Source organism: Streptomyces sp. NPDC048560 (genome assembly GCF_040650955.1).
Taxonomy (GTDB): Bacteria; Actinomycetota; Actinomycetes; order Streptomycetales; family Streptomycetaceae; genus Streptomyces.
Genome location: NZ_JBEZIJ010000001.1, coordinates 725,473 through 835,407 on the forward strand (window position 1 = coordinate 725,473; position 109,935 = coordinate 835,407).

Consider the following 109,935-nt stretch of genomic DNA (forward strand, 5'->3'; position numbering starts at 1 on the left):
CCTGGGCGGTACGGCTGTGGGCACCGGCATCAACACGCCCCCTGGATTCTCCGCCGCCGTCATCGCCGAAGTGGCCCGTACCACCGGTCTGCCGCTCACCGAGGCCCGGGACCACTTCGAGGCGCAGGGGGCGAGGGACGGACTCGTCGAGACCTCCGGACAGCTCCGTACGATCGCGGTCTCGCTGACGAAGATCTCCAACGATCTGCGCTGGATGGCCTCGGGCCCCCGCACCGGACTGGCCGAAATCAATCTGCCGGACCTCCAGCCGGGCTCGTCGATCATGCCGGGCAAGGTCAATCCGGTGATCCCGGAGGCGGTGCTGATGGTCGCGGCGCAGGTGATGGGCAACGACGCCACGGTCGCCACGGCGGGCGCCGCGGGGAACTTCGAGCTCAACGTCATGCTGCCCGTGATCGCGAAGAACCTGCTGGAGTCGGTACGACTGCTCGCCAACGCCTCCCGGCTCCTCGCCGACCGCACGGTCGACGGCATCACCGCCAACGTGGAACGGGCCCGTATGTACGCGGAATCCTCCCCGTCCGTCGTCACACCACTCAACAAGTACATCGGCTACGAGGAGGCCGCCAAGGTCGCCAAGAAGTCCCTCGCGCAGGGCACGACCATCCGCGAGACGGTCCTGGCCTCGGGGTACGTCGAGCGCGGCGACCTCACCGTGGAACAACTCGACGAGGCCCTGGACGTGTTGCGCATGACCCGCCCGTGACGCGTATCGCAGCGGGCGGGCGGCCGGATCTCTAAGATCTCTTCATGGCAGGTACGGGAGAGGTGCGCTGGGCGCCCGGGGACCAGATCCTCTGGCGCTACCGCGACAACGGTGGCAGTGACCGCGGCAACGGCGACGGGAGCGGCCGGCGTGCCGTGCACATCTGCCGCCCGGTCACCGTCGTACAGGACACCGGCGAGCTGCTCGCCGTCTGGATGGCGCCGGGTACCGAGTGCGTGAGACCGGTCCTCGCCGACGGCACCCAGGTGCACGCCGAGCCGCTCGCCACCCGCTACACGGCGCCGCGCACCACGGTGCGCTCGACGTGGTTCGGCACCGGCGTGCTGAAACTGGCGCGGCCCGGCGACCCCTGGTCGGTGTGGCTGTTCTGGGACCGCGGCTGGGCCTTTCGCAACTGGTACGTGAACCTGGAGGAGCCCCTCGTCCGCTGGTCCGGCGGGGTGGATTCGCAGGATCATTTTCTCGACATCTCCGTGAATCCCGACCGCAGCTGGCGGTGGCTCGACGAGGACGAGTTCGCCCAGGCGCAGCGGGTCGGTCTGATGGACCGGGCCACCGCGGCCCGGGTACGGGAGGCGGGCCGGGCGGCCGTCGAGGTCATCCAGGAGTGGGGGACGCCGTTCCGGGACGGCTGGGAGCACTGGCGGCCGGAGCCGCACTGGCAGGTACCGCCGCTTCCGGATGACTGGGACCGCACCCCGGCCCATATGCCGTCGTGAGATCCTTGGAGCGGCCACAAGTCGACGCACGAACCGTACGAACCGCACGGGCCACCGGGTCCGGAGCGGGACGCACGCTCGCATGAACCACTACGAGGGGGTGGAGACGTGCTCTCGGTCCGCCGTCCCCTCGTGGGAAACGATGTCGCCGTACCCGGTCGCGAGCAGCCGGTTTCGGCCCCGCGCGCCGGGGCATCCGGTGACAGCCGTTGTTCTTACCGCTCTTGCCGGGGCACAGTAGCGCCCCACGAGGTGACTGCCTCATACAACCGGCCCGGACGGACGGAATCCCACGCGTGACGGAGCATCCCACCTCCCACGAAGGCCGGCAGCCCCTCGCGGCCCGGTCTCAGGAGCGCACCCGGCCGCGGCAGCAGGACGCCGCGACGGCAACCCCTGCCACCGCCGCGATCCCCGGACCGGCCGCAGCGCCGAACCCCGGACCCAGCCCCGTACCGCACGCCTCGACCCAGCCGGCCACGGTGGTGGCGGAGAGTCAGGCCGCGGCCCGTCGCGAGGGCGACCGGCTGCGCTTCGTGGGAGCGGCGACCCGCCGCATCGCCCGGGGCATAGACCTCGACGAGATCGTCCTCGGCCTGTGCCGGGCCAGCGTGCCGACGTTCTCCGACGCGATACTCGTCTACCTCCGTGACCCGCTCCCGGTGGGCGACGAGCGTCCCGTCACGCCGTTCGTGCTGCGGCTGCGCCGTACCGACCGGCTGCGTTTAACCGACGAGGAGAACGAGAGCAGCCCGGAGACCGAGCGTCTCCGGCTGCCGGGTGCCGACCCGCAGTCCGACCTCATGCCCGCGGCCGAACTGTGCGAGGTCCGCTCGGGCGGAGCGCTGGCCGAGGTGCTGCGCGGAGTACGTCCCGTCTTCGGGGACTCCGCGGCGGCGCGCGCCGCGCTGCCCGAACTGCTCGGCGCCGGACGGGTCGTACCCACCGGGCACCGCGCGATCCTGGCGCCGCTGCGCGGACGGCGGCGGGTCATCGGCGCGGCCGTCTTCCTGCGCGGAACCGAGCGCCCCGCCTTCGAGGCCAACGACCTTCTGGTCGCTGCCCAGTTGGCGACGCACACCGCGCTGGGCATCGACAAGGCAGTGCTGTACGGCCGCGAGGCGTACATCGCGGACGAGCTCCAGCGCACCATGCTGCCCGACTCGCTGCCGCAGCCGACCGGTGTCCGTCTCGCCTCCCGGTATCTACCGGCTGCCGAGACGGCCAGGGTCGGTGGCGACTGGTACGACGCGATCCCGCTGCCCGGCAGCCGCGTCGCGCTCGTCGTCGGTGACGTCATGGGCCACTCCATGACCTCCGCCGCGATCATGGGTCAGCTGCGCACGACCGCGCAGACCCTGGCCGGGCTCGACCTGCCGCCGCAGGAGGTGCTGCACCACCTGGACGAGCAGGCGCAGCGGCTCGGCAGCGACCGGATGGCGACCTGCCTGTACGCGGTGTACGACCCGGTCGCGCACCGGATCACCATCGCCAACGCCGGCCACCCGCCGCCCGTCCTGCTCCACCTGGGCGGCCGGGCCGAGGTGCTGCGGGTGCCGCCCGGCGCCCCGATCGGTGTCGGCGGTGTCGACTTCGAGGCCGTGGAGCTGGACGCGCCCGCGGGCGCCACGCTCCTGCTGTACACGGACGGTCTGGTGGAGTCCCGGCTGCGGGATGTGTGGACCGGGATCGAGCAACTGCGGGAGCGGCTGGCCGCCACCGCCCGGCTCACCGGCCCCGACCACGCGCCTCCGCTGGAGGCGCTCTGCGACGACGTGCTCGACATGCTCGGCCCGGGCGACCGGGACGACGACATCGCGCTGCTCGCCGCCCGGTTCGACGGGATCGCGCCCAGCGATGTCGCGTACTGGTTCCTGGAACCGGAGAACGAGGCACCCGGCCGGGCCCGCAAGCTGGCCCGCAGGGCGCTCAGCCGGTGGGGCCTGGACGAGCTGTCGGACGAGGTGGAACTGCTGGTCAGCGAGGTGGTCACGAACGCCGTGCGGTACGCGGAGCGGCCGGTGACCCTGCGCCTCCTGCGTACGGACATCCTGCGCTGCGAGGTCGGCGACGACTCCCCGCAGCTGCCCAGGCAGCGGCGGGCCAGGGAGACGGACGAGGGTGGGCGCGGACTGTTCCTGGTGAACCGCCTGGCCAGGCGGTGGGGCGCCACGCGGCTCTCGACCGGCAAGGTCGTGTGGTTCGAGATGTCGACCCGGAGCCAGTAGCCGGCGTTCGTGACACGGAAGGAGGGGTGGTGCCCGCGGGCACCACCCCTCCTTCCGTGTTCACACGTGCTCCGACTTCACGCGCTCGGCTTCACGCGCTCGGCTTCACGCGCTCACTGGCCGAGCAGACTGTCGTCGCCGCGGCCGGGCCGGTCCTCCGGTGGTTCCACCGGGTCGACGGGGTCGGTCGGGTCGGTCGTCGGCCCGGTGGGCGTGGGCGGGGTCGTCTGCGTGGGAGGCGGCTCGGTCGTCGGGCTCTCCGTGACCGGGGGCTCGGTCGGCGACTGGGTCGGCGACTCGGTCTCGGGCGGCTCCGTCTCCTCGGGCGCCTCGCTCGTCGGAGGCGCCGTCGTGGGCTCCTGGGTGACGCCCGATTCGCCGCGCTCGACGTCCTCCAGGTCGAAGGTGCCGGTCGAGCCGCCGTCCAGGGCGGCCAGCGTGTAGTCCGCCCAGATCTTCGCCGGGAAGCCGCCGCCGTTGGCCCGGCCCGAGCTGGCCGTACCGGTCAGGGTGACCTGCTTGCCGCCGTCCTTCGCCTCGCCGTACAGCGCGACGACGGTGCTGAGCTCGGGGGTGTACCCGGCGAACCAGGCGGCCTTGTTGTTCTCGGACGTGCCGGTCTTGCCCGCCGCGTCGTACGCCGTGGTGTCGGCCTCGTGGCCGGACCCGTTGTCCACGACTCCGGTCAGCGCCCGTGTCACGGTGTCCGCGGTCTTGCGGCTGATCGCCTGGCCGCCCGTGCCGTCGACCGGCTGCGCGACGCGGTCCCGGTGCTCGGCCGACTTGATGATGTGCGGGGTGACCTTCCTGCCGTGGTTGTCGAGGGTCGCGAACACCCCGGCCATGTCCCACGTCGAGGCGTTCATGGTGCCCAGGGTGATCGAGGGGACGGCGGGGAATCCCTTGTCCGGCATACCCAGGTCGAGTGCGGTCTGCTTCACGACGGGGGGTGTCACGTCGACGACCATCTGTGCGAAGACGGAGTTGACCGAACGGTCCATCGCCCTCTGGACGCTGATGTCGCCGTAGCTGCGGTCGTCCTCGTTCTGCGGCTTGAACGGGATGTCGCTGCCGACGACGGGACGCCTGCTGGTGCCGTCGTAGACAGTGTCGAGGCCGATCTGCCGGCCGTCCTGGGTCTGTGCCCCGTTCTCCAGCGCGGAGGCCAGCACCAGCGGCTTGAAGGTGGAGGCCGGCTGGTAGTCCCGGCGGGTCGCGTTGGAGACCCAGTGCTCGGTGGCGCTCACGCCGCCGTACAGAGCGACGACCTCGCCGTTCTTCGGATCGACGGAGGTGGCGCCGGCCTGGACCGTGGCGTCGATCTTGTTGCCGTCGCGGTCGAGCTTGGACTCCAGCTGCCGGTCGACCGCCTTCTCCAGCTCCTTCTGACGCTTCTTGTCTATGTTGAGCGTGATCGTCCAGCCGCCCGCCACGCGGGCCTCCTCGGAGACGCCCTGGCGCGCGAGCTCCTGGTTGGCCGCCTCGACGAGGTAACCGGTCTGGCCCTCCATGCCGGGGGCCGCCTTCGGGTCCTGCGGGCGGGTGAACTTCATTCCGGCGCGCTCGGAGCTGTCGAGCCAGCCCTTCTCGACCATGTTGTCGAGCGTGTATCCCCAGCGTTCGGTGACGAGCTTCTTGCCGGTCTTCGAGGCGACCGCCCAGTCGTACTGGCTGGGGGCCTGGAGCAGGGATGCCAGGTACGCGCCCTGGGAGAGGTCGAGATCCTTGGCGTCGACCCCGTAGTAGGCCTGCGCGGCGGCCTGGATTCCGCTCGCCCCGCGGCCGTAGTACGCGGTGTTCATGTACCCGGCGAGGATGTCTTCCTTGCCCATCTTCTGGTCGACCTTGAGCGAGATCACCAGTTCCTTCAGCTTGCGGCTGACGGTCGGGTCCTGCGTCAGGTAGTAGTTCTTCACGTACTGCTGGGTGATCGTCGAACCACCCTGCTTGCCCTTGCCTGACAGCGTGTTGAACAGCCCGCGCGCGGTGCCCTTGAGGTCGACGCCCCGGTCCTGGTAGAAGGTCTTGTTCTCCGCGGCGACGAAGGCGTGCTGGACCTCCTTGGGGACCTCCGCGAGATCCACGATCTCGCGGTTGACCTCCCCCGTGCGGGCCAGCAGGGAGCCGTCGCTGTACTTGTAGACGTTGCTCTGCTTCTTCGCCGTGGCGTTGGCCTCCGGGACGTCCACGTAGACGTAGAGCGCCACGAACACGCCCATGGCCAGCAGGCAGAACCCGAAGAACGTGCCCAGCAGTTTCCGCCAGGTGAAGAGTCCGCGTATGCCGCCGCTCCTCCCGGCCCGGCGCGCTCCTCGCCCCTGGCCTCGTCGCGCATCCGCTCGACCCATCGCTGTAGTGCTCCCGTTTCTCTGCTCGACCGGCTTCGCCATTCCCGCCAGCTAACACCGTCGGGATGGGCGAAATGCAAGCGATCCGGTCTTTTCCGGACGTGACAATCAGCACCTGATTCATTAGGAACCGACTCATGAAGGGCAAGAAGGGTTGCGAGAACCGGCGAATCCACAGGTACTCGCCAGGTGCGGGAGGGGTGCGGGTGGGACGCGGAGGAGCAGGGGAAGCACAGGTTCCGGAATGAGTGAGGGGCACGTCACCCCCGTATGCACCCGGCGTATACACCGCATGTATAGTCCCCGTCATGTCAATCGGTCACACCCTCCTGGGACTCCTCGAGTCCGGCCCCCGCCACGGCTACGACCTCAAGCGCACCTTCGACGAGAAGTTCGGCCACGACCGTCCGCTGCACTACGGACAGGTCTACTCGACGATGTCGCGGCTGCTGAGGAACGGGCTCGTCGTCGTCGACGGGGTCGAGAGCGAGGGCGGTCCGGAGCGCAAGCGGTACGCCATCACCGATGCCGGGATCACGGACGTGGCGGCCTGGCTCGCGCACCCGGAGAAGCCGGAGCCGTACCTCCAGTCGACCCTGTACACCAAGGTCGTCCTGGCCCTGCTCACCGGCCGCAGCGCCGACCGGCTGCTGGACACACAGCGCGCCGAGCACCTGCGCCTGATGCGCGTCCTCACCGACCGCAAGCGCGACGGCGACCTGGCCGACCAGCTGATCTGCGACCACGCGCTCTTCCACCTGGAAGCCGACCTGCGCTGGCTCGAACTGACCGCCGCACGCCTGGACAAGCTCGCGGAGGTGGTCAAGTGACCCCCGCCGGCTCGCTCCTCAGCGCCCACGGCCTCCACAAGACCTACGGCTCGACGGCCGCACTCGACGGCGCGTCCTTCTCCATCCACCCCGGCGAGGTCGTCGCCGTGATGGGCCCCTCCGGCTCCGGCAAGTCCACGCTGCTGCACTGCCTCGCCGGCATCATCACGCCCGACGCGGGAACCATCACGTACGCGGGCCGCGAGCTCTCCGCGATGTCCGACGCCGAGCGCAGCGCCCTGCGCCGCAGCGACTTCGGCTTCGTGTTCCAGTTCGGCCGGCTCGTGCCCGAACTGACCTGCGTCGAGAACGTGGCCCTGCCTCTCCGCCTCGACGGCGTCCGCCGCAAGGCCGCCGAGCGCACGGCACGCGAGTGGATGGAACGCCTGGAGGTCGACGACCTCGCGGACAAGCGGCCGGGCGAGGTCTCCGGCGGCCAGGGCCAGCGCGTCGCCGTGGCCCGCGCCCTGTCCGCCTCACCGAAGGTGGTCTTCGCCGACGAGCCGACCGGCGCCCTGGACTCCCTCAACGGGGAGCGGGTCATGGAACTGCTCACCGAGACCGCCCGCTCCGCCAACGTCGCCGTGGTCCTGGTGACCCACGAGGCCCGCGTCGCCGCCTACTCCGACCGCGACGTCACGGTGCGGGACGGCCGGGCCCGTGACATGGAGTGGTCCACGTGAGCGCGCGGGTCCGGACGGCACCGCCCGGCCAGGAGAAGGCGGCGGCGGACGCACGTCCCCGGCCCTCGCGCACGCGCGCCCTCCTGCGCGAGCTCGGCCTCGGCGTCCGCTTCGCCTCCTCCGGCGGCCGGGAAGGCTGGATACGCACCGCCCTCACCGCGATCGGCGTCGGCCTCGGCGTCGCGCTGCTGCTCGTCGCCTCCTCCGTGCCGCACATGCTGGAGCAGCGGGGAGAGCGCGAGCGCGCCCGTACCGAGCCGAGGATCTCCGTCGACCCCGACACCGCGGCGAAGAAGTCGGACACCTCGGTACTCCGGATCAACGCGGGCACCGAGTACCACGACCGCACCGTCGCGGGCTTCCTCATGCGGGCGGACGGCGCCCACCCGGTCACCCCGCCGGGCGTCGCCACCTTCCCCGCCCCGGACGAGATGCTCGTGTCCCCCGCCCTGGAGGAACTGCTCGCCGCACCGGAGAACCGCCTCCTCAAGGAACGGCTGCCCTACCGGATCACCGGCACCATCTCCGACGCGGGCCTGGTCTCCCCGGGCGAGCTGCTCTTCTACGCGGGCAGCGGCACCCTGACGTCCGGCACGGGCGGACACCGGCTCGACGGGTACGGCGACACCGGCCCCGCCGAACGCGTGCCGCCCCTCCTCGTCCTGCTGGTCATCATCGTCTGCGTGGTGCTCCTCGTCCCGGTGGGCATCTTCATCGCGACGGCCGTGCGCTTCGGCGGCGAACGCCGCGACCAGAGACTCGCCGCGCTGCGCCTGGTCGGTTCGGACATCCGGATGACCCGCCGGATCGCGGCGGGCGAGGCGCTGTTCGGCTCGGTGCTCGGACTGCTGGCCGGCCTCGTCCTGTTCCTGGTGGGACGGCAGTTCGTCGGCCACGTCGAGGTCTGGGACGTCAGCGCCTTCCCGGCCGACCTCGCCCCCGCCCCCGCCCTGTGCGCGCTGACCGCCGTCGCGGTGCCGCTCGTCTCGGTCCTCGTGACGCTGATCGCCATGCGGTCGGTGGTGATCGAGCCGCTCGGCGTCGCACGTGAGGGCCGCGGCCGGGGCCGTCGGCTCTGGTGGCGGCTCCTGCTGCCGGTCGCGGGCGCCGTGGTCCTCGGACTGACGGGCAAGGTCGACGAGGCAACCCCCGTCGATCCCTACCCCATCGCGCTCGGGGCGGTTCTCGTCCTCGTCGGGCTCGCCCTGCTGCTGCCGTGGCTGGTCGACGCCTGCGTGCACCGGCTGCGCGGCGGCCCGGTGCCGTGGCAACTGGCCACCCGCAGGCTCCAGTTGAACGGAGGGGCCGCGACACGGGCCGTCAGCGGGGTGACGGTCGCCGTGGCGGGCGCCGTCGCGCTCCAGATGCTGTTCGCCGCGATGAACGACGACTTCAACCGGGCGACGGGCCAGGACCCCTCACGGGCGCAGTTCGCCCTGTGGTCCGAGAAGGTCAGCGGCGACGCCGCCGCCACGACGCTCACGGAGATGCGGGCCACAAAGGGCGTGGACAAGGTCATCGGCCTGGTCGAGGCGTACGCCACCACGCCGGGCGTGTACAGGGGCGACGCCGTCGAGCCCACCACCTCCGTCTCCATCGGCGACTGCGCGACCCTGCGCGAAGTGGCCCGGATCAGCGACTGCGAGGACGGCGACACCTTCGTCGTGCACCCGGCGAACGACAGGAGGATGTCGGACTGGGTCGACCGGACCGCCCGCAAGGGACGGAAGATCGAGTTCGACACCTCCTCGGGCGCCGGGCCGATGCTCTGGACCCTGCCGGCCGAGACCCGGACCGTCACCACCCGTCCCGACCCGATGGGCGAGAGCCGCTGGGGCATCATGGTGACGCCCGGCGCCCTGGACGCGGGCCTCCTGCCCGAAGCGGCGGTCGTGACGCAGGTCCGGATCGACGAAAGCGTCCCGGACGCCGCCGAGCACGTACGCAACACGGCGGCCCGGATCGATCCCGGAATGCGGGTCGCCACCCTCAACTCGGTGGAACGCGACCGGCAGTACGCCAGCATCCAGACCGGTCTCCAGGTCGGTGCGACCGCCACCCTGCTGCTCATCGCCGCCTCCATGCTGGTCTCCCAGCTGGAACAGCTGCGCGAGCGCAAGCGGCTGCTCTCCGTCCTGGTCGCCTTCGGCACCCGGCGCACCACCCTCGGCTGGTCGGTGCTCTGGCAGACCGCCGTGCCGGTGGTGCTGGGACTGGGGGTGGCGGTCCTGGGCGGACTTGGTCTCGGCGCGATCCTCACGTGGATGATCGCCAAGGAGGTGTCCGACTGGACGCTGTTCCTGCCGATGGCGGGCGCGGGCGCCGGGCTGATCCTCCTGGTGACCCTGCTGTCGCTGCCGCCCCTGTGGCGCATGATGCGCCCGGACGGTCTGCGTACGGAGTGACCTGACCGCACCGCGCTCAACTGCCGGACGGGCCCGCCGACGGGGCCCGTCCGGCGACCCGTACCGGCAGCGACTCCATCTCCTCGCGCAGCGCGTCCGCGAACTCCTCGAACTCCTCGTGCCTGGCCGCCCCCGAGCGCATCGCCAGCGCCACTCGCCGCGAGGGGGCCGGCTCCGCGAAGTACCCCGTCGCCAGAGCCTCGTTGCGGCCCGCCTCCACCGTCACCGCCGTCCTCGGCAGCAGCGTCACACCGAGACCTCCGGCGACCAGCTGCACCAGGGTGGAGAGCCCGGCCGCCGTAGTCGTCACGGGCGCGCCCTGCGTGCGTCCGGCCTCCCGGCAGATGTCCAGGGCCTGGTCACGCAGGCAGTGCCCCTCGTCCAGGAGGAGCAGCGGCAGCTCGCGCAGCGCCTCGCGCGGAATGTCGACGCGCCCGCCCAGCCGGTGCGCCCGCTCCATGACGAGCACGAAGTCCTCGTCGAAGAGCGGGAGTTCGGTCACTCCGGGCACACCGAGCGGTACGGCGAGGAGCAGCAGATCGAGCCGTCCGGCCGCCAGCCCCTCCAGCAGCGAGGAGGTCTGCTCCTCGTGGACCTGGAGGTCCAGCTCCGGATAGCGCCGGTGGACGAGCCGGAGCACGGTCGGCAGGAGATACGGGGCGACGGTCGGGATCACTCCGAGCCTGAGCACCCCGGTGAACGGCGCCCGCACCGCCTCCGCCTCCTCCATGAGGGACCCGACGGCATCCAGCACCACCTGGGTCCGCACCGCCAGCCGCTCCCCGGCGGGCGAGAGCAGCACCTTGCGCGTCGTACGCTCGATGAGCTGGACACCCAGTGCCTCCTCCAGCGCCGACACGGCTCCGGAGAGTGCGGGCTGACTCATCCCGATCGCGGCCGCCGCGTCACGGAAGTGCAGGTGCTCCGCGACGGCGGCGAAGGCGCGCAGCTGCGAGAGGCTGGGCTGTTTGGGCCTGTTGCCCTGGTTCCCCTGGCTCATTGATAGGAACCTCCGATCGTCGCGATCGAGTGTATCCGCCGGGTCTATCAATGAGCCACCTCACAAGGCCCGCCGCAAGCCCGCCACTGATCGAGATGAGCGATCAATGGATGCCACGAAGGCGATTTCCGTGATCAATGCACTCTGTGCCATGGTGGCTTCAGTCCAACCCCCAGGAACCTCCCCAAAAGGGAATTCCTAAGCTGCAAGGAGAGCGCGTGCTCACTGTCGGTGACAAGTTCCCCCAGTTCGACCTGACCGCTTGTGTCTCGCTGGAGGCGGGCAAGGAGTTCGAGCAGATCAACCACAAGACCTACGAGGGTCAGTGGAAGATCGTCTTCGCCTGGCCGAAGGACTTCACCTTCGTGTGCCCCACCGAGATCGCCGCCTTCGGCAAGCTGAACGACGAGTTCGCCGACCGCGACGCCCAGGTCCTCGGCTTCTCCGGTGACTCCGAGTTCGTGCACCACGCCTGGCGCAAGGACCACCCGGACCTGACCGACCTGCCCTTCCCCATGCTGGCCGACTCGAAGCACGAGCTCATGCGTGACCTCGGCATCGAGGGCGAGGACGGCTTCGCCCAGCGCGCCGTCTTCATCGTCGACCCGAACAACGAGATCCAGTTCACGATGGTGACCGCCGGTTCCGTGGGCCGTAACCCCAAGGAGGTCCTGCGGGTCCTCGATGCCCTGCAGACCGACGAGCTGTGCCCCTGCAACTGGACCAAGGGCGAGAACACCCTCGACCCCGTCGCGCTCCTCTCGGGCGAGTGAGCTGACACGATCATGGCTCTCGACGAACTGAAGTCCGCCATACCGGACTTCGCCAAGGACCTGAAGCTGAACCTCGGCTCGGTCATCGGCAACAGCGAACTTCCCCAGCAGCAGCTGTGGGGCACCGTCCTGGCCTGCGCGATCGCCTCGCGCTCGCCGATCGTGCTCCGCGAGCTGGAGCCGGAGGCCAAGGCCAACCTCTCCGCCGAGGCGTACACCGCGGCGAAGTCGGCCGCGGCCGTCATGGCGATGAACAACGTCTTCTACCGGACCCGGCACCTGCTGTCGGACCCGGAGTACGGGACGCTCCGTGCGGGCCTGCGGATGAACGTCATCGGCAAGCCGGGCGTGGAGAAGATCGACTTCGAACTGTGGTCGCTCGCCGTCTCCGCGATCAACGGCTGCGGCCAGTGCCTCGACTCCCACGAGCAGGTGCTGCGCAAGGCCGGCGTGGACCGTGAGACCATTCAGGAAGCCGTCAAGATCGCCTCGGTGATCCAGGCGGTCGGCGTGACCCTCGAATCCGAAGCGGTTCTCGCCGAGTAACACCGCAGTACCCTTGAACGAGAAGGGCCCCGGGGACGACCGACCGTCCACGGGGCCCTTCTTATCGCTCCGCTCAGCTTTCCCGGCTCTCCCCCGGCCCGTCCGGCTCGCCGTCGGCGGGCAGGTCCGGTTCCTTCGGCGGCGAACCCGGGGCCGGGACCGGCGCCAGCTCGTACGCCGTGGCTCCGTGCGGCGCGGGCGAGTGCCGACGGGACTCCTCCTGCCCGTAGGCCCGCAGATAGCCGACCACCGTATTGGTCACGGCGACCAGCGGTACGGCGACCACGGCGCCTCCGATGCCCGCGATCATCCCGCCCGCCGCGACGGACAGGACGACGGCCAGCGGGTGGACCCGTACGGCGCGTCCGAGGATGAACGGCTGGAGGATGTGGCCCTCGATCTGCTGCACGGCGAGCACCACGATCAGCACCATCAGGGCGGTGAACACACCCTGGGTGACGAGCGAGACGACCACCGCGAGCGCCCCGGAGACCACGGCCCCGACGAGCGGGATGAAGGCGAAGAGGAAGATGAACACCGCGAGCGGCACCGCCATCGGCACATCGAGGAAGTAGATCCCGAGCCCGATGAAGATGGCGTCGATCAGCGCGACCAGCACCGTCCCCCGCACGTAGGCGGTGAGCGTGCGCCAGGCGCGCGGTCCGGCGCCGGCCACGCCCGGCCTCGCCTGGACCGGCACGAGCCTCAGCACCCAGTGCCAGATGCGCTTCCCGTCGTACAGCAGGAAGAGCGTCGAGAACATCGCCAGCAGCAGCCCGGTGAGGACCTCGACCATCACGGTGACGCCCTGGAGCCCCGCCGAGGTGATCTCCTCCGTGTTGGTGCCGATCGTGTCGCTGAGAGTCTTCGCGATGTCGTTGATCTGCGACTCGGTGACGTGGAAGGGGCTGTCGAGCAGCCAGCGCTTCAGCTCGTCGATGCCGTCGCGCACCCGGTCGGAGAGCGTGTCGAGGTTGTCCATCACCTGCCACACCACGAACCAGCCGACCAGCCCCATGACGACGAAGCCGAGGATCGCGGTGACCGCGGTCGCCAGCCCGCGCGGCAGACCGAGCCGCTTCAGGCGCACCACGGTCGGCTGGAGCATCGCGGTGACGAGCAGCGCGGCGACGAAGGCCAGGACCACGAGCTGTACGGCGCTGATGATCCGCATCAGCACCCAGAGGGTGCCCGCAAGGACGAGCAGCCGCCAGCCCGCCTCGGCCGCGACCCGCATCCCCCAGGGGATCGCCGCGACCGGATCGGGCCTGGCCGCGACGGACGGGGCGTACGCGGGAGGCGGGGGCACGTGCTCCACCACCACGTCCTCCCGGCCGCCGCCGTCGAGGCCGGCCGGCCCGCCCCGTGCGCGCAGCCGGTGGGCCTCTGAGTCGGCCTCCGCGTCGGCCTCGGCCCGACGGCGGTCCAGGCGCTCCCCGATGTCGGTCAGTTCGGCGCCGAGACGGCCGAACCACCCTGGCAGTTTCGACATGATCGTTCCCTCTCCCCCATGCTGTCTCCCCACCACTGCCCCCGGAGTCGCCCGGAATGCGACCGTACACGCGTGAAGCCCTCCACCGTATGACGGTGGAGGGCTTCACGGGGTTGAGCGCCGGTCTCCCTCACGGGACCACCGGGAGCCTCCCCTAGTACCAGTTGTTGGCCTGCCAGAAGGACCAGGCACCGCACGGGCTGCCGTAGCGCCCGTCCATGTAGCTGAGGCCCCACTTGATCTGGGTGGCCGGGTTGGTCTGCCAGTCGGCACCGGCGGACACCATCTTCGAGCCCGGGAGCGCCTGCATGAGGCCGTAGGCACCGGAGGACGGGTTGGTCGCCCGGTAGTTCCACGTCGACTCGTGGTTCACGATGTTGCTGAAGCACTGGAACTGGTCGGCGGGGACCATCTGACGGGCCATCGCCTGCACTTCGGCAACACTGTACGAGCTCTGCGTCGCGAACGAGGTGGCGTCGCGGGCCGCCGAGCGGCTTGCGCGCTCGGCCTCTTCCTTCTTCGCAGCCTCGGCCTTCCGCTCGGCCTCCACCTTGTCCTCGGCAGCCTGCTTCTTGGACTCGGCGTCCTTGGCGGCCTGGATACGGGCGGATTCCTCTGCGGACTTCTTCGCTGCCGCGTCGGCTGCGGATGCCTGGGCATCGGCCTGCTGTGTCAGCGAAGCCGTCTGCACCTGGGCCTGCTGGCCCGCGGGAATGTCTGCGAGCAGCGTGGTGTCGGCTGCGGCCGCTTCGAAGTTGTTGTCGTCGGCAGCGGGAGTGCTGCCCGATGCAACGCCTACGACGGCGCCTACGGTGGTGACCGCTGTGGCAGATGCCACCGCGAACCCCCGGACCGAGATCCGGCTCACATGGTGTCCTTCCAGCATCGTCCGCTTAGGTGACCTCGCGGGCGCAATCGTGCCCCTGACACTGGCCTCCCTACTGCCTGGGTCACGGGAGGCACGGGCCCGATGGGCAACTCCCTTGCGGGAGTGCCGCGTGGTGCTCGCGGGCGGCATACGGTCGGCAAGTGTGGAGTTGTGTGGTGCTGTGCACCTCTGGAGATGCACAAGTGCCGTATGCGGGGCCTGACGGAAGCAAGACTCTGCCGGACGCGGACGCCGTGAGGCAATTCTGTGTTGCGTGTTAAAGCTCACACCCCGTTTGGCCCCTCAGTTTCGAGGAAACAACGGCACAGCACGATGCCGCCCGGCTAAGCTCTTCGGCTCGCCGGGCGGCACCAACTGTCCTATCCCCTATCAGATGTGGCCTTCCTCCAGCATTTCGGTCACCAGTGCGGCGATCTGCGAACGCTCGGACCGGGTCAGCGTGACGTGGGCGAAGAGCGGATGACCCTTCAGCTTCTCGACCACGGCGACGACTCCGTCGTGCCGGCCGACCCTGAGGTTGTCCCGCTGCGCCACGTCGTGCGTGAGCACGACTCGGGAATTCGACCCGATACGGGACAACACGGTCAGCAGGACGTTGCGTTCGAGCGACTGCGCCTCGTCGACGATCACGAACGCGTCGTGGAGCGAGCGGCCCCGGATGTGGGTGAGCGGCAGGACCTCCAGCATCCCGCGCCCCAGCACCTCCTCGATCACCTCGCGCCCGGCGACGGCCGAGAGCGTGTCGAAGACCGCCTGCGCCCACGGGCTCATCTTCTCGGCCTCGGAGCCGGGGAGATAGCCGAGTTCCTGCCCGCCGACCGCGTACAGCGGCCGGAAGACCATCACCTTCTGGTGCTGCCTGCGCTCCAGTACGGCTTCCAGTCCGGCGCAGAGCGCCAGCGCGGACTTGCCGGTGCCCGCGCGACCTCCCATGGAGACGATGCCGACGTCCTGGTCGAGGAGCAGATCGAGCGCGACGCGCTGCTCGGCACTGCGTCCGTGGATCCCGAACGCCTCCCTGTCACCGCGCACCAGCCGCACGTTGCCCTCGGGCGTGACCCGGCCGAGCGCCTTGCCGCGCTCGGACTGGAGGACGAGGCCGGTGTGCACGGGCAGCTCGGCCGCCTCGGGGACGTACAGCGTCTCCTCGGTGAACAGGAGATCCACCTGCTCGCCCGAGAGGGCCAGCTCCGCCATTCCGGTCCAGCCGGAATCGGTGATGGCGAGCTCGGCGCGGTACTCCTCGGCGAGGAGGCCGACCGAGGACGCCTTGATCCGCAGCGGCAGGTCCTTGGAGACGACCGTGACGTCGTACCCCTCGGCCTGCAGGTTTCGCGCGACCGCGAGAATCCGTGAGTCGTTGTCCCCCAACCGGTAGCCGGCGGGCAGTACGCCGGGATCGGAATGGTTGAGTTCGACGCGGAGCGTCCCGCCCAGATCCCCGAGGGGGATCGGGGCATCGAGCCGGCCGTACCGGACCCGGAAGTCGTCCAGCAGGCGCAGCGCCTGCCGGGCGAAGTACCCGAGCTCCGGATGGTGCCGTTTGGCCTCCAGCTCCGTGACCACGACGATCGGCAGCACGACTTCGTGCTCGTCGAAGCGGGACATGGCGTTGGGATCGGCCAGCAGGACGCTGGTGTCGAGAACGTAGGTGCGCCTGTCGGGCATGCGGCGCTTTGTGCTGGTCACCACGGAAGGACGTACCCCCTCGGACGAGGTCGGGGAGTGCGACGGGCGTCGCGGAACTTCCCAAGGGAAAGGGAAGAGGACGGACCGGGTTCGGAACCCTCTGCGAGGGCCGAACGCCGGCCCTCCGCGTCGGCCGCACGATGTGTACGGTCCTTCGTGTGCAAAGGGCCTCCCGGGCGAGCGGGCTGGGTGCCACTCACTTGGACACGACATCCGCCCGGTTCCTGACCGGATGTCGACCTGTCAGGGGTATTCCCTCGAACACGCCCAGCCATGCCGACGGCGACGACACGGTGCGGAAGAGTCCTGGTGGACGCGGGGTGACGACCGGGGTACGGCCGACGTCACCGTGGGCGACCTTCGCCCGCGATCGCCGGGCGGGCTTGTTTCCGTACGCCCTTCGGCGACGGGCGGGCCGGGCGCGCACGGGCACCCCGGCCCTTCGGGTCAGGTGCCGTAGCGGCGGTGGCGGGCCGCGTAGTCGCGAAGGGCCCGGAGGAAGTCCACCTTGCGGAACGCCGGCCAGAACACCTCGCAGAAGTAGTACTCCGAGTGGGCGCTCTGCCAGAGCATGAAGCCGGACAGCCGCTGCTCACCGCTCGTACGGATCACCAGGTCCGGATCCGGCTGCCCACGGGTGTACAGGTGCTCGGAGATCAGGTCCGTGGAGACCACCTCCGCCAGCTCCTCGAACGACGTGCCCTTCGACGCGTGGTCGAGCAGCAGCGACCGCACCGCGTCCGCGATCTCCTGGCGCCCGCCGTAGCCGACCGCGACATTCACGATTATTCCGTCGATACCGGCCGTGGCCTGCTCCGCCTCCTTGAGGACGGTCTGCGTACGGGCCGGCAGCAGGTCCAGCGTGCCGACGTGGTGGACACGCCACCGCCCGTCCGCCGCGAGATTGCTCACGGTGTTCTCGATGATGCCGAGGAGCGGGATCAGCTCCGCTTCGGGCCGGTCGAAGTTGTCCGTGGAGAGCAGCCAGAGGGTGACGACCTCGACGTCGGTCTCACTGCACCAGCCGAGCAGCTCGGAGATCTTGTCCGCACCGGCCTGGTGCCCCTGCACCGCCGAGCCGCCGGACGCCTTGGCCCAGCGCCGGTTGCCGTCGAGGATGACACCGATGTGCTTGGGCACCTGGTCGTGATCCAGGCGGCCTTCCACCCGGCGTGCGTAGAGCCCGTACACCAGGTCGCGCAAGTTCACTGAGTTCACCCTCTCGGTTCCGTACGGGCCACGAGCCCGTCTTCCCCGTCGCCGGGGGTCCGGGGTCGTCCCCCGTGGGGGATAGCCGCATGGTTCGCACGGTCCGCGCGCACAAGGCGGCGCGCCGCGCATCGGCATTCCCCGAAGCGGCCACATTACTGCGCACGGGTCACGGCGGCCCAACCCGGTCTGTCACAACTCCGTGATAAGCAGAGAAACGTGACTGAATCCCTCTCCTACCGCGCAGCCGAGTCGCGCTACGACTCCATGGAGTACCGCCGCACCGGCCGCAGCGGTCTCAAGCTCCCCGCCGTCTCCCTCGGCCTCTGGCACAACTTCGGCGACGACCGCACACTGGACTCCCAGCGCGCGATCCTCCGCCGTGCCTTCGACCTCGGTGTGACCCACTTCGACCTGGCCAACAACTACGGGCCGCCGCCCGGCTCCGCCGAGCTCAATTTCGGCAAGCTCTTCCAGCAGGACTTCGCCCCGTACCGGGACGAGCTGATCATCTCCACCAAGGCCGGGTACGACATGCACCCCGGCCCGTACGGGGAGTGGGGCTCCCGCAAGTACCTGCTCTCCTCGCTCGACGCCTCGCTCAAGCGGATGGGGCTCGACTACGTCGACATCTTCTACTCCCACCGCTTCGACCCGGACACTCCTCTCGAGGAGACGATGGGCGCACTGGCCTCCGCCGTCCGGCAGGGCAAGGCGCTGTACGCGGGTGTGTCCTCGTACAACGCGGAGCAGACCGCGGAGGCGGCCCGGCTGCTCAAGGAGATGGGCGTCCCCGCCCTCATCCACCAGCCGTCCTACTCGATGATCAACCGCTGGCTGGAGGACGACGGACTGCTCGACACGCTGGAGACGGCCGGCATGGGGTGCATCTCCTTCGTGCCGCTCGCGCAGGGCCTGCTCACGGACAAGTACCTGACGGGCATCCCGGCGGGCTCGCGTGCCACCCAGGGCAAGTCCCTCGACCCGGACCTGCTCTCCGGCGAGGTCGTCCGCCGCCTCAACGGGCTGAACGACATCGCCAAGGAGCGCGGACAGTCCCTGGCGCAGCTCGCCATCGCCTGGGTCCTGCGTGACAGCCGTATGACGTCGGCTCTGATCGGAGCCTCAAGTGTGAGGCAGCTTGAGCAGAATGTGGCGGCTCTGGCCGGACCGGCGCTGTCCGCCGAGGAGTTGAAGGAGATCGACACCTTCGCCGTGGACACCGCGGGCACCAACATCTGGGCCGGACGCAACTGACGACGGCCGGGTGACACAGGGTCTGCACAAGGGCCCCACAAGGGCTTCACAGCCCTGGAGACAAAAATCGGGCCGGTCCGTGGGGGGGGGGTTACGGACCGGCCCGAGGGGGGGTTTCCACCATAACCCTTCGTAAGTGATGGTGCGTGCCACGCCACTCCACAACTACTCTCCGAATTCGCCGGACTGCACTGCGGAGACGGTTCCGGGTGCTGCGGAGTCCGCTGGGGAGGGTGGGGAAAGAGGCGGACGACGCCGGGTGCCGCCTTGACGTGAGGGTGTCCCTCGCACAGGCATGTGGGCGAGAAGTCGGACGCATATAGAGGACAGGCTCTGACCGCATGGCGTCCTAGATTCGGCGCATGACGAAACGAGCCCGCACCGTGACCGTGACCTGGCCCGAGGCGAACGCCCGCCGGATCGCCCGTCAGGCACTCTCCGACGCATCCCTGTCCGCCACCTCATCCGCGGAGCGCGGCCCTGCCGAAGCCGCCGGCGCGATGCTGGGGGCACACGCCCAGGTGTTGTCGGCGGCGGAGCTGTCCGTCGCACTGCGCCTGCCCGGAGCCGTACGCACCGACGTGCGCGCGGCCCTGTGGAGGGACCGGACCCTGGTGAAGACGTTCGGGCCGCGCGGCACCGTCCATCTGCTGCCCGCCGCCGAGCTCCCGCTCTGGACGGGGGCGCTGTCCGCGTTGCCGACCGGCGCCGGCCCGTTCGGCGGGGACGTCCGGATGACACCCGGTCAGACCGAGGAGGTCCTCGCCGCCGTGGCCGACGCGCTCACGGGCGCCGACCTGACCATCGACGAGCTCTCCGACGCCGTCATCGCCCGCACCGGGCCCTGGGCGGGCGACCCGGTGATGCCCGCGTTCCAGGGGATGTGGCCGCGCTGGCGTCAGGTGATGCACCTGGCAGGCCACCGGGGCGTTCTGAGTTACGGTCCCGACCGGGGCCGCAAGGCCACCTACACCAACCCGGGCACCACCCCGCTCCCCGGGCCGGAGGCCCTGGCCGCGCTGGTCGGGCGCTATCTGCGCGCGTACGGCCCCGCGACGCCCGCCCACTTCGCGAAGTGGCTCGCCACGGCCGGCGGCTGGGCGAACCGGCTGTTCGCCGAGCTGGCCGCCACGGGGGCGATCGAGGAGGTGACGTACGAGGGTGAACCGGCCTGGGTGGCGTCGGGCGACACCGGCTTCTCGGCCCCGCCCGCCCGGGGCGTGCGCCTGCTCCCCTACTTCGACGCGTTCACCATCGCCTCGCAGCCTCGCGAGCGGCTCTTCCCCGGCCCCGCGAGCGAACGCGCTCTCGCGCGCGGGCAGGCGGGCAACTACCCCGTCCTGCTGGTGGACGGTACGGTCGCCGGCGTCTGGCACCAGCGCCGCTCGGGCCGCCGGATCGCGGTGACCGTGGAACCACTGGCGCCGCTCACCGCCGTCACGCTGAAGGAAGTGGCCGCGCAGGCGGAGCGCGTGGCCGAGGTCCTGGAGGGGACGGCGGAGCTCACGGTGGGGCCGGTGACGGTGGGACCGCACGCGTAGGGCGGACCGGGGCCGGTGGGGGCCTGGTGTCAGGGGCGTACGAAGCGGATCGCCATCGTGTCCCCGGCGACGACCACGAAGTCGCCGTCCTCGCACCGGATGACCACCTGCCGCACCTCCCCGGTCTCGTCGCGCAGCTCCTCCGTGCCGGTCACCGTCCAGGCTCCGCCGTACGGCGGGACGGGCAGGTCGGTCAGTGCGGAGAACTGCCACTGGCCCGCCGGAACGCACCAGTCGGGAAGCCCCGGCCAGCCGCCGGGGGTGATCCGCAGGGTCCAGTCGGAGGCGCAGGTCAGGAGGACCGACTCACCTCCGGAGAGGACGAACTCGATGGCTTCGGGCTCCCCCGTGATCCCTTCGGGGCGGTAGAAGAGGCCGTGAACGGCGGTGATCCAGGCGCCTTTCAGCCAGTCGGCGTCAGCGCCGCGCGTCCGGCCCGCCGGTTCGCGGATGTCCTCGCCGGGCTCGTCCCTTCCCACCGTCATGACCAGCTCCCTCACCGTGCGCTCGCCCCACCGGTTCGCCCTGCCCACCGGTAGGACGGTGGAACGCGCGAAGGCGTTGCACTACCGGTCACCCTCAAGTGCCTTGTCGCACAACTCTGTTGAGCGGTTGCGACCCATATCACCCCGGCTTGCGGGCCTCGATCAGGAAGCGGGTGGTGTGCGCGAGGAAGGGCCCCTCGCTCTCGATCCTCCGGTGCAGCGCCTTCAGTTGCGGACGGTACGCCTCGACCGTGAAGCCCGGGACCATCCAGATGACCTTGCGGAGGAAATAGACGACCGCCCCGATGTCGAAGAACTCGGTCCGCAGCCGCTCAGGCCGCAGATCGACCACGTCGAGCCCGGCGGCGACGGCTTCGGCGCGGGCCTTCTCCCCGTCGCGCGCGTCGCGCACCTCGGGCGGCTGCGCGCCGAGGAAGAACTCGACGAGTTCGAAGACGCTCGCCGGGCCGACCTGTTGAGAGAAGTAGGTGCCGCCGGGCTGGAGCACCCGGGCGATCTCCCCCCACCACGTCGTGACCGGGTGCCGGCTGACCACCAGGTCGAAGGCCGCGTCGCCGAACGGCAGCGGCGGCTGGTCCTCGTCCACGACGACGACGGCGCCGAGCGGGTGCAGGCGGGCCGTGGCACGGGCGACGTTCGGGGGCCAGGACTCGGTGGCCACGGTCAGCGGGGGCAGCTTCGGCACGGAGGCGAGGACCTCACCCCCGCCGGTCTGGATGTCGAGGGCGCAGCGGGCACCGGCCATCCGGTCGGCCATGGCGCGCGCGTAGCCCCACGAGGGGCGCTCCTCGGTGGCCCGGCCTTCGAGCCAGGAGAAGTCCCAGCCGTCGACGGAGACCGCGTCCGCTTCGGCGACGAGCGCTTCGAAGCGCTCGTCGGACGACGAGGTGTCTGGGGTCGGTGAATCGGACATGGGGTGATCGTCGCAGCTGTACGGCTGGGGACGCGACCGTATTCCGTGTCGCGGAAGCCGTGTCTCAGGCGGCCAGGGCGCCGAACAGTACACCGAGGAGCGCCCCCGCGATCATGAACGGACCGAACGGGATGCCCGTCTTCCGGCCGGCCCCGCGCAGGAGCATCAGGCCCAGCCCGTACACCGCGCCGAGCAGGAATCCCGCGAACCCTCCGGCGAACAGCACCGCCCAGCCGAACCAGCCGAGCGCCACCCCGAGGGAGAGGGCGAGCTTCACGTCACCGAAGCCCATGCCGTTCGGGTTGATCAGGAAGAGCAGGAAGTAGAAGCCGCCCAGTGCGAGTCCGCCGAGCAGGGCGGAGGTCCAGGACCCGGTGTGCTCGGGAGCGAGGGACACCGCGCCCAGGAGCAGCGCCGCCGCTCCGGCCAGCGGCAGAGTCAGCCGGTCGGGCAGGCGGTGGACCCGGCGGTCGATGACGGCGAGGAGTACGGCGACGGGCGTGAGCAGCAGCCAGACGACGAGCTCGGGCCGGGCCCCGGTGGCGGCCGCGAGGGCCGTACAGGCGAGCGCGCCGACCACGGGCGCGAGGACGGCGGGGGCGTACCGGGGTGCGGTGGTGGCGGGGCGCGGAGCGTGTTCCGGGGCCGCCGGCCCGGCGCCCACGCCCTCGGTGACCGTGCGACCCGGAAGGGCAGGCACGGCCACGGCGCAGGTCGCACAGCGCGTCGATCCGAGCCAGCCGCCCACGGGTCCGGTGAGCGGGTGGCCGGCGGGACAGCTGTCGCGCCAGTCCTCGTCCGGCTCGACGGAGAACCGGTACGCGGCACGCGGGATCAGCAGCCCGGTGGCGATACCCCAGAGGGCGGCGACTGCGATGAGTGTGGCGTCCACACCCGCGACCCTAATCCCGTTGTGCGGTACGGGTCTTGGGCCCTGGGGCCCATTGCCCGGGGTTCCGGACCCAGCGGCGGGCGCGGGCGGCTACGGTCGGTGCCCATGGGGACATGGCGCAACGGCAGCGGAACGCTCACGGTCGGCACGGGCAGCGCGGACGGTACGGGGACCCGGGAGGTGCCGCTGCGGATCGCGGCCTCCTACCGGGCGCGGACGCGCGGCCTGCTCGGTCAGGACGGTGTCGAGGGAGCCCTGCTGATCACACCGTGCGCGAGCGTGCACACCTTCCGGATGCGGTTCGCGATCGATGTGGCCTACCTCGACCGGCACTTCAACGTCCTCGCCGTCCACACGATGAAGCCCGGCCGACTCGGACTGCCCAGGCTCCGCGCCCGCCATGTCGTGGAGTCCGAGGCCGGGGCGATGGCGGAGTGGGGAATGCGGCCGGGTACGCGCGTACGGATAGTGGCGGAGGCGATCGTCCGGTAGCGGTGCTCCGGTACCTACCGCTTCCGCAGCACCTCCTCCGGCACGAACGGGCCGGTGCCGTCAGCTTCGAACATGTCGATCTCGGTCAACTCGGCGTCCGCCGACCCGTCAAGGGCGAGCGAACCGCCCCTGAACCGCAGGTCGAGGTGGAACCGCGTGGCCGTGCCGGACCGCTTGAGGCCGTGGATGCGCTCGTCGACGTATCCGAGATCGTTGAGGATCTTCCTGACCTGCGCGGGCGTGGGATCCTCCACGGTCCAGAGCTCATGGACGATTCGTTCGACATGGAGGTTGCCCGCGCACCGGTCGGCGGCGTTCAGTTCGAGTTCCGGCTGCGGCGAGGGATCGACGGACGGCCGGCGGGTGCCGTCGGGCGCGATCTCCTCGACCGGCAGCGGCTCCTGCGGAGCGGCCGGCGGCCCGCCCTCCGCGACCGGCGCCTCGGCGGCGCACCACCGCGCCACCGCGTCCATCATCTCCACGAACGCCTCCTGCTCCTCGGCGGCGGGCGGCGCGGCGGCGGGCTCGGCCGCGACGGTGTCGACGGAGGTGTTCCGCGAACCACCCGCACCCGTCCGCTCGGTGCCGCAGGCCGCGAGTGTCACAACGGCGAGCGCCGTCACCGCGAGAGCGGCCCCGGCGCGGCGCGGGCGGCTGGGGCGGCGGAGACCGTCAACTGCGATTTCCTGTGCAGGAGTTGTTCGTGTCATGTGCACAGCCTGCGGCGAGGCCGCCCGGCGCACATGAGTACCCGCACTCAGAGTGCCACCCGCGAAGAGCTCAGGGCGGGCCCGATCCGAGCAGCGTCCACGCCCCGTACACGGCCGAGGCGAGGGCGAGCACCGCGACGACCGCTGCGGTGCGGGCCGTCGTACGCAGCCGGAGCAGCGCCACGGCGGGCGGCAGCAGCAGCGGGAAGGCGGGCATCATCAGGCGGGGCCTGGAGCCGAAGTAGCCGGAGCCGATCAGGGAGATGACGACGATCGCGATGCCGTAGACCAGCACGGGGAGCGGCTGCCTCTGGCGCACACACAGATACACCAGCCACCCCAGCAGCCCCAGTGCCGCGCACAGTCCGAGGGCGGCGGGCAGGGGCAGCCCCAGGATGAACGCGGCCAGCGCGCGCCCTCCGTCGATGCTGTTGCCCCACTCCGCCTGGACCTCGAAGTACGCGAAGGGGCTGTCCTGGCGCACGGCGACGAACACCACGTACGCCAGCCAGCCCAGCGGTGCGATGGCGACCCCGAGCACCATGCGGGTGTGCCGGCGCAGCAGGCCTTCCCGGGCGCCCGCGCGGTACTCCTTCACCAGGGTGACCGCCGCGGTGACCGCCAGCGCGGCGACGAGCGCGGCGGCCGAGGGGCGGGTGAGCCCCGCCAGTACGCACAGGGAGCCCGCGACGATCCAGCGTCCGGTCAGCACCGCGTGAAGGGACCAGGCCGCCAGGGCGGTGAACAGCGTCTCCGTGTACGCCATCGACTGCACGAACGCCGTCGGGTAGACCCCCCACAGAGCGGCCAGCACCACGCCCGTCCGGCGGTCGTACAGCCTCCGGCCGACGGCGAAGATCCCCCAGGCGGCGAGCAGCCCGGCGAGCCAGGCCACGAGCAGCCCCGCGCCGCCCACGGTGAGCGGGGTCACGTCGGCGATTCCGCGTTCCAGGGCGGGGAGGAGGGGGAAGAAGGCCAGATCGGAGTGGACGGTGCCGTCGGGAAGCGTGACGGAGTAGCCGTACCCGTTCGCGGCGACCCGCTGGTACCAGACGGAGTCCCAGCGCCCGCTGAGCAGGTGGAGCGCGTCCTTGCCCGCGAGAGAGGCCCAGGCCCAGAAGACGAGGAGCCCGACGGCCCGGACGGCGGCGTAGATCCCCAGGGCGGGCGCGGCGGCGGTGAACGCCGTGGCGGCACGGTGCCGGAGCTCACGGCGGCGGGACGGCGGCGCCGGAGCGAGTGTCCGGGTGGGGGTCTGATGGTCGGCCATGCCGCAGATTATGAGCACATGGGCACCCCGGGAGCCCCATCGCGGTGCAGGGGTGGGGACGTCCGGCCCGGCGCCATGGGGGAGCGCCGGGGCGGGCTCTGTACCCCTACGGCGCCGACGCTAACGGTCATGGCTCCAGCCGTCTTGGGCCCCAGGGCCCAACGAACGCACCCGGGGCCTGTCCGTGGCGCCGGCCGGGTGCTCGCGTACCGGCGGCCGCCCCTCGCACCACCTCGGGGCGGCGCGGCCCGCCTACGTGAAGGCGGCCGCGTTGCGCCGGGCCCAGTCCGCGAACGTCCGGGCCGGGCGGCCGAGGATCTGCTCGACGGCGGGGCTGACGCGGAGCTCTGCCGCGTTGGGCGCGCCGAGGATCGCGAGGGTGGTCTCGACGACGGGCCCCGGCATGAACGCGAGCATCTGCGTGTGGGCCTCCTCCCGGGACAGTTCGACGAACCGGACCGGCTCCCCCAGCGCCTCACCGAGCGCGTCGGCCTGCCCGCGCGGCGTCATGAGCGCCGGGCCGGTCAGTTCGTGGACCTGCCCGGCGTGGCCGTCCCCTCGCAGGGCCACGGCGGCGACCTCCGCGATGTCGGACGGGTCGATCAACGGCAGACCGACGTCCGCGAACGGTGCGGCGACCGTGCGCCGCGTACGGACCGCATCGGCCCAGGCGTACGCGTTGGAGGCGAACCCGCCGGCCCGCAGGACCGTCCACTCCATCCCCGACCGGCGGACCGCGCGGTCCAGAGCCAGGCCCGTACCGCCGTGCGAGTCGGAGTCCGCCCGGCTGGCCACACCGATGGAGGAGAGGAGGACGACCCGCCGTACTCCCCCGGCCTTCGCTGCGCCGAGTACGGCCTGCGGGTCCAGCAGGTGCGCTCCGGCTCCGGTGTCGTGGAAGAACAGCGCGTCCGCACCGTCGAACACCGGCCGCAGACTCTCCGGGTCCGCCAGATCCGCCCGGAGGGGCCGCACCCCCTGCGGCACATCGGCTGCGGTGACCCCCCGGGACACCGCGGTCACCCGCTCGCCGGCCGCGGCGAGAGCCCGCACCAGCGGACGGCCGACGTTTCCCGTTGCTCCCGTGACGATGATCATGTGTAACTCCCTTGCTATCAGCTTCAGTTGCGCCCACTCGTGCGAGCGGGAAGGCCGCCGGTGGCGGTCCTCCCCGCTGCGCCGCGCCGAAGCTAACACCGGCCGCACAGTAGGTACCTAGAGGAAAGTGGCTATGCCCGGCGACCCCCTGGCGACCCCCCGCGACCCCGGCGTCGAACCCTGGCAGGCCCCCGGTGATCCGCTGATCCGCGCGCGCGGTAGCGCGTGGCCTGCTGCGACGGCCCGGTGCACCGTGCACGATGGGTGTCGCAGACCCGCCGCCCTACCCCGCCGGACCGCCCACCCCGCACGCACCTGGAGGCGCCACCATGAGTGATCCGAGAGTCGTCGTCGAGCGCCGGATCGCCGCCCCCGCCGACAAGGTCTGGGAAGCGCTCACCGATCTCCGGGCCATGCCGTCGGTGCTCAGCGGCGTGGAGGCGGTCGAGGTGCTCACCCAGGGACCGTTCGCCGTGGGCACCCGCTGGGTCGAGACCCGCCGCATGTTCGGCAAGCAGGCGACGGAGGAAATGCGGATCACGGCGTGCGAGCCGCTGTCCCGCTACGTGGCCGAGGCCGACTCGCACGGCGCCCACTACGTCTCGGAGTTCGCCCTGTCCGAGGGTGGGCCCGGTGTCACCACCGTCCGGATGACGTTCTCCGCCACACCGCCCGGCGGTTTCGCCGGCCTCGTCTCCAAGCTGCTCGGCGGCCTCGGTTCCAAGGCCGTGGCCAAGGCGGTGACGAAGGACCTCGACGACGTGGCCGCGGCCGTGGAACGGTCCGCCGGCTGAACCCCCACGGGCACCTGGACGCCGGCGACGGCGCACGGGTCCGCCCGTAACCTTGATCCATTCGGATGCGTACCTGTTCAAGCTGCGGATGACCGACACCGATGACGTCGCCGGCTGCCCGGTGCTCGGCCTCGGCTGGGACCCGGGTGACCACTCCATGCGCCACAGGGGCGAACGGCTCCGGGGCCAGGTCCATCCCGCCACGCTCGAACCCCGGGAGGGCGAGACCGTGCTGCGCTGGACCATCCCGCCGTACGTCCCGCAGGAGGACGCGCACGAGGGCACGTGAGGCGGCGTACGCCGTTCCCCGAGGGTCGTGGGCCGTTCTCCGGAGGCGCCGCCGCCGTTTCCCGGGGCGGCCCCACCGTTCCCGAGGGGGGCACCCCGAAGAGTCCGCCACCTCGTCCTTATGATGCAGCGGATGGATGCGCGTCTCCCCGGTCCGACCACGCGGAGTCTTCCCCGCGCCCGGAGGGTCCGGCGGCTGTGCGGGAGTCCCTCGCATCAGCCGACCCGAAAGCACGAGGCAGTTCTGTGAACGTACGCAAGCGGTGGACAAGCGCGCCCATAGGCGCCGGTCTCGCGGTGGCTCTTCTGAGCAGCTGCGGCCTCCAGAGCGGAGGGAACGCCTCCGAGTCCGAGGACCACATCGTCGTGGGCATGTCGGACGACGTTCTGGCCGCGGATCCGGCCTCGGGATACGACCCCGGATCCTGGCTTCTGTTCAACAACGTCTTCCAGTCCCTGATCAGTTTTCCCCGGGGGAGCTCGACGCCGGAGCCGGAAGCGGCGAAGTCCTGCGCGTTCGAGAACGGCAACAAGACCTACCGGTGCACGCTCCGCGACGGCCTGACCTTCAGCAACGGCAACAGCCTCACGTCCGAGGACGTCAAGTACTCCTTCGACCGGGCGATCAGGATCAACGACCCCGCCGGCCCCGCACCGCTGCTCTCCACGATCGCGGAGATCACCGCGCCGGACGAGCGGACGGTCGTCTTCCAGCTCAAGGTTCCCGACGCCACCTTCCCCAGCAAGATCGCCTCGGGCGCCGGCTCCATCGTCGACCACCGCTCCTACCCGGCGGACAGCCTGCGTACGGACAACCAGGCCGTCGGGTCGGGGCCGTACCAGCTGAAGTCCCTCGACAAGTCGAGGGCCGTCTTCTCGGTCAACTCCGGCTACCGGGGCACGGCGCAGGTGAAGAACGCGGGCGTCACCCTCGACTTCTTCCGGGGCGACCAGAAGAAGCTGGCGTCCGCGCTGCAGAACGGCGACATCGATGTCGCCTACCGCGGTCTGGCCGCGCAGGACATCGCCGAGCTGGAGGCGTCCTCCACCGCGGCCGACAAGGGCATCGCCGTCGTCGAAGGAACCAGCGCCGAGGTGCAGCACCTGGTCTTCAACATGAAGGACCCGGTGGCCGGAAAGCTCTCCGTGCGCAGGGCCATCGCGTACCTGGTGGACCGTGACGCCCTCGTCAGCGAGGTCTACCACTCCACGGCCACCCCGCTGTACTCGATCGTCCCGGCGGGCATCACGGCCCACAACACCGCGTTCTTCGACCTGTACGGCGGCAGCCCGCAGTCGGACAAGGCCGAGCAGGCGCTGCGTTCCGCGAACATCACCGACAAGGTGAAGCTCACGCTGTGGTCCACGCCGAGCCGTTACGGTCCCTCGACCGACAACGCGTTCCGTGCGATCGCCAAGCAGCTCAACGCGAGCGGACTGTTCGACGCCAAGGTCACGTCGCTGCCCTTCGACGAGTACGAGAAGCGGATCGCGGCCGGCGAGCTCGGCGTCTACGTGAAGGGCTGGGTCCCGGACTACCCGGACCCGGACAACTTCACCCAGCCGTTCTTCGGAGCGGACAACGTCCTGCAGAACGGCTACGTGAACGAGGACATCACCGGCCGGATCATCCCGGACACCGCCGCCCTCGCCGAACGCGGCGCCACCGAGCGCGCCTTCGACGAGCTCCAGCAGGACGTGGCCGAGGACCTGCCGATCCTGCCCCTGTGGCAGGGCAAGCAGTACGCGGTGGCGTACGAGAACATCTCCGGCCTGCAGTGGACCCTGGACGCGTCGACGGTCTTCCGCTTCTGGGAGCTCAGCAAGTTCTAGGCCCGCTGCCGTGGGGGCCGCTGCCCCCGCCGCCTTCGCGGACTCTGCGTTGCGTCCATCGCAACGCGGGGTCCGCGCTCCTGTTCCACGGGCGCGGGTCTCACCCGTTCAGTCCAGACCCTGCGCCGCCAGTTCGCGGATCTCGGGACCGAGCGTCTCGTCCGCGGCCAGCCGGGCCAGGGCCTCCCGGCTCTGCGGGACCTCGGCCGTGTGGCGGAGCGCCCACACGGCCTTCTCGGCGGCCATGCCGCGCCGCGCGTACTGTTCGGCGAGCTCCATCGCCCACGGAGTGACCGCCGCGGTGTCGTCGACCATGAGCCCGCACCAGTACAGGACCTGCTCGGCGATCCAGGCGGAGATGCGGACGGTCCACCGGTCGGTGAAGTCCGTCGTGTCGAAGCCCCTGCGCGCGCACTCCGCCTCGGCCTCGGCCATGCGTTCCCGCGTCACACAGCGGGCGTACGGCATGTACTCCCGCAACACGCGCCTGGTCTCCGTCCATTCGGGCCAGGACGCGTCCGGACCCAGGAACTTCAGCGTCACCTCCGCGGGCGGTTCGGGCTCGGTGAGGGGCGCCGGGGGCAGGCATGCTTCGAGCACGGCCCGCGCGTAGGCGATGTTCTCCTGGCTCTCCGGTGTCTCCGGCGGCCAGGCGAAGCCGAGGTCCCAGGAGTACGGCAGGTCGCGTACGGCCTCGGGAAGCAGGGGCTCCTTCCCCGCGTGTTCCACGGTCATCACGAGACTCCCAGGTATTCCTTCGCGCTCTTTGGATCCTTCATCCTGCCGGAGTCACGCGCGGCCTGCTTCTCGGCGTCCGTCTTGCTGTTCCACGCGGCGTCCATGTCCTTCAGCTGCTTGGGAGTGACGTCCTGACCTGCGATCCGGACGCCGAGGCCGTTGTCCGCGAGAGTCCCTGCCGGGGTGCCAGGAGGGGACGCGCCGGTCTTCTTGTCCTTCTGGAATCCGTTGAAGATCTTGTCCCAGTCCTTCGAGTTCTCGATCTCGTACCGGGCCGCTCGCGGCGGGTTCGCTCCGCCCTCCCGGGCCCAGTCGGCGAGCCGCTTGGCCTGGGCGGGGAGGGACGCCTGCGTGGTCGCGTTGGCGGTGTTCTTGACCTCCACGACGTGCACCTTGCCGTCCTTGCCCTTGTACGCGACGTCCACGTCGTCGATGGCGCTCACATCGACCGGTCGGCCGTCTCCGAAGTCCACCGACTTGCGGCCCTTCTGCGCACCGACGCTCGCGAACACCTTCGTGCCATCCGCCGCGTCGAGGTCGGCGGCGCGCTTGGCCGCTCGGGCCTCCGCCATGGCCTCGGCCAGCTGGTGACGGTCGTTGGCCTTGAGGACCGTGCCGCCCAGTGAGCCGCGGCTCTGGGTGTCGATGCGCTTGTCGTTGAGCATGTCGGTGAGATCGTCCAGCGCGGAGGCGAGCTCGTCCTTGCCGAATTCGCCGCGGCTCGGGTCGGGGTCGTCCTTGGCCTTCGCGACAAGCTTGTCCACCGCGCCCTCGTTGAGGCTGTAGCGCTCGGACTTGGGCGTCTTCTGCTTGTCGGCGGCGTCCCGGATGGTCTGCTTGGCCCGCTCGGCCGCCTCGGAGAGTTCGACCCCGTCAGCGGCCCGGTCGGCGTCGTCCGCCTCCTTCTGGGCCTCGCGGGCGTTGTCCGCCTCCTCGCCCTCGCACCTGGAGGTGCCTTCGGCGAGCACGATCAGGGGAGATCCGGCCAGTCCCGCGGCCATGATTCCCGTCCCGGAGCCGGGCACACCTCCGGGCGCGCGAGGCTTACGGACGGCTTCCCCGTCCTCGTACGGTACGAGGACGGCGGCGCCCATCGCGATGCTGCAGCTGCCGTGCTCCTCCGCCTTCTCGACCGCGTCGTCGGCGTGCTCCTGCGCCTCGTCGGCCGCCTTGCGGGCTCCGTCCGCGTCACCGAGTCCGGCAGCCTTGCGGGCACGGCCCGCGGCGTCCTTGGCCTTGTCGGACACCTCGGCGATCGCTTGGGCGAGCTTGCCCAGCTTGCCGAGTTTGCTGGCCTTTCCGGCGACCTTGGCCACGTCGTAGCCGGGAATGAAGAGCGACCCGACATTCCAGATGACGGTGGTGACGGCCTGGGTCTCCTCGCCGCGGTCCCAGGTCTCGCGGACCTCTTCCCCGACGAACATGTCGTCCAGGACCTTGACTCCCGTGTTGACCGAGGCGCCGCCCCAGTCGGTCAGCGCGTCGAAGTAGTCACCGTCGGCCCACTTGTCGCCGGCGTCCTTGGAGTCCGAGCTCCACTTGTCGCCGAGCGACTTCCCGTAGTCGCCGATGCCGGTGATGGTGTCGATGGGGTGGACGACGGTGTCCCACAGGTCGGTGACATCGCCCCAGATGCCGTCGACGAACAGGCCCTCGCCGACCTGCCCGAGCTGATCGAGGGTGCACCCGAGGAAGCCTGAGCACTCCTCCTTCTTCTCGCCGTCGCCTTCGTCGCCGGCCGAATCGTCCCCGTCGGCGACGATGGGCTCGTAGGGATCGGTGGGGTCACCGGCCTCGTCGGACTCGTCGGCGCCTTCCGTCCCGCCGGTGGTACCGGCGCTGTCCCCTCCGGCGCTGTCCCCTCCGCCGGTCTCGCCACCAGCGGTTTCGCCCCCGCCGGTCTCTCCACCTGTGGCCTCGCCCGCGGCGCCACCGGTTTCACCGCCGGTCGCGCCTGCCGTCTCTCCACCGGTGCCGGTGCTTCCCCCGGTGCCGGTGCCACCGCTGCCCGTGCCACCGCTGCCCGTGCCACCGCTGCCGGACGCGCCTGCTGCGTCGCCGCCGGTGTCTCCACCGGTCGAACCGCCGGTCGAACCGCCGCTCGTACCGCTGGTGGAACCACCGGTCGAACCGCCGGTCGAGATGGAGCCATCCGTACTCGCGCCGGTCTGCCCCTCTGTCCCGGCGCCCGCCTCGACCGTCTGCTCGCCGGTTGCCCCGCCGGCGGGGCAGGCCGCTCCGGTGACCGAGCAGATGGCCGACCTGAAACCGTCGGCGATCTGACCGCCGGCTCCGGTCAGGATGAGCGCCAGCACGATCCCCGCGACGAGGGTGACCAGCCCGACGTACTCGATCGCCGACTGCCCGCGGTCCCGCCGCCACGTGATCATGTGGGGCAGCGAGAAGGGGGGCCGCGCGGCCCGCCGCGACTCCGCGAGCCGGAACCACTGCCTGCTCTCCCCACGGCACAGGAAGACGAGAATCACGACGGGCAGAAAGAGCTGGGTGAAGCCCTGCACCGAACCGTCACGGATGTTGGACAGTCCGCCGAGGATCAGCCATGCCTGTACGGCGATGAGGCCCCACCACACGCGGACCCCACCGGTCCAGGCACGCCGGGCCAGGATCCAGCCGGCCGTTCCCGGCGCCGCCGCGTACAGGAGGAGTCCCACCAGCGCGCCGTTGACCGCGTCCAGCGAAGCGGCGGTGAGCAACAGACCGACGCCGCCGAACAGAGTCGCGGCGAACAGCACGTACACCAGCCAGCGGGCCACCATGAGCGGCTGCGGCATGGGTCGGCGGGAAGCGTCATCGGTATGCGATGACGCTCCGGACCACGGGAGACCCCCGGCGACGGACATAGTGACCTCAACCCCCGGAACGGAAACGGCCGTTCATGGTGGCGCGCGGCGCCCCACCCCGGCGGTCAACCGTACGGAGCACGAACGCCCGCGCCATGGGCCCCAGGACCCAAACATGGACCCGGATTTCTGCGCGCCGCCGATCGACGGGCCCGCAACGGACGGCCCGCCCCATTCGGACTCAACGGGGCAGCACCACGAGAGGTGGAAGTCCTTCTGCGGAGCGAACGTTGCGTTGACCGCTACCAGTTCGGACACGACGTGGGCGGCGGGCCAGGCGAACGAGGCGCCCCGTGGGACGACCCGTCGAGACGCCGTCTCCGTCGGTCAGGAGATCAGCGGTCCAGATCCGATGCCGCAGTTGAGGTGACTGATCGGCCGGAGCGTCGTCGGCCGTGTCACCGAGCTCGTACCGTTCGGAGCGTTCGTACGCGCCGAAGAGACCGAGAACGAAGCCGGTCCCTGACGGAGGCGGCACGTGTGTGCCGCCTCCGTCAGGTTCCGACCGTGATCAGCTCTGCGAGCCCTCCGCGCGGGGGAAGGAAACCTCCACCCTGCGGTTCTTCTTACGGTTCTCCTCCGTGGTGTTGCTGGCGATCGGGAACTGCTCGCCGTATCCACGGATCTCGAACGTGATGCTGCTGCCGGTCAGCGCCTTCTGCAGAACACCGTGCACGGCTTCGGCACGCTGCTTGGAGAGGACGTCGCCGTGTGCGGACGAGCCCAGGTTGTCGGTGAAGCCGAATACCCGGATCTTCTTAGCGTCCTGCTTCTTGATCTCCGCAGCGATCGCGTTGATACGACCGGTGGCCGCGGAGCTCAGCTTCGCACTGTCCTTGCCGAAGAGGACTTCGGCCTGGAGAGCGAACTTGATGTCCGAGTTGGTGTCCTCGCGGCGCTCCTCGCCTCCCAGGTCCTCGACGACGGACTTGATGTCGAGGACTTTGGGGGCGGCGAGGGTCGCGCCGTCGGGGAGCTTGAGGTCGGTGTCGTTCGGGTCGACCTCGACCGGTGCTGATGCCGAGGCCGACGGGTACGGGCTGTCATCTGCGAAGGCCTGAGGGGCACCAGCCATGGCCAAGGCGACAGCCCCGGCAGACACTGTCATCGCCACTCGGGCCCGGGCCCGGTGGGTGCTGATAGCTGCACTCATCAGGAAATCTCAATCTTGGCGGTGTTGAACCCCGGAAACTGAAGGTCGACCTGGCTGGTCGACTCAGCGGGCGCCGGGAACTGCGCGAAGAAGGTGAGCGACTCCCCGGCGTCGATGCGCGGCGTGAAGCCCGTAGTGGTGAGAGGACGGTTATCCGTGTCACGGAGAACGTAGTAACGCTTCTTCTCCACCGAGTCCACCAACGTCATACCGGCCAGGGACCGGCCTGTTCGACTCACTTCGGTTTCCTCGCCGCTCCAAGCAACAGGCGTGGTCCAGAACTTTCCGCCGCCGTTCTTGAACTGACCGCTGACTGTGACAAACCCACCCTCGTCGCGAGTGGCGCTGTTGACGATCATGTCGATGCCCTGATCGTTCTTCACCGTCACGAGAACGTTGCTGGTGTCTGGCAATGTTTCTCCGCCACCATTCTCGTCATCGGTTTTTGACGGTGCAGCAGATGACTTGGCCGCCTCGGCTTCCGGCTTCGCGTCGCTGCCACATGCGGTCACCGACAGGGTCAGAACAGCTGCCAGTACAGCAGCACCCCCAGCGCGACGAATGGTCCTGAGGTGCGGATTACTCATCGGTCCAGTTCCTTTGCGTTCGATTGAGATCAGTCTTCGGCGAGTCGTACAGTGAAGAGATCGGTCATGTCCGGCAGGAGCGCCAGGTCCTTGGGGTCGATCACCCATTTCCTGGTGTCACAGTCGAGCGCACCGGGGGACGGCGACGTCAGGTCCGGGTTCGGGATGAACGTGCATCGAGGATCGACGACAGCCACCGATGTCGCGCTGGCCCGCTTCCCCTCCGTGCCCGGAACCAGGTTGGCGCTCATCCCCTTGTCCGACTTGACGCCGACCGTGTATCCCCAGCGGCCGTCGAACAGCGGCCGGCAGTCGACGTCGCTGGCATCGTTCTCTCCAGCGAACCTGTACGCCTTCATGCAACCGCTGTGACTACCGGGAAACGGCCCGTTGAACACGAGGGTGAGGTAGGCCCTGTCCAGGATGCGGGCCCGCAACACCATCTCTTCTCGGCTGCGTGACTCCTGGGCCGCTGCAAGCGCCGCAGCATCTGCCGCGCTCTGCGCCCCATTACGTCTGACATCCGCTTCACCGAACGCAAAGAAGATCAACGCGAGAAAGAGCAGGCCCACCACCGCTGTGATGTACAGCGGTGCGGCCTGCCCTGACTCACGGCGTTGGAAGAGCGTCACCCGCCCAGGACCTCGTTGATCTGCTCGGTGAAGGCGTTCGCGATCGTGTCGCCCATTTCCGTGTTGAGCAGCGCCACCACGATCGCCACCACGAGGATCGTGATGCCGACGTACTCGATGGCGCCCTGGCCCTTGTCGCTCCGGCGCTTCATGGCCTCGACGGCCGTGTTCTTCCAGCCGTTGATGTAGGTCTGCGTGGCGGTGGCGGCCTTCAGGGTGATGTTCGACATGGTGTTCCCCTCCGAGTTCGGCCGACCGGGGATCGGCCGACACTGCTGCGTAAGTTTTCGTGTCGTCCGCGCTTCCGGCTTCCTCCTGGCCGGTCTCGCTTTCGACATGAGAAACGTACGTCGGGGACGCGCCCGGTCGCATGGGCCTGCGGGCCCAACTCCGGGCCCAAGAGTCCAGTTGGGCCTTCAGGCCCATCGTCGTGTCAGCCATGCCTCGTCGACCCCCCGGACGACATGCGGTGCCAGACGGCGATGGCCTCGCCCCGGCTGCCGGCATTCAACTTGGCGAAGATGCGGTTGATGTGGTTCTTGACGGTCTTCTGGCTGATGAAGCAGGTGGCCGCGATCTGCTGGTTGGTCATGCCCGACGCGATCAGGTCCATCACTTCCACCTCCCTTTCACTCAGCTCGGCGATCATTCCCTGGGCCGCAGGCGCGGGAACCCCTATGGACGAATGTGCCACAGATGGTTGCGGAAGCGAAGGCTTTTGCGCAAATCGCGAGGGAGCCAACTCGCCCTGAACTGCCCCCACCTGCGGGTTCTGTACCGGGTTGGGCGCTGCCCCGTTCGGCGCGCCGTGTGCGGATGCAGATACTGGCGCCGGGTGCGCGGCGGGTCGGTAGCCCGGGCCGCTGAACGCCGTCCCCAGTCCTTCCGGCAGCGGCCGGCCGCCCTGGGCCCCGCCGCCCCCGTCCCGTACCGACTCGCGCAGGGCGCTGGAGGCGGAGTACGTGAAGTGCGCCCGGCCCTCCTTCGTGTCACGGACGGCCGCCACCAGCTGGTCGGCGGTGAATTCGCCGTGCACGAGGTAGCCCCCGGCGCCCAGGCGCAGCGCCTCGTGGACGATCTCGCTCTCGCGGCTGTACGTCATCATCAGGACCGGAGCCAGGCGCACCAGGTGCGGCAGGGCCGAGATGCCGTCGACTCCGGGCATCCGGACGTCCAGCAGGACGACGTCGGGGCGGTGCAGCACCGCCATCTCGTACGCCTGCCGGCCGTCGTTCGCCTCCGCGACCACGTCGATGTCGTCACGGCCGTGGAGCAGGACCGTCAGCCCGGCGCGTACGACCGGGTTGTCGTCAGCGACGACGACTCTCAGCGGCACCGGCGGCGGCATGGCGTCAGGGCCGGGGAAGGCCGGGAACTCGGTGGATGCCGTCGGTACGGGGGGACCGGAGGTGGGTGGGGAGCTGAGCGGGCTGGGACGCGAGGACGTGTGCTGCGAGACGTGCGGGTGCTGTGTCCACTGTTCTCCGGAGCTACGGGAGATCTCGTCCGGCATGGTGCGGCCTCCTCTCTCAGGGTGGGGACCGTGGTGGAACGGCGGATGGGTCAGGTGTGGTCAGGACGCGTGCGCTGGTTGGGTATCTGCGGGAGCGGTGGCAGATACCCAGGTGGTGGGGCCGGCAGAGTCTGTGCCGGTGGTGCCAGGTCCATCGCTGCCAGGGACAGGTCGAGCCGGACCTCGGTGCCGCGCGCGGCACGGCCCCGGCCGATGCGGATGCGGGCGCCGATGGACGCCGCGCGCTCGACCATGCCGACCAGCCCGAAGTGGCCGGCCTTGCGAAGGTCGGCCAGCGAGGTGCCGGGGGGCAGGCCGTCCCCGTCGTCGTACACGCTGATCCGCACGGTGTCGCGGACCAGGCCCGCGGAGACGTCCACGTAGGTGGGGTGGGCGTGCCGCTGGGCGTTCTCCATGGCTTCGGTCGCGATGGTGAGTGCGTGCCGGGCCACGGCGTGCGGGATGAGGGGGACGGGGCCGGTGCCGAGGGTGCGGAAGACCGCCTTGACGCCGTGGCGCCGCTCGAAGTCGGCGGTGCGCGCACGGAGTTCGTCCACGACGTCCACGCCGCCGTCCAGCCCGGACTCCCGGCGCAGGTCGGAGAGGAGTTCGCGGGACTCGGCGGCGGCCCGGCGGGCGGCGCGGGCGACCAGTTCGGCCTGGTGCTTGACAGTGAGCGGGTCCATCCGGTCGGCCGTCCCGGCCAGTCCGTCGGCGGCGAGCGCGAGGCCGTGCAGGGTCTTGGCCACGGAGTCGTGCATCTCGCGGGCCAGGCGGGCCCGCTCCTCCTCGACCGCACTGCTCACCGCGAGGCGCGCCCGGGTGTCGGTGAGGGCTTGGGAGGCCGCACCGAAACGGAGGAGCAGGCTCCGCAGCGTGCTGCCGACTGCCCCGGCCATGATGCAGAGACCCACCACGAGCAGGGCCGTGGCGTCCGCCTCGACCTTCTGACTGACTCCGTAGGCGGCTGCCAGCAGGAGAGACTGGAGTACAGCGAAAATAGCACTGCCGCGCCAGCCGTAGACCAGGCCTGCCAGCAGCGGGGTGCATACCGTGACGTACGTGAGGGTGGAACCGGGGGTAGCGGCGAAGAGCAGGAGCGCGCCGAACAGCATGTCCCCAGCGAGCATGGAGGGGTGACGAAGGAGAATTGGACCAAAGCGCTCCCAGTCCCGCATCAGCGCGTACGACACCATGACGGTAACCAGGACCGCTGCTCCCACGAGCCAGCTGCCGAGCCGGTCGTCGACGCTGTCCAGGGCGAAGGGCGCGGCCAGAGCGGTCATCGCGAGGCGGAAGCCGAACAGCTGACGGCACAGGGCTTGCAGCGCGTTGACCTGGATGGGCAGCGGGGGTACGTGTCCGGGTGTGCTCTCGGCCGTGGTCGCGTCCGGTCCGCCCGTGAGTGCCGGTCCGGCCTGTCGGGGGCCCATAGGCCTTTCACCTCCTCGTCAGCTGTCGGGTGAGCGTGATCCGCGCTCGCTCAGGTTCCAAAGACGTCTCCGATGTTGACGTCGGCCGCGTAGTAGAAGCCGACGGCGATCAGGATCATCGTTCCGGGGAGCATGAAGCTGGTGACGATCAAAGTCGCCTTGGGTACGGCCTTGGATGCCTTGCGGCGGGCGTTCTGGGCATCGGTGCGCCGCATGTCGTTGGCGATCTGGATGAGCGTGTCCACGATCGGCGCACCCAGCTCCTCGCCCTGCTGGAGAGCCGATACGAACATCGAGACCTGCTCGGACTCGTTGCGCTTGCGGAGCTGGTCGAAGGCGTCGCGGCGGCTCACTCCCATGTCCATCTGGCGCAGGGTGATGCGGAGTTCGTCGGCCCAGGGGCCCGCGTACTTCTCCGCCACGCGATCCAGCGCCTGCCGGAAGCCCAGCCCGGCCGAGACGACGACGGCGAGGACGTCGAGGAAGTCGGGGAGGGTGCGGTCGATGTCGTCCTTGCGTCGGCTGATGGCGGACCGGATGATCACGTCGGTCCAGAAATAGCCGTAGACCAGCATCAGAACTGCCAGCACGGTCTGTCCGTTCATCAGCATGGCCAGGCCTGCCAGGGCTCCCAACCCGCCGTAGACCGCCCGCCGCGCCGCGTAACGGTCGATCGTCATACCGCCCGGGTTACCCGCCATGTCCAGCTTGCGGCGGACCTTGTCGACGCGCTTGGGGCCCATCATGCGCAGCACCCGGGGCGCGTACCGCATACCCATGCGGTCGATGGCGGAGCCGGTGGCCGTGGTGCGGGTGGCGCCCACCTCCAGGGCGATGGCCAGGTCGCCGGGGAGTTTGGCGTCCGCGCGGTACATGCGGATGCCCTGGAAGGCTCCGTATACGGCGAGTCCGAAGACGGCCGCGATCAGTAGGTCCATGGTGTTGTCCTCTCTCCTGATGCGTGAAGGGCCGTCGGGTTCAGATGCGTACGCGGGTGAGGCGGTTGATCAGGAAGAAGCCCAGGCCGTAGAGGCCGGCGGCGATCACCACGGCGATCCGGCCGGGTGTGGCGGCCGTCATGTCGTCGAGCGCGCCGGCGCGCATCCCGTTGATGATCAACAGGAACCCCATGCCGAGGATCGGGACGGCGACGGCCGTCACCTTCACCTGCGACAGCAGGGTGGTGACCTCGCGCCGTGTCTCCTTGCGTTCCTCCAGCGTCTCCGTGAGGTTGCGCAGCGAGGAGACGATCGTGCCGCCCGCCCGGTTGGAGAGGATGAGGGTGGAGACCAGCACGGTCAGTTCGCGGGAGGGCAGACGCTCGACGAGCTCGTTGAGCGCGTCGTCGAGGGAGTGGCCGACGGACAGCCGGTCGGCGACGCGGCGCAGCTCCTCGTGGGCCGGGTCGTCGAGCTCCTCCACCGCCATGGCGATCGCCGTACGCAGGGCCAGGCCGGCCTGGGTGGCGTTGGCCAGGACGCGGGTGAGCTCCGGCAGCTGGTTGATGAACGCCTCGGTGCGCTTGGCCCGCTGGTAGTTGAGGAAGGCGTTGCCGCCCCACAGGCCGATGAAGGCGGCGAGCAGGCCGAAGAACGGGGCGAAGATCGAGCCGACGACGAAGTAGAGGCCGAGGAGCGCCGCCACCACGTAGACGGCGTACTCACCCGGTGTGAGGTCCAGGCCGGTCGCCGAGATCTTGCGCTCGATCTTCTTGCCGAGGCCCGTCCTGCGCAGCCGCCGGTCGATCCCGCGGAACCGCCGGTTGCGGCCGCCGATGGTGATCTGCCCCGTCTGGGACATGCGGTCGAACAGGATCTGCCGCTGTGCCTTGCCCGATGAGTAGATGTGCACGCCGAGGACGGCGAACAGGCCGGCGAGCAGCGTGACGCCGATCGTCAGGAGCGGAAGATTATCCATGGCGGGCGGGGACCTTCTCGGGGGCGGCGGGCAGGGGACGGGAGTGCGCGGCGGGGCTCAGGCGGCGGATCGGCGCATGATCAGCTGGTCCTCCGACTGGGCGACGCCGAAGGCGGCGGGGATCGCCTCGCTGGTCATGTAGAGGCGTTCGGCGACCCGGCGCGGCAGTGGGTAGTACTCGAAGTTTCCGTAGATGCGGCCGTCGGCCGCGACCGGATGGGACTTGAAGCGGCAGACGGAGACGATGCGGTAGTCCTCGCGGCCGTGCGAGTCGACGACGGCGATCTCGGTGATGCGGCGGGATCCGTCGGCGTGCCGCGTGAGCTGCACGATCACGTCGACGGCGCTGTTGATCTGGTCGTGGATCGCGACGAACGGGATCTCCACCTCGGACATCGAGCTCAGCGTCTGCAGACGCATCAGGGCGTCCTCGGCGTTGTTCGCGTGGACGGTGGCGAGCGAGCCGTCGTGACCGGTGGACATGGCCTGGAGCATGTCGAGGGTCTCGCCGCCACGGACCTCACCGACGATGATGCGGTCGGGCCGCATACGCAGGGAGTTGCGGACGAGGTCGCGGATGGTGATCTGGCCCTTGCCCTCGACGTTCGACGGGCGGCTCTCCAGCGTGATCACGTGGGACTGCTGGAGCTGGAGCTCGGCGGAGTCCTCGATGGTGACGATGCGCTCGCCGTTCGGGATGAGCCCGGACAGCGCGTTGAGCAGGGTGGTCTTCCCGGTACCGGTGGCGCCGGAGACGATCACGTTGAACTTGGCGCGGACCAGTCCCGCGAGCAGCATCAGCATGTGCTCGTCGAGCGAGCCGAGGCCGATCATCTCCTGGAGCGTGAAGGCCCGGGGGAAGCGGCGGATGGTGAGGATCGGGCCCTTGAGCGAGAGCGGCGGGATGATCACGTTGACGCGCTCGCCGGACGGCAGACGCGCGTCCACCATCGGATTGGCCTCGTCCACCCGGCGGTTGACGGTGGAGACGATGCGCTCGATGGTCTGCATCAGCTGTTCGTTGGAGGAGAAGCGCATGGGGAGCAGCTCGAGTCGGCCGCCTCGCTCCACGTACACCTGGTCGGGTCCGTTGACCATGATCTCGCTGATGGAGGCGTCTTCGAGGAGTGGTTCGAGGATGCCGAGTCCGAGGGCCTCGTCGACGACCCGGCGGATGAGCTGTGAGCGCTCCATGGAGGAGAGGACGGGCCCCTCGCGGCTGATGATGTGGCCCAGTACGCGCTCCAGGCGCGCCCTGCGCTCGGCCGCCGCGAGGGCGGACATCTCGGCGAGGTCGATCTCCTCCAGGAGCTTGGCGCGGTAGACCCCGACGAGACGGCTCTCCTCGCTGAGCCCGTTCGTCGGCTCGGGGCTCGTGATGCGCGCCCTCAGGCTCATGTCCTCAACTCCCTGTGGTGGTGCGGTGGTACGGAGATCAGCCGCGCGGCATGGTGGCGCGCTTGGTGACGTCGCCGAAGTCGAACATCGGGATCACGGCCGGGATGTCGATCCGCACGGTCACGGTGACCTCGTCGAAGCCGTGCTGCACCCGGACGTCGGCGTCGTCGGCCAGCCAGCCGCTCATCGAGGCGCGGGCCGCCTGTTCCCCGCCCATGGAGGCGCGGTCGTACGACTCGACGCGGGCGCCCGACCGGGAGGCCGTGCCGGCCTGCTGGGCCGCGTAGACGGCGATGCCCAGCTGGACCACCGCCATGGCGACGACCAGGAGAAGGGTCAGGACGCCCACGTACTCGATGGCGGCCTGGCCTTCCTGACGGGCGTCGCGGGTCCGGCGGGCGCGCCGTCCGGGGTTCGGTGCGTACGTCACCATCCCCAGCTCCTCTCCAGGTTGGCCGACGCCTCGCCGGGCAGCGTCATCGGCAGGTTGAAGCCGCCGGGGAAGAGGAGCGGCACCTCCACCTTCACCTCGGCCTTCATCAGGTCGCCCGATTCATGGCAGACGAAGGTCGCGTCCCAGGCGCTCGGCAGGTCCTCCCGGCCGGCGTCCTGGCAGGCGGCCTGCGCGCTGCCGTTGGCCGTCGTGGCGGCGGTGACCGCCTTGTCCGCGGCGTTGCCCGCGAGCATGAAGGTGTAGCCGACCATGGCCGCCTGCCAGAGGAGGGCGAGCGTGATCAGGATCAGCGGGAGTGTGCCGGTGAACTCGATGGCTGCCTGGCCGCGGTCGTCGCGGAGCCGGGTCCGTGCGGCGGCCGCAGTGCGCTCAGTCGCCTGGCGTGCTTGACGTGGTCTCACCTGTCCCCCTCGGTGGTATCGCTTCGGCCGACGCTTCGGCCGTCTCACCTTGCGTCGCTTCGGTCGTCACTTCGAGCGTCCTCGCCTGCCGCCGATCGAGCCACGGTCGCCCTTGAACTTGCCCTGCTTGTCGGCGCCTTCCGTCTGTTTCACGAGACCCAGGTCCCCGGCCAGGCCCCACAGGGCCTGCTTCACCGTGGACTTGGCCTCCAGGTCCTGCATACGGCCCGCGTCGACCACCGCCTGGAGTTCCTTGAAGTTGGCGGGGATCACGATCCGGGCGACCTTCGTCGCGGTGATCCGTTCGATCAGCGGGGGCTGGATCTCCGTGTTGCGGGTGTAGCGGTTGACGACCGTGATCGTCTCCTCCGCCTTGCGGATCTGCAGCCGGTCCCAGAGCCGGACCATGCGCTTGGCCGCGCGGACCGTCACCACGTCCGGCGTGGTCACCAGGAGCGTGCGGTCCGCCATCTCGATCGCGGCCGCGTTGGCCGTGTTCATGTGCGTGCCGCAGTCGATGATCACGACCTCGAAGCGGTGGCGCAGGGCGCTGACCGTCTGGCGTACGACCCGGTCGCTGACCTCTTCCGCCCGCTCCCCCTCGCTCGGTGCGAGCAGCAGCCCGATGCCGCTGTCGTGGTTGTACAGGGCGTCCTGGAGGACCCGGGGCGAGATGTCCTGGATGGTGGACAGGTCGACGATCGACCGGCGGAACTGCACGTCGAGGTACGAGGCGACGTCCCCGGACTGGAGGTCCAGGTCGGCCAGGGCGACCGTGTGTCCGGACGCCTTCGCGGCCAGCGCGAGCTGGACGGCGGTCACGGTCGTACCCACTCCGCCCTTCGCGCCGCTGACCGTGACGACGGTGCCGCTGGGGCCGGTGAAGACGTCCGCGCCCGCGCCCAGGTGGCGCCGGACCCCGACGGACCAGCCCGCCGCCGCCTGAACGCGCTGGGCCAGCTCCTCGTACGAGAGGGGAAGGCCGACCAGACCACGGGCGCCGGAGTCCATGGCCGCCGAGTAGAGCCCGGGGCTCGCGTCGGCGGTGACCAGTACGACCCCGACCGCCGGAAAGCGCAGGGCCACCTCCCGGATCAGCTCCAGGGCCGGAACCGGGCCGATCCGCTCGTGCACGAGCACGACCTCGGGCAGCTCGTCCAGCGACTCGGCGGCGAGCCGGGCCAGGGTGTCGAGCAGCGAGGTGGAGTCACCGAGTGGCCCGGCCGGCTCCGCGTCGGGGAGCTGGCTGAGCAGTGTGGTGATGGATCGGGCGGCGTCGGCATCGCCGACAGCCGGGAGGATTCTTGTGCTCATCCGGCCCTCACTTGTTCTTGTCTTCGTCGAGGTTGTAGCTGCCCTCACCCGGACGGAGCGTGGTCGGACTGTTCTCGGGCAGCAGGGCCAGCCGTACGTGCTCGGCGAAGGACTCCGCGTAGGCGACGCGCTGGGCGTCGGTGGTGTTGAGGGCGAAGGTGATCGGCACGGCCTCGGTCGGGCCGGTGCCGCGGTCGTCGCGCTTCGGGTCGAGGGGCGTCAGCTTCCCCACGTCCAGCACCTTGGCGTTGGCCACGATGACGCGTGAGGTGGACTTCTCGCCCTCGTTCTCACCGGCGAAGGTCGCGAAGATGTTGACGAGGTTGCCGGGGTTGATCTTGCCGGCGACTCCGGTCGCGGCGTCGATCATGATGGCGATCTCCTGCTCACCGTTCTGGAGAACCGGGCGCTTGACGATCATGTCGTCCTGGAGCAGGGAGCCCGCGCGCAGTTCGGTGACCGCGATCTTCCCGTTGACGACCGCGAGGTCCGTGATCGCGTTCTCGGACAGCCAGCGCTTGGGCATCTCTATCTTCTCGAACTGCCCGGGATCCAGGGACGTGTAGGGCGCGATGTTCGACTTCACCTGGTACGCGGTCACTTCCGGTCCGACCTTCGAATTCACATCGCTGATCACCGAGAGCACACCGGCGAAGGCGCCGAAGGCGCAGAGGACCGAGAGGAGCAGAAGGATGACGCCGCGGCGTTGCCGTGAATTCATGAGCGGAGCAACCTCGTTGGGAGACGTGGGCCGATGGTCGGACGGAGAGTCGGACGGACGGAGCAGGACAGGGAGGGGCCGGGCCGTTGTGCTCGGAACCGCCGCACAGGGGCCCGCGTCGGGCCGCTGAGGAGTGCGGCAGGCGGATTCACGACCCGTGGTGCATGGGAGTTCCTTGGTTGAGGACACCGGAACCGTTGGTTTGGTTCTGCTGGGGTCTCAGTGGAGCCGAACACAAACCGCAGCGGTCGCCGATGAGTTCATTGCCGCACCAGGCGCAGATCTCCCTGCGCACGGAGGAGACCAGCTGGTAGACGACCGAGATATCGGGCAGGAAGGCGGCGAATTCGATCATCTTCGAGGTTCCCCACCAGCCCGGCGAATACGAGGGCAGCGGCGCCTCGTGAACGGCCTGGACCTGCCATGAGGGCGCGATCGTCTCCTTCACCCACTCCGACTGGAGCTGCCCCTTCGCGACCAGCAGATGCGTCCCGAACTCGGGCCCGGTCAGGTCCTCCCCCGAACCGACCTTGATCAGCTGGGGGTTCGGGTTGGCCAGCACGCCGAACTGCGAGCCGGGCACCCATGACTTGGCGTGCGCCTTGAGGCTCACGGGCACCCGGTCCAGCTTGGTGACCGTACTGAGGAGGGCACCGGCGTGGATGTAGTGGGAGAGCAGCCGGGCGGCGGATGCGACGACGCCGGCGCTGAAGTCACAGATGGACAACTGCCGCAGCTGGCGCACCAGGACGGCGACGCCCAGCGGCGGGAGATCCACCTTGAGGAGCGCGATGCGGTCGCTCTCCAGCATCGACCGGATCATGTGCAGCCGTCGTTCGTGGGCCTTCGCGATGTTGGCCGGGTAGACGGCGATGACGTAGCCGTGCTGCTCAAGGAGAACGTTCATGTCGTTCAGCGCCAGTTCCAGGGGCTGCGCGTCCGGGGCGTGCAGAAGCGCCGCGGTGGGCGTCTGCTGGTCCGTGGGCGGAAGCACCAGGTCAGCACTGGTCACTGCTATTGCGGTCGGCACGCATTTCCCCGTTCGGCTCCGGCCGCCGCGTACCGCCGGCCGCAATCGCTCTCCTGCTCCGTGCTCCTGCCTCAGCACTTTAACGACGTACGCCGAGGCAGAGAACACCTTTCAGTACCCAGTAACGCAGGACACTCTCCGTACGCACAGGGTGTTCACACCCCAAATCAGCCCAACCGGCCGGTAGTTAAATTCCGTACCAGATGGGCATTCCCTCATGTCGCTCCAGGAGAATGCCTGATCCCTTTCGGGTTTACGGGCCCAACGGGCAGACATGGGCCCGGATTGGGGTCCCAGGACCCACGCCCACACACCGTTCACTTCCGTAATCTCCGGATCCGGCCGGCCGTCGCAGCCGGAGGCGAAGGGGGCTCCTGAAATGGATCAGATCGGGCGAATACCGTCGGTCGGCAGACATCGGGGCGGTAGGAGCTGGTACGGCCTGCCGCTCGACGACCGGGGTGCCACCGCCACGGAGTACGTCGGCATGGTGGTGGTCGTGACCTCCATCGTCGGGGCGCTGACGGCCACGGGCCTCGGCGGCCGGATCGCCGAACGCTTCAGGTGCGCCGTCTCCTTCGGCGAGTGCGGGGACGGCGGCGGGAACGAGGCCGCGCCGAAGACGGACGCGGACTTCGAACCGCCGCTCTGTCAGCTCTCCTCGATCTCGGACAAGGCCGGAGCCAAGGCGAAGGTCCTGTTCATCGAGTGGGGCGAGGAGTACGGCTTCCAGCAGCAGACGTTCCAGTCGAAGACCGACATGAACGGTGACGGCAAGGTCGACGGGAACGACCAGCAGGTCACCATGACGTTCACCGACGCCGCGTCGATCGCCGCCAAGAAGGACTTCAAACCGGGCCTGAAAGTCGGTTCGTTCGGCACGGACAAGGTGGAACTCGGCGCGGGCATCAAGGTCACCAACGGCGACACCTGGGTGTTCAGGAGCGAGGAGGAGGCGAAGTCCTTCCGCGACGACATCGAGATGCTCAAGACGTACGAGCTCTCCAACCGGCACGCCAACGCGCAGGGCGCGGGCCTCGGCAACAGCATCCTGTACATGTTCGGCAAGGGCCCCATGGCCGAGGAGGAGAAGCTCCGCAAGAGCATCGACGAGAAGCTCGGCAACCGGCACATCAGTTACGGCAAGGTCGGCCTCGACGCCAGCGCCTCCGCCGGTATCAAGATCGGTGCGGGGGACGACAAGAAGCTGAGCGCGTCACTCGGTGGCAACTTCAAGTTCTCACCCGAAGTGACATGGACGGACAACGACTTCAAGGGCACCAAGGCGTACACGTACTCCGCGGCCATCGAGTACGGCACCAAGGTGGGGTACGAGGCCGGTCCGATCAGCGGTGACGCCTCGGCGTCCACCACCCGGACCGGGTCCATCACCGTCACGCACGACAAGAAGACCGGTGAGCTGCTGCGGATCGACATGACGCGCACGGTCGAGAAGGGCACCACCAAGGACGGGGCCAAGGTCGGCGGCGACAACGGGAAGTCCGGCGACGACAAGCGGGGCGGCAGCGGCGGCGTCAAGGGCGGCGGCGAGGACACCGGCATCGAGGTCGTCACCAACTCCGTCGTCCTGAAGCCTGGGGCCGAGGGGGACGCCGACCGGAGGATCGCGCAGGAGTGGCTGGACGGCAACGGGCAGTACGGCCAGCCCTTCGGCTACATGTTCGACGACCACGCGCCGACGGAACGGCCCGGGGACGACGACAGGTTCGGTCAGCTGCTTTTCGACTCCGGGCTGTCCAGCAGGACGACGTACACCGGCGAGACCAACGCGGCGGAGTACGGCTTCGAACTGAATCTGGGGCTGAGCCTCGGCTTCTCGGTGTCCACCGAGAAGAAGGAGGAAACGCTGAACAACGCGGAGTTCCTCGGGGCGCCCAACGGCGGCAGTCGAAGCTACGTCCCGTACAGCTACTGTGCGAACTGATCACGGCCGACAGGAGCCAGCCATGAACACCCTCACGAACCGTCTGATCACCGGGACCACCGTGCTCGCGCTGGGCCTGCTCACCGCTGGGTGCGGGGACGACTCGGCCACCGGCACCGTCCCCGAGGGCTGGGGTGAGCTCACGACCCCGGCCGTCTCGGTCGCCCGTCCCCCCGCCTTCGGGGAACTGGGAGGCGCCGAGCGCGGCAAGCACAACGCGGCCGCAGCTCGGCTCACCGAGGACGGCAGGACGGTCGGCACGATCACCGTGCAGCTGGACTTCACCCGCGCGGACACGGCGGAGGAGGCGGCGATCGGCGCGGAGGCCGGAATCGCGCTCGGCGCCAGACTCGAGGAGCAGTCGGACGTCGAGGTCCACGGCCCGGAGGCGGTGCGGCACGCCAAGCGCGTCGACTTCACGTTCGCCTCCGGCGGCGATGCCGGGACCCCGGTCAAGGGCACCCAGGTCAAGGGTGTGATCATCACCGGTCTCGACTCGGAGAAGAAGAGCTACGCGGTCCGGATCGACACGGCCAAGGGCAGCCTGTCCGCGTCCGACCTGGACCGGATCATCGACAGCATCACGGTGAAGTAGCGCCTCCCTTACGGATCGGTCCGGGCCCGCGAGCCCGGTGCGACCCGAGCGAGAGGCCCCTGACCCGTGATACGCCGACACGGAGGCGGACGAGCATGACGCGGTACACCTACCCCGGGGCCCCCACCCGCCGGGACGACGGGCGCGGGGCGGTGATCTTCGCTCTGGCCCGCGCCTGGGCAGCCGGCATCATCGTGCTGATCGTCACCGAGTACGTACAGGCCACCGTCGTCCACGAGCATGTGGCGACGCCCGAGCGCATGGAGTCGTTCGGCGGGCGCATGGCGCTGATCCACATACCCAACGTGCTGTGCCTGGCGCTCGCGGCATGGGCCGCCGCCCGGGTGCACCGCGAGCCCTTCCGCCACTCCACGCCGCAGCACCTGGCGGCGGCGATCAGCGTGCCGATCGTGGCGCAGCTGCTCAACATGGCGGTGCAGTGGGAGGAGATGGCGGCCGAGGGCCTGTTCATGTCGAACGTGGTGGCGGCGGTGGCGTGTGTGGCGGGGTACGCGGCGGACAAGCTGCAGGACGACGCCTGATCCCGGGGGCCCGCGGTCAGGGGGCCACCGATTGCGGGCGGAACCGGACGAGTCACCGTCAGAGGTCTTGACAAGTCAATTGGTCTGGACCAGCTTATGGGCCAACGGTGGCCACCGCACACTCCGCCAGCACCCCCCAACTCCCCCCGGAGGCACCAGTGGAACGCTCCGCAGGCAGCAGACGCCGCAGGCGTGGAACCCGGCCCGTCATCGGCACCCTGACGGCTGTCCTCGCGGCCGGGGCCCTGTCGGTCACGGGCCTCGTCAGCACCGCGGAAGCGGCCGACGTCAACGTCGCCAAGAACGCCGGTTTCGAATCAGGGCTCGCCAACTGGACCTGTTCCGCGGGCAGCGGCTCCACGGTCTCCTCGCCGGTGCACGGCGGTACCTCGGCGCTCAAGGCCACCCCGGCCGGCCAGGACAACGCCAGGTGCACGCAGACCGTCGCGGTGAAGCCCGGCTCGACGTACACGCTGAGCGCCTGGGTGCAGGGCGGTTACGCCTACCTCGGCGCCACCGGGACCGGCACCACGGACGTCTCCACCTGGACGCCGGACTCCGGCAGCTGGAAGCAGCTGACGACCAGCTTCCGTACCGGCCCGAGCACCACCTCCGTCACCGTCTACACGCACGGCTGGTACGGGCAGACCGCCTACTTCGCCGACGACGTCTCCGTGACCGGCCCCGACGGCGGGGGCGGCACCGACCCCGCCCCGACCATCCCCGCCGCGCCCGCCGGTCTCACCGCCGGTACGGCGACGACCTCCTCCGTGCCCCTGACCTGGAACGCGGTTACCGGCGCGACCGGCTACACCGTCTACCGGGACGGCACGAAGGCCACCACCTCCACCGGCACGTCGGCGACCGTCACCGGCCTGGCCGCCGACACCGCCTACCAGTTCGCCGTGACCGCCACCAACGCAGCCGGTGAGTCCGTCAAGTCGGCGACGATCAGCGCCCGTACCGCCAAGGCCGGCACGCCCGGCCCGGTGACCTCGGTACCCAAGCACGCGGTGACCGGCTACTGGCAGAACTTCAACAACGGCGCGGCCGTCCAGAAGCTCAGCGACGTCCCCGCGAACTACGACATCATCGCGGTCTCCTTCGCCGACGCCACCGCCACACCCGGCGCCGTCACCTTCAACCTCGACACGGCGGGCCTCAACGGCTACACCGTCGACCAGTTCAAGGCCGACATCAGGGCCAAGCAGGCCGCCGGTAAGAACGTCATCATCTCGGTCGGCGGCGAGAAGGGCTCCGTAGCCGTCAACAGCGACGCCTCCGCGACGGCCTTCGCCAACTCCGTCTACGCGCTCATCCAGGAGTACGGCTTCAACGGGGTCGACATCGACCTGGAGAACGGCCTCAACTCCACGTACATGACGAAGGCCCTGCGCGCCCTGTCGGCGAAGGCGGGCTCCGGTCTCGTCATCACGATGGCACCGCAGACGATCGACATGCAGTCGACGTCCGGTGAGTACTTCAGGACGGCGCTCAACATCAAGGACATCCTGACCGTCGTCAACATGCAGTACTACAACAGCGGTTCGATGCTGGGCTGCGACGGCAAGGTCTACTCGCAGGGCTCGGTGGACTTCCTCACCGCGCTCGCCTGCATCCAGCTGGAGGGCGGCCTCGACCCCTCGCAGGTAGGCCTCGGAGTCCCGGCCTCCACCCGGGGCGCGGGCAGCGGCTACGTCTCCCCGTCCATCGTGAACGCCGCCCTGGACTGCCTGACGAAGGGGACGGGCTGCGGCTCGTTCAAGCCGTCGAGGACCTACCCGACGCTGCGTGGCGCGATGACCTGGTCCACGAACTGGGACGCCACGGCGGGCAACGCCTGGTCGAACGCGGTGGGCCCGCACGTGCACGGTCTGCCGTAACCGCCGGAAGGAACCCGTGACCAGCAGCGCCGCCGCTCCCCCGGCGGCGCTGCTGCGTCGGGTCCGCTCACATCACCACGGCAGGTCGCGTACCTGTTGCACGCACAGCACGAGGAACAGCAGTCCGGCCGCCGCCAGCATCCCGTTGCTCAGCCAGCCGTTGCGCCACTCCCGCGGAGTACGGCCGGAGTTGAGCAGCCAGAGCAGGGTGACGGAGAGGAACGGCATGAAGAAGGCGCCCAGCACCCCGTAGACGATGACCAGGCCGAACGGCTCGTCCAGCCACAGCAGGGTCATCGGCGGGAAGGTCAGCCAGAGCAGGTACGCGCGGAAGGGCACCGACCTCTCCTGCCGCCCGACCAGCGCCCCGCCCGGCTCCACCGCGTCCGACGGGCCGCCCGTGGCCCGCTCGGCCCTGATGCGTTCGACGAAGTCGGCGAACATCAGGCTCACGCCGTGCCACACGCCGATCAGCGACGAGAACGACGTGGCGAAGAATCCGACCAGGAACAGCTTCGCGGTGACCGCGCCGAACCGGTCCTCCAGGATCTGCCCGAGGTCGATCAGACCTCGGTCGCCCTTGGTCAGCGCCACCTGGGAGGAGTGCAGCAGCTCGGCGCCGACGACCAGCATGGCCACGACGAAGATGCCGGTGGTGATGTAGGCGACCCGGTTGTCGAGGCGCATCACCTTCATCCAGGAGGAGTTGTTCCAGCCCTTGGCGTTCACCCAGTACCCGTACGCGGCCATGGTGATCGTGCCGCCCACCCCGCCGATCAGTCCGAGCGTGTAGAACAGCGAGCCGTCGGGGAGTACCGGCGCGAGACCTGCGACGGACGCGCCGACGTCCGGGCCGACCCGTACGGCGACGTAGACGACGACCACGAACATCACGCCGATCAGGACCGTCATGACCTTCTCGAAGACGGCGTACTGGTTGAACCAGACGAAGACCAGGCCGACCAGGCCCATGACGATGGCCCAGGTCTTCAGCCCCGGCCCGTCCGGGAAGAGCGCCACGATGGGCAGGGCGCTGGACGACATGGCCGTCGCGCCGTACACGAAACCCCAGATGACGACGTACACCGCGAAGTAGACGGTGGTCCATGATCCGAGGGTGCGCCAGCCCTCGAAAAGGGTCCGGCCGGTGGCGAGGTGCCACCGGCCGGCCGCTTCGGCGAGGGAGATCTTGACGAGGCAGCCGATCACGGCGGCCCACATGAGGGTGTATCCGAACTTGCTGCCCGCGATCAGTGTCGCGACCAGGTCCCCGGCGCCCACGCCGGTGGCCGCGACGACGATGCCCGGTCCGATGTATTTCCAACTCGCCTTGCGCGGTCGGGAGTCGTTCTCCCCTGTCCCTGTGGTGGTTGCGCTGGTCTCGGCCATGCCGATCAAAGAAGCGCAAAGACTTCGATCGCACAAGGGCGTCTGCGCGGCACGCGCCGGATCTCCGGAGAGTCCTCGCTAGATCACCAGACTCAGGAGCGCCGCGACGGCGAAGCCGGCGACGGAAAGGACCGTTTCCAGGACCGTCCACGACTTCAGGGTGTCGCGCTCCGAGATGCCGAAGTACTTCGCGACCATCCAGAAACCGCCGTCGTTGACGTGCGAGGCGAAGATCGAGCCGGCGGAGATCGCCATGATGATCAGGGCGAGGTGGGCCTGGGACATGTCCTGGCCCTCGACGAGGGGCACGACGATGCCCGCCGTCGTGACGATCGCGACCGTAGCCGAGCCCTGCGCGACGCGCAGCACCACGGAGATCAGCCAGGCCAGCAGGATGATGGGGAGCCCGACGTCGTTGAACGTGTCGGCGAGCGCGTCCGCGATGCCGCTGCCCTTGAGCACGGCGCCGAAGATGCCGCCCGCGCCGACGACGAGCAGGATGTTGCCGACCGGCTTCAGCGAGGACGTGGAGACCGATTCCAGGGACTTGCGGGACCAGCCGCGCCGGATGCCCAGCACGTAGTACGCGAGGAGCAGCGCGATCGTCAGGGCCACGAACGGGTTGCCGAAGAACTCGATGACCGAGCGCGGTGTCGAGGGGTCCAGCGCGATCGAGGAGAACGTGGCGGCGAGGATCAGCACGAGCGGGGTGCCGATGATCGCGAGTACGGTCCCGAGCGCGACCGGGTCCTCGCGCGGGGTGACCCCGGCGGTGCGCTGCTCGGCGGCGACGGCGGCCTTGGCCTCCGCGGCGGCGTCGACCATGTCCTGCGGGACCTCGACGAAGATGCGCCTGCCGATCCAGGCGGCGTACACCCAGGCGGCGAGGACGGACGGGATGCCGACGACGGCGCCCATCAGGATGACCCAGCCGAGCGAGACGTCGAACAGTCCCGCGGCGGCGACGGGACCGGGGTGCGGCGGCAGGAACGCGTGCGTCATCGAGAGACCGGCCAGCAGCGGCATCGCGTACAGCAGAATCGATTTTCCGGAGCGCTTGGCGGCGGCGTACACGATCGGCGCGAGGACGAAGATGCCGACGTCGAAGAAGACCGGGATACCGAAGATCAGGCCGGTGAGGCCCATGGCGAGCGGGGCGCGCTTCTCCCCGAAGAGGTTCAGCAGGCGGGTGCTCAGCACCTCGGCGCCGCCGGACACCTCAAGGATCGCGCCGAGCATCGTACCGAGACCGATGATGATCGCGACATGGCCGAGGATGCCGCCCATGCCCGATTCGATGACGGAGACGGCGGCGGACTTCTGCACCGTGCCGAAGAGCTCGGTGACGGAGAGGCCGGCGCCCAGGCCGACGGCTATGGAGACGGCGAGCAGCGCGACGAACGGCTGGAGCCTGACCTTGATGATCAGGAGGAGCAGGAGGGCGATACCGAGGGCGGCGACGGTCAGCAGTCCGGCGGTGCCATCGATCAGCAGGAGGAGTCCACCGGTGTGGGGTGGCGTCTCGGCCGGCGTCGGGGTGGCGGCGAGCAGCATGGGTAACTCCGTTGTCACAGGGGGCTCTTGGGCAGGGTGGAGCGCGGCACGGCGCTCCCGTGGTGCGGGGCGCCGCGCCGTGATGCGTGATGAATCGGTGGGACAAGTGCGTCAGCGGGATCAGCCGAGGACCGCGAGCGCGTCGATCTCGATGAGCAGGCCCTTGGGGAGACCGACGTAGACGGTCGTACGGGCGGCGGGGGCCGCCTTGAGGTCCTGCTCGCCGAAGTAGGCGTTGTAGATCTCGTTCATCTCGGCGAAGTGGTCCACGTCCGTGAGGTAGACGCGCATCATCATCACGTCGTCCCAGCTCGCGCCGCCCTCCTCCAGGATCGCCTTGACGTTGGCGAAGGTCTGGAGGGTCTGCTCGCGGAGCGTCGGACCCGCGGGCGTGGGCGCCTGGCCCTCGACGGCGGGCAGGAAGCCGACCTGCCCTGCGACCTGGAGGATGTTCCCCTTCCTCACGCCGTGCGAGAACTTCGCGGGCGGGGCGGTGTGGGTGCTCGGGGTGAGCGCGGTCTTCTCGGTCATGACGGTTCAGGCTCTCTTCGTGGGGGCGTTGCCGGAGTACTCCCGGCTGATGGTGTCGGCGGTGCGACGCACCAGCGGAAGCAGCGTGAGGAGTTCCTCGCGTGTGACGACGACATTGGGCGCGGACACCGACATGGCGGCGACGACACGGCCGTCCGCACCCCGGATGGGGGCACCGACACAGTTGATGGACTCCTCGTGGCCACCGAGATCGGTGGCCCATCCCTGTTCGCGCACGACGGAGAGTTCCTTGAGGAACGCCCCGGCGTTCGGTGTCGAACGGGACGTGTACATGGGGTAGTCGAGCCTCTCGGCGACCACGCGCCGCTCCGGCTCGGGCAGGTCGGCGAGCAGCAGCTTGGCGACCGCGGCGACGGTGATCGCGACGGGCTTGCCGATCCGCGAGTACATCCGGACCGGGTAGCGGCTCTCCACCTTGTCGATGTAGAGGACCTCGTTCTCCTCGTACACGGCGAGGTGCACGGTGTGCCCGCACTGCTCGTTCAGCTCGACGAGGTGGGGGTGGGCGATCTCCCGTACGTCGAGGTTCTCGACGGCTTCCTGCGCGAGCGCGAACAGCCGGGCGCCCAGGCGGTAGCGCTGGTCGCTCTGCCGGTAGACGAGTCCGTGCTCGTGGAGCGTACGGAGCAGACGCAGCGCCGTGGACTTGTGGACACCGAGCCGCTCCGCGACCTGTCCGAGGTCGGCGGGCCCCTGGGCGAGCAGCGGGAGAATGCTCAGCGCCCGGTCGACGGTCTGACTCATGTCGTACGTACCTCCTGGTCGTCCCCCGTCCACCCGGGGCCGAGACGAAGTCTCCCCCAGGCGTCGTCGTCGAGGGCCGCGAGGCGGTCGGCGTGGGCGCGGGCGGGGGGCTGGGTGAGGTCGCCGGGGACGGTGAGGACGGCGGCGGCCATCAGGTGCCCGTGCCGGGCGCGCTCGCGCACCGGGAGTCCGCGCAGGGTGGCGGAGAGGAACCCGGCGGCGAAGGCGTCTCCGGCCCCGACGGGGGCGACGACGTCGACACGGAGCGCTGGGACGTCGACGCGGAGGGCTGGGACGTCCTCGGCCCCTCCGGCGGTCGGGGAGTGGGTGCCGGGGCGGAGCCCCGAGAAGACGCTCACGCCGTCGGCCCCCCGCTTCACGACGACCACGCCGGGCTCGGGCAGCGCTTCCCGGATCGCCTCGGCGCCCCGTACGCCCCACGCCTCCTGAGCCTCGTCCTCCCCGACGAACACCAGGTCGGACCGGCGGGCGAGGTCGAGCAGGACGTCCGGGCCCGCGGCGCCCGTACGCCACAGTCCCGGACGGTGGTTCACGTCGAACGAGACCAGCGGACGCCCGGCCCGCGGCTCGGTCAGGTCGTGGAGCAGCTCCAGACACTGCGCCGACAGGGCGGCCGTGATCCCGGACAGGTGCAGGACACGGCCCGCGAACACGTCCTCGTACGGAACGTTGTGTACGGACATCGCGGAGGCCGCCGATCCGGCCCGGTAGTACGCCACCTCGTGGACGTCCGTCGCCCGGTCCGTGGCGGTGCGGAAGTAGATGCCGGTGGGCCGCTCGGGGTCGCGCCGGACGGCGCCGGTGCCTACCCCGTACCCCGCGACCGTCTCGACGAGGTGGTCGCCGAAGCCGTCCGTGCCGACCCGGCTGACCCACGTCGCCGAGTGTCCGGCCGCGGCCAGCGCGCAGGCGACGTTCGACTCGGCGCCGCCGATCCCGCGCCCGAAGGTGGGTACGTCGGCGAGGCGGCCGGGCCGCGAGGGCAGGAACGTCACCATGGACTCGCCGAGGCAGACGACATCGATGGCCGTGGCGGCGCCGGCCGCCGTCCCTGCTACGGGTCCGGGCACTCTGGGCTCCTTGCTGGTCAGCGTTCGGGACCGGTTCTCACCATTGACCCGGCGTCGGCTCGGATGTTAGACAGCGTCAAGCGATATGCGCAATGGGTGTTGCATATGCTGCAACGACAACTCTCCTAGGAGGCTCCCTTGGCCGCCGACCACCCGGTCACCCTGGCCGGAATCGCCGACGAACGTGTCGACCACCGCTTCAAAGCGCTCCCGCCCGACGCGGAGGGACTGACCGTCGGCGACCTGGCCGCCGAGCGCCGCAACCTCTTCACCGGCGGGTTCACCACGCCGGTGCTGGCCCTGTCCGCGGAGTCGGTGGAGCACAACCTCGCCCTCCTGGAGACGTACGCGGAGCGCCACGGCCTGGCGTTCGCGCCGCACGGCAAGACCTCCATGGCCCCGCAGCTCTTCGCGGACCAGCTGGCGCGCGGCGCCTGGGGCATCACCGCCGCCGTCCCCCACCAGGCCAGGGTCTACCGGGCCTTCGGCATCCAGCGGATCTTCCTCGCCAACGAGGTCGTCGACGCGGTCGCGCTGCGCTGGGTGGCCCGGGAACTCGCGTCGGACCCGGACTTCCGCCTCGTCTGCTACGTCGACTCCGTCCGCGGCGTCGAGCTGATGGACGAGGCCCTGCGCGCGGCGGCGGCCACGCGTCCGGTCGAGGTCGTGGTGGAGCTGGGCGCGGGCGAGGGCGCCCGCACCGGAGCCCGTACCGACGCGGACTGCGCGGCGGTCGCGGCCGCCGTGGCCGCGGCACCCACCCTCCGGCTGACCGGTGTCGCCGGGTACGAGGGAGAGGTGCCGGACGCCTCGCCCGAGCGCGTACGCGACTGGCTGCGCCGGCTCGTCGCGGTGGCGGCCGGCCTGGACCGCGCGGGCGCGTTCGAGGGCGCTGGGGAGATCCTGATCAGCGCGGGCGGCAGCGCGTGGTTCGACGCGGTGGCCGAGGTCTTCGCCGAGATCCCCGAACTCTCGCTGCCGGTCTGCAAGTTGCTTCGTTCGGGCGCCTACGTCTCGCACGACGACGGCCACTACCTGCGCATCACCCCGTTCAACCGGGTCCCGGAGGAGGGTGCGCTGCAGCCGGCTTTCCGGCTCTGGGCCCAGGTGGTCTCGCGCCCCTCCGATGAGCAGGCGTTCCTCAACGCGGGCAAGCGCGACGCCGCGTACGACCTCGACCTCCCGCGGGCACAGGTCGTGCGTTCGGCCCGCGACGGTTCGGTGCGCGCGGCCACCGGAGTCACGGTCACGGGCCTCTCGGACCAGCACACCTGGCTGCGGACCGGGCCGGAGGCCGGGCTGGAGGTGGGCGACTGGGTCGGCATGGGCCTGTCGCACCCGTGCACGAGCTTCGACAAGTGGCAGCTGATTCCGCTGGTCGAGGCGGACGGCACGGTCACGGACTACATCCGCACGTTCTTCTGATCCCCGCGGGGTTCGTTCCCCGCCCGCCCCTTCCCGCCGCGGGGCTCCGCCCCGGACCCACGCCACCGGGCTCCGCCCCCGCCGCGGGAAGGAAGGCCCCGAAAGGCACCCCCATGGACCTGGTCATTCGCGACGCCACCGTCGTCGACGGCACCGCCACCCCCGCCTACCGCGCCGACGTCGCCCTCGACGACGGCCGGATCGCCGCGATCCACCGCGAGGGCGACGGCCCGCGCCCCACCGCCCGCCGCGCCCTGGACGCCGACGGCCTGGTGCTCTCACCCGGGTTCATCGACATGCACGCGCACAGCGACCTCGCGCTGCTCCGCGACCCCGACCACAGCGCGAAGGCGGCGCAGGGCGTCACCCTCGAAGTGCTCGGCCAGGACGGCCTCTCCTACGCGCCGGTCGACGACCGCACGCTCACCGCCGTACGCAAGGCCATCACCGGCTGGAACGGCGACGGTTCGGACATCGACTTCGACTGGCGCACCGTCGGCGAGTACCTGGACCGCCTCGACCGCAACTTCGGCGGCCAGGGCATCGCGGTCAACGCCGCCTACCTGATCCCCCAGGGCACGGTCCGGATGTACGCGGTCGGCTGGGACGACCGCCCCGCCACCCCCGCCGAACTGGTGCGGATGAAGGAACTCGTCGCCCAGGGCATGTCCGAGGGCGCGGTCGGCATGTCCTCCGGCCTCACCTACACGCCCGGCATGTACGCGAACGACGCCGAACTCACCGAGCTCTGCCGGGTGGTGGCCGCGCACGGCGGCTACTACTGCCCGCACCACCGCTCGTACGGGGCGGGCGCCCTCGCCGCGTACGAGGAGATGGTCGAGCTCACCCGGGACGCCGGCTGCGCGCTCCACCTCGCGCACGCCACCATGAACTTCGGCGTGAACGAGGGCAGGGCGCCGGACCTCCTCGCGCTCCTCGACAACGCCCTGGACGCGGGCGCGGACATCTCCCTCGACACGTACCCGTACACCCCCGGCTGCACCACGCTCGTCGCGATGCTGCCCAGCTGGGCCGGCGAGGGCGGGCCGGAGTCCGTCCTCACCCGCCTGGCCGACGACGCCTCGGCCGAGCGCATCCGCCACCACCTGGAGGTGGTCGGCTCGGACGGCTGCCACGGGGTGCCCATCGAGTGGGACACCATCGAGATCTCCGGCGTCGGCACACCGTCACTCGCCGGTCACGTCGGCCGTACGGTCGCCGAGTCCGCCCGGCTGCGCGGCGAGGCTCCCTGGGACACCGCCCGCCGCCTCCTCATCGAGGACCGGCTCGGCTCCACGATCCTCCAGCACGTGGGCCACGAGGAGAACGTGCGGCAGATCATGCGCCACCGCGTCCACACCGGCGGCAGCGACGGCATCCTCCAGGGCGACAAGCCGCACCCCCGCGCCTACGGCACGTTCCCCCAGTATCTCGGCCGGTACGTGAGGGAGTTGGGCATCCTCGGCCTGGAGGAGTGCGTGGCGCACCTCACCGCGCGGCCCGCGGCCCGGCTGAGGCTGCCCGACCGGGGCCTGGTCCGCGAGGGCTACCGCGCCGACCTCGTCCTCTTCGACCCGCGGACGGTGGGGGCCGGCTCGACCTTCGACAGGCCGCGCACCCTGCCCGAAGGGATCCCGCACGTCCTCGTCGACGGCCGCCCCGTCATCGAGGACGGCAGACGGACCTCGGTCCTGGCGGGCAGGGCGGTCCGGGGCACGGGACGCCCCTGACGGGCCCCGCCCGGGTCAGCGGCTGACGGGCCGGCGTTCCAGGGTCTCGGCGGCCGTCCCGGTGCGCTGCATCCGCTGCCATCCCAGCCGGTTGCCGAGCAGGGCCGTCACCACGGACTGGACCACGACGAGGTACATCAGCTGCCGGTAGACGAAGATCTGCAGGGGCAGCGTCCACAGCGGCTCGAACCGCTCCCGGTCCAGGCGCAGCGAAAGCGGACTCCGATACCGGCACATACCCCCGGACAGCTCCGGCCGCGGAGGCCGTGGTCGCGGGGCGCGCCAAGGCCGCCGGGCGCGCCGCGACTTGGGCGGCGCGCGCCGCCGTCCCGGCTCCGCGACCGGCCCCCGAGGGGCCATATCAAGCCGCGGGCGGCTCCGGAAGGATGTGCTCCCGCCCCCACGCGCCCAGCGGCTCCAGCGCCTTGTTCAGCGAGACGCCCAGCGGGGTCAGCGAGTACTCGACGCGGGGCGGCACCTCGGCGTGCACCTCACGGTGCACGATGCCGTCCTCCTCCATCTCCCGCAGGTGCGACGTCAGCACCTTCTCCGTCACCCCGGGCACCTGTCTGCGCAGCTCGCCGAAGCGGTACGTCCGCTCGTCGAGCGCCCATAGGATCAGCCCCTTCCACTTGCCGCCGACCACGTCCATCGCGGCATCGATCCCACAGACGTACGCCCCCGGCCGTCGTGCAGCCCTCATGCCCGACCCCTTCCCACCTGGTCACTCACCCCGGGGTAACCACCCACTTCCAAGTGGGTACTTGATCGGTCCAGGGCCTGCGGGAAGCCTAGTCTTCATGACTGACAGCACCCCGCACAGGACCCCGCTCACCCTTCTCGGCCTCGGCGCGATGGGCACCGCGCTCGCCCGCACCTGGCTCGCCGCCGGACACCCCCTCACCGTCTGGAACCGCACCGCCGCCCGCGCCGAGGCCCTGGCCGCCGAGGGGGCCCGCATCGCCCCGACCGCCGCCCGGGCCGTGGCCGCCAGTGATCTCGTCGTGCTCTGCCTGCTCGACGACGCCTCGGTCGAGGACGCGCTGGCCGGCGCCGACCTGACGGGCAAGGACCTGGTCAACCTCACCACCGGCACCCCCGCCCAGGCCCGTGCCCGCGCCGCCTGGGCCCAGGAGCGCGGCGCCCGGTTCCTCGACGGCGGAATCATGGCGGTCCCGCCGATGATCGGCGTACCGGAGTCCGGCGGCTACGTCTTCTACAGCGGTTCCCGCGCCGCCTTCGACGCCCGTCACGGCACGCTGGCCGTGCCCACCGGAGCCCGGTACGTCGGCGAGGACGCGGGCTTCGCCGCACTCCAGGACGTGGCCCTGCTGAGCGCGATGACGGGCATGTTCGCGGGCCTGTCGCATGCCTTCGCGCTGGTCCGCGACGAGGACATCGACCTGTTGGAGTTCGCCCCCGTGCTCGTCGAGTGGCTCGTCGCGATGGCCCCGGCCGCGCACTCGACGGCCGAGCAGCTGACCAGCGGCGACTACACCGCGGACGTCGCCTCGAACCTCGCCATGATGGTCTCGGGCAACACCACACTGGTGCGCACGGCCGAGGAACAGGGCGTCAGCGGCGAACTGCTCCTGCCGTTCATGGATCTGATGGCGCGCCGCCTGAGGGACGGGCACGGCGACGAGAGCGCCACCGGAGTGATCGAACTCCTGCGCCGCTGACACCCCGGGGACCCGGCTCCCCGATACCGCGGGGACGCCGCCGAGGGCGGTCCCAGGTCCACGGAACGAGCCGGACGGGGCCGGGGCCGGAGGCGTTGCGGGGGTCCGGCTGCGTACGGTCGGGGTATGACACTCGACCTCGACGCCTATTTCGCCCGCATCGGCTGGACCGGGGAGCGCCGGCCCACCCTGGAGGTGCTGCGGTCCGTGCACCGGGCCCACATGCTCGGGATCCCGTTCGAGAATCTCGACCCCGTCCTCGGTTCCGCGCCCTCGCTCGCCCTGGAGGACCTGGAGACGAAGCTCGTCCGCGGCAGCCGCGGCGGCTACTGCTACGAGCACAACACCCTCCTGGCCGCCGCCCTGACCCAGCTGGACTTCCGGGTGACGCTGCTCACCGCCCGCGTGGTGCTGGGGGCCGCGCCCGGTGACATCCGGCCACGTACGCACATGCTGATGGAGGTGGAGGTGGAGGACGAACCCACCCCGTACCTCGCCGATGTCGGTTTCGGATCCAGCGGCGCGCTGCTGGAGCCGATCGCGCTGGTGGCGGACGCCGAGCTGCACGACACCCCGCGCCACCACCGGCTCGTGCACGCCCCGCACGTCGGGCCGCTGGAGCTGTGGGAGCTCCAGACGATGAAGAGCGGGGTGTGGGAGCCGCAGTACGAGTTCACGCGCGAGCCGTTCGAGGCACCGGACTACGAGGTCATCAACTGGCACATCGCCACCAACCCGCGCTCCCCGTTCAGCCGGGCCGTGCACGCCCAGCGGACCACGCCGCTGGGCCATCTGTCGCTGGCGGGGCTCGACCTCGTCGAGACGGCGGCCGACGGCACGGTCACGGAACGGCGGCTGGCCGACTCCGCCGAGGTGCTGCGCGTACTGGCCGACGACTTCGGGGTCCGGCTCCCGGAGGGGACCCGCCTCCCGGAGTAGCAGCCCATGGCCGGACCCCCGCGTGGCGCATCTCACCCGCCCCCGCCGGCCGGACCCGGCACGCGCGCATTCCAAGCCGTGACGCCGCCCCGACCGGCCCTTCCGAGGGTCCGGGGCGGCGGGCCGTCTGCCGATGGAAGCCGGGCGCCGTCCGGGGAGTGCCCCGATGGGAGGAACGGAGGGGGAATCTTCGCGCACCCGGCGAAACACGGTCGTAAGCTCGCAGACATGCAGGTCATCCAGTCCACGAAGCTCTCCGGCGTCTGTTACGAAATCCGGGGGCCGGTGCTCGAGGAGGCGATGCGGCTGGAAGCAGCAGGTCACCGCATCCTCAAGCTCAACACCGGCAACCCCGCCGCGTTCGGATTCGAGTGCCCGCCCGAGATCCTCGAAGACATACTGCGCAACCTCTCCGGGGCGCACGGCTACGGCGACGCGAAGGGCCTGCTGTCCGCGCGGCGTGCGGTGGTGCAGCACTACCAGACCAAGGCGGTCGAACTCGACGTCGAGGACATCTACCTCGGCAACGGCGTCTCCGAGCTGATCCAGATGTCGATGCAGGCACTGCTCGACGACGGCGACGAGGTGCTCGTACCCGCTCCGGACTATCCGCTGTGGACCGCCTCGGTCTCCCTGGCCGGCGGTACGGCCGTGCACTACCGGTGCGACGAGCAGGCCGACTGGATGCCCGACCTCGCCGACATCGAGCGGAAGATCACCGACCGCACCAAGGCCCTGGTGATCATCAACCCGAACAACCCGACCGGTGCGGTGTACGACGACGAGATGCTGCGGGGGCTGACGGAGATCGCCCGGCGCCACCAGCTGGTCATCTGCTCCGACGAGATCTACGACCGCATCCTGTACGACGGCGCGACGCACACCCCGACCGCCGCGATCGCCCCCGATCTGATGGTGCTGACCTTCAACGGTCTGTCCAAGAACTACCGCGTCGCCGGTTACCGCTCCGGATGGATGGCGGTGTGCGGCCCGAAGGCCCACGCCTCCTCGTACATCGAGGGGCTGACGATCCTGGCGAACATGCGGCTGTGCGCCAACATGCCCTCGCAGCACGCCGTGGCCACCGCGCTCGGCGGACGCCAGTCGATCAACGACCTGGTGCTGCCCGGCGGGCGGATCCTGGAGCAGCGGGACGTGGCGTACGACCTGCTCACACAGATCCCCGGTGTGACGTGCGTGAAGCCGAAGGGGGCCCTGTACCTCTTCCCCCGGCTGGATCCGAAGGTCTACAAGATCAAGGACGACCGGCAGATGGTGCTCGACCTGCTGCGGGCCGAGAAGATCATGGTGGTGCACGGCACGGGGTTCAACTGGCCCGAGCCCGATCACTTCCGCATCGTGACACTGCCGCCGACGAAGGACCTCGTCGCCGCCGTGACCCGGATCGGGAACTTCCTGGACGGTTACAGCCAGCCGTAGAGCGGTTCCAGGCAACGCTTTACCGGATCCGGCACAACTTTAGACTGAATCCAAGCTAGGATGGTTGCACTGCAACACCAGGAGGCCATCCCATGTACGAGCCGATCCGCACCAAATCGGTCCACACGACGGCCGACGACGCCGACTTCCCGCACCGTACGCGGGAGGAGGAGCTGGACATCCAGCTCGCCGGGCACCTGGCCGCGTTGCTCGCCGTGACCGACGAGCTGGGCCTCGGCCCCGCCGGTGACCGCATCGCCGAGCAGGTGGCCCGGCTGCGCGGGGCGCCACCGGCGCGGCACGCGGGCCTGAGCGAAGCGGCTCCGGCCGCGCTGCACCGGCGCGCGCACGCGCTCGCGGGCCGTGCGCTGGTGGTGGCCGCGTCCCGCGCGGACACGGCCGCGGCGATCCTGGCGGCCGAGCGCATGGACGCGCACGCCGCGGCGGCCGACGTGACCGCCACCCCCTCGCGCCTCGTCGGCGCCCTCTGACGGCCCCGGTCCACGGGCCTTCGAGGCGCGCGGACCGGGTGCCACCCATTGAATGTGCCGGCCGAGGCGGTGAACCGGGAGCACCCGGTCCACCGCCTCGTCCCGCTTACCGGCGCGTGCCCTACCGGCGGACGCGGATCGTCGCCGACGCCGTCGAGCCCGCGTGGAGGTCGTCCCCCGGGTAGGCGAGCGTGTACGTCACCTCGCCCGTCGTCCTCGGCAGGTCGTTGACCCGGAACGTGCCGTCCGAGGCGACCGCGGCCGAGGTCAGCGTGCCCGTCCCCTGACGGTCCGTGCGGGTGACGCTCAGCGTGACGCCCGCCGGGAGCGCCCGGCCCTGGGCCGTCAGCCTGCCCGTGATCTCCAGACCCGCGCTCTTGCTGCCCTCCGCCGGAGCCGTCAGCGCGATCGCCGTCGGCGCCTTGGCGACCGGCACCGTGACCGTGACGTCCTGGGCCGGGCGGCGCGTGACGTCACCGGTGAAGGACACCGTGTACGTCGCCTCACCGACCAGCGACGGCACGTCGAGCACGGTGAACGAACCGTCCGCGTCGACGTCGACGGCGGCCAGCTTGCGGTCGCCGTTGGCGTCGTGCCGGACCGCCGAGATCTTCAGCGGTTCGGTGGGCACGGGTCCGTCGACCTCCAACCGTCCACGTATCCCCAGGGGTTCACCCACCACGGCCTGACTCGGGGCGGTGGTCAGCGAACCGGTGAACCGGGAGTCGAACTGGGCGGCGGGCGGCTGGATGACATGGAGCCAGTACTCGGTGCCGTAGGTGTTGGTCGTGACGGCGAAGAGCCGGGCACCGTCCTGCGACCAGCCCAGGCCGCGCGGGGCGATCCGGTTCCCGTCCAGCGCGCCGTCGAAGGCGAACTCCAGGGGCGCCGTACGGTCCTCCGGGTCCGCGGCCTGGATCAGCAGGTCGGGTGTGCTCCCGGCGGCGGAGGCACCGCGCGCGATGTACTTCCCGTCACCGCTGAACGAGACCGCGCTCGCCGTGGCGCCCGTGGGCAGCGGCTGGTAGGGGACCGGCGCGTCCGACAGGTCGGCCGCGTCCAGGAGGCGGGTGCCGGCGGCGGCGTCGGCGACCGCGATGCGCTGCCCGTCGGCGGACTGCGCGATGTCCTTCAGGTCCAGCGCACCCTTGCCCTCGCTGTCAGCGAACCGGCGCTCCGGGCCTCGCACGAGGGTGGCGCCGCTCGCGTCGAAGGTGGTGATGAACGGGTCGTTGGTCACTCCCGCGGTGCGCGACTGCCCCATGACGAGGCGGTCGGGCGCCTGGGGGCCGCTCGCCAGCCGCAGCCGCCCCATGTCGTTCCAGCCGGTCTGGAACACCTGGTTGCCCTCGGCCCCGTACAGCCAGCTCTGACGGGTGTCGCAGTCGCTCAGCGCCGGGACCTCCGTGTACCACTGCTTGCCGCCGGCGAAGGCCACATCGCGCGGGCAGTCCACGTAGTAGTTGGCCCATGCCAGGCCGGTGCGCGTCTGCGTCACGGTGTCGAAGGCGAGGATGCCCGAGTACTGGGACACGTAGAGCGTCGCACCGTCCGTACTGAGCGCCATCCCGGACGGTGCGTAGTCGGTGGCCAGCGAACCGACCTTCTGGCCCTCGAAGTTGTACACGTGGACCACGCCCGCGGTGCGGGTGCGGCGGTCGTCGGTCACATAGACCCGCTCGTGCACGGAGTCGACGACGAGCGCCGAGTACGAGGAGATCGGGAGCTTGGCCACCTGGTCCTCGGCCGCCTGGGCGGCGGGTGCGGTCACCGCTGTCAGCCCCACGGTCGCGAGTGTCAGCGCGGCCAGTGCCGAGGCCGTGCGCAAGTAGTGCCGAGACATCTTCAACTGAGTCCCCCACAGGCTCTGTCGGGCCCCGCGGAAACGGCGGGGCCCCTTGTGAGGGACATGCAATAGTCGTGAAGGTCTCGTGCGCAAGTCACTGGCGATGTACGGGCATTCCAGGCAAAAGAACCCCGGGCAAGGGGCGGCCCCCGGAAGCGTCAGGGCTTCCGGGGGCCGGTCCGCGGCGGGCCTTCTCGGCCCCACAGGTCAGGGCGGATGTCCGGTCGGCCCGGCCGCGGGGTCGTGCACGGAGCGGCGCCGGGAGGCGCCGCCCCGGTGGGGCATCAGCCGAGGCGCTGGACCAGCGCGCGGTACTCGTCCCACAGCTCCTTGGGGGCGTGGTCACCGAAGGTGTTGAGGTGCTCGGGGATCAGCGCCGCCTCCTCGCGCCAGACCTCCTTGTCGACGTTCAGCAGGAAGTCGAGGTCCGACTCCGCGAGGTCGAGGCCCTTGGTGTCGAGGGCGCCCTTGGCCGGCAGGATGCCGATCGGCGTCTCGACGCCCTCCGCCTGGCCGTTGAGGCGCTCGACGATCCACTTCAGCACACGGCTGTTCTCGCCGAAGCCGGGCCACACGAACTTGCCCGCCTCGTTCTTGCGGAACCAGTTCACGTAGTAGATCTTCGGAAGCTTCGACTGGTCGGCCTTGTCCGCGCCGACCTTGACCCAGTGGGCCATGTAGTCGCCCATGTTGTAGCCGCAGAACGGCAGCATGGCGAACGGGTCGCGGCGCAGCTCGCCGACCTTGCCCTCGGCGGCGGCGGTCTTCTCGGAGGCGACGTTCGCCCCGAGGAAGACACCGTGCTGCCAGTTGAAGGACTCGGTGACCAGCGGCACGGCCGAGGCGCGGCGGCCACCGAAGAGGATCGCCGAGATCGGCACGCCCTTCGGGTCCTCCCACTCGGGCGCGATGATCGGGCACTGCCCGGCCGGCACGGTGAAGCGGGAGTTGGGGTGGGCCGCGGGAACGCCGGACTCGGGGGTCCAGTCGTTGCCCTTCCAGTCCGTGAGGTGCGCGGGCGGCTCCTCGGTCATGCCCTCCCACCACACGTCGCCGTCGTCCGTGAGCGCGACGTTCGTGAAGACGGAGTTGCCGTACATCGTCTTCATGGCGTTGGCGTTGGTGTGCTCACCGGTGCCCGGCGCCACACCGAAGAAGCCGGCCTCCGGGTTGATCGCGTACAGCTGGCCGTCCTCGCCGAAGCGCATCCAGGCGATGTCGTCACCGATGGTCTCGACGGTCCAGCCGTCGATCGTCGGCTCCAGCATCGCGAGGTTCGTCTTGCCGCAGGCCGAGGGGAAGGCCGCCGTGACGTACTTCGGCTCACCCTGCGGCGGCGTCAGCTTCAGGATCAGCATGTGCTCGGCGAGCCAGCCCTCGTCGCGTGCCATGACGGAGGCGATGCGCAGCGCGTAGCACTTCTTGCCGAGCAGGGCGTTGCCGCCGTAGCCGGAGCCGTAGGACCAGATCTCCCGGTCCTCGGGGAAGTGCGAGATGTACTTGGTGGTGTTGCACGGCCACGGGACGTCGGCCTCGCCCTCGGCGAGCGGCGCACCGAGGGTGTGGACGGCCTTGACGAAGAAGCCGTCGTCGCCGAGCTCGTTCAGGACGGCCTGGCCCATGCGGGTCATGGTGCGCATGGAGACGGCGACGTAGGCGGAGTCGGTGATCTCGACGCCGATCGCGGAGAGCGGAGAGCCGACGGGGCCCATGCAGAACGGGACGACGTACATGGTGCGGCCGCGCATGGAGCCGCGGAAGACACCGTTCTCACCGGTGAAGACGTCCCGCATCTCGGCGGGGGCCTTCCAGTGGTTGGTCGGGCCCGCGTCCTCCTCCTTCACGGAGCAGATGTACGTGCGGTCCTCGACGCGGGCGACATCGCTCGGGTCGGACGCGGCGTAGTACGAGTTCGGGCGCTTGGCCTCGTTCAGCTTGGTGAAGGTTCCCTTGGCGACGAGCTCGTCGCACAGGCGCTCGTACTCCGCCTCGGAACCGTCGCACCAGACCACCTGGTCCGGCTCTGTGATGGCTGCGATCTCGTCGACCCAGGAGATGAGCTCCTGGTGGTTGGTGGGAACAGTGAGGGGAGCCGCGATGTCGCGCGCCACGATCGCTCCTTGTCGAGGGTGTCTGCTGGAAGGCCCCGTGGGGGCTGCGACCCGGATGCTGACCCCTTCGAATTCCCATGGCGCTCATCCGGTGCCGACCGCACTCATTTGATCATCCGACTCTTCCGCCCATATGTCCAGGGGGCCTCACACGTGAGCATCGCCACTCCTGACTGTTACCTACGGAAGCGTAGGTAACATGCCGTTATGACTGCCGACGCCGCCGCCTCGCCCCTGATCGCCGAGCCGGACTCCTTGACAGTGAAGCCACGACTGCGCGGCTGGCTGCACACCGGGATGTTTCCGGCGGTCCTGATCGCCGGAATCGTCCTGATCGCACTGGCCGACGGCGCCCGAGCCCAGGCGGCCTGCGCCGTCTTCGTCCTGAGCGCCTGCCTGCTGTTCGGTGTCAGCGCCGTCTACCACCGGGGCACCTGGGGACCGCGCGGCGAAGCCGTGCTCCGCCGCCTCGACCACGCCAACATCTTTCTGATCATCGCGGGCACCTATACCCCGCTGACCCTGCTCCTCCTCCCGGATTCCACCGGGCGGCCCCTTCTCTGGGCGGTTTGGGTGGCAGCGGTCGCGGGAATCGCGTTCCGGGTGTTCTGGGTCGGCGCCCCGCGCTGGCTCTACACCCCGTGCTACATCGCGATGGGCTGGGCCGCGGTCTTCTTCCTGCCCGACTTCATGCGCACGGGCGGCATCGCCGTCCTCGTGCTCGTCGTCGTCGGCGGGGTGCTCTACAGCGCGGGCGGCGTCATCTACGGGCTCAAGCGCCCCAACCCGTCACCGCGCTGGTTCGGCTTCCACGAGGTCTTCCACTCGCTGACCCTCGCCGCGTTCGCCGCGCACTACGTCGGCATCTCCCTGGTGGCCTACCAGTAGGGATGGTCTCCCGTACGGGCCCGTCCCCCGGGCCCGTACGGTGACCGGGGTTCAGCCGCCGAGCTTGCCCGCCAGTTCCCCCGCGTCCGTGGTCGGCGCGTCACAGACGAAGTGCCGGCAGACGTACGCGGTCGGCTCGCCGTCCACCTGCGGACGGTCCACGAGCAGCGGGAACTCCGCACCGGCCGCCGCTCCCTCGCCCGCCGCGACCACCGCGCCGGGCGCCCGGCCCAGCAGCGCGGCGCGGTGCAGTTCGCCGCCCACCGGCCCGGCCACCGCGATCTCGCGCGGCCCGTCAAGCAGTGCCTCGGCGACCGCGAGCCCCCAGCCGATGAAGCGGGGCGCACGCGGCCCCAGCGCCTTCACGACGCCCAGCGCGCCTTCGGCCGCGGCGCGGTGCGCCTGCGACCCGGTGTGGGCCGCGTAGGAGAGCAGCGCGCCCGCCGCCGCCGTCCAGCCGGCCGGGGTGGCACTGTCCGTGGGGTCCTGCGGCCTGCGGATCAGCCGCTCGGCGTCGTCGGCCGTGTCGAACAGCTGCCCGCCCTCACCGGTGAACCGCTCCAGCACGATGTCGAGCAGGAAGCCCGCGAACTCCAGCCACACGCCCTCGCCGGTGACCGAGGCCAGGGCGAGGAAGCCCTCGGCAACGTCGCCGTAGTCCTCCAGCACCCCGGCGTGCCCGCCCACGCGCCCGTCCCTGGACGTCCGCGACAGCCGGGCCACGTCACCCATGTGGACGCGGACGAGCAGATCGGCCGCCTCGGTGGCCCGCTCGATCAGATCGGGCCGCTCGAAGTACGCCCCCGTCTCGGCGAGCGCTGCGATCACCAGGCCGTTCCACGCGGCGACGACCTTGTCGTCCCGGCCGGGCCGCACCCGCTTCCCGCGCGCCGCCAGCAGCCGGGCCCGCACACCGGCGACCCGCGCGGGGTCCGCCTCCCCGGCCGTGCGCGGCAGCTGGAGGACGGAGGAGCCCTCCTCGAAGGTGCCCTCATCGGTGACCTCGAAGTACTCCGCGGCGAACGCGGCGTCCTCCTCCCCCAGGGCATCGCTCAGCTGCCCGGCCGTCCACACGTAGTAGGCGCCCTCGACGTGGCTGCCGTCCTCGGCCTCGCTGTCGGCGTCCAGCGCCGAGGCGTAGCCGCCCTCCACCGTGCGCAGCTCCCGCACCATGAAATCGGCGGTCTCCAGGGCGATCCGGCGTGCCTCGTCCGAGCCGGTGGCCCGCCACACGTGGGCGTACACCCGGCAGAGCAGCGCGTTGTCGTACAGCATCTTCTCGAAGTGCGGTACGAGGGCGCCGCCGGCCCGCTGGCGGAGCACGTACCGGTGGAAACCGCCGCCCAGCTGGTCGAAGAGGCTGGAGCGTGCCATGGCGTCGCAGATGCCCTCGGCCATCTCCAACGCCCCGTCGGACTCCGTCCGCGCATGGTGGCGCAGCAGGAACTCGATCAGCATGCTCGGCGGGAACTTCGTGTCGCCGCCACCGAGCCACCCGCTCTCCGTGTCGTACTCCCGGCTGACGCCGAGCAGTGCCTGCGCGAGCTCCGCCTCGCCGGGGACCCCGTCACCCGCGCCGGAGACCAGTTCGCGCGCGGCCAGATCACGGGTGATCTTCTCCGCGACGTCCCCGACCTCCTCGCGCCGGCTCGTCCACGCGGTGTGGACGCCTTCGAGGACCTGCTGGAAGGAGGGCAGGCCGTGCCGGGGCGCGGGCGGGAAGTACGTGCCGAAGTAGAAGGGCTCACCGTCCGGTGTCATGAAGACGGACATGGGCCAGCCGCCCTGCCCGGTCGCCGCCTGCACGGCCTCCATGTAGACGGCGTCCACGTCGGGGCGTTCCTCGCGGTCCACCTTCACCGAGACGAAGTGCTCGTTCATGTAGGCCGCGGTGGTCTCGTCCTCGAAGCTCTCGTGGGCGAGGACATGGCACCAGTGGCACGAGCTGTATCCGACGCTCAGGAACACCGGCACATTGCGCCGGCGGGCTTCCTCGAAGGCGGCGGGCTCCCACTGCCACCAGTCGACGGGGTTGTCCGCGTGCTGAAGGAGGTACGGAGACGTGGCGTGCGCGAGTCGGTTCGGCATGACCCAATCCTCGCGCACCCGGCCGAGCCCCGCCCACACGCCACGTCAGAGCGCCGGACGGCGCCCCTCGGTGCGCCCGCACGGGAACGGAGATACGGGGAAACCGGCTGCGCACACCGATCACGGCGCACCGGCCCTCGCGCGGGCGCGCCGGGCGCAGGACACTGGGTGCCGATGCCGGGCGGTGCGGGCGCGTCCGGGGTGACCGGGGTGACCGAGGGGGACGTATGCGGGACAGCCATCGGGCCGAAGCCGAAAGGCTGTTGGTACGCGCTGTGGAGGAAGAGGTACGCAGGACCGGCGGGGGGAGCGACTCCGGCGCGCTGATGGCGCGTGCGCGGGGAGCCCTCGACACCATGGCGGCCGGTGCGGACGAGGAGTACACCGCGTACGTGCGGGCGCTCGACGCGGCCGACGCGCAACAACCGCTCTCGCAGCGGTTCAGCAGAGCGACGCTCGGAACTCCCCTGCTGGTCACGGGAGTTGCCGCCTTCGCGGCCGTCTGCGCGGACCTCGCGCTCGGCACGGCCACCGGTCTGGCCGTCGGCGCGGGCGCGGTCGTCGGGGTGGCGGGCGCCGCGACGACCGTCGCCAGGGTGACCGCGTCCCACTGGCCCGCCGCGCACCGCAGGGCGGGCGCCCTGAACCAGCCGGGCGGTCCCGAACAGCTGCGGCTCCAGTGGCTGACCGCGCTGGAGGTACGCGGCATCCGCCCCTTCCTCGACCAGCAGCGGATGCTCACCGCAGCCGCCCGCCCCGCGAAGAAGGCCGCCGCCTCCGTCGCACCGCGGCTGCGCGGCTCGGACCGCAGCGCGGCGGCGCGCACCCGGTCGCTCCTCCAGCAGTCCTTCGCCCAACTTCCCGACGGCACGGGTCCGTTCGCCGGCCGCCGTACGGAGCTTGCGCAGATCGCCCAGTGGGTCCGCACCGCCCGCGCCGCCACGGAGACCAGGCCGACGGTCGTCGTCCTCCACGGCGCGTCCGGTACGGGCCGCACCACGCTGGCCGTGCGGGCGGCGCACGCGCTCAAGGACCAGTTCCGGGGTGCGTGCGTGGTGGATCTGCGCGGTGACGTGGCCGGGGAGACACCCCTGCCGACGCGGGACGCCCTGCTGCACCTGCTCAACCGGCTGGGCGCTCCCCGTGAACAGCTGCTCTTCCGTGAGAGGGCCTCCGCCGAACAGCAGGTACGGCGGCTGAGCGAGCTCTACCACCAGCACCTCACCGGCACCCCCGTCGCGATCGTCCTCGACGACGCCACCGACGCCGCCCAGGTCCGCACCCTCCTGCCCGAACGGTCCGACAGCCTGGTGCTCGTCACCGCCCGCGTCCCCCTCGACCTGCCCGGCTCCGTACCCGCGTGGGTGCACCAGCTGCCCGTCGGCGGTCTGGACGCGGCGGGCGCCGAGGAGCTGCTGCGCGAGGTGGCCGCAGGGCAGGAGGGCGGGCCGTACGACCACCCGTCCACGGAGACCGTCGTCGAGCTGTGCGGCGGGCTGCCGCTGGCCCTGCGCATAGCGGGCTCCGCGCTCCGCACCCGGACCCGCGGCGACCTGGCCGCCGGCCTCGGCGCGTACGGCCCCGTCGCACCGGCCGAGCGGGCCCTGTGGCTGCGCTACACCGACCAGTCGGAGCAGGCCAGACGGCTGCTGCGCAGGCTCGCCCTGGCGGGCCGGGCGAGCCTGGGCACGGCGGCGGCCGCCGCGCTGCTGGCCACCGACGAACCGGAGGCGGGGAGGCTGCTGACGGCGCTGGCCGAGTCCGGTCTCCTCTCCCACGTGCGCGGCTCGCGCTACCGGCTGCACGACCTCGTACGGGACTTCGCCCTGGCCCGTCTGCTCGACGAGGAGGAGCCGGCCGAGCGCACCGCCGCCCAGGAGCGGCTGATCAAGAGCTACGCGGAGCTCGCGGACGCGGTGATCCGCATGGTCGACGGCAAGATGTCCACCCGTGCCGGACAGTTCGGCTCCCATGGGTTCAGCTCCCTGGACGCCGCCCTGCGCTGGCTGGACGACGAGTCGAGCTTCATCACCTCGGCGCTGCGGCACGCGGAGGACGTCGACCAGGGCGCCGTGCTGCATCTCCTCGGGGCACTCTGCGACTACTGCCTGCTGCGGGGCGACCTCTACCGGCTCGGCGAGATAAGCGAGCTGACGCAGGCCGTCGACAAGGGACTCCTGGAGCGGTCGGTGCAGTGGCGCACGGGGATCGCGGCCCGGCAGCTCGGGGAGCTCGACAAGGCGCGCACCACGCTGTCCTCCGTCGTCGGCCTCTACCGCGAGGCGCGGAACGACTCGGGCGCGGCGCTGGCCCTGTGCTCGCTCGGCATCACCCTGCACCACCAGGGCAATCTCACGGAGGCGTCGGCGCGGCTGCGCGAGGCGCTGGCCCTCCAGGCCTCCGACGAGCAGGCCGAGGACCGCGCCTGGTCGCTGCACGCCCTGGCGGCCGTCGAACGCGACCGCGCCAACCTGGCGGAGGCCCTCACCCTGCTCGACACGGCGCTGGGACTGCACCGGGAGGGCGAGTCCCTGCACGGCGAGGCGTGGTCGCACTTCCAGCTCGGCCAGGTCTGTCTGCGTATGGGCGAGGTGCCGCGCGCGGAGGACGAGCTGCGGACCGCGCTCGACCTGTACGCGCGCACCCGGGACGAACGCGGCACCGCCTGGGCCCTGACCCAGCTGGCGCGCGCCAGGCTCCTCGACGGCGACCCCTCACGCGCCGCGGAGCAGCTGCGCCTGGCGCTGTCCCGGCACCGGGACAACGAGGACGCGCGGGGCGAGGCGTGGACGCGGTACTACCTGGGCCAGGCCCTGGAGGAGACCGGCGACACCGACGAGGCGGTGCGTGAGCTGGAGCGGGCCCGCACGATGTTCTCCCGGATGCGCGACGTGTACGGGCTCGCGTGCGCCCGGCACCACTCGGGACGGGTCACCCGTGACCAGCGGGCGGCGCGGACGGGAAACCTCCGCAACTCGGGCTTCGCCCGGCAGCTCCTGGTGGACGCGCGGGCCGACTTCCGGCGCATCGGCGTCGCCCACGGCGAGGGCTGGACGTGTCTGGAGCTGGCGTTGATCGACGCGGGGAACAACCGGACGGGACAGGCGCTGGCCCTGTGCGACGAGGCGGTCGCGCTGTTCACCTCGTACGGGGACGAGCGCGGCGGCGACTGGGCCCGCTTCCTGCGGTGCACGCTGCTGCCGTACGCGTCGCCGGGTGGCAGTGAGGTGGGTACGGCGGTGGCGCGGCAGGAACTGGCGGAGCTGCTGGCCTCGGGGCACCCGAGCCGGGACCCGAAGGTGGAGGACTGCGCGGAGTCGCTCGCGGTCATCCTGGACCGGGGGGTGGACCTGGAAGACGGCTGGCAGGCGTGGCGCCTGGGCCTGACGCCGGCCCGGCACGCACGGGAGGTCATGGGCGTGCCGCTGGGCCCGGGCGGCGCCTGAGGTCCTGCCCCGAGCGCCGGACGGGCGCGGACAGCCGTGCGGGAGGGTCCTGGCCGCGGACAGCCGTGCGGGAGGGTCCACGCCGGGGCGGGCACGGGAGCCGGGTCCGCGTACGGGACCCGGGTGCCGCGCCCGCCCGGAGGAGACACTCCGCAAGGGCCCCGCCCGACCCGCCACGGGGTCAGGCGGTGCGCCTCACCTGCCGGTGTCCGTGCCCGTCCCGGTGCCGGTGGATCCCTGGACCGCCGGTTCCGGCTCCGGCGCCTCCTCGAAGTTGACCTTGCCCATGTGGCGGTTCATGGACTTCATCAGGAGCCACACGCCCACGGCGAGTGCCGCGAAGACGATGAAGCCGAGGACGCCGGGAGTCACCTTGTTGTCGTCGACCTCCTTGGCGAGAGGGACGAGGTGGGTCAGTGCCTGGGTCGCGTACATATCAGGCATTGTCGCGGATGCCCGCGAAGAGGTCGCTCTCGGGGAGGGAGGTATCGACCAGAGACTTCGCCAGCTCGTACTCCTCGGTCGGCCAGACCTCGCGCTGGACGTCCATCGGAACGCGGAACCAGCCGCCGTCCGGGTCGATCTGTGTCGCGTGCGCGATGAGCGCCTTGTCACGGATCTCGAAGAACTCGTCGCACGGGACGAACGTGGTCAGCGTCCGCTCCTCGCGCACGAACTCCTTCCAGCGCTCCAGCCACTCGCCGTACGGGGACTCCAGCCCGCGGGCCAGCAGCGCCTCGTGGAGGGCGACCGTACGCGGCCGGTTGAAGCCCTGGTTGTAGTAGAGCTTCTGCGGCGTCCACGCCGGTCCGAACCTCGACTCCGGGAACTTCTCGGTGTCCGAGGCCCCGTCGAACGCGATCATGGTGATCGTGTGGGTCTTGATGTGGTCGGGGTGCGGGTACCCGCCGTTCTCGTCGTACGTGGTGATGACCTGCGGCCGGAACGCACGGATCTTCGCGACGAGACGCCCCGCCGCCGTCTCGTCGTCCTCCAGCGCGAAGCAGCCCTCGGGCAGCGGCGGCAGCGGGTCCCCCTCGGGCAGACCCGAGTCGACGAAGCCGAGCCACTCCTGCTCGACGCCCAGGATCTCGCGGGCCTCGTCCATCTCCTTCTTGCGCACCTCGTGGATGTTCTCCTCGATGTGCGCGTCCCCCTGGAGCTTCGGATTGAGGATGGAGCCGCGTTCGCCCCCGGTGCAGGTCACGACCAGCACGTCCACCCCCTCGGACACATACTTGGCCATGGTGGCCGCGCCCTTGCTCGACTCGTCGTCGGGGTGGGCGTGGACGGCCATCAGGCGCAGCTGCTCAGTCAAGACTCGATCCTCAGTGATTGGTCGCCATCAGGGTGCCGTCCCGCAGGGACGTCGTTCTTGGGGTGGCGGTCGGTGGCGGGTGGGCGGCTTCTATAGTGACCGAACCGGGGGGCGTAAAATTCCTCGATCCCCGGCACAGGAGGAACGATCATGACTGCGGTACGCGAGGCGGTGCCGGACGGGCGCTACGGCCGGTCCGAGGATCAGCGCTCCGACCGCAAGCTCAAGATCACCGGCTCGGTGCTGGGCGCCGCTCTGCTCGGCGTGATCGTGTGGATCGGTGTGGACTACGTCGGCGGCCAGGGCATCAGCGCCGAGGTCATCAAGTCCAAGGTCGTCTCGGAGGACCGGGCCGAGGTCCATCTCGAAGTCCGCAAGGACCGGGACGCCGGCGGGTACTGCACGCTGCGCGCGCTGAGCGAGGACGGCAACGAGGTCGCTCGCAAGGATTTCCGGTTCGACGGGCCTGCGGAGCGCATCGACGAGGTCCTGTCGCTGCGTACGACGTCCAGGGCCACCGCGGTCGAGCTGACGGGCTGCACCGCGGACGGCGGGGCGTCGCGCTGACCTGCGGGTCCGACGCGTATGTCTTTTACCTTCTCCCCCTTTTCCTGCGGAATTGTTAGGCTCGTGGTTTCGCCCACCCGTGAACGCACATGCTTCTGGGTAGGGCGATGCTTTGTATTCCCAGTACCGACGAGGAGCACCCTGTGACCCAGACCAGCGACAACGTCACCTGGCTCACGCCGGAGGCGTACAACCAGCTCAAGGCCGAGCTGGACTACCTGTCTGGTCCCGCGCGCACGGAGATCGCCGTCAAGATCGCGGCGGCCCGTGAGGAAGGTGACCTCCGGGAGAACGGCGGGTACCACGCGGCCAAGGAGGAGCAGGGCAAGATGGAGCTCCGGGTGCGCCAGCTGACGCAGCTCCTGGAGCACGCCAAGGTCGGCGAGGCACCTGCCGACGACGGCGTCGTCGAGCCCGGCATGATCGTGACGATCGCCTTCGACGGTGACCCGGACGACACCCTGGAGTTCCTGCTCGCCTCCCGCGAGTACGCGAGCTCGGACCTTGAGACATACTCCCCGCAGTCGCCGCTCGGCACGGGCGTCAACGGCAAGCGGATGGGTGACGACGCCGAGTACGAGCTGCCGAACGGCAAGATCGCCAAGGTGAAGATCCTCGCGGCGAAGCCCTACAAGGGCTGAGCCGCCCCTGTACGGACAGTGATGGGCCCCGGTCGTGCGAGCACGGCCGGGGCCCATCGGTGTGTCCGGGGTCAGACGGTCGCCGAGCGGTACTTGCGGACCGCGAGGGTCCGGAAGACCAGGATGATCACGACGGACCAGATCAGCGACGCCCAGACGGGGTACTGCATCGGCCAGGCGTCCGACTGCGACACGCCGGGGTTGCCGAAGAGCTCGCGACACGCCTGCACGGTCGCGCTGAAGGGGTTCCAGTCGGCGATCGGCTGGAGCCAGGACGCCATCTGGCTGGAGTCCACGAAGGCGTTCGAGATGAACGTCACGGGGAAGAGCCAGATCAGCCCGCCGGAGGTGGCGGCCTCGGGCGTGCGTACGGAGAGTCCGATCAGGGCGCCGATCCAGGAGAAGGCGTACCCGAGGAGGAGCAGCAGCCCGAACGCGGCCAGCGCCTTGGCGAGGCCCTCGTGGATGCGCCACCCGACGAGCAGCGCCACGATGGCGAGGACGACGACGGTCAGGGCGGTCTGTACGAGGTCGGCGAGCGTGCGGCCGGTGAGCACGGCGCCCCGGGCCATCGGCAGGGACCGGAACCGGTCGATGAGTCCCTTGTGCATGTCGTCGGCGATGCCCGCTCCGGCGCCGGCCGTGGCGAAGGTGACCGTCTGGGCGAAGATGCCCGCCATCAGGAACTCCCGGTAGACCGCCGCGTCGGTGGAGCCCCCGACGCTCATGGAGCCGCCGAAGACGTAGCTGAACAGCACCACGAACATGATCGGCTGGATCAGCCCGAAGATGACCATCTCGGGGATCCGCGTCATCCGGATCAGATTGCGTCTGGCGACGACGAGCGAGTCGGTGACCGACTGCGCGACACCGCCGCGCGCCTTGGGGGCCCGGGTCCGGGCCGCGTCCGTCACGGCGGTCATACGACGGCCTCCTTACCGGTCTCCCCGTTCGTCTCCAGCTCCGCGGCATGGCCGGTGAGGGACATGAAGACGTCGTCGAGGGTGGGGCGGCGCAGGCCGATGTCGTCGATCTCCACGCCGCGTGCGTCGAGGTCGCGGATGACCTCGGCGAGCAGTTTGGCGCCGCCGCTCACCGGCACCGTCAGCTTGCGGGTGTGCGCGGCGACGGAGACCTCCCCCTCGCCGAGGACGGTGAGCACCTCCCGGGCGGGCTCGATCTCGTCCGGCTGGTGTACGACGACCTCGACGCGCTCGCCGCCGGTGCGGGCCTTCAGTTCGTCGGACGTACCGCGCGCGATGACCTTGCCGTGGTCGATCACACAGATGTCGTCGGCGAGGTGGTCGGCCTCCTCCAGGTACTGCGTGGTCAGCAGGAGTGTCGTGCCGCCCGCGACGAGTTCCTGGATGACCTCCCAGAGCTGCTGCCGGTTGCGCGGGTCGAGTCCGGTCGTCGGCTCGTCCATGAACATGACGGGTGGCGAGACGACGAGGGCGGCGGCGAGGTCGAGGCGGCGGCGCATACCGCCGGAGTACGTCTTGGCCGTGCGGTCGGCCGCGTCGACGAGGTTGAACCGCTCCAGGAGCTGCCCGGCCCGGGTCTTCGCGTCACGGGAACTCATCTGGTAGAGCTGCCCGACCATCTGGAGGTTCTCTCGGCCGGTCAGGTACTCGTCGACCGCGGCGAACTGGCCGGAGAGGCCGATCGAGCGGCGGACCTCGTTGGGATGCTTCAGTACGTCGATGCCCGCGACGACGGCTGTGCCGCTGTCCGGCTGGATGAGCGTGGTCAGCACACGTACCGCGGTGGTCTTCCCGGCGCCGTTGGGCCCGAGGAGACCGAGGACCGTGCCTTCCGGCACATCCAGGTCCACGCCGTCCAGTGCTCGTACATCGCCGAAGGTCTTCACCAGGCCTTCGGCATATATGGCGCCTGGCATGTGGGATTCCCCCAGTTGCTTTTGGGTGACTTCCTGTGCAGATCCTAGGGACGTCCCACATGCCGCGCGCGGTGAAACCCAGGATTCACATGACCAGGTAGCCCGCGTCGCGCAGCGTCGCCGCGACCTCCTCGCAGTGCGCGGGGCCCTTCGTCTCCAGGTGGAGTTCGACCTCCGCCTCGGTGAGGCCGAGGCGCGGATCGGTCCGCACGTGGCTCACGTCCAGGACGTTGGCGTCGGCCACGGAGAGCGCGGCGAGGAGGGTGGCCAGCGCCCCGGGGCGGTCGGTGAGGCGCAGCCGCAGGCTCAGGTAGCGGCCCGCCGCCGCCATGCCGTGGGTGAGAATGCGCTGCATCAGGAGGGGGTCGACGTTCCCGCCGGACAGCACCGCGACGACGGGTCCGGCGAACGACTCCGGGGCGCTCAGCAGGGCGGCCACGGGGCTGGCGCCCGCGGGTTCGACGACCATCTTGGCGCGCTCCAGGCAGAGCAGGAGCGCGCTGGACAGCTCGTCCTCGGAGACCGTACGGACCTCGTCGACCAGATCCTTGACGAGACGGAACGGGATGTCGCCGGGGCGTCCCACCTTGATCCCGTCGGCCATCGTCTGGGGCGACGGGACCGCCACGGGGTGTCCGGCGGCCAGCGAGGGCGGATAGCCGGCCGCGCCGGCCGCCTGCACGCCGACTATCCTGACGTCCGGGCGCAGCGCCTTCACGGCGACCGCGATCCCCGCCGCGAGGCCGCCTCCGCCGATGCCGACGACGATGGTGCGGACCTCCGGGCACTGTTCGAGGATCTCCAGACCCACGGTTCCCTGCCCGGCGATGATGTCCGGGTGGTCGAACGGGTGGATGAAGACGGCCCCGGTCCGCTCCGCGTACTCCTCCGCGGCGGCGAGCGTCTCGTCGACGACATGGCCGTGCATCCTGACCTCCGCGCCGTACTGACGGGTCGCGGAGACCTTCGGCAGGGGCGCGCCGACGGGCATGAAGACCGTGGACCGCACGCCGAGGAGGGAGGAGGCGAGCGCGACACCCTGCGCGTGGTTCCCGGCACTCGCGGCGACCACTCCGGCCGCCCGCTCCTCCGGGGTGAGCCCCGAGATCCGCACGTACGCGCCGCGCAGCTTGAACGATCCGGTGCGCTGGAGGTTCTCGCACTTGAGGTGCACCGGTGCGCCGACGAGCTCGGTCAGATACCGGCTGCCCTCCATCGCGGTCACCCTGGCCACCCCGGAGAGCATCTTCCACGCCCCGCGGACGTCGTCGAGGATCACGGGAGGAAAGGGGTGCGAGGTCCGGTAGTTCATGACAGCAAGTCTTGCAGCTCGGGCAGGTCGCGGCCGACTCGTCTCATGGCGGACTGCGGCGGTGTCCACGGGTTTGCGCAGCGCTGGTACGCGTTGCCCCGAGGCCGCGTACTCTGTCCCCCACTTATCCGACACCGCACGAAGAGAGCCCGGCCATGCCCCCTCAGGACATGACGACTGCTGCGTCTCCCTCCGGGGGCACCGCCCCCGGCAACCCGGGTACCGACCACCTTCTCGACGCTCTGCAGCACCAGGTGGCCGTCTTCGCCCGCCGTGCCGAACAGACCCGCCTCGGGGGTGTCGGCCAGGTCCGCAACTCCATGGACCGGGCCGCCTATCTGCTCCTGAACCGGCTCGACAAGGAGGGACCGATGGGTGTCAAGGCGCTGGCCGCCGGCATGGGCATCGACTCCTCCACCGTGACCCGCCAGGTCGCTCCGCTCGTCGACACCGGCCTGGTCAAGCGCACCTCCCACCCGGAGGACGGCCGCGCGGTCGTGCTCCAGCTCTCCCCGCGCGGACAGGCCCGTCTCGACGAGGTGCGTTCCTCGCGGCGCGAGCTCATGTCGCAGGTGACCGACGACTGGAGCACCGAGGAACGCGACACGTTCTGCACGCTGCTCACCCGCTTCAACGCCGCACTGGCAGCGCGCCAGGCCGCGCACCAGCCCTCGCCGGAGGACTGAGCGCCGGCCCGTCGCGCACGCCTCTTGACGCCGGGGTCCGTCCGGGTCTCCGATGGGGTATGCGAGAGCGGCGGGCCCACGGACAACGCCGCCGCGCCCAGGAGTTCGAGGACTTCGTCGCGGGCGCGGCAGGCCGTCTGCTGCACACCGCCACCCTTTTCACGGCCGAGCCGGCCGCCCCGCCGGGGACGAACCCCCGGGCCCTGCGGCTGCTGACCACGGCGCTGGCGCACACCTACGCCCGGTGGGACCGGCTGCGCGGCGAGGATCCGTACGACCGCAGCCGCCAGGAGCTCGTCACCCGGTTCGCGCGTGACGCCTGGCGTCATCACCGGCCGCGCGGAGGACTTCTGGAACGCCTGACACCGCAGGAACGCCTGGTCCTCGTCCTGCGCCTGTACGAGGGGGTCGCGGAGGAGCAGACGGCGGCGCTGCTGGGACTGCCGGTGGACCGCGTGCGGGCGATCTGCACCAGGGCCGTCGTTTCGATGTACGCGCCGCCGGAGCGCCCCGGTCGCCCCGTGGGACAGCGGCGCGGGGAGCGCGATGAGCGGACGTGAGCGATCCGACCGGAAGGTCGACGAGGTCCGCCGGATGCTGGAGGCCCCGCGCCCTCAGGTGCCCGCCGACCTTGCGTCTCGCGCGGCGGAACGCGGAGCCCGGCTGCTGCGCCGCCGTCGTGCCGCGCGCCGGGTGGTGGTGTGCCTGATGTGCGCGGCGGTGGTGGCGTTCGTGGTGTGGGCGGGCGTGACCGGACCGTGGGAGAGCCCGCCGGCCGGGACGACTCCGCCGCTGGACGGCTGGTGACGCCGGAGACCGGCGCAGCGGGCACTGTGCGCCGACAGGTCCGGATTTATCCTGGGAGGGCCGGCAGTTCAGTACGAGCCGAGGAGGCCGTCATGACCAGGAAGATCGCCGACTGCCGCAAGTACCCGAGCGTCTCGAACTGCACCCTCACCATCTCCGGCGAGGAGGAGGAGGTCGTACGGGCCGCCACCGAGCACGCCGTCTCGGTGCACGAGCACACCGACAGCCCTGAGTTGCGCGAGCAGGTCCGCGCCTCGCTGGAGGACGAGAAGGTCTCCGTCTGAGAGGAACGGCCCGTCCGGCGGCGACGGCTGCGCGCTCACCACCGGACGGACACGGAACGGACTATCCGAGCGCCTGCGTCAGGTCGGCGAGCAGGTCGTCCGCGTTCTCGATGCCGACGGAGAGGCGGACCAGGTCGGCCGGGACCTCCAGCGGGGAACCGGCGGCGGACGCGTGCGTCATCCGGCCCGGGTGCTCGATGAGCGACTCGACGCCGCCCAGCGACTCACCGAGCGTGAACAGCCTGGCACGGTTGCAGACCTCGACGGCCGCCTCCTCGCCGCCCGCGACACGGAAGGACACCATCCCGCCGAACGCCTTCATCTGCTTGGCCGCGATCTCGTGCCCGGGGTGCTCGGGCAGACCCGGGTACAGGACGCTGTCCACCTTGGGGTGACGGGTCAGCAGGTCGGCGACCTTGGTGGCGTTCTCGTCGTGCCGGTCCATGCGGACCGCGAGGGTCTTGATGCCGCGCAGCACGAGCCACGCGTCGAACGGTCCGGCGACCGCGCCCATCGCGTTCTGGTGGTACGCCAGCTCGTCGGCCAGCGTGGGGTCGCCGGTGATCAGCGCACCGCCGACGACGTCGGAGTGGCCGCCCATGTACTTGGTGGTGGAGTGCACCACGACGTCCGCGCCGAGGGACAGCGGCTGCTGGAGGTAGGGGCTGGCGAAGGTGTTGTCGACGACCAGCCGCGCACCCGCCTGGCGGGCGACGCCGGCGACGGCCGCGATGTCCGTGATGCCGAGGAGCGGGTTGGAGGGTGTCTCCACCCAGATCGCCTTGGTCCGCGGGGTGAGCGCCGCCCTGACCGCCCCGATGTCCGAGGTGTCGGCGACGGAGAACTGCACGCCCCAGCGCGAGACGACCTTCGCGAACAGCCGGAACGTACCGCCGTAGGCGTCGTTCGGGATGACCACGTGGTCGCCCGGCGTGAGAAGGGTGCGCAGGAGGCAGTCCTCGGCGGCGAGGCCCGACGCGAAGGCGAGCCCGCGACGGCCGCCTTCCAGGGCCGCCAGGTTCTCCTCCAGGGCAGTGCGGGTCGGGTTGGCGCTGCGGCTGTACTCGTAGCCGCCGCGCAGCCCGCCCACGCCGTCCTGCTTGTACGTGGACACCTGGTAAATGGGCGGAACCACCGCGCCGGTGAGGGGATCGGCGGTGTTTCCCGCATGGATCGCGAGAGTCTCGAAGCTGTGCTGGTCGCTCATGAGGACCGAGCGTAGTTCGTCACGAGGGCACTGACAGGTCACTGGGCCGTGCGGGGACAATGGCCGTATGGAGATTCTCTGGTTCCTGATCGCACTGTGCATGATCGCCGCCGTCGTCGGCCCCTTCGTGCTGCGCCGTCGGGGCGGTATCCGTCAGGTCGCGCCCGGCTCCCCCGACGCCGCCGACCCGGATGCGTACGGCTTCCTGCGCCAGGAGGAACTGGACGTACGGATGCCTGGACCTGACCAGGACCTCCTCGATGTCCTGAACGTCGTGCAGGCCACCCAGGACTGGCGGGCCGCCTCCCAGTTGCTGGCCGGCACGCCCAAGGAGAGCGAGCTGCGGTGGCAGCGGGTGCAGGCCTTCGCCGGTGCCGCCTCGCTCGAACTGATGGCCCGGCCCGGGGTCGGCGGCGCGTGGCTGCGCACCTGGCGAGCGGAGTCCCCGAAGGACGCGGGCGGCGCGGCGGTGCACGCGGAGTTCCTGGTGCAGCAGGCGTGGCGCTCCTCCGGTGCGGGCCAGGACGACTTCCGGATCATCCTTGAGGAGGCCCGTACGGTCTGCGGCGAGGCCGCGATGCTGGCACCGGGCGACCCCGTGCCGTACATCATCGAGCTGGCCGTGGCGCGGGGACTCGGTTACTCCCACGAACAGTTCGACCAGCTCTGGGCGAAGATCATCGACCGGGCGCCGGCACACATGGGTGCGCACATCGCGGCGCTGCACTTCTGGTGCGAGAAGTGGCACGGTTCGCGCGAGGAGGCCGAGCGGTTCGCCACCACGGCGGCGGCCCGCGCGCCCCAGGGCTCGCTGCTGGCGGCGCTGCCGCTGTTCGCGCTGTACGAGCACCTGCCGGAGGTCAATCTGGTCCAGGGCTTCTACCGGGGCGTCGTGGTGACGAAGGCCGTCGAGGGAGCCATGTTCGCGGTGCACGCGGCCCGCGCCGACGATCCGATGCTCGCGCACGTCCGTCATCTGCTGGTGATGTTCCTGGTCCGGATGCAGCGCTGGTCGGAGGCGATGCACCAGCTCGTCCACATCGACGGCCACGTGGGCGCCCTGCCGTGGACCCAGGACCCGGACCCGGCCGCGGAGTACACCGTCTACCGGGCCCTGGCGGTAGCGGGCTACGAGGCGAACGGCGGCAGCCCGGCGACGCTGCCCCACTAGCGCGCGGCCTCGGCGCCGCGCGGAGAGGGCCGGCCGGAGCCGCGTGTCCGGGACGGGCACGGACACGGGTGCGCCGGAATCCACGGCGCCCCCCTCGCGTTGCAGTAACTGAACCCCGACCCCCGGAGGAGCCCCCGCATGTTCCTGAATTCCCGCACCCCCGAGCTCCCCACCCCGGAGCAGGCCCTGCGCGGCCGCCCCACCCCTGAATTCGCCGTCCCCTCCCGCCACACGGTGCTCGGCAACCCCCTGGTGGGCCCGTATCCGGACGGTCTGGAGGTCGCCGACTTCGCGCTGGGCTGTTTCTGGGGCGCCGAGCGCAAGTTCTGGCAGACGGAGGGTGTCTGGACGACCCTCGTCGGTTACCAGGGCGGCTACACGGAGAATCCCTCGTACGAGGAGGCCTGCTCGGGCCTGACCGGCCACACGGAGGCGGTCCGCGTCGTCTTCGACCCCCGGGTCGTGTCGTACGCCGAGCTCTTGAAGCTGTTCTGGGAGTCCCACAACCCGACCCAGGGCTTCCGCCAGGGCAACGACGTGGGCACCCAGTACCGCTCGGCGCTCTACCCCCACACCCCCGCGCAGGCCGAGGCGGCGGAGGCCTCCCGCGAGGCGTACCAGCAGGTCCTCACCGCTGCGGGCTTCGGCGGGATCACCACGGAGATCCTCCCGGCGCAAGGCCGCACGTTCTGGCCGGCGGAGGCGTACCACCAGCAGTACCTCGACAAGAACCCGGACGGCTACTGCGGTATCGGCGGCACGGGCGCGAAGCTGAGCTCCCCGTCGGAAACCAACTGGGGCCGGTCCTGCCCGACGGGCATCGCGCCCGCGTCCGAGTAGTCCCCTCCGGCTCCGGGCGGCCCGGCCGGAGCGCGAGCGGTCCCGTCAGGCCGCGAGCCGCACCTCGCCCTGGCGGGGTGCGGGCCGTGCCGGGTGGAAGGCGGTGCCGAGGCGGCGGACCGGGGCCGGGGCGGCGAGACGGATCAGCTCGCGGTGTGACAGCGCCAGGAGGTCGGCCAGGCCCAGGCCGAGGGCCTTGGCCGCCGCTGCCAGGACCTCGGACGACGGTTCCTTCAGGCCCCGTTCCAGCTCGGAGAGGTACGGCATCGAGATCCGCGCCGCGTCCGCCACGTCCTTCAGCGTGCGCTCCTGCGCCTGTCGCTCACGGCGCAGGACGTCACCGACCACATGCCGCAGGAGCGGCTCCTTGGCCGCGGGGGCCGGGGCCGGCGCTCCGGTGACCGGGCGCAGGGGGATGACGCGGGCGGGATGCGACTCGTGGCTGCTCACGCGCTCAGCCTAGGAGCCTCCGGCCCCCGTACACCCCGGAAACGTTCCGCCCCCGGCGAAATCCCGCCGCGCGAGGTCGTTCCATACCCCCGGGCGGGGTCGTTCGCGGGGATCCGGCTGCCAGACTCCCCTTCGTGACGACGCATGAGCGAAGGTCCGGCCCCGCCCGGTCCCTGGCACGCGGCCCCTGGTTCGCGGCCAACGAAGTCCTGGCCCTTTTCCTGGAGTTGGGGGCCCTGATCTGTCTGGGCTGGTGGGGGTTCTCCGCCCCTGACGACACCGCCGCCCGGGTGCTGCTGGGCGTGGGAACACCTGCGGCGGCCATCACCCTGTGGGCACTGTTCGCCGCACCTCGGGCCCGGATCACCCTTCCGCTCGCGGGTGTTCTGGCGGTCAAGGCCCTGGTGCTCGGAGGCGGCGCGCTCGCGGTGTACGGGCTCGGGTACCCGACGGCCGCCGTGGTCCTCGCCGTGGTGCTCGTCGGGAACACCGGCCTCTCGGAGTTCTCCCGGCACGCCCCGACGGACGATCAGCGGCCCGAGGACCCCGACTACCGGACAGATGTGCGAGATTGACCGGATGAACAGCCAGAATTCTCAGCGCATCGCACTGCGCCGCGCCCGGAACGAGGACGGGGCTGCGGTCGCCGACGTCTATCTGCGCTCCTTCGACGCCGCACTGCCGACCGTGCGCCGCGCCCATGACGACGACGGCGTACGGGCCTTCTTCCGCGATGTCGTCGTGGTGCACCACGAGACGTGGGTGGCCGACGAGGGTGGCACCGTGGTCGGGATGATGGTGCTGGAGGAGGGCCGGATCGAGCAGCTCTATCTGGACCCCGACCGCCGCGGACACGGAATCGGCGACCGCTTCGTACAGCTCGCCAAGGAACGCAGCCCGCAGGGACTGGAGTTGTGGACCTTCCAGGTCAACGCTCCCGCACACCGCTTCTACGAGCGGCACGACTTCGTGGCGGCGGAGCGCACGGACGGCTCCGACAACGAGGAGCGGGAACCGGATATCCGCTATGTGTGGAAGGGAGACGCGACAGCGGACGATCGGCCATGATGCCGTAATGAACGCGCCGCGGGGGCACAGGAGCAGTCAACAGCCGCATACGCAAAGGGCGTTGTACGGGCCGCGACGGCCTGGTGACTCCCCGGCGATGCGGTCCTCGCCGCCGGGCCCGTACCAGCGGCGGCGCCCGCCCGGGACGTACGGGTCCTTACGGCCCCCACCCGGCATCCCCTCGGGCGCCGGTGACATGCGCCGGTATCTCGCGGTAGCCGTCGACTGCTACCTCTGCCTCCTGGCGGCCGGACTCCTGACCAGGCCGTACGTGGGTACGTCCGACGCGGGGCGGGCCCTGCCGCTGCTGCTCGCGTTCGCGCTGGTGCTCTCCTTCGTCAACCAGGTGCTCCTGACCGTGGCGGTCCGGGCCAGCGCGGGCAAGCTGGTGATGGGGGTACGGGTCGTGGGGATGCCCGGGGTCGGCCGGCCCGGACTGGGACGGCTGGTGCGGCGCTGGGTCCTGGGACTGTGCTGGGTGCCGCTGCAGCCCTGGCGCCGGCTGCGCCCGCTCCCCGCCGCCGACGGAGGCGGCGGGGACGGCGGGGACGGCTGTCCGTACACGGACGTGGCAGGGCTCCGGCAGGTGCGGCACATCGATCTGCTGGCCTACCGGGCGGCCGTCGCCGAGCGGGCGGCCTGAGCCCCACCCCGCCCGGCGAGCGGGCACCGGTCAGGCTGCGGCGTTCTCCGTCACCGTGACCCGGCCCTTGCGGATGGTCGCCAGCCTGGGCGCCTTCCGGGCCAGCGCGCTGTCGTGGGTGACCATGATGAAGGTCAGTCCGTGCTCCTTCCAGAGCCCTTCGAGCACCTCCATGATCTCGTCGCGCATGGATTCGTCGAGATTGCCGGTGGGCTCGTCGGCGAGCAGCACCTTGGGCCGCTTGACCAGCGCCCGCGCGATCGCGACGCGCTGCTGCTGACCCCCGGACATCTCGCCCGGCAGATGGGTCGGACGGTCTCCGAGGCCCACGGATTCGAGTGCCTCGGCCGCCCGCTCCCTGCGGGTCCTCGCCCCGAGGCCCAGCGGGACGAGTGCGGTCTCGACGTTCTCCTGCGCGGTGAGCGTGGGAATCAGGTTGAAGCTCTGGAAGACGAAGCCGATGGACTCCGCCCGCACCTTGGTGAGCCGCGCCTCGGGCAGCCTCGCCAGGTCGACACCGTCGAGTTCGACGGAGCCCTCGGTCGGCCGGTCGAGGCCGCCGAGCATCTGGAGGAGGGTGGACTTGCCGCCGCCGGTCGGGCCCTGGATGACGAGCCTGCCGCCGTCCTCGATGGTCAGGTCGACGCCGTCGAGCGCGTTGACGGTGGTCTTGCCGCGCCGGTAGCGCTTGGTGACGCCCTTGAGCTGGTACACGTGTGGACTCCTGCTGTGCGTACGGACGTTGGGGAGGGTGGCAGCCGCTACTCGACGCGGCGCAGGGCGTCCGCCGGGCGGAGCCGGGAGGCGCGCCAGCCGCCGAAGGCGCCCGCGACGAGTCCGCCCGTGACGGCCAGTCCGACGGCGATCAGGATGATGGAGAGGGAGACGGGCGCCGTCAGCGCGATGTCGAGGGTCTTGGACGCCGTCTGACGGCCGGGGCCGCCCATCGCGCCTCCGCCCATGGGCCCGCCGCCCATCGCGCCGCCGCCCGATGAGCCGAGCTGGGCGGTGAGGGTGGGGCTGATGGCGGTCACGGCGTACGCGCCGCCGAGCCCGACGGCGATACCGAGGACGCCGCCCATGAGGCCGTTGACGAGGGCCTCGCCGACGACCTGCCGGGTGACGCGGCCGCTCTTCCAGCCGAGCGCCTTGAGGGTGCCGAACTCCCGCACGCGACGGCTGACCGCCGAGGACGTGAGCAGACCCGCGACCAGGAACGCGGCGATCAGTACGGCGATCGAGAGCCACTTGCCGACGCTGGACGCCAGGTCGGAGGCGGTGGAGAGGGAGCCGGAGACCGTGTCGGCCAGGTCGGCGGACGTGGTGACCGTGGTGCCGGAGATGTTCTTCTGGATGGCGCCCTTCACGGCGTCGATCTGCTGCGAGTCGGTGGCCTTCACATAGACGGTGGTGACCTTGTCCTCGGAGTCGGCCAGGGTCTGGGCCTGCTTCAGCGGGATGTAGACGTTGGCGGCGGCGTCACCGCTGTCCGCGGTCGAGACACCGATGACCGTGTACCCGGTACCGGAGATCGTCACGGTCTTGTCGACCGCGAGCTTCTTCTCCTTGGCGTACGAGGCGTCGACGACCGCGACCTTCGCGTCGGTCTCCGCGGCGTCGAACGTACGGCCCGCGGTGATCGTGGAGGAGGTCAGCGGGCCCAGGTCCTGCTGGGTGACGTCCGTTCCGTACACGGTGAAGGAGTTGACGTCGAAGGAGGCGCCGCCGCCCCGCACCTCGCCCTGCGGCTGGTCCGAGCCGCCTCCCGGTCCGCTCCTGCCGTCCTGCGGGACACCCTCGTCCTGCTTGAACTCGCCGCGCTTGAACTGGCCGTCGACCTTCATGACGGTCAGGCTCAGTCCGCCGACGGCGTCGGCGACTCCGCTCTGGCCCGCGACCTTGCCGACGGTGGTGGCGGCCAGGGTCTGGAAGCCCTGGACCATCACCCGGTCGGTGCTCTGGGTCGAGTCGTCGTCCTTGGCGTCGAACTCGAACCTCGGGCGGGTGGTGCCGGTGCCCGGGGCGGCGGCGGCCTTGGTGACCGTCATGTCCGTACCGAGGCCGTACAGCGATTCCAGGACCTTGTCCTGAGCTTTCGTCATGCCGGAGGACACCGAGCTGACGATGATGACCAGCGCGATTCCCAGGGCGAGCCCCGAGGCGACGACCAGCGCCGCCTTTCTGCGGCGGCGCAGCTCGCGCCGGAGGTAGGTGAAGAACATGGCGCGACGGTATGGAGCGGTTGTGATGGTGGGTTAAGGCCCCGATGAGAGCGCCATGAGAACCGCCACCGCCGCCCGACACCCGTGGCCGGGCGGGAGAACGCCGAAGGCGGCGGCACCGGGGAGTCCGGGGTGCCGCCGCCTTCGTACGGGGGATGCGGGGAGGATCAGGCCTGCGAGCCGGCCGTCCACTGGGCCCAGCTCATGTTCCAGCCGTTGAGCCCGTTGTCCGGCGCGATGGTCTTGTCCGGGGAGTTCTTGACGACGACCACGTCGCCGATCATGGAGTTGTTGTAGAACCAGGCGGCGGGCTGGTTGGCGTCGTCCGCGCCCTTCACGTCGGCGAGGCCGACGCAGCCGTGGCTGGTGTTGGCGCTGCCGAACATGGACTTCGCGCCCCAGTAGTTGCCGTGGATGAAGGTGCCCGACGTGGAGAGCCGCATGGCGTGCGGCACGTCCTTGATGTCGTACTCACCCTTGCCGTCGTCGTCCGTGAAGCCGACGGTGGCACCGTCCATCCGGGTCTCCTTGAACTTCTCGGAGATCACCATCGCGCCGTTGTACGTCGGGTTGTCCGAGGAACCGGCCGAAATCGGGATGGACTTGATCGTCTTCCCGTCCTGGGTGACGGTCATCGTCTTGGACTGGACGTCGACGGTCGAGACCTGGTTGCGGCCGACCTTGAAGGTGACCGTCTTCTCCTGGACACCGAAGACGCCGTCCGCGCCCTCGACACCGTCGAGCGCCAGCTTCAGCGTGACGGTGGAGCCGCCCTGCCAGTAGTCCTCGGGGCGCAGGTCGAGCCGCTGCGAGTTGAACCAGTGGCCGACGACCTCCTGGCCGCTGCTGGACGTGACCTGGATGCCGCCCTGGACGGCCTTCTGGTCGGTGATCGGCTTGTTGAAGTTGATCGAGACCGGCATCCCGACACCGACGGTGGACCCGTCCTCGGGAGTGAAGTTGCCGATGAAGCTGTTGTCCGGCGAGACGGTGGTGAAGGAGCTGTTCTCGTGGGCCTCACGGCCCTTGGAGTCCGTCGCCGTGGCGTTGATCTTGTACGTGGTCGAGCGCTCCAGCTGCCCGGTGGGCACCCAGCTCGTGCCGTCAGCGGCGAGGGTTCCCTCGACGCTCTGGCCGGCCGACGTGGTCATGGTGACCTCGGTCAGCTTGCCCTTGGTGACGGTGACCTTGGCGTCCTTGTTGATGCTCGCGTTGGTGGCACCGTTCTTCGGCGCGATCGTTATCTGCGCCTCCGAGGTTTCCTTCGCCGCCGCTTCGTCGACCTGAGCCTGCGACTTCTTCGAGCTCTCCGCACTCGGGGCGCTCTTGCCGCCGTCGTCGCTACAGGCGGAAAGCACCAGTACGCCGCCGAGCAGTGCGGACGCGGCCGCGAGGCCCCTGCGCCGCTTGCTGTCCGTCATCACACGCTTCTCCATCGTTGCCGATTCCCCAAGATCCCCGAACGGGAACGCCGGACGGCGTCACCCCGTCAATGTTCCAGAACACCCCAAACGGGTGGTCGGTTCCACATCCTCGGAGAATGTGGGGAACACCACTCACCGACGCGGTGACGGCGACGCCGGTTCCCGCCGCCGGACACGTGAGGGGCTGTCGGCGTACCGCCGGCCCCGGTCCGCCGCCGGATGCGGGCCGGGGCCGGGTTCTCACACCCGGGGCCTACCGTTCCGCGTCGGCGCGCTCGCCATCGCCCTGCCCATTGTGCTCGACCTCGGCGTCCTCACCCGCGCCCTCGAATCCGTAGCCGCTCTCGTCGTCGTCCTCGCCGCCGTCCCAGTCCTCGGACCAGTCCTCGCCGTCGGGGTCGTAGTCGACCGACTCGCTGCTCCACGACGCCTGGGCGAGTTCCACCCCGGGCACCTCGCTGACCAGGTCGAAGGGGTCAACGAGTGAAGCAACGGCCTCCGCACCGTCTTCCCGGACAGTGGCCTCCGTATGCGTACGCTCCTCGGCGGATTCCCCCGGGACGGGGTCGATGCCCGCTGCCGCGTATTCGGCGGCGATACCCGCAAGGGCGCCGGCGGTCAGGGCCTCGGCGTCGGTGATCTCCAGCACCATCTCCACGCGAAGCCGAACAAACCTGGATGTCTCTGAAGTGGTCATAGGCGGGAGCGTAAGGCTCCCGGACTGCGCGGCTTTCCCACGACCCGCTGCTTTGCTTAGCATCGGCCCACGGGGCTAACTGCTGGTTGTCGCAAGGGGATCGATTCTGTGTCCATCGCTCGTCGCACACTGCTGACCACGACCGCCGCGGGCACCCTGCTCTGCGCTCTGTGGTTCGTCCCCTCCGCCAACGCGACCGGCGCGAGCCATCCGCGGGACGCCGCCGGCTCCGTACGGAATCCGCCGGCCGCGCCCGCCGGGCAGGCCGGTGCGGACACCGTGCTCGCCGACACCGGAGCGGGCGTGGACACCACCCCGTATCTGATCGGCGGCACGGCGTTCCTGCTGATCGGCGCGGGCTTCGTCGCCTACTCGGCCCGGACGGGCCCGATCGGGGGCCCGTCCGGGTTCTGAGGCGCTCCGGGCCGTCCTAGGCCAGCGGTCCGGTGACCGGCTCCACTGCCGCGACCAGCTTTCCCTCGCGTACGAAGGCGTCGGCGCCGGCCAGGTCGGGGGCGAGGAACCGGTCCGGTCCCGGGCCCTCGACACCGGCCGCGCGCAGCGCCTCGATGGCGGCGAGCGAGGCGGGCGCGGGGGTCAGGCCCTGTGCGGCGCGCAGCTCGACGGCGCGGGTCGCCGCGTACATCTCCACGGCGACGATCCTGGCCAGGTTGGTGACGGCGGTGCGGAGCTTGCGCGCCGCCGACCAGCCCATGGAGACGTGGTCCTCCTGCATCGCGGAGGACGGGATGGAGTCCGCGGACGCGGGGACGGCGAGCCGCTTCATCTCGCTGACGAGGGCGGCCTGGGTGTACTGGGCGATCATGAGGCCGGAGTCCACCCCGGCGTCGTCCGCCAGGAACGGCGGCAGACCGTGCGAGCGGTTCTTGTCCAGGAGCCGGTCGGTGCGGCGCTCGGAGATCGAGCCGAGGTCGGCTGCGACGATCGCCAGGAAGTCGAGTACGTACGCGACGGGCGCGCCGTGGAAGTTGCCGTTGGACTCGACCCGGCCGTCCCGCAGCACGACGGGGTTGTCGACGGCGGAGGCGAGCTCGCGCTCGGCGACCACGGCGGCGTACGCGAGGGTGTCGCGTCCCGCGCCGTTGACCTGCGGCGCGCAGCGCACCGAGTAGGCGTCCTGGACGCGGGGCGAGTCGTCCTGGTGGTGGCCGGTGAGACCGGATCCGGCGAGCACCCGCAGCATGTTGTCGGCGCTGGCGCCCTGGCCGGGGTGGGGGCGGATGGCGTGCAGCTCGGGGGCGAGGACCTTGTCCGTGCCGAGCAGCGCCTCCAGGGAGAGCGCGGCGGTGATGTCGGCCGAGGTGTAGAGGTTCTTGAGGTCGGCGAGGGCCATCACGAGCATCCCGAGCATGCCGTCGGTGCCGTTCAGGAGGGCCAGGCCCTCCTTCTCGCGCAGTTCGACGGGGGCGATGCCGTGGGCGGCGAGCAGCTCGCCCGCGGGCCGCACGACGCCGTCGGGGCCCTCCGCGTCACCCTCGCCCATCAGGGTCAGGGCGCAGTGGGAGAGCGGGGCGAGGTCGCCGGAGCAGCCGAGCGAGCCGTACTCGTGGACGACGGGGGTGATACCCGCGTTCAGCACGTCGGCCATGGTCTGCGCGACCTCGGGGCGTACGCCGGTGTGCCCGGAGGCCACCGTCTTCAGCCGCAGGAACATCAGGGCGCGGACGACCTCGCGCTCGACGCGGGGGCCCATGCCCGCGGCGTGCGAGCGCACGATGTTGCGCTGGAGCTGGGCGCGGAGCTCGGGGCTGATGTGACGGCTGGCGAGGGCGCCGAAGCCGGTGGAGACGCCGTAGACCGGCTCGGGCTTGGCGGCGAGCGCCTCGACGATCTCGCGGGCTGCGGCAAGCGCGTCCACGGCTGCGGCCGAGAGTTCGACGCGGGCGCCCGCGCGGGCCACGGCGATGACGTCCTCGGCGGTGGTACCGGACGTCCCCACCACGACTGTATGCATATCCATATTCAGAAGCCTACGGATTGAATCCCTTCATGTCACTAGGCTGGGCCACCCGTGAATGTCACGAGCGGTCATCCGGTTGACCCCTTACCGGACCGTTGCTCACGGACGGTTGCCACGCAGTCTTCGCCGGTCGTGCGCGGACTTCGGCGGGGAGTCCGCGAGCCGGATCACCTCGCCGTCGCGCCCCGCCACCACCGGCTTCGTGGAACGCGCCGCCTTCGCCCGGTACTGGGCGGCGTCGGCCAGCCGGAAGAGCCGGCGCGCCGAGCGCAGGGGGCCGATGGGATCACCGGTCGACGCGACCCCGCAGGCCACCCCGTCCCCGAGTTCGAGGACGGCCGCGCGCTCGCAGAGTTCGGTGGCCACCCGCACCACGTCGTCGGCCTCGGGCCCCAGGGTCAGCAGACAGAACTCGTCGCCGCCCAGACGCGCGGCCAGGGCGCCGGGCAGTATCGCCCCGCACAGCGACAGCACCGAGCCGAAACGTTCCAGCAGACGGTCACCGACCTCGTGCCCATGGGTGTCGTTGACCGCCTTGAGACCGTTCAGATCGCAGACGACCAGGCTCACCACGGCTCCGTCGGCGCGGTGGCGCTCCACCGCCTCGTCGAGCCGGATGTCGACGGCCCTGCGGTTCGCGAGGCCCGTGAGCGGATCGGTGAACGCCAGCTTGCGGACCTCCTCCAGACGTTCCGTCTGAGCGATCCCGGCGGCGACGACGGCGGCCAGGACGGTCGCGAAGTCCGCGTCGTCCCGGCCGAACACCGGCCCGCCCGCCGCGCGCGCGACGTACAGCTCACCCCAGGCCCGTCCGTGCAGCACGATCGGCGCCACCACGCAGCAGCCCCGCCCGCGCCGCCGCAGCGCGGCGACCCGCTGGTGGCAGAACGGCCTGGCGCCCCGCGCCGGAGCGCCCTCGGCCGGGGTGCCGTCCGCCGTCTCCACCCAGGCGTCAGGCTCGCCGCCACCCGCCCAGCGCTCGTGCAGGAACTCGGTGATCTCCGGGAACTGGTGCACGGGGTACGCCTCCTCCTCGGGGAACTCCTCCTCCCCCTCGGCCCTCTCGCCCGCGTTCACCAGCACCCGCAGCCGTCCGCGATCGCGCTCCCACACGGAGAGCGCGGCGAAGCTGCCGTCCAGCGCCTCGCACGCCCTCAGCGCCGCCGCACGCCACGAATCCCGCGGGGTGTATGCCGCGGCCATCGACTGCGCAAGGGAAACCACGGCCCGTAGCCGCGCATCATCACCGCCCATCGCCCCAGCCTATGTAGTTTTGTGGTGATTTGACCGGTCCAGGCCGTGAATGCCCGACGGTTCGCGAGGAAGTGGGCACACCTTCGTCACTCACGGTCACCTGGCGCCCCGACCGGGGCCGCCTACTCCCCGGGCCAGTTCGGCTTCCGCTTCTCGTTGAAGGCGGCCACACCTTCCGCGCGGTCGCCGGAGAAGGCCACCGAACGCCAGGCGGCGTCCTCCACCTCAAGACCCGCCCGCAGATCGAGCCCGTGCCCCAGCCGCAGCGCCCGCTTGGCCGCGCGCAGACCCACCGGGGAGTTGGCGGCGATCCGCCCGCCGAGCGCCAGCGCCTCGTCCCGGTCCCCGCCCGCCTCGACCAGCTCGTCGACGAGCCCCAGCTCACGCGCCTCGGCCGCCTCCACACGCCGCGCGGTGAAGACCAGCTCGGCCGCGCGGGCCGCCCCGACCCGGCGGGGCAGCAGCTGCGTACCGCCGCCACCCGGGATGACGCCGACCGACACCTCGGGCAGCCCGACGACGGCCGTGCGGTCGGCCACGATCAGATCGCAGGCGAGCGCCAGCTCGAAGCCGCCGCCGAGCGCGAAGCCGTGCACCGCGGCGATCGTCGGCATCGGCAGCTCCAGTACGCCGGTGTAGGCGGCGCGTGCGGTGGGGCGCTGCCGCACCAGCTCGGCGTCGGAGAAGGAGTTGCGCTCCTTGAGGTCCGCGCCGACGCAGAAGGCCCGCTCGTGGCTGGAGGTGAGCACGGTGACCCGCACCCCGCTGTCCGCGCCGAGCGCGGCGCAGGCGGTCCCGATCGACCGGGCCATGTCCGTGGACACGGCGTTCATCGCCTTGGGCCGGTCGAGCACCAGCTCAGCGACGTGTTCCAGGCCCTCGTGGCGCCGCACGACGACGAATTCCCCGTACCGCTGCTCGGACATGACGGTCATATGACTGCACCCCTCCGGTGAACGAGCTCGACAGTTAACGAGCGTTACCGGGCGATCCTAGAGCGCACCTCTCTCCAGGCATACGGGCGCCGGGGCCGGGAGGCCGTCGGCCCCGGCGTGCCCGGCGTGCCGCGGGCCGGGAGGCCGTCAGGCCGTCGGCCCCGGCGTGCCGCGCCGCGCCAGCAGCCACGGCTCCACGACGCCGAGCCCACGCACCGGCCGCTGCCACATCGGCTGGAGGCCGAAGCGGTAGCGCGGCGGTGCGGGCTCGTCCGCCTCACGGCCCTCCTTCTCGGCCAGCCGCACCCGCTCGGCGGCCGCGGCCGCCTCGCCCGCCGCCTGCGCCTCGGAGACGGGGGCGTCACCGGTCCGCGTGAGCTCCTTGGCGAACGCCCCGTCGACCAGGACGGCGTCCTTCGGCGCTATCGAGGTGAGCCGGCTGGCGAGATTCACCGTGGTCCCGAAGACATCACCCATCCGGGTGGTGACCGTGCCGAAGGCGATGCCGACGCGCAGCGCGGGCATGGTCTCGTTCTGCGCCATCGCCTCGACCAGCCGGAGCGCTATCTCGGCGGCCGTGCCGGCGTCGTCGGCGGCGAAGAGCACCTCGTCGCCGAGGGTCTTGATGAGCCGGCCGCCGTGGGCGGCGACCAGGTCGGCGGCAGTCGTCTCGAACGCCTCGACCAGCTCGCCGAGCGCCTCCTCCTCCAGCCGCCGGGTGAGCCGTGTGAACCCGACCAGGTCCGCGAAGCCGACGGCCAGCCGCCGGTCGAACATCTCCTCGTCGTCGGCGGCCTGCACGACCCGGCCCGTCGCGGCGGCGAGCTGGCGACGCCACACGTACACCAGGAACTCCTCCAGCTCGGGCAGGAGCAGCTCGACCAGCGGATACGTGACCTCGGTACGGGTCATCCCCGGTTCCGGGGGCTCCGTCAGCCCCTCCAGGAAGGAATCGATCTGCCACTCCGCCAGCCGGGCGGTGGTCTGCCCGGTGGAACGCGCCACCTGGATGGCCATCGGCTCGCTGAGCAGCCCCGCCTCGACGAGTCCGGCGAGGCGCCGCAGCGCCAGGACGTCGGCCTCGGTGAGCGCCTTGGCCTGGCCGATGTCGGCGAATCCCATGGCGCGCCAGAAGCGGGACGCCAGGTCCATGGAGACGCCCGCGGTACGGGCGGCCTGGAACGGCGTGTAGCGGCGGTCGGCCCCCAGGATCAGCTGTTCCAGCCTGATCGCCAGCGGGTCGTCGGTCGGCTCCGCCGTGTGATCGACTTCGTGATGCGGTGTCGCGTGGACCGAGGAGTCCGACGGGGGCTCCTCGCCCGCCCCGGACGCCGTGTCGTCGACGGTCACCAGCCGCCTCCTGCCCGTTCCCTGCGCACTGCCCTGCCGATCTGTCGCTGGATCGCCTCAACGATACGGCAGATGTGCCCTACCTCACGTCGTCCGGGCCGTGACCACGAAATGTCACCTGTGTCCGAACCTGCCGTATTTGTCGTCAGCCCGCGGCCGGGCCCGCGAACAAGTGCACGATGTCGCCCGCCGACACCGGCTCCTGGAGCCCGTCGCCGGTGGACAGGACGAGACGCCCGTCGCCGTCGATCGCCACGGCCTCCCCGACCACGGACCGGTCGCCGGGCAGCTCCGCCCGTACGGTCCTGTCGAGCGTCGCGCAGCCCGCCGCGTACGCCGCCTGGAGACCGCTCGCGGCGGCGTCCCCGTCCGCCGCGCGCCACCGGCCGTACCACTCCTCCAGCCCGCGCAGGACGGCCCGCAGGAGTGTCTCGCGGTCGGTGGACACCGCCCCCGCGAGGGCCAGCGACCCCGCCGTCGGGACGGGAAGCTCCTCCGCGCGCAACGAGACGTTGAGCCCGATGCCGATGACGACGCCCTCCCCCGCGCGCTCCGCGAGGATGCCGCCTGTCTTGCGCTCGGCGCCGTCGATCGTCACCAGGAGGTCGTTGGGCCATTTCAGTGCCGTGTCGACTCCCGCCGACTGCGCGAGGGCCGTCGCCGTGGCGACACCGGCGAGCAGGGGCAGCCATCCCCAGCGCTGTGCGGGCACGTCGCCCGGCGTGAGGTAGACGGAGAAGAACAGCCCCGAACGCGGCGGCGCCGTCCAGGTCCGGTCGAGCCTGCCGCGGCCCGCGGTCTGCTCCTCGGCGACCAGCACGGTGCCCTCGGCCAGTCCGTCCGCGCGCGCGGCGAGATCGGAGTTGGTCGAGCCGGTCGTGTCCACCACGTCGACCGTGCTCCACAGCGAGTCCGGCCGGAGCAGCCCGCGGCGCAGCGCGGCGACGTTCAGGGGCGGCCGGTCCAGGTCCGACCAGCGGTTGTGTGGCGCATCGGAAGGTGTCATGCAAGCCACCCTAGGTGTGGGGAACGACGCACTGCCGAACGGTAGCCGCGCCGATACGCTACGAGTCAGTAGCAACCCGGCCGTCCAGCCGGTGGCTTGTCGACCCGCGTCCCTCACGCCGTCGCGCGCGTCCCGGCCGAAACCGCTGCTGATCGTTCTAGCCGTCCCCCGTGACCAGGCAGGGAGCCGCCACCCGATGTCCGAGCCGCAGAGCGACATCCACACCACCGCGGGCAAGATCGCGGACCTGCAGCGACGTATTGACGAAGCCACGCACGCAGGCTCCGCACGCGCCGTGGAAAAGCAGCACGCCAAGGGCAAGTTGACCGCCCGCGAACGGATCGACCTGCTGCTCGACGAGGGCTCCTTCGTCGAGCTCGACGAGTTCGCCCGCCATCGCTCCACCAACTTCGGCATCGAGAAGAACCGCCCGTACGGAGACGGCGTCGTCACCGGCTACGGCACCGTCGACGGCCGCCCCGTGTGCGTCTACTCACAGGACTTCACGATCTTCGGCGGCTCGCTCGGCGAGGTCTACGGCGAGAAAATCGTCAAGGTGATGGACTTCGCGATGAAGACCGGCTGTCCCGTCATCGGCATCAACGACGGCGGAGGCGCCCGCATCCAGGAGGGTGTCGCCGCGCTGGGCCTGTTCGCGGAGATCTTCCGCCGCAACGTCCACGCCTCCGGCGTGATCCCGCAGATCTCCCTGATCGTCGGCCCCTGCGCCGGCGGCGCGGTCTACTCCCCCGCGATCACCGACTTCACCGTCATGGTCGACCAGACCTCACACATGTTCATCACCGGACCCGACGTCATCAAGACCGTCACCGGCGAGGACGTCGGCTTCGAGGAACTGGGCGGCGCCCGCACGCACAACACCACCTCCGGTGTCGCGCACCACATGGCGGGGGACGAGAAGGACGCCATCGAGTACGTCAAGTCCCTGCTGTCCTACCTCCCCTCCAACAACCTCTCCGAGGCACCCGCCTTCCCCGAGGAGGCCGACTTGGAGACGACGGAGGAGGACCGCGAGCTCGACACCCTCATCCCGGACTCCGCGAACCAGCCCTACGACATGCACACCGCCATCGAACACGTCCTGGACGAGGGCGAGTTCCTGGAGACCCAGGCCCTGTTCGCGCCGAACATCATCACCGGCTTCGGCCGCGTCGAGGGCCACCCGGTCGGCATCGTCGCCAACCAGCCGATGCAGTTCGCCGGCTGCCTGGACATCAACGCGAGCGAGAAGGCCGCACGCTTCGTACGGACCTGCGACGCCTTCAACGTCCCCGTCCTCACCTTCGTCGACGTCCCCGGCTTCCTCCCCGGCGTCGACCAGGAATACGGCGGCATCATCCGGCGCGGCGCCAAACTCATCTACGCCTACGCCGAAGCGACCGTCCCCCTCATCACGGTCATCACCCGCAAGGCCTTCGGCGGCGCCTACGACGTCATGGGCTCCAAGCACCTGGGCGCCGACCTCAACCTCGCCTGGCCCACCGCACAGATCGCGGTCATGGGCGCGCAGGGCGCGGTCAACATCCTGCACCGGCGCACCATCGCCGCCGCCGAGGACCAGGAAGCGACCCGCGCCGAACTGATCGCCGACTACGAGGACGCACTCCTCAACCCGTACGTCGCCGCCGAACGCGGCTACGTCGACGCGGTGATCATGCCCTCCGACACCCGCGCCCACATCGTCAAGGGCCTGCGCCAGCTCCGCACCAAACGCGAAGCGCTTCCCCCCAAGAAGCACGGCAACATCCCCCTGTAGAGAGGACCCAGACCATGATCAAGGTCGTTCGGGGCAATCCCACCCCGGAGGAGCTGGCCGCCGCCCTCGCGGTGGTCCAGGCGCGCGCAGCGGCGACGGCCGCCGTGCCGTCCGGCGCACCGGTGCCGCCCGAGCAGTGGTCCGATCCGGGGCGCATCGCGCGCCAGGGCGCGCTGCGGCCCGGTCCGCGCTCCTGGGCACGCACCTACTGGCCCGTCTGAGCACACCCGCACGCCGGGCGGCCCGTCGTGCCGCTGTGGCGGTTGAGTACCCGTACTCAGGCGCCACAGCGGCCACGGCAGCAGGATCGTTTCCATGCTGTGGTCAGATCCCGAGAACGAGCCGCCCAAGGAGCTCCGCGACGCGCAGGCGATGCTGCGCCGCGCGGGGTCGCTGCTGGCGCTCGCCATGGTGATCGCCATGTTCGTCCTCGGAATCCGCTGACACGACGTTTCCCGGGCCCTGCGGGGCCTTCTACGATGGCCGGTATGACTGATCAGCGCCGCCTCGTCCTCGCCTCCGCCTCTCCCGCCCGCCTCGGCCTCCTGCGCCAGGCAGGCTTCGCGCCCGAGGTGATCGTCAGCGGTGTCGACGAGGACGCGCTGTCCGCGCCCACCCCCGGCGAGCTGGCGCTCGTCCTGGCGAAGGCCAAGGCCGCGGTCGTCGCGGCCCTCCCGGAGGCGGCCGGCGCACTGGTGATCGGCTGCGACTCAGTTCTCGAACTCGACGGCGAGGCGCTGGGCAAGCCCGCCGACGCCGAGGAGGCCACCGCCCGCTGGAAGTCCATGCGCGGCCGGGCCGGGGTGCTGCGGACCGGCCACAGCGTGATCGACACGGCGAGCGGCCGTACGGCCTCCGCGACGGCGTCCACGGTCGTACGGTTCGGCGAACCGACCGACGCCGAGATCGCCGCCTACGTAGCCTCGGGCGAACCGCTCCATGTGGCGGGCGCGTTCACGCTGGACGGCCGGTCGGCGCCGTTCGTCGACTCCATCGAGGGCGACCACGGCAACGTCATCGGGCTCTCGCTGCCGCTGCTGCGCCGCCTGCTCGGCGAACTGGGCTTCTCCGTCACGGACCTGTGGGCCCGGTGACCGTCGCCACGCCCTGAGGGCGGGACCGGGTCAGGCGGGCGCCGGAGCTTCGGCGCCGCTCCCGTGCCCGTCCCCCTGCTCCTTGCCCCGCTCGTCGCCCTCGCCCCGTCGCGCGCCGTCGGGGCCGTACCCCAGCAGGGTCAGGACGAGCAGCGCGAGCACGGCCATCATGAAGCCGAACGCGGACCAGCCGACCAGGCCCACCGTGAGGGCGCCCAGCACCCCGTGCACGACGGCGCAGCCGATCAGGGCGATCCGTCCGGCGCGGCCCGGCGCCCGGTCGCGGATACCGGCCAGGAGCGCGACGAGACCGCAGAGCACCAGCAGGAGGCCGGAGCCCCAGCCCATCACCCAGGTGCCCGTGGACATGACGCCGGGGTCCATGCCCGCGAGGGACATCTTCTGGTTGTCGACCACCGTCGCGAGGACCGCGTTGATGAGTACGATCCCCACCGCTTCCGCGAACAGCACGAGCCCGGTCACCACGGCCACCGGTCTGCGTATCACCGCGCCCACCCCCTGTTACCTGTAGTACCTGCGATATCGCGGACCCTACTAACGGGTAATCGTTGGGACAAGAGGTTCGGCGGTGCTCACGCGACAGCGACGACACGCCCGGGGGTTCGTAGGGACCCGACAAAGAAACACGGGACGTCGTTGACCCTCCAGACAGAGACCTGGACCACACCTGATGGCTACTGTGCGGTGAAGGAACCCGGCGTAACGTGGTGCGACAAGGGATTTCACGACTCCAGCAAACCTCGAATCACACTCCGTGTGGGCAAGCTCACCAGTGGGGACGGGTCGTACGGCCGTGTCGGTAGTCCCTAAACTCAGCTTGTTTCAAGGAGGGAGTCATCGTGCGCAAGGTGCTCATCGCCAACCGTGGCGAAATCGCTGTCCGCGTTGCTCGGGCCTGCCGGGACGCCGGAATCGCGAGCGTAGCCGTCTACGCCGATCCGGACCGGGACGCTCTGCATGTCCGCGCGGCCGACGAGGCATTCGCTCTGGGCGGTGACACCCCGGCCGCCAGTTATCTGGACATGGCCAAGGTGCTCCAGGCGGCCAAGGACTCCGGGGCGGACGCGATCCACCCGGGTTACGGCTTCCTCTCGGAGAACGCCGAGTTCGCCCAGGCCGTACTCGACGCGGGCCTGACCTGGATCGGCCCGCCCCCGCAGGCCATCCGCGACCTCGGCGACAAGGTCGCCGCCCGCCACATCGCCCAGCGCGCCGGCGCACCCCTGGTCGCCGGCACCCCCGACCCGGTCTCCGGCTCGGACGAGGTCGTCGCCTTCGCCCGCGAGCACGGCCTGCCCATCGCGATCAAGGCCGCCTTCGGTGGAGGCGGCCGCGGCCTGAAGGTCGCCCGCACCCTCGAAGAGGTCCCCGAGCTCTACGACTCCGCCGTCCGCGAGGCCGTCGCCGCCTTCGGCCGCGGCGAGTGCTTCGTCGAGCGCTACCTCGACAAGCCCCGCCACGTCGAGACCCAGTGCCTGGCCGACACCCACGGCAACGTCGTCGTCGTCTCCACCCGCGACTGCTCCCTGCAGCGCCGCCACCAGAAACTGGTGGAGGAGGCCCCCGCCCCCTTCCTCAGCGAAGCGCAGAACGCCGAGCTGTACGCCGCGTCCAAGGCCATCCTCAAGGAAGCCGGCTACGTCGGCGCCGGCACCGTCGAGTTCCTCGTCGGCACCGACGGCACCATCTCCTTCCTCGAGGTCAACACCCGCCTCCAGGTCGAGCACCCGGTCACCGAAGAAGTCACCGGCATCGACCTCGTACGCGAGATGTTCCGCATCGCCGACGGCGAGGAACTCGGCTACGGCGACCCCGCAGTGCGCGGCCACTCCTTCGAGTTCCGCATCAACGGCGAGGACCCGGGCCGCGGCTTCCTGCCCGCCCCCGGCACCGTCACCACCTTCCAGGCACCCTCCGGCCCCGGCGTCCGCCTGGACGCGGGCGTCGAGTCCGGCAGCGTCATCGGCCCCGCCTGGGACTCCCTGCTCGCCAAACTGATCGTCACCGGCGCCACCCGCGAACAGGCACTCCAGCGCGCCGCCCGCGCCCTGGCCGAGTTCACGATCGAGGGCATGGCCACCGCCATCCCCTTCCACCAGGCCGTCGTCATCGACCCCGCCTTCACCGCCGACCCGTTCCGCATCCACACCCGCTGGATCGAGACCGAGTTCGTCAACGACATCAAGCCCTTCGTCCCCGCCGGCGCGGACACCGACGACGAGGACGGCACCCGCGAGACGATCGTCGTCGAGGTCGGCGGCAAGCGCCTGGAAGTCTCCCTGCCCGTCTCCCTCGGCATGAGCCTGGCCCGCACCGGCCTCGCAGCCGGCGCCAAGCCCAAACGCCGCGCCGCCAAGAAGGCCGGCTCCGCCGCGTCCGGCGACACCCTCGCCTCCCCGATGCAGGGCACCATCGTCAAGGTCGCCGTCGAAGAGGGCCAGGAAGTCAAGGAAGGCGACCTCGTCGTCGTCCTCGAAGCCATGAAGATGGAACAGCCCCTCAACGCCCACCGCTCCGGCACCGTCAAGGGCCTGGCCGCCGAGGTCGGCGGCTCCGTCTCCTCCGGCGCCCTCATCTGCGAGATCAAGGACTGATCCGGCAGGCTCCAGGGGCCCCGCGGGAGTCACACGACTCCCGCGGGGCCCTTCGCCATGTCCCGGGGTCCGCCGCCGGGTTCCCGGCGTGCGGGAGCGATACGGAGGGCACCTCCTGTTGCCCGATGGCATCCTGGACCCGGGGGCGTACGCACGCAGGGGCGTACACCCGGGAGATGCGGAGGACTGGGCGATGGCGACGAGCACGGCACGGACGCCGGCACCGACCCCGGGACGGCCGATGCGCGCCGACGCGCGCCGCAACTACGACCGGCTGCTGAACGAGGCACGCACGTCCTTCGCCGAGCACGGCACCGATGCCTCGCTGGAGGACATCGCGCGCCATGCGGGCGTGGGGATCGGCACGCTCTACCGGCACTTCCCGAACCGTCAGGCCCTGATGTACGCGGTGTTCCAGGAGGCCCTGGAAGCACTGCTGGTCCGCTCCCGCGAGCTGGCGGGGGCGGAGCACCCGTGCCGGGCTCTCGTGGAGTGGCTGGGTGCGATCGTCACGCACGCGGGTGAGTACCGGGGAGTCGCCCAGGCGCTCATGTCGGCTTCGCGGGACGAGACTTCGGCCCTGGCGCAGTGCAATGTGCCGCTGCGCGAGGCGGGGGCACGGCTGCTCGCCCGGGCGCAGGCGAGCGGCGCCGTACGGACGGACGTGTCGATCGACGACCTGATGCAGCTGACGAACGCCATCGCGCTGGCCGCCGAGCAGTCACCGGACGATCCGGCTCTCGCCGACCGCCTGCTGACGCTGACGCTCCAGGGCCTGAGAGGCCCCGGCACGGAACGGGGCTGACCCACGGCCCCGGGACCCTGCCTGATCCGTACGGGAGGCCCTAGCGGCGACGAAGGTCCGCCACCCGGGCACGGTCTCCCGAGCCCTGGTCGGCCAGGGCCGCCGCGCTCCGCAGCTGCGGTCCCAGTCCGCCGGAACCACCCGTCTGTGTACGGCGCTGTCCCGGCAGCGGCATGTCACGTCTGGGCTGACGGCCGGGCGGAGCCCCGTCACCGGCTGTCGACGCGTCCGCGCCCGGGCCGGCGATCGTGATCTCCACGCCCTGGTCGGCCAGTGCCTGGAGTTCGGTGGCGGCCCGCTCGTCGTGCACCGGGGGCTCGTCCGTGACCAGCCGGGTGATGAGGTCGGTGGGCACCGTCTGGAACATGGTGTCGGAGCCGAGCTTGGTGTGGTCCGCGAGGACCACCACCTCCGCGGCCGCCTGCACCAGTGCCCGGTCCACGCTGGCGGAGAGCATGTTGGACGTGGAGAGCCCGCGTTCGGCGGTGAGGCCGCTCCCGGAGAGGAACGCCCGCGAGACCCGCAGCCCTTGGAGGGACTGCTCGGCCCCGCTGCCCACGAGCGCGTAGTTGCTCCCGCGCAGCGTGCCGCCGGTCATCACCACTTCGACCCGGTTGGCATGGGCCAACGCCTGGGCGACCAGCAGTGAGTTGGTGACGACGGTCAGACCGGGAACCCGCGCGAGCCGGCGGGCCAGCTCCTGCGTGGTCGTTCCGGCGCCGACCACGATGGCCTCGCCCTCACCGACCAGCCCGGCCGCCACGTCGGCGATGGCCGTCTTCTCCGCGGTGGAGAGATGGGATTTTTGCGGAAAGCCGGACTCCCGCGTGAATCCGCCCGGCAAAACCGCACCGCCGTGCCGGCGGTCGAGGAGTCCTTCTGCCTCCAGTGCCCGCACGTCCCGCCGTACGGTCACTTCGGAGGTCTGGACGACGCGGGCGAGCTCTCGGAGCGAAACCGCCCCGTTGGCGCGCACCATTTCGAGGATCAACTGACGACGTTCTGCAGCGAACACGAAACTGACAGTAACCTGGCCATCCGTTAGTTTTCAGCAGTTTGCGCCGAATAACAGAAGTTGCACATGAATGGGGCCGCCAAGTGGTATAGGCGGCCCCGCTGTTGTGACGGGAGTCGGAAGAGTACGGACGGGAGCGGTCACAAACGCTCCGACGGACCGTCCGACTTGCCGGGGGTTGCCGGGGGTTGCCGGGGATTCACCGTGCCACCGCCTGGCTTCCCCCGCGCCCTACGAGTCGCCCGTGAGCTTCCGGGTGTGCAGCTGCCGGGCCACTTCGGCGATCGATCCGGACAGGGACGGGTAGACGGTGAAAGCATTTGCGATCTGTTCCACCGTCAGGTTGTTGTCGACCGCGATCGAGATCGGGTGGATCAACTCGCTGGCGCGCGGGGCGACCACACAGCCGCCGACCACGATGCCGGTGCCGGGCCGGCAGAAGATCTTGACGAAGCCGTCGCGGATGCCCTGCATCTTGGCGCGCGGGTTGCGCAGCAGCGGCAGCTTGACGACCCGGGCGTCGATCTTGCCCGAGTCGACGTCGGACTGGCTGTAGCCGACGGTCGCGATCTCGGGGTCGGTGAACACGTTCGAGGAGACCGTCTTCAGGTTCAGCGGGGTGACCGCGTCACCGAGGAAGTGGTACATCGCGATCCGGCCCTGCATAGCGGCGACCGAGGCCAGCGCGAAGATCCCGGTGACGTCACCGGCCGCGTACACGCCGGGGGCGCTGGTGCGCGAGACCCGGTCGGTCAGGATGTGGCCCGAGTCCTTGAGACGGACCCCGGCCTCCTCCAGGCCCATGCCCGCGGTGTTCGGGATCGCGCCGACGGCCATCAGGCAGTGCGAGCCGGAGATGACACGTCCGTCGGCGAGGGTGACCTCGACCCGGTCGCCCACGCGCTTGGCGGACTGGGCGCGGGAGCGGGCCATGACGTTCATGCCACGGCGGCGGAAGACGTCCTCCAGGACCGCGGCGGCGTCCGGGTCCTCGCCGGGCAGCACACGGTCGCGGGAGGAGACGAGCGTGACGCGCGAGCCGAGTGCCTGGTAGGCACCGGCGAACTCGGCGCCGGTGACACCGGATCCGACGACGATGAGCTCCTCGGGGAGCTCGTCGAGGTCGTAGACCTGGGTCCAGTTCAGGATGCGCTCGCCGTCGGGGAGGGCGTCCGGGATCTCGCGGGGGTGTCCGCCGGTCGCGACGAGCACGGCGTCGGCGGTCAGCGTCTCCTCCGTACCGTCGGCGGCGGTCACGACGACCTGGCGGGAGCCGTCCGCCGCCTGAAGGCCCTCCAGGCGGCCCCGGCCGCGCATCACCCGGGCGCCGGCCCGGGTGACGGACGCGGTGATGTCGTGGGACTGGGCCAGCGCGAGGCGCTTGACCCGTCGGTTGACCTTGCCGAGGTCGACGCCGACGACGCGCGCGGCCTGCTCCAGGTGGGGCGTGTCGTCCGCGACGATGATGCCCAACTCCTCGTACGAAGAGTCGAAGGTGGTCATCACCTCTGCCGTAGCGATCAGGGTCTTGGAGGGCACGCAGTCGGTGAGGACCGACGCGCCGCCGAGGCCGTCGCAGTCGACGACGGTCACCTCCGCGCCGAGCTGGGCGCCCACCAGTGCCGCCTCGTAGCCGCCGGGGCCGCCGCCGATGATCACGATCCGGGTCACGAAAAGTCCGCCTCGCGTGGTGTCATCCCGCGGCCGTATGCCGCCGCGGCCGGGGTCCGGGGGATCGCCCCGAGGGAATGCAGTACGTACTCCATTGTCCCGCACGCGCCAAAGTGCTTCGCCCCGGGGCCCTCCATACGTGGCCTGGGCCCGCCGGTACCGGGTCCGGGGTGCACGAACGGGGACGATCCGGCGGTGCCTCGCACTCAGGAACCGGCACTCCCGGTGCCACCTCCCGTACCCTCGACCACATGTCGCTCTACGCCGCGTACGCCGGCAACCTCGACGCGCGGCTGATGACGCGCCGCGCTCCTCATTCCCCGCTGCGCGGCACCGGCTGGCTGAACGGCTGGCGGCTGACCTTCGGCGGGGAGCAGATGGGCTGGGAAGGCGCGCTGGCCACGGTGGTCGAGGCGCCCCGTTCCCAGGTCTTCGTCGCGCTGTACGACATCGCGCCGATGGACGAGGACTCCATGGACCGGTGGGAGGGCGTGGGCCTCGACATCTACCGGCGGATGCGGGTGCGCGTGCACACCCTGGACGGCGAGGAGCCGACCTGGATGTACGTGCTGAACGGGTACGAGGGAGGACTGCCGTCGGCGCGCTACCTGGGCGAGGTGGCCGATGCCGCCGAGTCCGCCGGAGCCCCGCACGACTACGTGATGGAGCTCCGCAAGCGCCCCTGCTGAGCGCTGGTCACACCGCACTCCTGTACGAACATACGAACAGGTCCGGCCAGCTTTGCGCATGGTCATCTACGCGCGTAGGGATTCACCGGCTACCCTCATCCGCGTGAACGCATCTGTTATTCCGGACAACATCCAGGGCGACCCGCACGCCGCCGCCGCCGACGCCGCAGCCCGCCTCCGCGAGCTGACCGGCGCCGAGACCCACGACGTCGCTCTCGTGATGGGCTCCGGGTGGGCCCCCGCGGGCGACGCGCTCGGCGCGCCGGAGGCCGAGTTCCCGGTGACCGAGCTGCCCGGGTTCCCCGCGCCGGCGGTCGAGGGCCACGGCGGCACGATCCGCTCGTACCGGATCGGCGACAAGCGTGTCCTGGTCTTCCTCGGTCGCACCCACTTCTACGAGGGCCGCGGGGTCGCCGCCGTCTCGCACGGGGTCCGCACCGCGGTCGCGGCGGGCTGCCGGACCATCGTCCTGACGAACGGCTGCGGCGGTCTGCGCGAGGGTATGCGCCCCGGGCAGCCTGTGCTGATCAGCGACCACATCAACCTGACGGCGGCGTCGCCGATCATCGGCGCCAACTTCGTCGACCTCACCGACCTGTACTCGCCGCGGCTGCGCGCCCTGTGCAAGGAGATCGACGAGACCCTCGAAGAGGGCGTGTACGTGCAGTTCCCCGGCCCGCACTACGAGACTCCGGCCGAGATCAACATGGTCCGCGTCCTGGGCGGCGACCTGGTGGGCATGTCCACCGTGCTGGAGGCCATCGCCGCGCGCGAGGCGGGCGCGGAGGTCCTCGGCATCTCGCTGGTGACGAACCTGGCCGCCGGTCTGTCCGGCGAGCCGCTGAACCACGAAGAGGTCCTGCAGGCAGGCCGCGACTCGGCCACCCGGATGGGTGCGCTGCTGGCCCGGGTGCTGGACCGGATCTGACAGGTGACGGGCGGGCGCTCAGGCCCGCCCGCTCCGAACCCGGGGCCGGGCCCCGGACACCGCTCCCCGGTCGCCGGAGGGGCTCGACTTCCCGTACCCCCAGAGAGGCGGACCACGTGCAGCAGGACCTCATCGCCCGTGCCAGGACCTGGCAGGCCGAGGACCCGGACCCCGAGACCCGTGACGAGCTCGGCAAGCTCATCGAGTCGGGGGACCTCGACGAGCTCGCCGTGCGCTTCGCGGGCACGCTGCAGTTCGGCACCGCCGGACTGCGCGGGGAGCTCGGGGCGGGCCCCATGCGGATGAACCGGTCCGTGGTGATCCGGGCCGCCGCCGGCCTCGCCGCGTATCTGACGGCCCAGGGCCAGGGCGGCGGGCTCGTCGTCATCGGGTACGACGCCCGGTACAAGTCGGCCGACTTCGCGCGCGACACCGCCGCGGTCATGATCGGCGCCGGACTGCGGGCGGCCGTGCTGCCCCGCCCGCTTCCCACCCCCGTCCTCGCGTTCGCCATAAGGCATCTGGGCGCCGTCGCGGGCGTCGAGGTGACAGCCAGCCACAACCCCCCGCGCGACAACGGCTACAAGGTCTACCTCGGCGACGGCTCGCAGATCGTGCCTCCGGCCGACGGCGAGATCGCCGCCGCGATCGCGGCGGTCGGCCCGCTCGGCACGGTGGCCCGCCCCGGCACCGGCTGGGAGACCCTCGGCGACGAGGTCCTGGACGCCTATCTCGCCCGTACGGACGCGGTGCTCGGCGCCGGCTCCCCGCGTACCGCCCGCATCGTCCACACGGCGTTGCACGGTGTCGGTACGTCCGTCCTCACGGCCGCGTTCGCGCGGGCCGGGTTCCCCGAGCCCGTGCTCGTCGCGGAGCAGGCCGAGCCCGACCCGGCGTTCCCCACCGTGGCCTTCCCGAACCCGGAAGAGCCCGGTGCCATGGATCTCGCCTTCGCCACCGCACGCCGCGCCCGCCCGGATCTGGTCATCGCCAACGACCCGGACGCCGACCGCTGCGCCGTGGCGGTGCCCGACGAGACCGTCGCGGGAGGCTGGCGGATGCTGCGCGGAGACGAGGTCGGCGCGCTGCTCGCCGCCCATCTGGTCGACCGGGGCGTCACGGGCACCTTCGCCGAGTCGATCGTGTCGTCCTCGCTGCTCGGCCGCATCGCCGAGAAGGCGGGCCTCGGCTACGAGGAGACGCTGACCGGCTTCAAGTGGATCGCCCGCGTCGACGGCCTGCGCTACGGCTACGAGGAGGCGCTGGGCTACTGCGTCGACCCGGAGGGCGTACGCGACAAGGACGGCATCACGGCCGCCCTGCTCGTCGCCGAGCTGGCCTCCGTGCTCAAGGAGCGGGGCCGTACGCTCCTCGACCTGCTGGACGACCTCGCCGTCACGCACGGTCTGCACGCCACGGACCAGCTCTCGGTCCGGGTCGAGGACCTGACGGTCATCGCGAACGCCATGCTGCGCCTGCGGGAGCGGCCGCCGGCCGAGCTGGCGGGCCTCCCCGTCACCTCGGCCGAGGACCTGTCGCTGGGGACGGAACTGCTGCCGCCGACCGACGGTCTGCGCTACCACCTGGCGGGCGCGCGGGTGATCGTCCGCCCGAGCGGCACCGAGCCGAAGCTCAAGTGCTACCTGGAGGTCGTGGTGCCGGTCGCTTCGGCGGACGACCTGCCCGCGGCCCGCGCCAAGGCCGCGGAACTGCTCGCCGGTATCAAGCGCGACCTGTCGGCGGCCGCGGGCATCTGAGCGGGGCGGACGCGGCACCGGGGCGCCACGAAGGCCGCTCGGGCCATGAACGGCAGGAGGGGCGGTGCGGGACGGTTCACCGCCGATGGTGGGGAGGGCCAGGAGCCAGAGGACGGATGTCATCGCGACGGGCTG

The 109,935-nt window shown here is 70.8% G+C and carries 104 protein-coding genes (1 of these 104 only partly in view); 47 read left to right on the forward strand and 57 right to left on the reverse strand.

The window, feature by feature from the left end:
• From AB0C82_RS03160 to AB0C82_RS03170, 3 genes are all read left to right on the forward strand, one after another.
• Positions 1-727, forward strand: the 3' portion of a protein-coding gene (locus AB0C82_RS03160) for a class II fumarate hydratase (protein ID WP_362835721.1). 689 nt of this gene lie to the left of the window's left edge; the window shows 727 of its 1,416 coding nt (coding positions 690-1,416); its start codon lies off the left edge, out of view; it ends in the stop codon at positions 725-727.
• Between the two features lie 44 nt (positions 728-771).
• Positions 772-1,467, forward strand: a complete 696-nt coding sequence (locus AB0C82_RS03165) for a DUF402 domain-containing protein (RefSeq protein ID WP_362835723.1) — start codon at positions 772-774, stop codon at positions 1,465-1,467.
• Positions 1,468-1,763: 296 nt separating this feature from the next.
• On the forward strand, positions 1,764-3,695 hold the full coding sequence (locus AB0C82_RS03170) for an ATP-binding SpoIIE family protein phosphatase (protein WP_362835725.1): 1,932 nt from the start codon (positions 1,764-1,766) through the stop codon (positions 3,693-3,695).
• A 113-nt stretch (positions 3,696-3,808) separates the two neighbouring features.
• Here AB0C82_RS03170 and AB0C82_RS03175 read toward each other — a convergent pair whose 3' ends face one another.
• Complete coding sequence (locus tag AB0C82_RS03175) at positions 3,809-6,043, reverse strand: transglycosylase domain-containing protein (protein ID WP_362835727.1); 2,235 nt, start codon at positions 6,041-6,043, stop codon at positions 3,809-3,811.
• A gap of 308 nt (positions 6,044-6,351) precedes the next feature.
• Between AB0C82_RS03175 and AB0C82_RS03180 the strand changes: the two genes are divergently transcribed.
• From AB0C82_RS03180 to AB0C82_RS03190, 3 genes are all read left to right on the forward strand, one after another.
• A complete protein-coding gene (locus AB0C82_RS03180; RefSeq protein WP_362835729.1) occupies positions 6,352-6,873 on the forward strand; it encodes a PadR family transcriptional regulator in 522 nt (173 codons plus the stop codon).
• Positions 6,870-7,556, forward strand: a complete 687-nt coding sequence (locus tag AB0C82_RS03185) for an ABC transporter ATP-binding protein (RefSeq protein WP_362835731.1) — start codon at positions 6,870-6,872, stop codon at positions 7,554-7,556. Before AB0C82_RS03180 ends, AB0C82_RS03185 begins: the two co-directional genes overlap by 4 nt.
• Positions 7,557-7,639: 83 nt before the next feature.
• Complete coding sequence (locus AB0C82_RS03190; protein WP_362837009.1) at positions 7,640-9,961, forward strand: FtsX-like permease family protein; 2,322 nt, start codon at positions 7,640-7,642, stop codon at positions 9,959-9,961.
• A 16-nt stretch (positions 9,962-9,977) separates the two neighbouring features.
• Here the strand turns inward: AB0C82_RS03190 and AB0C82_RS03195 are convergent, their stop codons facing one another.
• On the reverse strand, positions 9,978-10,961 hold the full coding sequence (locus AB0C82_RS03195) for a hydrogen peroxide-inducible genes activator (protein ID WP_362835733.1): 984 nt from the start codon (positions 10,959-10,961) through the stop codon (positions 9,978-9,980).
• A 218-nt stretch (positions 10,962-11,179) separates the two neighbouring features.
• Between AB0C82_RS03195 and AB0C82_RS03200 the strand changes: the two genes are divergently transcribed.
• Positions 11,180-11,734, forward strand: a complete 555-nt coding sequence (locus AB0C82_RS03200) for a peroxiredoxin (RefSeq protein WP_362835735.1) — start codon at positions 11,180-11,182, stop codon at positions 11,732-11,734.
• Positions 11,735-11,746: 12 nt separating this feature from the next.
• Positions 11,747-12,280: an alkyl hydroperoxide reductase gene (locus AB0C82_RS03205; RefSeq protein ID WP_362835737.1), complete on the forward strand. Its 534-nt coding sequence runs from the start codon at positions 11,747-11,749 to the stop codon at positions 12,278-12,280.
• 73 nt (positions 12,281-12,353) lie between these two features.
• On the opposite strand, the gene AB0C82_RS03210 is transcribed toward AB0C82_RS03205, so the two are convergent.
• The 4 genes from AB0C82_RS03210 to AB0C82_RS03225 all read right to left on the reverse strand — a co-directional run bounded on the left by AB0C82_RS03210 (position 12,354) and on the right by AB0C82_RS03225 (position 17,559).
• Complete coding sequence (locus AB0C82_RS03210; protein ID WP_362835739.1) at positions 12,354-13,772, reverse strand: AI-2E family transporter; 1,419 nt, start codon at positions 13,770-13,772, stop codon at positions 12,354-12,356.
• Between the two features lie 154 nt (positions 13,773-13,926).
• Positions 13,927-14,640 (reverse strand): transglycosylase SLT domain-containing protein, encoded by a 714-nt coding sequence (locus AB0C82_RS03215; protein WP_362835741.1) that lies wholly within the window; start codon positions 14,638-14,640, stop codon positions 13,927-13,929.
• Between the two features lie 390 nt (positions 14,641-15,030).
• Positions 15,031-16,353: a PhoH family protein gene (locus tag AB0C82_RS03220; RefSeq protein WP_362835743.1), complete on the reverse strand. Its 1,323-nt coding sequence runs from the start codon at positions 16,351-16,353 to the stop codon at positions 15,031-15,033.
• A 444-nt stretch (positions 16,354-16,797) separates the two neighbouring features.
• Complete coding sequence (locus tag AB0C82_RS03225) at positions 16,798-17,559, reverse strand: isoprenyl transferase (protein WP_362835745.1); 762 nt, start codon at positions 17,557-17,559, stop codon at positions 16,798-16,800.
• 219 nt (positions 17,560-17,778) lie between these two features.
• Between AB0C82_RS03225 and mgrA the strand changes: the two genes are divergently transcribed.
• On the forward strand, positions 17,779-18,816 hold the full coding sequence (gene mgrA, locus AB0C82_RS03230; protein ID WP_362835747.1) for an L-glyceraldehyde 3-phosphate reductase: 1,038 nt from the start codon (positions 17,779-17,781) through the stop codon (positions 18,814-18,816).
• A 362-nt stretch (positions 18,817-19,178) separates the two neighbouring features.
• On the forward strand, positions 19,179-20,357 hold the full coding sequence (locus AB0C82_RS03235; protein ID WP_362835749.1) for a winged helix DNA-binding domain-containing protein: 1,179 nt from the start codon (positions 19,179-19,181) through the stop codon (positions 20,355-20,357).
• Between the two features lie 29 nt (positions 20,358-20,386).
• Here AB0C82_RS03235 and AB0C82_RS03240 read toward each other — a convergent pair whose 3' ends face one another.
• The 3 genes from AB0C82_RS03240 to AB0C82_RS03250 form a co-directional block, all read right to left on the reverse strand.
• Positions 20,387-20,842: a hypothetical protein gene (locus AB0C82_RS03240; RefSeq protein WP_362835751.1), complete on the reverse strand. Its 456-nt coding sequence runs from the start codon at positions 20,840-20,842 to the stop codon at positions 20,387-20,389.
• A 139-nt stretch (positions 20,843-20,981) separates the two neighbouring features.
• Positions 20,982-21,776, reverse strand: coding sequence for a class I SAM-dependent methyltransferase (locus AB0C82_RS03245; RefSeq protein ID WP_362835753.1), 795 nt, complete (start codon positions 21,774-21,776; stop codon positions 20,982-20,984).
• 64 nt (positions 21,777-21,840) lie between these two features.
• Positions 21,841-22,668: an A24 family peptidase gene (locus AB0C82_RS03250; RefSeq protein ID WP_362835755.1), complete on the reverse strand. Its 828-nt coding sequence runs from the start codon at positions 22,666-22,668 to the stop codon at positions 21,841-21,843.
• A 105-nt stretch (positions 22,669-22,773) separates the two neighbouring features.
• On the opposite strand from AB0C82_RS03250, the gene AB0C82_RS03255 reads away from it, so the two are divergent.
• Positions 22,774-23,160, forward strand: a complete 387-nt coding sequence (locus AB0C82_RS03255; RefSeq protein WP_362835757.1) for a DUF192 domain-containing protein — start codon at positions 22,774-22,776, stop codon at positions 23,158-23,160.
• 14 nt (positions 23,161-23,174) lie between these two features.
• On the opposite strand, the gene AB0C82_RS03260 is transcribed toward AB0C82_RS03255, so the two are convergent.
• The 3 genes from AB0C82_RS03260 to AB0C82_RS03270 all read right to left on the reverse strand — a co-directional run bounded on the left by AB0C82_RS03260 (position 23,175) and on the right by AB0C82_RS03270 (position 26,238).
• A complete protein-coding gene (locus AB0C82_RS03260) occupies positions 23,175-23,870 on the reverse strand; it encodes a hypothetical protein (RefSeq protein ID WP_362835759.1) in 696 nt (231 codons plus the stop codon).
• A 70-nt stretch (positions 23,871-23,940) separates the two neighbouring features.
• Positions 23,941-25,140 (reverse strand): hypothetical protein, encoded by a 1,200-nt coding sequence (locus AB0C82_RS03265; protein ID WP_362835761.1) that lies wholly within the window; start codon positions 25,138-25,140, stop codon positions 23,941-23,943.
• 252 nt (positions 25,141-25,392) lie between these two features.
• Complete coding sequence (locus AB0C82_RS03270) at positions 25,393-26,238, reverse strand: NAD(P)H-binding protein (RefSeq protein ID WP_362835763.1); 846 nt, start codon at positions 26,236-26,238, stop codon at positions 25,393-25,395.
• A gap of 329 nt (positions 26,239-26,567) precedes the next feature.
• On the opposite strand from AB0C82_RS03270, the gene AB0C82_RS03275 reads away from it, so the two are divergent.
• The 3 genes from AB0C82_RS03275 to AB0C82_RS03285 all read left to right on the forward strand — a co-directional run bounded on the left by AB0C82_RS03275 (position 26,568) and on the right by AB0C82_RS03285 (position 29,153).
• Positions 26,568-27,032 carry an SRPBCC family protein gene (locus AB0C82_RS03275; protein WP_362835764.1) on the forward strand — a complete coding sequence of 155 codons (465 nt, stop codon included), beginning with the start codon at positions 26,568-26,570 and terminating at the stop codon, positions 27,030-27,032.
• A gap of 88 nt (positions 27,033-27,120) precedes the next feature.
• Positions 27,121-27,321: a hypothetical protein gene (locus AB0C82_RS03280; RefSeq protein WP_362835766.1), complete on the forward strand. Its 201-nt coding sequence runs from the start codon at positions 27,121-27,123 to the stop codon at positions 27,319-27,321.
• Between the two features lie 245 nt (positions 27,322-27,566).
• The gene (locus AB0C82_RS03285) at positions 27,567-29,153 is read left to right on the forward strand and encodes an ABC transporter substrate-binding protein (protein WP_362835768.1); all 1,587 of its coding nucleotides are present in this window, start codon (positions 27,567-27,569) and stop codon (positions 29,151-29,153) included.
• Between the two features lie 108 nt (positions 29,154-29,261).
• Here AB0C82_RS03285 and AB0C82_RS03290 read toward each other — a convergent pair whose 3' ends face one another.
• From AB0C82_RS03290 to AB0C82_RS03365, 16 genes are all read right to left on the reverse strand, one after another.
• A complete protein-coding gene (locus AB0C82_RS03290) occupies positions 29,262-29,888 on the reverse strand; it encodes a hypothetical protein (RefSeq protein WP_362835770.1) in 627 nt (208 codons plus the stop codon).
• On the reverse strand, positions 29,888-32,683 hold the full coding sequence (locus AB0C82_RS03295; protein ID WP_362835771.1) for a hypothetical protein: 2,796 nt from the start codon (positions 32,681-32,683) through the stop codon (positions 29,888-29,890). The genes AB0C82_RS03290 and AB0C82_RS03295 overlap by 1 nt, the downstream gene beginning before the upstream one ends.
• A 580-nt stretch (positions 32,684-33,263) precedes the next feature.
• Entirely contained in the window at positions 33,264-33,905 is a 642-nt protein-coding gene (locus tag AB0C82_RS03300) for an OmpA family protein (protein ID WP_362835773.1), read from the reverse strand.
• The gene (locus AB0C82_RS03305) at positions 33,905-34,492 is read right to left on the reverse strand and encodes a hypothetical protein (RefSeq protein WP_362835775.1); all 588 of its coding nucleotides are present in this window, start codon (positions 34,490-34,492) and stop codon (positions 33,905-33,907) included. Before AB0C82_RS03305 ends, AB0C82_RS03300 begins: the two co-directional genes overlap by 1 nt.
• Positions 34,493-34,521: 29 nt before the next feature.
• Positions 34,522-35,124, reverse strand: coding sequence for a pilus assembly protein TadG-related protein (locus tag AB0C82_RS03310; RefSeq protein ID WP_362835777.1), 603 nt, complete (start codon positions 35,122-35,124; stop codon positions 34,522-34,524).
• Positions 35,121-35,354 carry a hypothetical protein gene (locus tag AB0C82_RS03315; RefSeq protein ID WP_362835779.1) on the reverse strand — a complete coding sequence of 78 codons (234 nt, stop codon included), beginning with the start codon at positions 35,352-35,354 and terminating at the stop codon, positions 35,121-35,123. Before AB0C82_RS03315 ends, AB0C82_RS03310 begins: the two co-directional genes overlap by 4 nt.
• Before the next feature lie 203 nt (positions 35,355-35,557).
• On the reverse strand, positions 35,558-36,637 hold the full coding sequence (locus AB0C82_RS03320) for a response regulator transcription factor (protein ID WP_362835781.1): 1,080 nt from the start codon (positions 36,635-36,637) through the stop codon (positions 35,558-35,560).
• Between the two features lie 50 nt (positions 36,638-36,687).
• Complete coding sequence (locus AB0C82_RS03325; protein ID WP_362835783.1) at positions 36,688-38,070, reverse strand: histidine kinase; 1,383 nt, start codon at positions 38,068-38,070, stop codon at positions 36,688-36,690.
• Between the two features lie 50 nt (positions 38,071-38,120).
• Complete coding sequence (locus AB0C82_RS03330) at positions 38,121-39,008, reverse strand: DUF5936 domain-containing protein (RefSeq protein ID WP_362835785.1); 888 nt, start codon at positions 39,006-39,008, stop codon at positions 38,121-38,123.
• Between the two features lie 40 nt (positions 39,009-39,048).
• Positions 39,049-39,987 carry a type II secretion system F family protein gene (locus AB0C82_RS03335; protein ID WP_362835787.1) on the reverse strand — a complete coding sequence of 313 codons (939 nt, stop codon included), beginning with the start codon at positions 39,985-39,987 and terminating at the stop codon, positions 39,049-39,051.
• Between the two features lie 57 nt (positions 39,988-40,044).
• Entirely contained in the window at positions 40,045-41,385 is a 1,341-nt protein-coding gene (locus AB0C82_RS03340; protein ID WP_362835789.1) for a CpaF family protein, read from the reverse strand.
• Positions 41,386-41,422: 37 nt separating this feature from the next.
• Positions 41,423-41,818 carry a TadE/TadG family type IV pilus assembly protein gene (locus tag AB0C82_RS03345; protein ID WP_362835791.1) on the reverse strand — a complete coding sequence of 132 codons (396 nt, stop codon included), beginning with the start codon at positions 41,816-41,818 and terminating at the stop codon, positions 41,423-41,425.
• On the reverse strand, positions 41,812-42,240 hold the full coding sequence (locus tag AB0C82_RS03350; RefSeq protein ID WP_362835792.1) for a TadE family protein: 429 nt from the start codon (positions 42,238-42,240) through the stop codon (positions 41,812-41,814). Before AB0C82_RS03350 ends, AB0C82_RS03345 begins: the two co-directional genes overlap by 7 nt.
• A 66-nt stretch (positions 42,241-42,306) precedes the next feature.
• Complete coding sequence (locus tag AB0C82_RS03355; RefSeq protein WP_362835794.1) at positions 42,307-43,554, reverse strand: AAA family ATPase; 1,248 nt, start codon at positions 43,552-43,554, stop codon at positions 42,307-42,309.
• Positions 43,555-43,561: 7 nt separating this feature from the next.
• Positions 43,562-44,275: a Flp pilus assembly protein CpaB gene (gene cpaB, locus AB0C82_RS03360; protein ID WP_362835796.1), complete on the reverse strand. Its 714-nt coding sequence runs from the start codon at positions 44,273-44,275 to the stop codon at positions 43,562-43,564.
• 148 nt (positions 44,276-44,423) lie between these two features.
• Positions 44,424-45,287: a hypothetical protein gene (locus AB0C82_RS03365; protein ID WP_362835797.1), complete on the reverse strand. Its 864-nt coding sequence runs from the start codon at positions 45,285-45,287 to the stop codon at positions 44,424-44,426.
• A 397-nt stretch (positions 45,288-45,684) separates the two neighbouring features.
• Between AB0C82_RS03365 and AB0C82_RS03370 the strand changes: the two genes are divergently transcribed.
• The 4 genes from AB0C82_RS03370 (at position 45,685) to AB0C82_RS03385 (ending at position 50,270) form a co-directional block, all read left to right on the forward strand.
• Entirely contained in the window at positions 45,685-47,250 is a 1,566-nt protein-coding gene (locus tag AB0C82_RS03370) for a hypothetical protein (RefSeq protein ID WP_362835799.1), read from the forward strand.
• 22 nt (positions 47,251-47,272) lie between these two features.
• Positions 47,273-47,845, forward strand: coding sequence for a hypothetical protein (locus tag AB0C82_RS03375; protein WP_362835801.1), 573 nt, complete (start codon positions 47,273-47,275; stop codon positions 47,843-47,845).
• Positions 47,846-47,940: 95 nt separating this feature from the next.
• Positions 47,941-48,387, forward strand: coding sequence for a hypothetical protein (locus tag AB0C82_RS03380; protein ID WP_362835803.1), 447 nt, complete (start codon positions 47,941-47,943; stop codon positions 48,385-48,387).
• A gap of 158 nt (positions 48,388-48,545) precedes the next feature.
• Positions 48,546-50,270 (forward strand): glycoside hydrolase family 18 protein, encoded by a 1,725-nt coding sequence (locus AB0C82_RS03385; RefSeq protein WP_362835805.1) that lies wholly within the window; start codon positions 48,546-48,548, stop codon positions 50,268-50,270.
• Between the two features lie 72 nt (positions 50,271-50,342).
• Here the strand turns inward: AB0C82_RS03385 and AB0C82_RS03390 are convergent, their stop codons facing one another.
• The 5 genes from AB0C82_RS03390 to AB0C82_RS03410 all read right to left on the reverse strand — a co-directional run bounded on the left by AB0C82_RS03390 (position 50,343) and on the right by AB0C82_RS03410 (position 55,600).
• Positions 50,343-51,659: an Nramp family divalent metal transporter gene (locus AB0C82_RS03390; protein WP_362835807.1), complete on the reverse strand. Its 1,317-nt coding sequence runs from the start codon at positions 51,657-51,659 to the stop codon at positions 50,343-50,345.
• A 78-nt stretch (positions 51,660-51,737) separates the two neighbouring features.
• Entirely contained in the window at positions 51,738-53,213 is a 1,476-nt protein-coding gene (locus AB0C82_RS03395) for a gluconate:H+ symporter (protein WP_362835809.1), read from the reverse strand.
• 120 nt (positions 53,214-53,333) lie between these two features.
• Positions 53,334-53,744, reverse strand: coding sequence for a RidA family protein (locus AB0C82_RS03400; RefSeq protein ID WP_362835811.1), 411 nt, complete (start codon positions 53,742-53,744; stop codon positions 53,334-53,336).
• Positions 53,745-53,750: 6 nt separating this feature from the next.
• Complete coding sequence (locus AB0C82_RS03405) at positions 53,751-54,509, reverse strand: IclR family transcriptional regulator (protein WP_362835813.1); 759 nt, start codon at positions 54,507-54,509, stop codon at positions 53,751-53,753.
• On the reverse strand, positions 54,506-55,600 hold the full coding sequence (locus tag AB0C82_RS03410; RefSeq protein ID WP_362835815.1) for a sugar kinase: 1,095 nt from the start codon (positions 55,598-55,600) through the stop codon (positions 54,506-54,508). Before AB0C82_RS03410 ends, AB0C82_RS03405 begins: the two co-directional genes overlap by 4 nt.
• Positions 55,601-55,738: 138 nt before the next feature.
• Here AB0C82_RS03410 and AB0C82_RS03415 point away from each other — a divergent pair, with 138 nt between their 5' ends.
• Together AB0C82_RS03415 and AB0C82_RS03420 are read left to right on the forward strand one after the other, a co-directional pair.
• Positions 55,739-57,025, forward strand: a complete 1,287-nt coding sequence (locus AB0C82_RS03415; protein ID WP_362835817.1) for an alanine racemase — start codon at positions 55,739-55,741, stop codon at positions 57,023-57,025.
• A gap of 113 nt (positions 57,026-57,138) precedes the next feature.
• On the forward strand, positions 57,139-58,755 hold the full coding sequence (locus AB0C82_RS03420) for a D-aminoacylase (protein ID WP_362835819.1): 1,617 nt from the start codon (positions 57,139-57,141) through the stop codon (positions 58,753-58,755).
• Positions 58,756-58,770: 15 nt separating this feature from the next.
• On the opposite strand, the gene AB0C82_RS03425 is transcribed toward AB0C82_RS03420, so the two are convergent.
• The gene (locus AB0C82_RS03425) at positions 58,771-58,992 is read right to left on the reverse strand and encodes a hypothetical protein (protein ID WP_362835821.1); all 222 of its coding nucleotides are present in this window, start codon (positions 58,990-58,992) and stop codon (positions 58,771-58,773) included.
• Positions 58,993-59,116: 124 nt separating this feature from the next.
• On the reverse strand, positions 59,117-59,458 hold the full coding sequence (locus AB0C82_RS03430; protein WP_362835823.1) for a helix-turn-helix domain-containing protein: 342 nt from the start codon (positions 59,456-59,458) through the stop codon (positions 59,117-59,119).
• A gap of 97 nt (positions 59,459-59,555) precedes the next feature.
• Between AB0C82_RS03430 and AB0C82_RS03435 the strand changes: the two genes are divergently transcribed.
• From AB0C82_RS03435 to AB0C82_RS03450, 4 genes are all read left to right on the forward strand, one after another.
• Positions 59,556-60,437 (forward strand): NAD(P)-binding domain-containing protein, encoded by an 882-nt coding sequence (locus AB0C82_RS03435; protein WP_362835824.1) that lies wholly within the window; start codon positions 59,556-59,558, stop codon positions 60,435-60,437.
• A 126-nt stretch (positions 60,438-60,563) separates the two neighbouring features.
• A complete protein-coding gene (locus AB0C82_RS03440; RefSeq protein ID WP_362835826.1) occupies positions 60,564-61,376 on the forward strand; it encodes an arylamine N-acetyltransferase in 813 nt (270 codons plus the stop codon).
• A gap of 228 nt (positions 61,377-61,604) precedes the next feature.
• Entirely contained in the window at positions 61,605-62,816 is a 1,212-nt protein-coding gene (locus tag AB0C82_RS03445) for a pyridoxal phosphate-dependent aminotransferase (RefSeq protein WP_362835828.1), read from the forward strand.
• A 92-nt stretch (positions 62,817-62,908) separates the two neighbouring features.
• Positions 62,909-63,307, forward strand: coding sequence for a hypothetical protein (locus tag AB0C82_RS03450; RefSeq protein ID WP_362835830.1), 399 nt, complete (start codon positions 62,909-62,911; stop codon positions 63,305-63,307).
• Between the two features lie 121 nt (positions 63,308-63,428).
• Here AB0C82_RS03450 and AB0C82_RS03455 read toward each other — a convergent pair whose 3' ends face one another.
• Positions 63,429-65,150: an Ig-like domain repeat protein gene (locus tag AB0C82_RS03455; protein WP_362835832.1), complete on the reverse strand. Its 1,722-nt coding sequence runs from the start codon at positions 65,148-65,150 to the stop codon at positions 63,429-63,431.
• Positions 65,151-65,437: 287 nt separating this feature from the next.
• Positions 65,438-67,264, reverse strand: a complete 1,827-nt coding sequence (locus AB0C82_RS03460; RefSeq protein WP_362835834.1) for a phosphoenolpyruvate carboxykinase (GTP) — start codon at positions 67,262-67,264, stop codon at positions 65,438-65,440.
• A 207-nt stretch (positions 67,265-67,471) separates the two neighbouring features.
• On the opposite strand from AB0C82_RS03460, the gene AB0C82_RS03465 reads away from it, so the two are divergent.
• Positions 67,472-68,152, forward strand: coding sequence for a hemolysin III family protein (locus AB0C82_RS03465; RefSeq protein WP_362835836.1), 681 nt, complete (start codon positions 67,472-67,474; stop codon positions 68,150-68,152).
• 51 nt (positions 68,153-68,203) lie between these two features.
• Here AB0C82_RS03465 and AB0C82_RS03470 read toward each other — a convergent pair whose 3' ends face one another.
• Entirely contained in the window at positions 68,204-70,240 is a 2,037-nt protein-coding gene (locus AB0C82_RS03470; RefSeq protein WP_362835838.1) for a thioredoxin domain-containing protein, read from the reverse strand.
• A gap of 227 nt (positions 70,241-70,467) precedes the next feature.
• On the opposite strand from AB0C82_RS03470, the gene AB0C82_RS03475 reads away from it, so the two are divergent.
• Entirely contained in the window at positions 70,468-73,686 is a 3,219-nt protein-coding gene (locus tag AB0C82_RS03475) for a tetratricopeptide repeat protein (protein WP_362835840.1), read from the forward strand.
• Positions 73,687-73,881: 195 nt separating this feature from the next.
• Here AB0C82_RS03475 and AB0C82_RS03480 read toward each other — a convergent pair whose 3' ends face one another.
• Together AB0C82_RS03480 and mca are read right to left on the reverse strand one after the other, a co-directional pair.
• The gene (locus AB0C82_RS03480; RefSeq protein WP_362835842.1) at positions 73,882-74,121 is read right to left on the reverse strand and encodes a hypothetical protein; all 240 of its coding nucleotides are present in this window, start codon (positions 74,119-74,121) and stop codon (positions 73,882-73,884) included.
• Between the two features lies 1 nt (position 74,122).
• Positions 74,123-75,004, reverse strand: a complete 882-nt coding sequence (gene mca / locus AB0C82_RS03485) for a mycothiol conjugate amidase Mca (protein ID WP_362835844.1) — start codon at positions 75,002-75,004, stop codon at positions 74,123-74,125.
• 150 nt (positions 75,005-75,154) lie between these two features.
• Between mca and AB0C82_RS03490 the strand changes: the two genes are divergently transcribed.
• Complete coding sequence (locus tag AB0C82_RS03490; protein WP_362835846.1) at positions 75,155-75,571, forward strand: DUF4307 domain-containing protein; 417 nt, start codon at positions 75,155-75,157, stop codon at positions 75,569-75,571.
• Between the two features lie 143 nt (positions 75,572-75,714).
• Positions 75,715-76,212, forward strand: coding sequence for a transcription elongation factor GreA (gene greA / locus AB0C82_RS03495; RefSeq protein ID WP_362835848.1), 498 nt, complete (start codon positions 75,715-75,717; stop codon positions 76,210-76,212).
• A gap of 71 nt (positions 76,213-76,283) precedes the next feature.
• Here the strand turns inward: greA and AB0C82_RS03500 are convergent, their stop codons facing one another.
• The 3 genes from AB0C82_RS03500 to ilvA all read right to left on the reverse strand — a co-directional run bounded on the left by AB0C82_RS03500 (position 76,284) and on the right by ilvA (position 79,424).
• Entirely contained in the window at positions 76,284-77,135 is an 852-nt protein-coding gene (locus tag AB0C82_RS03500; protein WP_362835850.1) for an ABC transporter permease, read from the reverse strand.
• A complete protein-coding gene (locus AB0C82_RS03505; RefSeq protein ID WP_362835852.1) occupies positions 77,132-78,112 on the reverse strand; it encodes an ATP-binding cassette domain-containing protein in 981 nt (326 codons plus the stop codon). The genes AB0C82_RS03500 and AB0C82_RS03505 overlap by 4 nt, the downstream gene beginning before the upstream one ends.
• An 85-nt stretch (positions 78,113-78,197) precedes the next feature.
• Positions 78,198-79,424: a threonine ammonia-lyase gene (ilvA, locus tag AB0C82_RS03510; protein WP_362835854.1), complete on the reverse strand. Its 1,227-nt coding sequence runs from the start codon at positions 79,422-79,424 to the stop codon at positions 78,198-78,200.
• Between the two features lie 155 nt (positions 79,425-79,579).
• On the opposite strand from ilvA, the gene AB0C82_RS03515 reads away from it, so the two are divergent.
• The 4 genes from AB0C82_RS03515 to AB0C82_RS03530 all read left to right on the forward strand — a co-directional run bounded on the left by AB0C82_RS03515 (position 79,580) and on the right by AB0C82_RS03530 (position 81,201).
• A complete protein-coding gene (locus AB0C82_RS03515; protein WP_362835856.1) occupies positions 79,580-80,110 on the forward strand; it encodes a MarR family transcriptional regulator in 531 nt (176 codons plus the stop codon).
• A 59-nt stretch (positions 80,111-80,169) separates the two neighbouring features.
• Positions 80,170-80,670, forward strand: a complete 501-nt coding sequence (locus AB0C82_RS03520) for a sigma factor-like helix-turn-helix DNA-binding protein (RefSeq protein WP_362835858.1) — start codon at positions 80,170-80,172, stop codon at positions 80,668-80,670.
• The gene (locus tag AB0C82_RS03525) at positions 80,657-80,917 is read left to right on the forward strand and encodes a hypothetical protein (protein WP_362835860.1); all 261 of its coding nucleotides are present in this window, start codon (positions 80,657-80,659) and stop codon (positions 80,915-80,917) included. Before AB0C82_RS03520 ends, AB0C82_RS03525 begins: the two co-directional genes overlap by 14 nt.
• Before the next feature lie 92 nt (positions 80,918-81,009).
• Positions 81,010-81,201, forward strand: coding sequence for a DUF1059 domain-containing protein (locus tag AB0C82_RS03530; protein ID WP_362835862.1), 192 nt, complete (start codon positions 81,010-81,012; stop codon positions 81,199-81,201).
• A 61-nt stretch (positions 81,202-81,262) separates the two neighbouring features.
• On the opposite strand, the gene AB0C82_RS03535 is transcribed toward AB0C82_RS03530, so the two are convergent.
• A complete protein-coding gene (locus tag AB0C82_RS03535) occupies positions 81,263-82,408 on the reverse strand; it encodes a cystathionine gamma-synthase (protein ID WP_362835864.1) in 1,146 nt (381 codons plus the stop codon).
• A gap of 67 nt (positions 82,409-82,475) precedes the next feature.
• Here AB0C82_RS03535 and AB0C82_RS03540 point away from each other — a divergent pair, with 67 nt between their 5' ends.
• Entirely contained in the window at positions 82,476-83,579 is a 1,104-nt protein-coding gene (locus AB0C82_RS03540) for a hypothetical protein (RefSeq protein WP_362835866.1), read from the forward strand.
• A 138-nt stretch (positions 83,580-83,717) separates the two neighbouring features.
• Positions 83,718-84,419 (forward strand): peptide-methionine (S)-S-oxide reductase MsrA, encoded by a 702-nt coding sequence (msrA, locus tag AB0C82_RS03545; RefSeq protein ID WP_362835868.1) that lies wholly within the window; start codon positions 83,718-83,720, stop codon positions 84,417-84,419.
• Positions 84,420-84,464: 45 nt separating this feature from the next.
• Here the strand turns inward: msrA and AB0C82_RS03550 are convergent, their stop codons facing one another.
• Positions 84,465-84,869 carry a helix-turn-helix transcriptional regulator gene (locus AB0C82_RS03550; protein WP_362835870.1) on the reverse strand — a complete coding sequence of 135 codons (405 nt, stop codon included), beginning with the start codon at positions 84,867-84,869 and terminating at the stop codon, positions 84,465-84,467.
• Positions 84,870-85,042: 173 nt separating this feature from the next.
• Here AB0C82_RS03550 and AB0C82_RS03555 point away from each other — a divergent pair, with 173 nt between their 5' ends.
• The 3 genes from AB0C82_RS03555 to AB0C82_RS03565 all read left to right on the forward strand — a co-directional run bounded on the left by AB0C82_RS03555 (position 85,043) and on the right by AB0C82_RS03565 (position 86,580).
• A complete protein-coding gene (locus AB0C82_RS03555; protein ID WP_362837011.1) occupies positions 85,043-85,444 on the forward strand; it encodes a YrdB family protein in 402 nt (133 codons plus the stop codon).
• Between the two features lie 4 nt (positions 85,445-85,448).
• Positions 85,449-85,937, forward strand: coding sequence for a GNAT family N-acetyltransferase (locus AB0C82_RS03560; RefSeq protein WP_362835872.1), 489 nt, complete (start codon positions 85,449-85,451; stop codon positions 85,935-85,937).
• A gap of 196 nt (positions 85,938-86,133) precedes the next feature.
• A complete protein-coding gene (locus AB0C82_RS03565; RefSeq protein ID WP_362835874.1) occupies positions 86,134-86,580 on the forward strand; it encodes an RDD family protein in 447 nt (148 codons plus the stop codon).
• 30 nt (positions 86,581-86,610) lie between these two features.
• Here the strand turns inward: AB0C82_RS03565 and AB0C82_RS03570 are convergent, their stop codons facing one another.
• The 4 genes from AB0C82_RS03570 to AB0C82_RS03585 form a co-directional block, all read right to left on the reverse strand.
• Entirely contained in the window at positions 86,611-87,294 is a 684-nt protein-coding gene (locus tag AB0C82_RS03570; RefSeq protein WP_362835876.1) for an ABC transporter ATP-binding protein, read from the reverse strand.
• A 47-nt stretch (positions 87,295-87,341) separates the two neighbouring features.
• On the reverse strand, positions 87,342-88,802 hold the full coding sequence (locus tag AB0C82_RS03575; protein WP_362835878.1) for an ABC transporter permease: 1,461 nt from the start codon (positions 88,800-88,802) through the stop codon (positions 87,342-87,344).
• Between the two features lie 167 nt (positions 88,803-88,969).
• A complete protein-coding gene (locus AB0C82_RS03580) occupies positions 88,970-90,238 on the reverse strand; it encodes an Ig-like domain-containing protein (protein WP_362835880.1) in 1,269 nt (422 codons plus the stop codon).
• Positions 90,239-90,479: 241 nt separating this feature from the next.
• The gene (locus tag AB0C82_RS03585; protein WP_362835882.1) at positions 90,480-90,923 is read right to left on the reverse strand and encodes a hypothetical protein; all 444 of its coding nucleotides are present in this window, start codon (positions 90,921-90,923) and stop codon (positions 90,480-90,482) included.
• A 108-nt stretch (positions 90,924-91,031) separates the two neighbouring features.
• Between AB0C82_RS03585 and AB0C82_RS03590 the strand changes: the two genes are divergently transcribed.
• The gene (locus AB0C82_RS03590; protein ID WP_362835884.1) at positions 91,032-91,337 is read left to right on the forward strand and encodes a hypothetical protein; all 306 of its coding nucleotides are present in this window, start codon (positions 91,032-91,034) and stop codon (positions 91,335-91,337) included.
• A 16-nt stretch (positions 91,338-91,353) separates the two neighbouring features.
• Here the strand turns inward: AB0C82_RS03590 and hutH are convergent, their stop codons facing one another.
• The 5 genes from hutH to AB0C82_RS03615 form a co-directional block, all read right to left on the reverse strand.
• Positions 91,354-92,904 carry a histidine ammonia-lyase gene (hutH, locus tag AB0C82_RS03595; RefSeq protein ID WP_362835885.1) on the reverse strand — a complete coding sequence of 517 codons (1,551 nt, stop codon included), beginning with the start codon at positions 92,902-92,904 and terminating at the stop codon, positions 91,354-91,356.
• Between the two features lie 99 nt (positions 92,905-93,003).
• Entirely contained in the window at positions 93,004-94,158 is a 1,155-nt protein-coding gene (locus tag AB0C82_RS03600) for a GGDEF domain-containing protein (protein ID WP_362835887.1), read from the reverse strand.
• 122 nt (positions 94,159-94,280) lie between these two features.
• Positions 94,281-95,093, reverse strand: a complete 813-nt coding sequence (locus tag AB0C82_RS03605; RefSeq protein WP_362835889.1) for an enoyl-CoA hydratase-related protein — start codon at positions 95,091-95,093, stop codon at positions 94,281-94,283.
• A 147-nt stretch (positions 95,094-95,240) separates the two neighbouring features.
• Positions 95,241-96,443, reverse strand: coding sequence for an adenylate/guanylate cyclase domain-containing protein (locus AB0C82_RS03610; protein ID WP_362835891.1), 1,203 nt, complete (start codon positions 96,441-96,443; stop codon positions 95,241-95,243).
• Positions 96,444-96,588: 145 nt separating this feature from the next.
• Positions 96,589-97,449 carry a biotin--[acetyl-CoA-carboxylase] ligase gene (locus AB0C82_RS03615; RefSeq protein WP_362835893.1) on the reverse strand — a complete coding sequence of 287 codons (861 nt, stop codon included), beginning with the start codon at positions 97,447-97,449 and terminating at the stop codon, positions 96,589-96,591.
• A 196-nt stretch (positions 97,450-97,645) separates the two neighbouring features.
• Here AB0C82_RS03615 and AB0C82_RS03620 point away from each other — a divergent pair, with 196 nt between their 5' ends.
• The 4 genes from AB0C82_RS03620 (at position 97,646) to AB0C82_RS03635 (ending at position 100,320) form a co-directional block, all read left to right on the forward strand.
• Positions 97,646-99,226 (forward strand): acyl-CoA carboxylase subunit beta, encoded by a 1,581-nt coding sequence (locus AB0C82_RS03620; RefSeq protein ID WP_362835895.1) that lies wholly within the window; start codon positions 97,646-97,648, stop codon positions 99,224-99,226.
• Positions 99,227-99,240: 14 nt separating this feature from the next.
• Positions 99,241-99,447: an acyl-CoA carboxylase subunit epsilon gene (locus tag AB0C82_RS03625; RefSeq protein ID WP_173315410.1), complete on the forward strand. Its 207-nt coding sequence runs from the start codon at positions 99,241-99,243 to the stop codon at positions 99,445-99,447.
• 94 nt (positions 99,448-99,541) lie between these two features.
• Positions 99,542-99,670 carry a hypothetical protein gene (locus AB0C82_RS03630; RefSeq protein WP_362835897.1) on the forward strand — a complete coding sequence of 43 codons (129 nt, stop codon included), beginning with the start codon at positions 99,542-99,544 and terminating at the stop codon, positions 99,668-99,670.
• A 35-nt stretch (positions 99,671-99,705) separates the two neighbouring features.
• The gene (locus AB0C82_RS03635; RefSeq protein WP_362835899.1) at positions 99,706-100,320 is read left to right on the forward strand and encodes a nucleoside triphosphate pyrophosphatase; all 615 of its coding nucleotides are present in this window, start codon (positions 99,706-99,708) and stop codon (positions 100,318-100,320) included.
• A 30-nt stretch (positions 100,321-100,350) separates the two neighbouring features.
• Here AB0C82_RS03635 and AB0C82_RS03640 read toward each other — a convergent pair whose 3' ends face one another.
• Entirely contained in the window at positions 100,351-100,827 is a 477-nt protein-coding gene (locus AB0C82_RS03640) for a hypothetical protein (RefSeq protein WP_362835901.1), read from the reverse strand.
• A gap of 353 nt (positions 100,828-101,180) precedes the next feature.
• Here AB0C82_RS03640 and AB0C82_RS03645 point away from each other — a divergent pair, with 353 nt between their 5' ends.
• A complete protein-coding gene (locus AB0C82_RS03645; protein WP_362835903.1) occupies positions 101,181-102,935 on the forward strand; it encodes a biotin carboxylase N-terminal domain-containing protein in 1,755 nt (584 codons plus the stop codon).
• Positions 102,936-103,128: 193 nt separating this feature from the next.
• Positions 103,129-103,740, forward strand: coding sequence for a helix-turn-helix domain-containing protein (locus tag AB0C82_RS03650; protein ID WP_362835905.1), 612 nt, complete (start codon positions 103,129-103,131; stop codon positions 103,738-103,740).
• 40 nt (positions 103,741-103,780) lie between these two features.
• Here the strand turns inward: AB0C82_RS03650 and AB0C82_RS03655 are convergent, their stop codons facing one another.
• The gene (locus AB0C82_RS03655) at positions 103,781-104,755 is read right to left on the reverse strand and encodes a DeoR/GlpR family DNA-binding transcription regulator (RefSeq protein WP_362835907.1); all 975 of its coding nucleotides are present in this window, start codon (positions 104,753-104,755) and stop codon (positions 103,781-103,783) included.
• A 231-nt stretch (positions 104,756-104,986) separates the two neighbouring features.
• A complete protein-coding gene (locus AB0C82_RS03660) occupies positions 104,987-106,426 on the reverse strand; it encodes an NAD(P)H-quinone dehydrogenase (RefSeq protein WP_362835909.1) in 1,440 nt (479 codons plus the stop codon).
• Positions 106,427-106,677: 251 nt separating this feature from the next.
• On the opposite strand from AB0C82_RS03660, the gene AB0C82_RS03665 reads away from it, so the two are divergent.
• The 3 genes from AB0C82_RS03665 to AB0C82_RS03675 all read left to right on the forward strand — a co-directional run bounded on the left by AB0C82_RS03665 (position 106,678) and on the right by AB0C82_RS03675 (position 109,800).
• Positions 106,678-107,115 (forward strand): gamma-glutamylcyclotransferase, encoded by a 438-nt coding sequence (locus tag AB0C82_RS03665; protein ID WP_173315400.1) that lies wholly within the window; start codon positions 106,678-106,680, stop codon positions 107,113-107,115.
• Positions 107,116-107,218: 103 nt separating this feature from the next.
• A complete protein-coding gene (locus AB0C82_RS03670) occupies positions 107,219-108,043 on the forward strand; it encodes a purine-nucleoside phosphorylase (RefSeq protein WP_362835911.1) in 825 nt (274 codons plus the stop codon).
• 116 nt (positions 108,044-108,159) lie between these two features.
• Positions 108,160-109,800: a phospho-sugar mutase gene (locus tag AB0C82_RS03675; RefSeq protein WP_362835913.1), complete on the forward strand. Its 1,641-nt coding sequence runs from the start codon at positions 108,160-108,162 to the stop codon at positions 109,798-109,800.
• Positions 109,801-109,935: the final 135 nt, after the last annotated feature.

Excerpts from the sequence above, each read along its gene's own strand:
- AB0C82_RS03635 (WP_362835899.1), top strand. The coding sequence starts at position 99,706 with ATGGCCGGTATGACTGATCAGCGCCGCCTCGTCCTCGCCTCCGCCTCT.
- AB0C82_RS03270 (WP_362835763.1), bottom strand. The coding sequence starts at position 26,238 with ATGATCATCGTCACGGGAGCAACGGGAAACGTCGGCCGTCCGCTGGTG.
- AB0C82_RS03255 (WP_362835757.1), top strand. The coding sequence starts at position 22,774 with ATGGGGACATGGCGCAACGGCAGCGGAACGCTCACGGTCGGCACGGGC.
- AB0C82_RS03625 (WP_173315410.1), top strand. The coding sequence starts at position 99,241 with ATGATCAAGGTCGTTCGGGGCAATCCCACCCCGGAGGAGCTGGCCGCC.
- AB0C82_RS03210 (WP_362835739.1), bottom strand. The coding sequence starts at position 13,772 with ATGTCGAAACTGCCAGGGTGGTTCGGCCGTCTCGGCGCCGAACTGACC.
- AB0C82_RS03535 (WP_362835864.1), bottom strand. The coding sequence starts at position 82,408 with ATGAGCGACCAGCACAGCTTCGAGACTCTCGCGATCCATGCGGGAAAC.
- AB0C82_RS03400 (WP_362835811.1), bottom strand. The coding sequence starts at position 53,744 with ATGACCGAGAAGACCGCGCTCACCCCGAGCACCCACACCGCCCCGCCC.
- AB0C82_RS03425 (WP_362835821.1), bottom strand. The coding sequence starts at position 58,992 with ATGTGCCGGTATCGGAGTCCGCTTTCGCTGCGCCTGGACCGGGAGCGG.
- AB0C82_RS03240 (WP_362835751.1), bottom strand. The coding sequence starts at position 20,842 with ATGACGGTGGGAAGGGACGAGCCCGGCGAGGACATCCGCGAACCGGCG.
- AB0C82_RS03180 (WP_362835729.1), top strand. The coding sequence starts at position 6,352 with ATGTCAATCGGTCACACCCTCCTGGGACTCCTCGAGTCCGGCCCCCGC.
- AB0C82_RS03490 (WP_362835846.1), top strand. The coding sequence starts at position 75,155 with ATGACTGCGGTACGCGAGGCGGTGCCGGACGGGCGCTACGGCCGGTCC.
- AB0C82_RS03540 (WP_362835866.1), top strand. The coding sequence starts at position 82,476 with ATGGAGATTCTCTGGTTCCTGATCGCACTGTGCATGATCGCCGCCGTC.
- AB0C82_RS03395 (WP_362835809.1), bottom strand. The coding sequence starts at position 53,213 with ATGCTGCTCGCCGCCACCCCGACGCCGGCCGAGACGCCACCCCACACC.
- hutH (WP_362835885.1), bottom strand. The coding sequence starts at position 92,904 with ATGGATATGCATACAGTCGTGGTGGGGACGTCCGGTACCACCGCCGAG.
- AB0C82_RS03580 (WP_362835880.1), bottom strand. The coding sequence starts at position 90,238 with ATGGAGAAGCGTGTGATGACGGACAGCAAGCGGCGCAGGGGCCTCGCG.
- msrA (WP_362835868.1), top strand. The coding sequence starts at position 83,718 with ATGTTCCTGAATTCCCGCACCCCCGAGCTCCCCACCCCGGAGCAGGCC.
- AB0C82_RS03620 (WP_362835895.1), top strand. The coding sequence starts at position 97,646 with ATGTCCGAGCCGCAGAGCGACATCCACACCACCGCGGGCAAGATCGCG.
- AB0C82_RS03650 (WP_362835905.1), top strand. The coding sequence starts at position 103,129 with ATGGCGACGAGCACGGCACGGACGCCGGCACCGACCCCGGGACGGCCG.
- AB0C82_RS03405 (WP_362835813.1), bottom strand. The coding sequence starts at position 54,509 with ATGAGTCAGACCGTCGACCGGGCGCTGAGCATTCTCCCGCTGCTCGCC.
- AB0C82_RS03205 (WP_362835737.1), top strand. The coding sequence starts at position 11,747 with ATGGCTCTCGACGAACTGAAGTCCGCCATACCGGACTTCGCCAAGGAC.
- AB0C82_RS03165 (WP_362835723.1), top strand. The coding sequence starts at position 772 with ATGGCAGGTACGGGAGAGGTGCGCTGGGCGCCCGGGGACCAGATCCTC.
- AB0C82_RS03530 (WP_362835862.1), top strand. The coding sequence starts at position 81,010 with ATGACCAGGAAGATCGCCGACTGCCGCAAGTACCCGAGCGTCTCGAAC.
- AB0C82_RS03390 (WP_362835807.1), bottom strand. The coding sequence starts at position 51,659 with ATGGCCGAGACCAGCGCAACCACCACAGGGACAGGGGAGAACGACTCC.
- AB0C82_RS03435 (WP_362835824.1), top strand. The coding sequence starts at position 59,556 with ATGACTGACAGCACCCCGCACAGGACCCCGCTCACCCTTCTCGGCCTC.
- AB0C82_RS03345 (WP_362835791.1), bottom strand. The coding sequence starts at position 41,818 with ATGGTGACGTACGCACCGAACCCCGGACGGCGCGCCCGCCGGACCCGC.
- AB0C82_RS03265 (WP_362835761.1), bottom strand. The coding sequence starts at position 25,140 with ATGGCCGACCATCAGACCCCCACCCGGACACTCGCTCCGGCGCCGCCG.
- AB0C82_RS03325 (WP_362835783.1), bottom strand. The coding sequence starts at position 38,070 with ATGGGCCCCCGACAGGCCGGACCGGCACTCACGGGCGGACCGGACGCG.
- AB0C82_RS03275 (WP_362835764.1), top strand. The coding sequence starts at position 26,568 with ATGAGTGATCCGAGAGTCGTCGTCGAGCGCCGGATCGCCGCCCCCGCC.
- AB0C82_RS03260 (WP_362835759.1), bottom strand. The coding sequence starts at position 23,870 with ATGACACGAACAACTCCTGCACAGGAAATCGCAGTTGACGGTCTCCGC.
- AB0C82_RS03615 (WP_362835893.1), bottom strand. The coding sequence starts at position 97,449 with ATGACACCTTCCGATGCGCCACACAACCGCTGGTCGGACCTGGACCGG.
- AB0C82_RS03330 (WP_362835785.1), bottom strand. The coding sequence starts at position 39,008 with ATGGACCTACTGATCGCGGCCGTCTTCGGACTCGCCGTATACGGAGCC.
- AB0C82_RS03380 (WP_362835803.1), top strand. The coding sequence starts at position 47,941 with ATGACGCGGTACACCTACCCCGGGGCCCCCACCCGCCGGGACGACGGG.
- AB0C82_RS03630 (WP_362835897.1), top strand. The coding sequence starts at position 99,542 with ATGCTGTGGTCAGATCCCGAGAACGAGCCGCCCAAGGAGCTCCGCGAC.
- AB0C82_RS03665 (WP_173315400.1), top strand. The coding sequence starts at position 106,678 with ATGTCGCTCTACGCCGCGTACGCCGGCAACCTCGACGCGCGGCTGATG.
- AB0C82_RS03290 (WP_362835770.1), bottom strand. The coding sequence starts at position 29,888 with ATGACCGTGGAACACGCGGGGAAGGAGCCCCTGCTTCCCGAGGCCGTA.
- ilvA (WP_362835854.1), bottom strand. The coding sequence starts at position 79,424 with ATGAACTACCGGACCTCGCACCCCTTTCCTCCCGTGATCCTCGACGAC.
- AB0C82_RS03305 (WP_362835775.1), bottom strand. The coding sequence starts at position 34,492 with ATGAGTAATCCGCACCTCAGGACCATTCGTCGCGCTGGGGGTGCTGCT.
- AB0C82_RS03320 (WP_362835781.1), bottom strand. The coding sequence starts at position 36,637 with ATGCCGGACGAGATCTCCCGTAGCTCCGGAGAACAGTGGACACAGCAC.
- AB0C82_RS03475 (WP_362835840.1), top strand. The coding sequence starts at position 70,468 with ATGCGGGACAGCCATCGGGCCGAAGCCGAAAGGCTGTTGGTACGCGCT.
- AB0C82_RS03575 (WP_362835878.1), bottom strand. The coding sequence starts at position 88,802 with ATGTTCTTCACCTACCTCCGGCGCGAGCTGCGCCGCCGCAGAAAGGCG.
- AB0C82_RS03175 (WP_362835727.1), bottom strand. The coding sequence starts at position 6,043 with ATGGGTCGAGCGGATGCGCGACGAGGCCAGGGGCGAGGAGCGCGCCGG.
- AB0C82_RS03420 (WP_362835819.1), top strand. The coding sequence starts at position 57,139 with ATGGACCTGGTCATTCGCGACGCCACCGTCGTCGACGGCACCGCCACC.
- AB0C82_RS03280 (WP_362835766.1), top strand. The coding sequence starts at position 27,121 with ATGACCGACACCGATGACGTCGCCGGCTGCCCGGTGCTCGGCCTCGGC.
- AB0C82_RS03235 (WP_362835749.1), top strand. The coding sequence starts at position 19,179 with ATGACGAAACGAGCCCGCACCGTGACCGTGACCTGGCCCGAGGCGAAC.
- AB0C82_RS03445 (WP_362835828.1), top strand. The coding sequence starts at position 61,605 with ATGCAGGTCATCCAGTCCACGAAGCTCTCCGGCGTCTGTTACGAAATC.
- AB0C82_RS03525 (WP_362835860.1), top strand. The coding sequence starts at position 80,657 with ATGAGCGGACGTGAGCGATCCGACCGGAAGGTCGACGAGGTCCGCCGG.
- AB0C82_RS03450 (WP_362835830.1), top strand. The coding sequence starts at position 62,909 with ATGTACGAGCCGATCCGCACCAAATCGGTCCACACGACGGCCGACGAC.
- AB0C82_RS03440 (WP_362835826.1), top strand. The coding sequence starts at position 60,564 with ATGACACTCGACCTCGACGCCTATTTCGCCCGCATCGGCTGGACCGGG.
- AB0C82_RS03295 (WP_362835771.1), bottom strand. The coding sequence starts at position 32,683 with ATGCCGCAGCCGCTCATGGTGGCCCGCTGGCTGGTGTACGTGCTGTTC.
- AB0C82_RS03600 (WP_362835887.1), bottom strand. The coding sequence starts at position 94,158 with ATGGGCGGTGATGATGCGCGGCTACGGGCCGTGGTTTCCCTTGCGCAG.
- AB0C82_RS03300 (WP_362835773.1), bottom strand. The coding sequence starts at position 33,905 with ATGAGTGCAGCTATCAGCACCCACCGGGCCCGGGCCCGAGTGGCGATG.
- AB0C82_RS03465 (WP_362835836.1), top strand. The coding sequence starts at position 67,472 with ATGACTGCCGACGCCGCCGCCTCGCCCCTGATCGCCGAGCCGGACTCC.
- AB0C82_RS03585 (WP_362835882.1), bottom strand. The coding sequence starts at position 90,923 with ATGACCACTTCAGAGACATCCAGGTTTGTTCGGCTTCGCGTGGAGATG.
- AB0C82_RS03245 (WP_362835753.1), bottom strand. The coding sequence starts at position 21,776 with ATGTCCGATTCACCGACCCCAGACACCTCGTCGTCCGACGAGCGCTTC.
- AB0C82_RS03480 (WP_362835842.1), bottom strand. The coding sequence starts at position 74,121 with ATGTACGCGACCCAGGCACTGACCCACCTCGTCCCTCTCGCCAAGGAG.
- AB0C82_RS03195 (WP_362835733.1), bottom strand. The coding sequence starts at position 10,961 with ATGAGCCAGGGGAACCAGGGCAACAGGCCCAAACAGCCCAGCCTCTCG.
- AB0C82_RS03340 (WP_362835789.1), bottom strand. The coding sequence starts at position 41,385 with ATGAGCCTGAGGGCGCGCATCACGAGCCCCGAGCCGACGAACGGGCTC.
- AB0C82_RS03370 (WP_362835799.1), top strand. The coding sequence starts at position 45,685 with ATGGATCAGATCGGGCGAATACCGTCGGTCGGCAGACATCGGGGCGGT.
- AB0C82_RS03605 (WP_362835889.1), bottom strand. The coding sequence starts at position 95,093 with ATGACCGTCATGTCCGAGCAGCGGTACGGGGAATTCGTCGTCGTGCGG.
- AB0C82_RS03565 (WP_362835874.1), top strand. The coding sequence starts at position 86,134 with ATGCGCCGGTATCTCGCGGTAGCCGTCGACTGCTACCTCTGCCTCCTG.
- AB0C82_RS03315 (WP_362835779.1), bottom strand. The coding sequence starts at position 35,354 with ATGTCGAACATCACCCTGAAGGCCGCCACCGCCACGCAGACCTACATC.
- cpaB (WP_362835796.1), bottom strand. The coding sequence starts at position 44,275 with ATGAATTCACGGCAACGCCGCGGCGTCATCCTTCTGCTCCTCTCGGTC.
- AB0C82_RS03560 (WP_362835872.1), top strand. The coding sequence starts at position 85,449 with ATGAACAGCCAGAATTCTCAGCGCATCGCACTGCGCCGCGCCCGGAAC.
- AB0C82_RS03470 (WP_362835838.1), bottom strand. The coding sequence starts at position 70,240 with ATGCCGAACCGACTCGCGCACGCCACGTCTCCGTACCTCCTTCAGCAC.
- AB0C82_RS03520 (WP_362835858.1), top strand. The coding sequence starts at position 80,170 with ATGCGAGAGCGGCGGGCCCACGGACAACGCCGCCGCGCCCAGGAGTTC.
- AB0C82_RS03355 (WP_362835794.1), bottom strand. The coding sequence starts at position 43,554 with ATGAGCACAAGAATCCTCCCGGCTGTCGGCGATGCCGACGCCGCCCGA.
- AB0C82_RS03505 (WP_362835852.1), bottom strand. The coding sequence starts at position 78,112 with ATGCCAGGCGCCATATATGCCGAAGGCCTGGTGAAGACCTTCGGCGAT.
- AB0C82_RS03430 (WP_362835823.1), bottom strand. The coding sequence starts at position 59,458 with ATGAGGGCTGCACGACGGCCGGGGGCGTACGTCTGTGGGATCGATGCC.
- AB0C82_RS03335 (WP_362835787.1), bottom strand. The coding sequence starts at position 39,987 with ATGGATAATCTTCCGCTCCTGACGATCGGCGTCACGCTGCTCGCCGGC.
- AB0C82_RS03375 (WP_362835801.1), top strand. The coding sequence starts at position 47,273 with ATGAACACCCTCACGAACCGTCTGATCACCGGGACCACCGTGCTCGCG.
- AB0C82_RS03500 (WP_362835850.1), bottom strand. The coding sequence starts at position 77,135 with ATGACCGCCGTGACGGACGCGGCCCGGACCCGGGCCCCCAAGGCGCGC.
- AB0C82_RS03455 (WP_362835832.1), bottom strand. The coding sequence starts at position 65,150 with ATGTCTCGGCACTACTTGCGCACGGCCTCGGCACTGGCCGCGCTGACA.
- AB0C82_RS03515 (WP_362835856.1), top strand. The coding sequence starts at position 79,580 with ATGCCCCCTCAGGACATGACGACTGCTGCGTCTCCCTCCGGGGGCACC.